General features: G+C 45.1%; 92 protein-coding genes and 1 tRNA gene (1 of these 93 running past the window's edge). 26 read left to right on the forward strand and 67 right to left on the reverse strand.

Annotated features, from left to right (window positions below; all coding sequences use genetic code 11):
* From A3EU_RS29540 to A3EU_RS0105795, 6 genes are all read right to left on the reverse strand, one after another.
* On the reverse strand, nucleotides 1-3,731 hold a 3,731-nt coding region (locus tag A3EU_RS29540), incomplete at its 3' end, for an SdrD B-like domain-containing protein (protein WP_044085514.1).
* Between the two features lie 849 nt (nucleotides 3,732-4,580).
* Nucleotides 4,581-5,027: a hypothetical protein gene (locus A3EU_RS0105775; protein ID WP_020535184.1), complete on the reverse strand. Its 447-nt coding sequence runs from the start codon at nucleotides 5,025-5,027 to the stop codon at nucleotides 4,581-4,583.
* A 194-nt stretch (nucleotides 5,028-5,221) separates the two neighbouring features.
* The gene (locus A3EU_RS0105780; RefSeq protein WP_020535185.1) at nucleotides 5,222-6,763 is read right to left on the reverse strand and encodes a hypothetical protein; all 1,542 of its coding nucleotides are present in this window, start codon (nucleotides 6,761-6,763) and stop codon (nucleotides 5,222-5,224) included.
* A gap of 1,315 nt (nucleotides 6,764-8,078) precedes the next feature.
* Nucleotides 8,079-9,593 carry a hypothetical protein gene (locus A3EU_RS0105785; protein ID WP_020535186.1) on the reverse strand — a complete coding sequence of 505 codons (1,515 nt, stop codon included), beginning with the start codon at nucleotides 9,591-9,593 and terminating at the stop codon, nucleotides 8,079-8,081.
* A 21-nt stretch (nucleotides 9,594-9,614) separates the two neighbouring features.
* Nucleotides 9,615-9,959: a LytR/AlgR family response regulator transcription factor gene (locus tag A3EU_RS0105790; RefSeq protein ID WP_020535187.1), complete on the reverse strand. Its 345-nt coding sequence runs from the start codon at nucleotides 9,957-9,959 to the stop codon at nucleotides 9,615-9,617.
* A gap of 371 nt (nucleotides 9,960-10,330) precedes the next feature.
* The gene (locus A3EU_RS0105795; protein WP_020535188.1) at nucleotides 10,331-11,023 is read right to left on the reverse strand and encodes an RluA family pseudouridine synthase; all 693 of its coding nucleotides are present in this window, start codon (nucleotides 11,021-11,023) and stop codon (nucleotides 10,331-10,333) included.
* 1,069 nt (nucleotides 11,024-12,092) lie between these two features.
* Here A3EU_RS0105795 and A3EU_RS0105805 point away from each other — a divergent pair.
* Nucleotides 12,093-12,509 carry a response regulator gene (locus A3EU_RS0105805; RefSeq protein ID WP_020535190.1) on the forward strand — a complete coding sequence of 139 codons (417 nt, stop codon included), beginning with the start codon at nucleotides 12,093-12,095 and terminating at the stop codon, nucleotides 12,507-12,509.
* 2 nt (nucleotides 12,510-12,511) lie between these two features.
* On the opposite strand, the gene queG is transcribed toward A3EU_RS0105805, so the two are convergent.
* Nucleotides 12,512-13,462, reverse strand: a complete 951-nt coding sequence (gene queG / locus A3EU_RS0105810) for a tRNA epoxyqueuosine(34) reductase QueG (RefSeq protein ID WP_020535191.1) — start codon at nucleotides 13,460-13,462, stop codon at nucleotides 12,512-12,514.
* A 178-nt stretch (nucleotides 13,463-13,640) separates the two neighbouring features.
* Nucleotides 13,641-16,787, reverse strand: a complete 3,147-nt coding sequence (locus A3EU_RS32555; protein ID WP_020535192.1) for a MopE-related protein — start codon at nucleotides 16,785-16,787, stop codon at nucleotides 13,641-13,643.
* 258 nt (nucleotides 16,788-17,045) lie between these two features.
* Between A3EU_RS32555 and A3EU_RS0105825 the strand changes: the two genes are divergently transcribed.
* Nucleotides 17,046-17,786, forward strand: a complete 741-nt coding sequence (locus A3EU_RS0105825) for a hypothetical protein (protein WP_020535194.1) — start codon at nucleotides 17,046-17,048, stop codon at nucleotides 17,784-17,786.
* 209 nt (nucleotides 17,787-17,995) lie between these two features.
* On the opposite strand, the gene A3EU_RS0105830 is transcribed toward A3EU_RS0105825, so the two are convergent.
* The 3 genes from A3EU_RS0105830 to A3EU_RS0105840 all read right to left on the reverse strand — a co-directional run bounded on the left by A3EU_RS0105830 (nucleotide 17,996) and on the right by A3EU_RS0105840 (nucleotide 21,871).
* The gene (locus A3EU_RS0105830; RefSeq protein ID WP_020535195.1) at nucleotides 17,996-19,120 is read right to left on the reverse strand and encodes a S1C family serine protease; all 1,125 of its coding nucleotides are present in this window, start codon (nucleotides 19,118-19,120) and stop codon (nucleotides 17,996-17,998) included.
* Between the two features lie 183 nt (nucleotides 19,121-19,303).
* Entirely contained in the window at nucleotides 19,304-20,521 is a 1,218-nt protein-coding gene (locus A3EU_RS29550) for a C40 family peptidase (protein WP_169433323.1), read from the reverse strand.
* A gap of 324 nt (nucleotides 20,522-20,845) precedes the next feature.
* On the reverse strand, nucleotides 20,846-21,871 hold the full coding sequence (locus A3EU_RS0105840; protein ID WP_156825673.1) for a right-handed parallel beta-helix repeat-containing protein: 1,026 nt from the start codon (nucleotides 21,869-21,871) through the stop codon (nucleotides 20,846-20,848).
* 962 nt (nucleotides 21,872-22,833) lie between these two features.
* Between A3EU_RS0105840 and A3EU_RS0105850 the strand changes: the two genes are divergently transcribed.
* The 7 genes from A3EU_RS0105850 (at nucleotide 22,834) to A3EU_RS0105880 (ending at nucleotide 42,483) form a co-directional block, all read left to right on the forward strand.
* Nucleotides 22,834-23,895, forward strand: coding sequence for a PorP/SprF family type IX secretion system membrane protein (locus A3EU_RS0105850; protein WP_020535199.1), 1,062 nt, complete (start codon nucleotides 22,834-22,836; stop codon nucleotides 23,893-23,895).
* Between the two features lie 9 nt (nucleotides 23,896-23,904).
* Nucleotides 23,905-26,937, forward strand: coding sequence for a hypothetical protein (locus tag A3EU_RS0105855; RefSeq protein WP_020535200.1), 3,033 nt, complete (start codon nucleotides 23,905-23,907; stop codon nucleotides 26,935-26,937).
* Nucleotides 26,938-26,986: 49 nt separating this feature from the next.
* Entirely contained in the window at nucleotides 26,987-33,679 is a 6,693-nt protein-coding gene (locus tag A3EU_RS0105860; protein ID WP_020535201.1) for a PKD domain-containing protein, read from the forward strand.
* Between the two features lie 154 nt (nucleotides 33,680-33,833).
* Nucleotides 33,834-34,259, forward strand: coding sequence for a hypothetical protein (locus tag A3EU_RS0105865; RefSeq protein WP_020535202.1), 426 nt, complete (start codon nucleotides 33,834-33,836; stop codon nucleotides 34,257-34,259).
* Between the two features lie 167 nt (nucleotides 34,260-34,426).
* Nucleotides 34,427-35,680 (forward strand): NAD(P)/FAD-dependent oxidoreductase, encoded by a 1,254-nt coding sequence (locus A3EU_RS0105870; RefSeq protein ID WP_020535203.1) that lies wholly within the window; start codon nucleotides 34,427-34,429, stop codon nucleotides 35,678-35,680.
* Between the two features lie 360 nt (nucleotides 35,681-36,040).
* Nucleotides 36,041-38,296, forward strand: coding sequence for a T9SS type A sorting domain-containing protein (locus tag A3EU_RS0105875; protein WP_020535204.1), 2,256 nt, complete (start codon nucleotides 36,041-36,043; stop codon nucleotides 38,294-38,296).
* A 437-nt stretch (nucleotides 38,297-38,733) separates the two neighbouring features.
* Nucleotides 38,734-42,483 carry a metallophosphoesterase gene (locus tag A3EU_RS0105880; RefSeq protein WP_020535205.1) on the forward strand — a complete coding sequence of 1,250 codons (3,750 nt, stop codon included), beginning with the start codon at nucleotides 38,734-38,736 and terminating at the stop codon, nucleotides 42,481-42,483.
* A gap of 31 nt (nucleotides 42,484-42,514) precedes the next feature.
* On the opposite strand, the gene A3EU_RS0105885 is transcribed toward A3EU_RS0105880, so the two are convergent.
* Together A3EU_RS0105885 and A3EU_RS0105890 are read right to left on the reverse strand one after the other, a co-directional pair.
* Entirely contained in the window at nucleotides 42,515-43,627 is a 1,113-nt protein-coding gene (locus A3EU_RS0105885) for a mandelate racemase/muconate lactonizing enzyme family protein (RefSeq protein WP_020535206.1), read from the reverse strand.
* Nucleotides 43,628-43,643: 16 nt separating this feature from the next.
* Nucleotides 43,644-44,960 (reverse strand): aminopeptidase P family protein, encoded by a 1,317-nt coding sequence (locus A3EU_RS0105890; protein ID WP_020535207.1) that lies wholly within the window; start codon nucleotides 44,958-44,960, stop codon nucleotides 43,644-43,646.
* 90 nt (nucleotides 44,961-45,050) lie between these two features.
* Between A3EU_RS0105890 and A3EU_RS0105895 the strand changes: the two genes are divergently transcribed.
* The 3 genes from A3EU_RS0105895 to A3EU_RS0105910 all read left to right on the forward strand — a co-directional run bounded on the left by A3EU_RS0105895 (nucleotide 45,051) and on the right by A3EU_RS0105910 (nucleotide 49,948).
* Complete coding sequence (locus A3EU_RS0105895; RefSeq protein WP_020535208.1) at nucleotides 45,051-45,539, forward strand: hypothetical protein; 489 nt, start codon at nucleotides 45,051-45,053, stop codon at nucleotides 45,537-45,539.
* A gap of 1,489 nt (nucleotides 45,540-47,028) precedes the next feature.
* Nucleotides 47,029-49,347, forward strand: coding sequence for an alpha-ketoacid dehydrogenase subunit alpha/beta (locus A3EU_RS0105905; protein ID WP_020535210.1), 2,319 nt, complete (start codon nucleotides 47,029-47,031; stop codon nucleotides 49,345-49,347).
* Nucleotides 49,348-49,531: 184 nt separating this feature from the next.
* Nucleotides 49,532-49,948: a hypothetical protein gene (locus A3EU_RS0105910; RefSeq protein WP_020535211.1), complete on the forward strand. Its 417-nt coding sequence runs from the start codon at nucleotides 49,532-49,534 to the stop codon at nucleotides 49,946-49,948.
* A 302-nt stretch (nucleotides 49,949-50,250) separates the two neighbouring features.
* On the opposite strand, the gene A3EU_RS0105915 is transcribed toward A3EU_RS0105910, so the two are convergent.
* From A3EU_RS0105915 to A3EU_RS0105945, 7 genes are all read right to left on the reverse strand, one after another.
* Nucleotides 50,251-51,060, reverse strand: a complete 810-nt coding sequence (locus A3EU_RS0105915) for a crotonase/enoyl-CoA hydratase family protein (RefSeq protein ID WP_020535212.1) — start codon at nucleotides 51,058-51,060, stop codon at nucleotides 50,251-50,253.
* Nucleotides 51,061-51,220: 160 nt separating this feature from the next.
* A complete protein-coding gene (locus A3EU_RS0105920) occupies nucleotides 51,221-52,318 on the reverse strand; it encodes an NAD(P)/FAD-dependent oxidoreductase (protein WP_020535213.1) in 1,098 nt (365 codons plus the stop codon).
* The gene (locus A3EU_RS29555; protein WP_020535214.1) at nucleotides 52,309-54,276 is read right to left on the reverse strand and encodes a LodA/GoxA family CTQ-dependent oxidase; all 1,968 of its coding nucleotides are present in this window, start codon (nucleotides 54,274-54,276) and stop codon (nucleotides 52,309-52,311) included. The genes A3EU_RS0105920 and A3EU_RS29555 overlap by 10 nt, the downstream gene beginning before the upstream one ends.
* A 389-nt stretch (nucleotides 54,277-54,665) precedes the next feature.
* A tRNA-Cys gene (locus A3EU_RS0105930) sits at nucleotides 54,666-54,736 on the reverse strand.
* A 107-nt stretch (nucleotides 54,737-54,843) separates the two neighbouring features.
* Nucleotides 54,844-56,604 (reverse strand): T9SS type B sorting domain-containing protein, encoded by a 1,761-nt coding sequence (locus A3EU_RS0105935; protein ID WP_020535215.1) that lies wholly within the window; start codon nucleotides 56,602-56,604, stop codon nucleotides 54,844-54,846.
* A 184-nt stretch (nucleotides 56,605-56,788) separates the two neighbouring features.
* On the reverse strand, nucleotides 56,789-57,496 hold the full coding sequence (locus tag A3EU_RS0105940) for a nucleoid-associated protein (protein ID WP_020535216.1): 708 nt from the start codon (nucleotides 57,494-57,496) through the stop codon (nucleotides 56,789-56,791).
* Nucleotides 57,471-57,827, reverse strand: a complete 357-nt coding sequence (locus A3EU_RS0105945) for a nucleoid-associated protein (RefSeq protein ID WP_020535217.1) — start codon at nucleotides 57,825-57,827, stop codon at nucleotides 57,471-57,473. Before A3EU_RS0105945 ends, A3EU_RS0105940 begins: the two co-directional genes overlap by 26 nt.
* A gap of 215 nt (nucleotides 57,828-58,042) precedes the next feature.
* Between A3EU_RS0105945 and gldD the strand changes: the two genes are divergently transcribed.
* Nucleotides 58,043-58,642: a gliding motility lipoprotein GldD gene (gene gldD, locus A3EU_RS0105950; RefSeq protein WP_020535218.1), complete on the forward strand. Its 600-nt coding sequence runs from the start codon at nucleotides 58,043-58,045 to the stop codon at nucleotides 58,640-58,642.
* A gap of 292 nt (nucleotides 58,643-58,934) precedes the next feature.
* Here the strand turns inward: gldD and recA are convergent, their stop codons facing one another.
* On the reverse strand, nucleotides 58,935-59,981 hold the full coding sequence (gene recA, locus A3EU_RS0105955; protein WP_020535219.1) for a recombinase RecA: 1,047 nt from the start codon (nucleotides 59,979-59,981) through the stop codon (nucleotides 58,935-58,937).
* A 261-nt stretch (nucleotides 59,982-60,242) separates the two neighbouring features.
* On the opposite strand from recA, the gene A3EU_RS0105960 reads away from it, so the two are divergent.
* Entirely contained in the window at nucleotides 60,243-60,770 is a 528-nt protein-coding gene (locus A3EU_RS0105960; RefSeq protein WP_020535220.1) for a hypothetical protein, read from the forward strand.
* Nucleotides 60,771-60,835: 65 nt separating this feature from the next.
* Here the strand turns inward: A3EU_RS0105960 and A3EU_RS0105965 are convergent, their stop codons facing one another.
* The 6 genes from A3EU_RS0105965 to A3EU_RS0105995 form a co-directional block, all read right to left on the reverse strand.
* On the reverse strand, nucleotides 60,836-61,888 hold the full coding sequence (locus A3EU_RS0105965) for an N-acetyltransferase DgcN family protein (protein ID WP_020535221.1): 1,053 nt from the start codon (nucleotides 61,886-61,888) through the stop codon (nucleotides 60,836-60,838).
* A gap of 2 nt (nucleotides 61,889-61,890) precedes the next feature.
* A complete protein-coding gene (rodA, locus tag A3EU_RS34530) occupies nucleotides 61,891-63,342 on the reverse strand; it encodes a rod shape-determining protein RodA (RefSeq protein WP_020535222.1) in 1,452 nt (483 codons plus the stop codon).
* Between the two features lie 91 nt (nucleotides 63,343-63,433).
* Entirely contained in the window at nucleotides 63,434-63,832 is a 399-nt protein-coding gene (locus A3EU_RS0105975) for an SPOR domain-containing protein (RefSeq protein ID WP_044085518.1), read from the reverse strand.
* Nucleotides 63,833-63,898: 66 nt separating this feature from the next.
* Complete coding sequence (gene deoC / locus A3EU_RS0105980; RefSeq protein WP_020535224.1) at nucleotides 63,899-64,549, reverse strand: deoxyribose-phosphate aldolase; 651 nt, start codon at nucleotides 64,547-64,549, stop codon at nucleotides 63,899-63,901.
* Between the two features lie 427 nt (nucleotides 64,550-64,976).
* A complete protein-coding gene (secA, locus tag A3EU_RS0105985) occupies nucleotides 64,977-68,312 on the reverse strand; it encodes a preprotein translocase subunit SecA (RefSeq protein ID WP_020535225.1) in 3,336 nt (1,111 codons plus the stop codon).
* Nucleotides 68,313-68,957: 645 nt separating this feature from the next.
* The gene (locus tag A3EU_RS0105995; protein ID WP_020535227.1) at nucleotides 68,958-69,590 is read right to left on the reverse strand and encodes a class I SAM-dependent methyltransferase; all 633 of its coding nucleotides are present in this window, start codon (nucleotides 69,588-69,590) and stop codon (nucleotides 68,958-68,960) included.
* A gap of 186 nt (nucleotides 69,591-69,776) precedes the next feature.
* Here A3EU_RS0105995 and A3EU_RS0106000 point away from each other — a divergent pair, with 186 nt between their 5' ends.
* Nucleotides 69,777-70,523, forward strand: a complete 747-nt coding sequence (locus A3EU_RS0106000; RefSeq protein ID WP_156825674.1) for a hypothetical protein — start codon at nucleotides 69,777-69,779, stop codon at nucleotides 70,521-70,523.
* A 201-nt stretch (nucleotides 70,524-70,724) separates the two neighbouring features.
* On the forward strand, nucleotides 70,725-71,429 hold the full coding sequence (locus A3EU_RS0106005) for a response regulator transcription factor (protein ID WP_020535229.1): 705 nt from the start codon (nucleotides 70,725-70,727) through the stop codon (nucleotides 71,427-71,429).
* A gap of 49 nt (nucleotides 71,430-71,478) precedes the next feature.
* Here the strand turns inward: A3EU_RS0106005 and A3EU_RS0106010 are convergent, their stop codons facing one another.
* The gene (locus tag A3EU_RS0106010; RefSeq protein WP_020535230.1) at nucleotides 71,479-71,805 is read right to left on the reverse strand and encodes an Hpt domain-containing protein; all 327 of its coding nucleotides are present in this window, start codon (nucleotides 71,803-71,805) and stop codon (nucleotides 71,479-71,481) included.
* A gap of 116 nt (nucleotides 71,806-71,921) precedes the next feature.
* Here A3EU_RS0106010 and A3EU_RS0106015 point away from each other — a divergent pair, with 116 nt between their 5' ends.
* Nucleotides 71,922-75,473 (forward strand): hybrid sensor histidine kinase/response regulator, encoded by a 3,552-nt coding sequence (locus A3EU_RS0106015; protein ID WP_020535231.1) that lies wholly within the window; start codon nucleotides 71,922-71,924, stop codon nucleotides 75,471-75,473.
* A 146-nt stretch (nucleotides 75,474-75,619) separates the two neighbouring features.
* On the opposite strand, the gene rplQ is transcribed toward A3EU_RS0106015, so the two are convergent.
* From rplQ to A3EU_RS0106180, 34 genes are all read right to left on the reverse strand, one after another.
* Complete coding sequence (rplQ, locus tag A3EU_RS0106020; RefSeq protein WP_020535232.1) at nucleotides 75,620-76,108, reverse strand: 50S ribosomal protein L17; 489 nt, start codon at nucleotides 76,106-76,108, stop codon at nucleotides 75,620-75,622.
* 196 nt (nucleotides 76,109-76,304) lie between these two features.
* Nucleotides 76,305-77,303 carry a DNA-directed RNA polymerase subunit alpha gene (locus A3EU_RS0106025; RefSeq protein ID WP_020535233.1) on the reverse strand — a complete coding sequence of 333 codons (999 nt, stop codon included), beginning with the start codon at nucleotides 77,301-77,303 and terminating at the stop codon, nucleotides 76,305-76,307.
* A gap of 148 nt (nucleotides 77,304-77,451) precedes the next feature.
* Nucleotides 77,452-78,063 carry a 30S ribosomal protein S4 gene (gene rpsD, locus A3EU_RS0106030; protein WP_020535234.1) on the reverse strand — a complete coding sequence of 204 codons (612 nt, stop codon included), beginning with the start codon at nucleotides 78,061-78,063 and terminating at the stop codon, nucleotides 77,452-77,454.
* Between the two features lie 49 nt (nucleotides 78,064-78,112).
* Nucleotides 78,113-78,508, reverse strand: coding sequence for a 30S ribosomal protein S11 (rpsK, locus tag A3EU_RS0106035; RefSeq protein WP_020535235.1), 396 nt, complete (start codon nucleotides 78,506-78,508; stop codon nucleotides 78,113-78,115).
* A 12-nt stretch (nucleotides 78,509-78,520) separates the two neighbouring features.
* A complete protein-coding gene (gene rpsM, locus A3EU_RS0106040; protein ID WP_020535236.1) occupies nucleotides 78,521-78,898 on the reverse strand; it encodes a 30S ribosomal protein S13 in 378 nt (125 codons plus the stop codon).
* 48 nt (nucleotides 78,899-78,946) lie between these two features.
* On the reverse strand, nucleotides 78,947-79,063 hold the full coding sequence (gene rpmJ, locus A3EU_RS33560) for a 50S ribosomal protein L36 (RefSeq protein ID WP_071596852.1): 117 nt from the start codon (nucleotides 79,061-79,063) through the stop codon (nucleotides 78,947-78,949).
* Nucleotides 79,064-79,103: 40 nt separating this feature from the next.
* Nucleotides 79,104-79,322, reverse strand: a complete 219-nt coding sequence (gene infA / locus A3EU_RS0106045; protein WP_020535237.1) for a translation initiation factor IF-1 — start codon at nucleotides 79,320-79,322, stop codon at nucleotides 79,104-79,106.
* A gap of 112 nt (nucleotides 79,323-79,434) precedes the next feature.
* A complete protein-coding gene (map, locus tag A3EU_RS0106050) occupies nucleotides 79,435-80,274 on the reverse strand; it encodes a type I methionyl aminopeptidase (protein WP_020535238.1) in 840 nt (279 codons plus the stop codon).
* A gap of 50 nt (nucleotides 80,275-80,324) precedes the next feature.
* Nucleotides 80,325-81,692: a preprotein translocase subunit SecY gene (gene secY, locus A3EU_RS0106055; protein ID WP_020535239.1), complete on the reverse strand. Its 1,368-nt coding sequence runs from the start codon at nucleotides 81,690-81,692 to the stop codon at nucleotides 80,325-80,327.
* Nucleotides 81,693-81,703: 11 nt separating this feature from the next.
* Complete coding sequence (gene rplO / locus A3EU_RS0106060; protein WP_020535240.1) at nucleotides 81,704-82,150, reverse strand: 50S ribosomal protein L15; 447 nt, start codon at nucleotides 82,148-82,150, stop codon at nucleotides 81,704-81,706.
* A 51-nt stretch (nucleotides 82,151-82,201) separates the two neighbouring features.
* Nucleotides 82,202-82,381, reverse strand: coding sequence for a 50S ribosomal protein L30 (rpmD, locus tag A3EU_RS0106065; RefSeq protein ID WP_020535241.1), 180 nt, complete (start codon nucleotides 82,379-82,381; stop codon nucleotides 82,202-82,204).
* Between the two features lie 29 nt (nucleotides 82,382-82,410).
* Nucleotides 82,411-82,929 (reverse strand): 30S ribosomal protein S5, encoded by a 519-nt coding sequence (rpsE, locus tag A3EU_RS0106070; protein WP_020535242.1) that lies wholly within the window; start codon nucleotides 82,927-82,929, stop codon nucleotides 82,411-82,413.
* 21 nt (nucleotides 82,930-82,950) lie between these two features.
* Nucleotides 82,951-83,304 carry a 50S ribosomal protein L18 gene (gene rplR / locus A3EU_RS0106075; RefSeq protein WP_020535243.1) on the reverse strand — a complete coding sequence of 118 codons (354 nt, stop codon included), beginning with the start codon at nucleotides 83,302-83,304 and terminating at the stop codon, nucleotides 82,951-82,953.
* A gap of 110 nt (nucleotides 83,305-83,414) precedes the next feature.
* Entirely contained in the window at nucleotides 83,415-83,969 is a 555-nt protein-coding gene (rplF, locus tag A3EU_RS0106080) for a 50S ribosomal protein L6 (protein WP_020535244.1), read from the reverse strand.
* A gap of 33 nt (nucleotides 83,970-84,002) precedes the next feature.
* Nucleotides 84,003-84,413: a 30S ribosomal protein S8 gene (gene rpsH, locus A3EU_RS0106085; protein ID WP_020535245.1), complete on the reverse strand. Its 411-nt coding sequence runs from the start codon at nucleotides 84,411-84,413 to the stop codon at nucleotides 84,003-84,005.
* A 182-nt stretch (nucleotides 84,414-84,595) separates the two neighbouring features.
* A complete protein-coding gene (gene rpsN, locus A3EU_RS0106090; RefSeq protein WP_026211247.1) occupies nucleotides 84,596-84,865 on the reverse strand; it encodes a 30S ribosomal protein S14 in 270 nt (89 codons plus the stop codon).
* A 5-nt stretch (nucleotides 84,866-84,870) separates the two neighbouring features.
* A complete protein-coding gene (gene rplE / locus A3EU_RS0106095) occupies nucleotides 84,871-85,428 on the reverse strand; it encodes a 50S ribosomal protein L5 (protein ID WP_020535247.1) in 558 nt (185 codons plus the stop codon).
* Nucleotides 85,428-85,775, reverse strand: a complete 348-nt coding sequence (rplX, locus tag A3EU_RS0106100) for a 50S ribosomal protein L24 (RefSeq protein ID WP_020535248.1) — start codon at nucleotides 85,773-85,775, stop codon at nucleotides 85,428-85,430. The genes rplE and rplX overlap by 1 nt, the downstream gene beginning before the upstream one ends.
* A gap of 27 nt (nucleotides 85,776-85,802) precedes the next feature.
* Nucleotides 85,803-86,168: a 50S ribosomal protein L14 gene (gene rplN / locus A3EU_RS0106105; protein ID WP_020535249.1), complete on the reverse strand. Its 366-nt coding sequence runs from the start codon at nucleotides 86,166-86,168 to the stop codon at nucleotides 85,803-85,805.
* A 112-nt stretch (nucleotides 86,169-86,280) separates the two neighbouring features.
* Nucleotides 86,281-86,538 carry a 30S ribosomal protein S17 gene (rpsQ, locus tag A3EU_RS0106110; protein ID WP_020535250.1) on the reverse strand — a complete coding sequence of 86 codons (258 nt, stop codon included), beginning with the start codon at nucleotides 86,536-86,538 and terminating at the stop codon, nucleotides 86,281-86,283.
* Nucleotides 86,539-86,552: 14 nt separating this feature from the next.
* On the reverse strand, nucleotides 86,553-86,813 hold the full coding sequence (rpmC, locus tag A3EU_RS0106115; protein WP_020535251.1) for a 50S ribosomal protein L29: 261 nt from the start codon (nucleotides 86,811-86,813) through the stop codon (nucleotides 86,553-86,555).
* Between the two features lie 69 nt (nucleotides 86,814-86,882).
* Nucleotides 86,883-87,302 carry a 50S ribosomal protein L16 gene (gene rplP, locus A3EU_RS0106120; protein WP_020535252.1) on the reverse strand — a complete coding sequence of 140 codons (420 nt, stop codon included), beginning with the start codon at nucleotides 87,300-87,302 and terminating at the stop codon, nucleotides 86,883-86,885.
* A gap of 295 nt (nucleotides 87,303-87,597) precedes the next feature.
* On the reverse strand, nucleotides 87,598-88,371 hold the full coding sequence (rpsC, locus tag A3EU_RS0106125; protein WP_020535253.1) for a 30S ribosomal protein S3: 774 nt from the start codon (nucleotides 88,369-88,371) through the stop codon (nucleotides 87,598-87,600).
* 38 nt (nucleotides 88,372-88,409) lie between these two features.
* Complete coding sequence (gene rplV / locus A3EU_RS0106130) at nucleotides 88,410-88,781, reverse strand: 50S ribosomal protein L22 (RefSeq protein ID WP_020535254.1); 372 nt, start codon at nucleotides 88,779-88,781, stop codon at nucleotides 88,410-88,412.
* Between the two features lie 85 nt (nucleotides 88,782-88,866).
* The gene (rpsS, locus tag A3EU_RS0106135; RefSeq protein WP_020535255.1) at nucleotides 88,867-89,130 is read right to left on the reverse strand and encodes a 30S ribosomal protein S19; all 264 of its coding nucleotides are present in this window, start codon (nucleotides 89,128-89,130) and stop codon (nucleotides 88,867-88,869) included.
* 2 nt (nucleotides 89,131-89,132) lie between these two features.
* On the reverse strand, nucleotides 89,133-89,963 hold the full coding sequence (gene rplB / locus A3EU_RS0106140) for a 50S ribosomal protein L2 (protein ID WP_026211248.1): 831 nt from the start codon (nucleotides 89,961-89,963) through the stop codon (nucleotides 89,133-89,135).
* Between the two features lie 89 nt (nucleotides 89,964-90,052).
* On the reverse strand, nucleotides 90,053-90,349 hold the full coding sequence (gene rplW / locus A3EU_RS0106145; protein WP_020535257.1) for a 50S ribosomal protein L23: 297 nt from the start codon (nucleotides 90,347-90,349) through the stop codon (nucleotides 90,053-90,055).
* A 30-nt stretch (nucleotides 90,350-90,379) separates the two neighbouring features.
* Entirely contained in the window at nucleotides 90,380-91,006 is a 627-nt protein-coding gene (rplD, locus tag A3EU_RS0106150; protein WP_020535258.1) for a 50S ribosomal protein L4, read from the reverse strand.
* A 61-nt stretch (nucleotides 91,007-91,067) separates the two neighbouring features.
* Nucleotides 91,068-91,688 carry a 50S ribosomal protein L3 gene (gene rplC / locus A3EU_RS0106155; protein WP_020535259.1) on the reverse strand — a complete coding sequence of 207 codons (621 nt, stop codon included), beginning with the start codon at nucleotides 91,686-91,688 and terminating at the stop codon, nucleotides 91,068-91,070.
* Nucleotides 91,689-91,866: 178 nt separating this feature from the next.
* Complete coding sequence (rpsJ, locus tag A3EU_RS0106160; RefSeq protein WP_020535260.1) at nucleotides 91,867-92,175, reverse strand: 30S ribosomal protein S10; 309 nt, start codon at nucleotides 92,173-92,175, stop codon at nucleotides 91,867-91,869.
* Between the two features lie 172 nt (nucleotides 92,176-92,347).
* The gene (gene fusA / locus A3EU_RS0106165; RefSeq protein WP_020535261.1) at nucleotides 92,348-94,474 is read right to left on the reverse strand and encodes an elongation factor G; all 2,127 of its coding nucleotides are present in this window, start codon (nucleotides 94,472-94,474) and stop codon (nucleotides 92,348-92,350) included.
* Between the two features lie 48 nt (nucleotides 94,475-94,522).
* Nucleotides 94,523-94,990, reverse strand: a complete 468-nt coding sequence (rpsG, locus tag A3EU_RS0106170; protein WP_020535262.1) for a 30S ribosomal protein S7 — start codon at nucleotides 94,988-94,990, stop codon at nucleotides 94,523-94,525.
* A gap of 87 nt (nucleotides 94,991-95,077) precedes the next feature.
* On the reverse strand, nucleotides 95,078-95,452 hold the full coding sequence (rpsL, locus tag A3EU_RS0106175) for a 30S ribosomal protein S12 (protein ID WP_020535263.1): 375 nt from the start codon (nucleotides 95,450-95,452) through the stop codon (nucleotides 95,078-95,080).
* A 616-nt stretch (nucleotides 95,453-96,068) separates the two neighbouring features.
* Complete coding sequence (locus A3EU_RS0106180) at nucleotides 96,069-96,503, reverse strand: hypothetical protein (protein ID WP_020535264.1); 435 nt, start codon at nucleotides 96,501-96,503, stop codon at nucleotides 96,069-96,071.
* A gap of 107 nt (nucleotides 96,504-96,610) precedes the next feature.
* Between A3EU_RS0106180 and era the strand changes: the two genes are divergently transcribed.
* On the forward strand, nucleotides 96,611-97,501 hold the full coding sequence (gene era / locus A3EU_RS0106185) for a GTPase Era (protein ID WP_020535265.1): 891 nt from the start codon (nucleotides 96,611-96,613) through the stop codon (nucleotides 97,499-97,501).
* Between the two features lie 166 nt (nucleotides 97,502-97,667).
* Here era and A3EU_RS0106190 read toward each other — a convergent pair whose 3' ends face one another.
* Together A3EU_RS0106190 and A3EU_RS0106195 are read right to left on the reverse strand one after the other, a co-directional pair.
* Nucleotides 97,668-98,336 carry an outer membrane beta-barrel protein gene (locus A3EU_RS0106190; protein ID WP_083937277.1) on the reverse strand — a complete coding sequence of 223 codons (669 nt, stop codon included), beginning with the start codon at nucleotides 98,334-98,336 and terminating at the stop codon, nucleotides 97,668-97,670.
* Nucleotides 98,320-98,976, reverse strand: a complete 657-nt coding sequence (locus tag A3EU_RS0106195) for a porin family protein (protein WP_020535267.1) — start codon at nucleotides 98,974-98,976, stop codon at nucleotides 98,320-98,322. Before A3EU_RS0106195 ends, A3EU_RS0106190 begins: the two co-directional genes overlap by 17 nt.
* Nucleotides 98,977-99,292: 316 nt before the next feature.
* On the opposite strand from A3EU_RS0106195, the gene A3EU_RS0106200 reads away from it, so the two are divergent.
* The 3 genes from A3EU_RS0106200 to A3EU_RS0106210 all read left to right on the forward strand — a co-directional run bounded on the left by A3EU_RS0106200 (nucleotide 99,293) and on the right by A3EU_RS0106210 (nucleotide 104,413).
* Nucleotides 99,293-101,782 carry a protein-disulfide reductase DsbD family protein gene (locus tag A3EU_RS0106200; RefSeq protein ID WP_156825683.1) on the forward strand — a complete coding sequence of 830 codons (2,490 nt, stop codon included), beginning with the start codon at nucleotides 99,293-99,295 and terminating at the stop codon, nucleotides 101,780-101,782.
* Between the two features lie 100 nt (nucleotides 101,783-101,882).
* Complete coding sequence (locus A3EU_RS0106205; protein ID WP_044085529.1) at nucleotides 101,883-102,212, forward strand: DUF6122 family protein; 330 nt, start codon at nucleotides 101,883-101,885, stop codon at nucleotides 102,210-102,212.
* A gap of 284 nt (nucleotides 102,213-102,496) precedes the next feature.
* Nucleotides 102,497-104,413: a YgiQ family radical SAM protein gene (locus A3EU_RS0106210; protein ID WP_020535270.1), complete on the forward strand. Its 1,917-nt coding sequence runs from the start codon at nucleotides 102,497-102,499 to the stop codon at nucleotides 104,411-104,413.
* Nucleotides 104,414-104,505: 92 nt separating this feature from the next.
* Here A3EU_RS0106210 and A3EU_RS0106215 read toward each other — a convergent pair whose 3' ends face one another.
* The 3 genes from A3EU_RS0106215 to A3EU_RS0106225 form a co-directional block, all read right to left on the reverse strand.
* Nucleotides 104,506-105,222, reverse strand: a complete 717-nt coding sequence (locus A3EU_RS0106215; protein ID WP_020535271.1) for a hypothetical protein — start codon at nucleotides 105,220-105,222, stop codon at nucleotides 104,506-104,508.
* A 78-nt stretch (nucleotides 105,223-105,300) separates the two neighbouring features.
* Nucleotides 105,301-105,738 carry a hypothetical protein gene (locus A3EU_RS0106220; protein WP_020535272.1) on the reverse strand — a complete coding sequence of 146 codons (438 nt, stop codon included), beginning with the start codon at nucleotides 105,736-105,738 and terminating at the stop codon, nucleotides 105,301-105,303.
* A 257-nt stretch (nucleotides 105,739-105,995) separates the two neighbouring features.
* Nucleotides 105,996-106,493 (reverse strand): hypothetical protein, encoded by a 498-nt coding sequence (locus A3EU_RS0106225; RefSeq protein WP_020535273.1) that lies wholly within the window; start codon nucleotides 106,491-106,493, stop codon nucleotides 105,996-105,998.
* A 288-nt stretch (nucleotides 106,494-106,781) separates the two neighbouring features.
* Here A3EU_RS0106225 and recN point away from each other — a divergent pair, with 288 nt between their 5' ends.
* The 5 genes from recN to A3EU_RS0106250 all read left to right on the forward strand — a co-directional run.
* Entirely contained in the window at nucleotides 106,782-108,434 is a 1,653-nt protein-coding gene (recN, locus tag A3EU_RS0106230; RefSeq protein ID WP_020535274.1) for a DNA repair protein RecN, read from the forward strand.
* Nucleotides 108,435-108,483: 49 nt separating this feature from the next.
* Nucleotides 108,484-109,929: a choice-of-anchor B family protein gene (locus A3EU_RS0106235; protein WP_020535275.1), complete on the forward strand. Its 1,446-nt coding sequence runs from the start codon at nucleotides 108,484-108,486 to the stop codon at nucleotides 109,927-109,929.
* 391 nt (nucleotides 109,930-110,320) lie between these two features.
* Complete coding sequence (locus A3EU_RS0106240) at nucleotides 110,321-112,282, forward strand: putative porin (protein WP_020535276.1); 1,962 nt, start codon at nucleotides 110,321-110,323, stop codon at nucleotides 112,280-112,282.
* A 127-nt stretch (nucleotides 112,283-112,409) separates the two neighbouring features.
* The gene (locus tag A3EU_RS0106245) at nucleotides 112,410-113,987 is read left to right on the forward strand and encodes a hypothetical protein (protein WP_156825676.1); all 1,578 of its coding nucleotides are present in this window, start codon (nucleotides 112,410-112,412) and stop codon (nucleotides 113,985-113,987) included.
* A gap of 136 nt (nucleotides 113,988-114,123) precedes the next feature.
* Nucleotides 114,124-115,343, forward strand: the 5' portion of a protein-coding gene (locus A3EU_RS0106250; protein WP_020535278.1) for a hypothetical protein. Its footprint extends 967 nt past the window's final position; the window shows 1,220 of its 2,187 coding nt (coding positions 1-1,220); it begins with the start codon at nucleotides 114,124-114,126; its stop codon lies off the right edge, out of view.

A 115,343-nucleotide genomic window follows, 5' to 3' on the forward strand; every position in this document is an offset into this window, starting at 1 on the left:
GCAGTAGTTTCGCCATCTTCCACTTGATCGGTGTACATGGCTTCGAAAACACCGTCATTGTTCCAATCAACAAACATTGTCAGCTTCGCAGGGCCTCCGGTCATGTTCATCACAGGGATCGTCAGATCTTGAGCCTGTGTACGGATGAACATTTGAGCATTAGGATCAAATCCGTCTTCGTCGTCTCCATCACCATCAGCATCAGGGCTTGGCTGACCGTCTAGTTCAATATCAACGACTGTACCAATCTTCACAATTGCACCACTAGATGGTACAGAGTGTACTGGGCCGCCATTACCAATGGTCGTATTGTAACCTGTATCTTCAGGTAAGTCACCTAAATCTACGAGCGTTAAACCAGCATCAAAATCTTCGTACTGCTGGCCAGGCGTAAGGAGTACACTGGTGGTACAACCGTTTGCGGGGTCAGCATCACTATCATTTGTATCATCAACACCTGCTCCCATTTGATCCTGAGCTGTAAAGGCATAAAGGTCAGCAAATGGGTTGGTAGAATTGACTAAATCAAACTCAACACAATACTCAACATCACCGGGTAAGCCGGTAAAACAGTAAGCGCCTTGTGCATCAGTTGTTGTTGTTCCAAGTTCTGCACCTTTTACACCACCAGCACATTCGTAAAGAACCACCTGTATGTTTTGTACACCAGGCTCATTGCCATCCTGTACACCATCGAGGTTATTATCTTCCCAAACGTAATCGCCAATCTTTCCACAAGAAAGCGGTATATTATTTAAAAGAACCTGATCTCCTGTTTCCAGGAAAAACTCTAAATAGAAGGAGTTGTTAGCACAAAGTGCATTATCTAAAAACCCATCATTATCTGCATCATCAGCTCCTAAAATGAATGGATTAGGATCTCCAGGTCCTGGGTTAAGTTGCCCTAGGTCATTACAGGTTGTACTTAAAGCATAACCAGTCGGTGCAGTGAATACAATGGTATAGACACCATCGGTGCCGTCATTGAAGAACTCATACGTTCCATCACTACCATCTTTTGTGATAAGCACATTACCACCAGCAGGAGGAATCACCTGGATAGACCCTCCAGTGATAATTTCACCAGAATCTTCACAGTAGATATAACCAGCTGGATCAGCAGGACAAGTACGTGGAGGAACAATTACCGTGTAATCCTGGAAACAAAGTTCATTACCAGCATAAACACGGATAACAAATGTACCACCCGCATTAGAAACATTTTCTAATATAGACTCACCAAGCGCAGGTACTGCTGTTGCTGCATCGAACATTGGGCCTGCATAAGCCCCAGCTCCTGGACTGATACCGTAACGATCAGTTCCGGTATTAAAAGAAGCTAATACAATGTAACCGTCATTCAATTCTGTTAAACCATCGCATCCAGCAGGAACGGGTATAAACGAAGCACCAGCTTCGTAAACACATTGCAAACCATAATCATAAGTGTGGTTATTTTCACCAGATCGGCCGATGGTTAGCATAATCTGCAAATCACCGTTGCCCTGTTCCACACCATCGTGGTCACTAAAATCAACCTTACCTATACCTACTTGATCAAGTAAGGTTGGTTCAAAGCCGCCTAAAGGCTGGCCGTTGCCGTACTGAGTTGCACGAACATATAATTTATAGTTGCTAAACGACAACAAGCCTGGCTGATTACCCGGTGTCGCAGGGTCTCCATCAATAATATTTGTTTGATTAAAATAGTAGCCCCCCTCACTATTGGTTACAGTGCTGGCAATCATGGTGGCATCATCTCCTGACCATAACTCGACGGTTACATTAGGGATTCCCGGCTCACCACTATCCTGTATACCATCTTCATCATAATCCGCCCAAACGAGATTTCCGATTTCTATGCCGGCAGGATCACCACCTACCTCAACATCTCCCAAGCCATTAGCTTTACTAGGAGCTGCTGTTTGATTGGGGTTACCTCCAACAGTAAAACGATCGTCAAATACTTCGTAAGCAGAGCCAGGTACCTGAGCCCCCGTTTGGTTATTTAATCGAATCGTCCCTCCTGAACGAATCAAGATAGGATCGAGCCAAACAGCCATCACATCACCAGCGCCGGGTAATACCGCCAAACCTCCTTGTACCGATTCCGGGTGCAGTAGGTTATCATTATAAAAATCCGATGTTCCCGGACGTGTAACTATATTGTAAACACAACTGTTTCCAGAATAACTTACATCAGCGCGCAACAATTCACCTGCTGAAGCATATTCATAATTGACTAATACACCATTATAGTTATTATTATTAATTGCATATTGGTTTCCTTTACGATCCAAAATACCAATAAGCATACTTCCCTGATCATCAAATTCGATATCAGCGATAATTGGCGCAGCAACTTCCCGTTCGGTGCCTGCAAAATAACGGCTTAACCCAGAGAGTCCAGAATATCCCCAAGGAATCCAGGCACGCTCACGGCCATAGTCAAAGTCAAAACTCAGTCTTTCTGTAAAGGTTTCAGCAACCGGATCAAACTCAAAGACATAGCCTAGTAGGCCATCCCCCACTCTTCCATCACCTGCACCAGAAACTGGAGAAACCACATCTCCGTTAATATCTTGCCCAGAAAGCACTAAACCTACGTACAATTTACCTCGGTAGTACTTCAATCCCCAAGGGCGTTCTTCACCGTGCATAGCTAAAGTAGCAGGATCAGGTACTGGCCAACTGCGTACCCGTGTAGCCACATTGGCCAAGGTAGGTGCTTCAGGGTTCTGAGGATTTACTAAGTCAATTTCATAAACTCTTCTATCATATAGGTTTACTACATACAAGTAGCGACCATCATCTGAAATATCAATATCTCCTAAAGAGACTTTACCTACCTGGTCGCCAGCAGCATAATCCGTACTAGGCTGATCAGCACCTACATTCAGCCCTCGTTCTACATCTGTTCCAATGTAACCACTAACTGGGCTAGTATTGTTACCAGGGTTTGCTGGATAAGGACCTACAGGGTCACTCGTTGCAATACCAATAGCATCTAAGTTCAACCAATCTTCTGTCTTATCTGCGTTTGGTGAAAATGGGTCAACCAGATAAATACCTCCAGGTCCCAATGGACCAAAAGCAGCATGCCGACGCATAACTGCCGAGGTAAACGCCTTCTGAGCTGATCGGGAAAATGCTACGCCGTATAAAGCACCTACTTCACTGATTGTAGATACCAATTCAGCCTGGTCGACTCCAGCTTGTCCGCTGGAATGAGCTGCAGGAACACCATTGTCTAGATAGTTATACTGAACCAAAGCCGGTGAGTTAGCAACACCGCCATTAGCTGTACCAAATACATAACAAGGTAGAATGGTAATAGGGTCAGGGGTTGAAACCCACTGCCCAGGATAGTTAATAGCAAAATTAAGGTTTGATTCTTGCCCAGCAGCAAACTGTACACTGGAACCGTAAGTCTCTCCACTGTAGCCCGTAAAATCTACGCCGCCTTCAAGCCCGCATTCAAAATCGGAAGGAATGTCGAACTCCAAGCGAATATTTTCACCGGGGTTTGCTGCTCGACCAGTTACGACTAAGGTGGAAAAATCATATGCTCCGCCAACGCCCGTTACCGTTTCTCCTATTAGGATGTCTTTGGCAGGAAGGGCCGCGTTTGCATAAAGCTTTACGATAACACCTTCCACGCCTGGTTCTGCGCCCGTCTGGAGCCCATCACCATTAAAATCACGAAAGGCAGTACCAGACTGCCCCATCATGGGAGAAGATGTTAAAAGAATAAATAACAGCGTAAAGAGAGAAATCGCGGAAAACAAAATTTTCCTACGCTCACCCCTCTCTTTGTTTAGCTGCCTTGCTAAGTGTGTACAGAGATTCATGTGATTATTGATTTGTTTTAATAATTATTTCAGTCGTCGTCGCAAAAGAATCAATCCTGTTGTTCTTTTAAATTTCAATCAGAAGTTGGATAGAGAAAAGCGCTTCTTTTAATTAGAAGTAACTTAAGATCCACCTGATTTTGGCTCAAATTTAAAGTGCAACCACGCTACACAAAGAGAAAAAAAAGCCAAAAACGTCCTCCTCAGTATTTCCACTAAAGAGAACTACAACATCGCAAGTCGATGATTATCAATGATTAATATTTTTTAAAAAACAAGAAAATGCTTTTTTCTTGGCTCTAAGGGCTTACTGTATCAACAGTAATAATTCTGCCAAAAGGAAGGTGTGGAATGTGGGTAATCTTTTTCATTTCATGTGATTTGTTCATTACATTTCTCCCTCCATTATTACCATGACAAACAGGTAATATTAGATTGATCTGAAGAAAACTTCCTATCAGAAAAATGCAACAGTTGTAATTTTTTTCATCAAGCTGACAGCACCTGGCGGTGCCTCAACTCATTAGAACAAATTTACATAAGTAAAGAAGGGATCGTGGGGACAGCAACTCGTGAATTGAGTTCCTCAGAATAGACCTAAAATCAATATTTTAATATATAAAAAACTACAAATCAGTACTTTAAACAAAACAAGACTACGCGAAAAGCGTAGTCTTGCTAAAAAAACAAATCATTATTGCATATCTTATATGAAGCCTACTTCAATAATTAGGCTCCATATAAATAATGCTCTCTAGGTACTTTTCGACTCATTTCAATTTTTTCTACTTTCAGTTCAACGGTCAGCAAACCTTGACTTCCAAAAGGATAACAACCAGCAGGGATAAACCAACGCCCTCTCCCTAAACGAGAAGAAAGCCAAAGTGGCAGTTGAAAGTCTTCTTCTACAAGAAAAGTCTCCGTAGAAAACCATTCCTTTAGAAAAGGGTCAGTTAGTGATTGATTCAACGAAAGGTTCAACTTCATTTCATCATTGGCAAAAAAATGCAGCTTGCCCTGCCACACACGGCAAGACCAAGCATCCGGAATAGTCGTTTTATGTGGCAGCATTTTACAAACGCCACTTCCCGCACAGCCGCGAGAAGGTGATCCAAAAACGACTTGTAAGTCTATTTTTATTTCTCCCAGAGCAAAATTCGAGGGAACAATTTTCATATTGTAGGAAGTTCAGGATATAAGAACAACCAGGGATTAACTCTTGATGAGCCACAAGGTAAAGAGAGGAGCTAGGAACAACGAGACAAAAACGGCAGATTTGTACAACCTCTAATCAATCATAAAAAGTCGCTAAAAAAACATAAAAAACTCATTACCAACAATAAAGAATGATAAACAATAGCCCAAAAAAGCTACTTCGCTGCTGAATTTCGGGTATTGTACCCCTTTAAATTAAGCATATCTATGGCAAACTCCCATAGTTTTTCATAAGGTAATATCTCTATTTTGTAGGTCTGATTAGCATTCTCTAATGGAATATTCTTCAGTTTATCTATGAAGCTGGACGCCTTGCGCTCAACAGCTACTCGATGAAAGGACCCTTTGGGGAAAGAGAGTAACATTTTCAAAAAGTAATAAGAACGAAGTGTTTCTTCTTTGTGCAAATAACGAGCACAATACTTATCAAGACTTTCTAATTTATCAATAGCAACATTGTACTTATTCTGTTCAATTAGAAAGAGAACCTGAATAATCAATATCGCGATATTCATACCACGCTTATCTTTTGAAAAGATAGGTGTTTCATTAATAAAACGACCTAGCCGAAACTTCGAAAACACATTATCAGTTCCTGTGATATCTAACTCGCCAATGCTGCCTAAATAATATAGATAAGCCCAGAAAATGGTCCAAATCTCTTTTACGTTATCAGGTAAGAATTTCATCCGAGAGTTATCTACTACTTCATTATAGATAGACAAAGCCTCTTGGTATTCACCACTATGCATTGCCAAAAGGAAATAAAGTTCGTGATACTTGAACCAATTAAAGCTACCTTCTGATTGTAACTCCAGGCATTTGAGTGCAATTTTCTTCCCCTCCGGGTATTGCCCTAATTGGGTACACGCTAACAACTGGTAGTAATAAGCAATCTGCAAAGGAGTAGCTGCTGTATAGCTCTTAGCTTCGAAAAAATTTGCCATTTCTTGGCCCGCAAGATAGACCGCTTGAAAATCATTTACCATACTTTGCTTTACCAGCTTAATCAAGAAGTAGTAAAGGTTTAAGCGATAGGAGTCGGACTCCTTGATGTAACTCTCTAGCTCGAGCAGTGCATCTTCCACAAACAACAACAAATGATCTTTGCTGCTTTTGCTGTTCACATACTCAATCATTATATCAGTGTAATGCCGTTCAGCGATATCTTCCCAGCGGCAGATCTGGTCATACGTTTCATAAACCTCTCGGTAGTGTTTGTATTGCTTTACATCCCCCATTTGGGCACCATAGTGCAAGCGGAGAACTCGGGAAACGTCTCGGGTAAGCTCTGTAAATTCGTACTTATCAGCATAACGTAAAACCTTCTTAGCCAATTCTTTACACGAAATATAAGCGTTTTTAGCCAACAAAATATTTATCGCAGCCCAATCCTTATAGCATTCGTAATAAGCACTCTGTCGATCGGTATAGGTACTTTTCTTTACATCTAGAAAGAAAAGAGAATTGAGCATCCTACTTTTCAATCCTGCCTTGAGCTTACGGTAATTGCTTCCTCCTTTCTTTCCTGGATAAAAATAGGTCGCAGCTTCTTCATCAGAAGTAAAAGAACCTTCCGTTAGCTGATAATAGAAATCATTGATCTTAGACTCCTCGCGTTTCTGAGTATCTAAAACCTCGATTGATTTAGCCTTGTTGCGCGTAATGATCAGCGCTAATTCTTTCAATGTATCCATATCCTAATCGTTTGATCTATGTTACTAAACTCCTCAGCACAATCCTCTTGCAAAGAGAATTGCCAGTCACTATGTTTACTTCATTATTAAGTAAACAAAGGGTGGAAACAGAACATAAAAGGAAATGAATACCCAAAAGCCAACAATACAGGTGTCACTACTCTTGATGAGTAATTGGGGAAAAATAGTTTTCATGCAATTAATGATTTGTACACTTCACGCACAAACAACTATTAACAATAGCTATTTGCTCCTTAAAATTTCTTGTGTGTAGTGTCTCAATAGAACCTGGCCTTAAGAACTGGCCAAACTTTTTTAGAAAAAAGCCCCTACTTCGGTTATTGGTAAAGTAGGGACTTTTAAACTAGTCATTAGGGGGAATTGACTATTTCATAATTCTTTTAAAAGGTATAGTTACGGTCGTCGTTTTTTCATGTGATAAGTCAACGCAATTGTTGATAGAACAAAGATAAGTGTAAAACGCAGAACAAAACAATACAAAACCGTATCAAACAAACCACCTAAAAAAAGTAATTAAAGGCAAAAAATAATCACTAATGACTATAAATCAAATATTTACAAAACACAAGATCGCCTAAAAGATGGCCCTGTGGTTTCTACAATAATGATTCGCTGGTGTGTGTTAATTGCACAAAAGTTAACTGTGTTTAATTGTAATTTTTCCATTTCATGTGATTTATCCCGTTATAAAAAATGCAGCAAAAGTGCTACACGAAGTCAAAGCTTATTGTGTGGCAAACAAGGACAAAAGACGAACTCACCAAATGAGTCGTAGCTTTATAAAACCTTGCTGTCTAGCCCTGGAAATCCCCTTCTCTTAGTTTACAAAGCATACGAAGAGCAGGGTAACCAGTGACTGGAAACCTATTGTGTTGTTGTGTTGATCTAGCTTTAAAAGAGCTGACCGGGATAGTGTTTTAACGCTAGTTTCGGGACTAATCTTTGGATATACAGCACTGTCAATTCCATTACTAAAATGATTAGTAACGAAAAAAATAGCGGTGAAATCCACTGTTAACATTAGTCAAAACCAATTGTCTTCTTTCATGTTCAGGTTGAACAAACTCATTACCCAAAAAAGGGATGCCTACGGCACAATCGTTTGTCGCTTCCCTGAAAACTGGAAGTCGAAAATTAATTAGACTGTTACTTAGAATAAATAAATTCACTTGAGCCTACCGGGAAATGGCAGGGCGCAATGAATTTAGGTAGGTAGAATAGCTTTTGTGTGCTCTTTGCTTGGGTTCTACAAATATATAATACTTTTATTAATATAAAAAGGATTTTACACAAATTAATGAAAATCATTATCTAAAAGCCCCGTAATATACTCCCACAGCAACTCAAAGGGAATAATTTCGGTAAGAAAACTAGCCTGTCCAGCTTCTTCCAATGGGTGAGCACGCATTTTCTCCAGGTGTTTCGCCGCTTTCCGCTGAACGGCTACTTTATGAAATGAGTTTTTGGGCAACTCCAGTAAAGCTTTTAGGAAATAGAACGAACGCAAAGTATCCTTGGTGAATAAATGTCTACGGGAATACTGCTCTATAGCATCAATTTTCACGAAGGTATCGTGATACCTTTTCTGGGATACCAGTAAAAGAATTTGAATGATTAAAATACTAACATTCACTCCTCTTTTATCTTGTGAGAAGATAGGTATCTGATTTAGGAAACGCCCAATCCTAAATTTAGTGAATCGTTTATCGGTAGCCGCATTTTCTAGCTCTCCCATCTCAAACAAAAAGTAAAGGTAAGCTTCCAATATCCTCCAGTATTCCTGGATTTCTTCTTGCTGAGCTTTAAAACGGGCATGCCCCGTAGCCCTGCAAAACACCTCATAAGCTGTATCAAACTGTCGAGTATGCAGTGCTAATACCAGGTAAGTCTCTTGGAACTTGAACCAGTTATACGACCCTTCCTGCAATAGCTCAAGCCCTCGTATCACAAAATCGGTCGTCTGAGCAAACTTCCCCAATTGAAAACTACATAAGAGTTTTTGATAATACGCAATCTGAAGTGGTACACTTGCCTCGTATTCTTTCTCTTCAAAAAACGCAATCAACTTATCACAGACACCATCAGCAACCTCATAAGCGGAAGCAGCCGTATGTATCCCCATCTCCAAGAGCCCGGAATAAAGATGTAATGTATATGAGTCATACTGTTCTGTATAGGGGAGTAAAGAGAGGTGGGCTTTTTTTGCTTCCTCTAAAATAACTGCTGTGTCTGCTTTTTTACGAACAAATTCACTGATAAACCGAGTATAGTTGTCTTCCGCCATCATCTCTGCCTGTAATACTTTTTGCAGGCGGCTGCATTCCTTAGCGTACTCCTTATACTTATTGTGATTCCCCGCTACTGTACCAAAATGAAGCTTTAAATTTCTACTGAGGTCAAAAGCCAAATCATTGAACTCATAGCGCAATGCTTGGCGCAGCGTCTGCTCTGCAAGCTCTACTGCGGCCATCCTGGCATTTTTACCAAATAGGATTTTGCTGGCAGCCCAATTCTTATGAATAATGTAATAAGCCTGCTGCCGGTTGTTATAGGAGGGTAAAGATAAATCCACCAAAAAAAGGGAAGCGATAAGTCGATCAACCAAATCCGACTTTAACCGCCGAAACGTACCCGATTTACTAGATTGGCCTGTGACTGCACGAGCTACGTCCTCATCTTCTGCTTGATCAGCTAATAGTTCATACATTTCCCCCAACTGGGTGTCCTGATTAAACGGAAAACCAAGCCTACGAATAGAACGTAGTTTTATTCGAGTGATAATCTGCACCAATTCTCTGAGTACCTGCATGCTCGTATGCTAAAGCCATATTTAAATGATCAAAACTCTATCGGTTAATCCACTAAGAAAAGTACGCCCAATAGGGAGTACCTCTTCTTCTATATAAGCAAGCCGCTCCTTCGTATCAATTTTAGACAACTGGCAAAAGTTAACAACGTAACTCTTGTGAATTCGAATAAATTGATCTTCTGGCAAACGTTGCACTAGTTGTCTTAGTGAAATCTTACTGGCATACTTACTTCCTTTACGCGTGACGATGTAACAATAGTTCCCTTCGGCCTGGATATAACAGATATCCTCATGGAAGACCTTATAAAGAATGTTTTGTTTTCGTACAAAAACAAAGGAAGAAGATAATTGTGTTGCTGTATTCATAGTTTACTAACATAAAACCTCAATCGGTTCAACGAACTGATTGTAAAAAAAAACCACCTTTTATGTAAATGTGTTGGGTTAAAATCAAACACCCTTCTTGCACCTGGATGATGATAAATTTAAACAGGGCACGAATGTGACTTAGTTACCCTCTAACACTTTGTTTAGGGATGAGGAAATAAATAATATACGCAAAGGGTGTAGATTATTATTTTTGCGAACTCCCTTACCTTATTATTTAGCAACGGCGATACTACAATCTCAATACAAGTAACTAGAGCGACAGAAAAAAATGTCCAGAGATTTAAGTTTTAATACAGACTAATTCAACAATATGCTTTGTAAAGGTAATAAAATAGAACAACATAGATTTAACCATTCTCCTTCCAGGCCTCCCACAATTTATTATTGACTGGAAGATCAGCTATAATGGTTTCCTTCTGCTCACTTAATGGATCAACAAAAGACAATTCACGCGCATGCAAGGCTATTTCGTTGGGCTGATTACCTGTGGGCCCACCATATTTTTCGTCTCCTAGCAAGGGGCAACCAATGCTTGCCAGCTGAACCCTGATTTGGTGAAACTTTCCGCTAAGCGGTCGAATTTCCAACTGACTCGAATCTCCATTATTTTTGACAACCCTATATTCCAGCTTTCCTAAAATGGCTCCCTTCCGGGGTTCAGTGAAAGCTTCTGCACGTTTATTTTTTTGATCTTTAAGTAAGTAATGAAGCAGTGTCCCCTCTTGCTTTGGTGGCACGCCCGAACAAATAGCCCAATAAACTTTTTGTACTTTTCGCTCGGCAAACTGCTGGTTGAGGTGCCTTAACGCGCTCTTCCTCTTCGCCAGCAAGAGCACACCACTTACCGGGCGATCTATCCGGTGAACAATCCCAAGATAAGGCTCCCTTGAATGGGCTCCCTTGAGGTAATTTTTCACCTGCGTTTCTACACTTGGATAATCCCAGAGTTGTTCTACATTTAATCCTGCCGGTTTATTTACCGCCAGCCAATGTTTGGTTTCTTTAACAACAGGAGGATGTTCAGGCTTGTGATGCTTCATACGGTTACTTCGGTAATGCTTTTACTAACGGCGAAATCACAGAGAACAGTTGTTCTGCTATTTTTTCTTGCCCTTCTCTACTCAGCCATTCCTTATTACTTTGCCAGTATTGTGGTGCTGTTACCTGGTCTGGAATATTGTTATTTATCCAGCGAACATCGTACTGTTCTAAAAGGAGGCCCAAGGATTCAGGGTACTCTTCCTTATTTGTTAATGCATTACTTGAGGTAGCGAAAACAGGAACCTTTGGATAAGCCAGACGGATTTTACTAAACAACCGCTTCCAGTCTTCCAATTCCTTGGCAGGCAATACCTCTGGTGATGCACTTCCGTAATGAATCAACAATGCATCTAATCGCTGCTGTAGTATCCANTCGACCCGGTCAGCAGCACTGCCGACTAACTCTCCTTTTATCCCTGCATTTACGACTTTTACGGGTTGCAATGCTGACAATTGTATTTCTAATAGAGCAGGATAAGCCTGTTCTGGTTCCAGTCCAGCCCCTATTGTCCAATCACCACCGAGGCAGATCAATTTCCACGGCCTTGAAGAACTTGTCTTGTTCTCATGCTGCGAATCGCCTGCTCGATGAGTGCAAGCTACCATCGTTAGTAAGCATAAGAAAAAAAACAGATTTAAGCGACATACAATTACATATCGGTGCATTAGTTCTTCATTTTCATGATGCAAAATACCATGTATTGTGCGAAAAACAAATTGAACTCTTTTTATTGCTGACAGGCCTACAATCTCGGCTTTATACCAGGCTTTAGCCAAGATATCCCACATAATGATCCCTAAAGGGCCTTCGAAAAAAAGAACTCATTAGCCGCCTTTTCGAAAAACGAAGGCTCAATTTATTTCTGGGCACTCTACATCGGATTTTTTACTTTCGCAAAAAAGAAGCATTTTGTGAAACAATTGTAGCTTATTTACCATATAAGTGGCAATACACTCATTCCAAGCAAGCCAAACGAAAGGCTACTTTTAGAACTACACACGGACACACTCATACTATGAACAACGCTTGACCTCCAAGATATTGGTCAAGTTGTAATAATTTGTGCAATGGACAATCCTATATCTATCCTCTTCGCAGAGGATAACCCTCAAGACGTACGTTTATTAAAATATGCACTTTCTCAGCTTGACAGCCCCGTCAACTTACTCCATTACCCCGATGGTCAAGAATTACTGGCAGCAGTGCCTAGCCTATACGCCGCCAGTATAGCCTGCGTTCTGGTAGATCTGAACATGCCTTTTGTTAATGGTTTTGAAGTCATCGCCCAACTTAGAGCTAACGAAGACTTTTGTCATGTTCCCATCATTGTTTTTACCAATACCAATAGCAACGAAGAACGGGTACGTTGTTATGAATTAGGAGCAAATGCTTACGTCCCTAAACCATTGGAAATAGAAGGGCTTGTCAAAGCAGTAAAAAGTATTTATGACTTTTGGGTTGACACCAACACTCGGGTTATTTAATGCTACTCATCAGCATTTCTAAGAAAAGAGATATTTCGCTGAAGGCCAGTATATTTAGTACGTTTAACCGCAGAGCGCCGAAACACCTTTCGGAAGGTTTCTTCTGTAAGCTCCTGCCAGTCTTCCTGCCTCATTTCCATTAAATCAGGGGGAGGATTGAAACTTGGTTCCTCATGTGAGGTTGCAAAGCGATTCCAGGGGCAGACTTGCTGGCAAATATCACAACCAAACATCCAGTTGTCCATTTTTCCTCGAAAATCTTCGGGAATAGCTTCTTTTAACTCAATGGTCACATAGGAGATGCATTTACTACCATCCATTAAGTAACCCTCTGGTGCAATAGCATCCGTGGGGCAAGCGTCAATACAACGACGGCAAGTGCCACAATAATCCTTCATAGGAGCATCAGCTGGCAAATCTAAATCGCTGATCAATTCTGCTAAAAAGAAATAGGAACCCGCCTTGGGATGGATAAGTAAAGTGTGCTTTCCCACCCAACCATTGCCTGCCTTTAGGGCCCAGTCTCGCTCCATTACAGGAGCGGAATCGACGAAAACCCTTCCGTCGATCTCACCTATATTTTCCCTAATGTATGTAAAGAGGGATTTTAATTTATCCTTGACCACAAAGTGGTAATCTTCACCGTAAGCATACTGGCTAATCTTTGGAGCAGCAGGGTCTTTCTGTAAAGCAGGATTGTGATAATTGTACAGTAAGCTGATCACCGATTTTGCCCCAGGTACCAACTTTCGAGGATCTACTCGTTTATCGAAGTGATTTTCCAGATAGCCCATCTTTCCATGACGCCCCTCGTTCAACCAAGCTTCCAGACGTCTTGCCTCTGGCTCCAGAAAATCAGCCTTAGCTACCCCCACAAAACTGAAACCCAACCGGTGAGCTTCTTCCAGAATGAGTTTTTTTGCAGCAGAATTATCACCGTAGCCTTTAAGCAAAAAATGTGTTTTTTAATTTAATTAACGATTAACGAAACTAACCACCTATTACCATCGTATATAAAATTGGTTTAATACCTGCTATTATGTAGCATTAGGTCTCGGCATCTGGGGGGAAGTCGGGACCTTATTTTTTCCCATCCTCCCCCACGGTTGTTTTTTGACTCCTGTCTGGTACTTACATTTTAATGATCCTTCTCAGTAATAACTCTTTCCCATCGGTGGTTTCCAACCGGAGTAAGAATACGCCTTGGCGAAGATTATCCAAAGAAAGGTAAAACCTGTTATCAAGCAAGGTTTCTGTACCTCGGTAAGCCAGGCGGCCACTCAGATCAAAAATCCGGACGTTCACGGTTCCTGTTTGATTCAGGTGAACCGTCAATTCCTGCTCAAAGGGATTAGGGAATATTTTTGCTTCTGCAAAAAAGTCAACACCAGTACAATCCTCGTCAATACCATTATCCGCTATTTCGGGGGCATTAGGGTAGATATCACTGTTGGTATCATCACAGTCATCACTATTTAGTGCATACCCTATTGGTAATTCGCCACAGATTTCAACGAAATCTTCTATATCACCAAAACCATCACTATCAGCATCTTTGTAATAAACGAAAAGAGGTAATTCTTCATCAATTTCGTCATTACAATCATTATCCAAATCATCACAAATTTCCGGTGCGCCTGGGTATACCAGATTACGGGTATCATCACAATCACCATCGGTAGCCGTCAACTCTGTAGACAAATAAGCGTCTACAGAAGGTCTTTCACAGCTATCCATGATTATTTCTCCACTACCGTAACCATCAGCATCGGCATCAATGTACCAGTCTTGAGTAGGAAAAGCCTGGTCGTTGTTGTCATCACAATCTGTATCTAACTCCACTAGTTCTGTAGCTAAATTACCAAACTCTGGGCGTTCGCAGCTCACTATCGTACTACCATCGCCGTAATTATCTTCATCCTGATCCAGGTACCATACCTGCCCAGGAAATTCCTGATTATCGTTATCATCACAATCTGTATCAATTGCTACCAATTCCGTTGGTAAATAACCAAATTCAGGGCGCTCACAACTCACAACGGTACTACCGTCGCCATAATCGTCACTGTCACGATCGAGGTACCAGATTTGGCCGGGAAACTCGTTGACATCGGCATCATCACAGTCCGTGTTATCAGCTACATAACCAGCAGGAGCAGTACAGGCTTCAACGCTCTGGCTTGCATCTCCGTAATTGTCTTCATCGATATCTTGGTAGAAAGTCAATAAAACGCCTTCGTCCGTATCATCATTACAGTTATTATCCAAACCATCACAAATTTCCGGTGCGCCGGGATATACCGTATCGTTGTTGTCATCACAATCTTCATAGCTGTAAAAGCCGTCTTCATCCTCGTCTTTATAGAACAAAGATTCTGCCAATTCAAAAGCAGCTTCACCGAGGTCTATTCCAATCAGTCGGCCAGGCATATCATCTACAGGAGGGTGAATACCGCCCCATATACGCGAAAGGCTACATTGATCCGAAGCGTCCCGGTAAGTAGCCCATTCGAGGGTGATGTCCATACTAGGGCCATCTTCGAAAACCAAAAATTCATCTTCAGGCGCTATAAACTCCCCTACTCCACCAGGAAAAAATGGATCACCAGTGATAGCAGTCATTATTTCCGCTGCCGCCCGTGAAAAGGAAGAGTGCCCTGAGGTGTAACCGGCAAAATTCGGAGAAACGAAGGTTGGACGTTGGTAAGGCCACCAGTTTTCAGCCAATATCCAGCCTACTCCTGCATCCTGAATTTCAGGAATGGTTACAAAGGCCGGTCCTCGCCAAGCTTTTAACTTTATCTTCCCTACATGCTGCCCCATATTACCTGCTAAGGGATCACCCACATTAACAAGTTCAATTAGCCCATCAAGCAAGGGAATTCCTCCCAGGTGATAGGATGGTAAAGCAGGATCAGTACTCTGCCCCAGGTCAGCCAATGCCCGAATTGCAGAAACTGGCCTCAGATAATCGTACCAACCTTTGATACCCCAAACGGTCACTGCTGCATCATGCATTGCACCACCAAGCGTCAAATAGGATTTTACATCCCATTCTAAGGGTTCCAGGATTTCACCTTTCCCGCCAAATTTCCTTACCAGGTTAGGGTTGTCACTAACTGTATTAAGAATAGTAAACCAATGCCCTGGGGGCGTTTCCGAATCCGGGCCATCTGCCCAAAACTCTGCCAATACCCGGGCATAATCACCGCGAGGAACCATTTGTGGTTCGTAGGGCTGTCCTGTTGCCGGGTTCATTGCATGGCCCTGCCCAATATCCCCACCATTAACTAAATCGTAAAAATCGCGAAGGCCTTCAATTGTTGTTGGGTAGTCCTCCACAGCAATATTACCGATACTCCCTGGTGAAATATCCCACATCACACCATCGTCTGGTGACATGTGAGAAGACCAGGCAGAAACCAAGCTAAATGTATACTGGTATTCTTCAGATAGGCCACTGCCAGCCAAGGTATCCAAATAGGGAGGAGGCCCTGGATCATGGTAAACATAATAGGGATTTCCATCTCTTTCGTAAATCGTTAAATCATCAGCGGAAAGCGCAAAGGGGCTAACGGCTCCCCATTCCGGGCCTAAGAACGGAGGGGTATCACCAGGAAAAACGTTTCCAGACTGATCCACAAAGACACTGAGTGTCAGTGGTTGCCAGCGATTATAGTCTACAATATCAGGATTCCCTGGAAATTCAACAATCATCGGCTCATTAGCCGGTTCGTAATATTGGTTGGCATAATCTACCTGCTCATTTGAGCCGTCTTGTAAACCAAAAGCTATCAATTGCTGAGCAATGTAGTTACCTAGCGCTGCTGGTGACCCCGTACTATAATCTGCCGACGTAAAAGTAGCATCATAACCTAAGTCAGCAAAAACATTATTGAGATTATTGAGGGTGAGAAATGCCCCAGGGGAATTTTGAAAACGATGGTTCAACAAGCGAAAAGCAGCGTAGCTAATCGCCTCTTCTCGAGCCGCTTCAATATCACCAGGCATTGCCGGTGGCGTAAAAGCACACTCAAACCCATCTACCGTCTTACCCAGCAAATATGTTTCAGCTTCATCATCATACACTGCCCAAGCATCGTACATCGCTACCGATGTATGAAATAAATTACGTGCATGTACTGTCGGACGGGCAAAATCTTTACGGATAGCACTCAATAATGCTTCGTTCCATTCGCGAGCGACAGACTGTGCATCTAAAGCAGATGAACAAAGTAATAGTAAACAAACAAAGACAGGGGTAATTGCTCTTATCATGATGATCGTTTTTTCTAGTAACTTACTAGGCCGAGAACAGACAAAAAAATCAGCTTTCAATAAAATTAAAAGCAAGCAACAAATTTAAGAAAACACCTAAGCATTACCTCCTTCTAATGAGGGTAAAACGTTAAACTATCTCTAATTCAGGCAAACAGCGCTATTTACCTTCCTATTATTTGGTAAATTAGATGTCTGTTGGTGTAGAAAAAACGCTCTCAACAGTTTTTTCTAAAAAAACTAAAATCACAAGACTAGATGAAAATTAATCACGCTTTTTTCCTAGTGCTCTTCCTCTGCTGCTGTAGTTTTCCCTTACTCGCTCAGGAAGACTTGCCAAATAGTGCAGAAGGGATTACCAAATTAAGCTTTGTTCGCCCGGAAGGGCCCACGCTTAACGACCTCTCAAATTACGGTAAAATAAATCGAACAGAGGGCACCCCTTACCTCTACGACACCTATACGCCTGGCCGCATTCGTTTTGAAGGGCAACCCAACTTCAGTGAAATGTTGGACGTCCTCCTTGATCTTGATGACAACCAACTTTACGTTAAGCTATCGACAGGGTTCATCGGCGAATTTCCGCTTGAGTACCTTGATGCCGTACAGGTTTATGGCGAGAAAGACACACTCACCTTTGATGCATTGAACCTACAAGAGCTTTTTGGCGAAGGGGATTATGGTCGCCGTTTTTATAGAGTCCTCCACCGTGGAGATCGTTACTTGGTACTGCATCAACCCATCAAATATTTAAGAAAGGAAGACTATGTTGAAAACCTGGGTATGGTACGCCGCCCCGATAAATACATGCAACGTAACCAGTACTGGGTCTTTGATGGTGCCAGCATTTATGAGATCAAAAGCAATCTAAGACAAATCTCTAAAGTTTTCCCTCGCAAAGCAGCAACCATGAAACGCTTGGTTCGTACACACGACTTGAATTTGAACAACCAAGATGACCTAGGACGCTTATTTGCTTTACTCGAAGAGGAAAACTAGATCATCCTGTTATAAAAAATGCCTGCCCCCAAACAAGAGGCAGACACATCAAAACAAAACGAAAAACCAACTTTAAACAAGTATAATGTGGGGGTTCTCTGATCTTACAGGGAACCCTTTTTCTTTAAAATGATAACCTCACCAAAGTCTAATTTGTTGTATTCCAAACTGTTAAGAAAGTCTTAACAGTGTCATGTTTCAATAAGAACCTATTGTGCCCGCATACGAACGGGCAATTCGACTTCTTCTCCTTTTCTCATCACTGTTAGTTGTAGCACATCACCAACTTTTGAACGCCCGACCATTTCCGTAAGCTCCGGTACATCATTAATGGTTCGGTTATTTACCTTAATAATAATATCACGAGGCAGTAAACCGGCATACTGTGCCGAGCCACCATCTACCAGTTCATCAATTACAACTCCTTGGTTAATTTCGACACCGAGTTCTACTGCAGCATCTGCATCTAATGGGTAAATACTCACCCCTAGAAACGCCCGTTGAAAACTTCCAAATTCAATAATATCATCTGCGATACGGGTAACCAGGTTAACAGGAATCGCAAAAGAGTAGCCTTGAAACATTCCGGTACGAGTAGCAATAGCAGTATTAATTCCTAACAAATTTCCGCTAGCATCCACCAAAGCTCCGCCACTGTTCCCGGGATTAACCGCAGCATCGGTTTGCAAGAATGACTCAATGGCATCCCGACCTGGAATTAATTCCAGGCTGCGCCCTTTGGCACTGATAATCCCTGCGGTTACGGTACTCGTCAAGTCCAATGGATTACCCACCGCTAAGACCCACTCTCCTATTTCTGCCTGGTCAGAGTCGGCCAGTTCAAGTGTTGGCAGGTCGACAGCATCAATTTTTATCACTGCTAAATCTACCTTATCGTCACGGCCAATTACTTCGGCAGTAAATTTGCGATTGTCATTTAATGTTACGGTTAGCGTCTCGGCTTTTTCTACCACATGATTATTGGTAACAATATAGCCGTCTGAAGAATAAATAACGCCCGATCCCGTAGCTCCTGAGGGGCCACCAAAAGGGCTACTATCATCAAAAAAGAACCGCAAAGGGTTATCCGTAGAACTAGAAGTACTGCCGGAAGCAGAAATATGTACGACAGAGGGGGTCGCCCTTTGTGCTGCTGCCTTAAAGTCAAAAGTAGGATTGAAGGGAGTCCCCCCTGGGCTAAGGTTTACTTGCCGAACAGGAAGCTCAGCCGTCGCTGAAATATTGGGCGAATGCTGGCTAAAGAAAAAAACGCCCGCCAGGGCAATGGCACCACCTACGGCGCCGGCCAGGATTGTTTTCCACCATTGTTGCATAAGTCCGATTTTTTTGGTTCTCTTAAAATCAAGAACAATTCTTTAAGTAGGAGTAAAGCGTACTCGCTGATCTGCGAATGCTTTTCCCAAACGAATAAACTACTTAAATAAATGCCCAAAAAGTAAGAAAAGTTGTACCAACTTATAGCAAAAGCTACCAATTAGCAACAGGACGCGACCAACTTACCAATACCAGGGATGAGCTGTGACTCGCTGAACATCGGTTGTCTCTGGCGCTAGTCGTCTGGCTCGGAGAAGGCTTTCACGCCGATGTGGTGCGTAATCTGGCCGATCCGGAAATAATTGTTGGATGGCATTGGCTCCATTATCCGAACCACTATGGATAAAAGCACCATCACCTAAATAAATACCAACGTGGGTGATTTTCTCTGTACCATCTTCCCGATAGCGCCCAAAAAACAAAAGGTCGCCTGCTTGTAACCCTTTCAGGTTTTCGTCATAATCAACCGCCCCCCCGGCGTGAACTTGCTGAGAGGCATCTCTAGGAATAATAAGCCCCTGCTGCCAATATACCGTCTTAGTAAATCCACTACAATCCATCGCTTTAGGGCTTGTGCCTCCCCAGAGATAAGGTTTCCCCAGCTGAGCTTTAGCGATTTTTTGCGTTTCTGAAAAAGAAAAGTGTTGTCCATCTAGCCACTTGCCAAATCCTTCCAAGGTTTCACTTAACACGTAGGCTTCTCGTCCGTCCGGATAAAGTACTTTGGTAAAAGTACCTTCTATCCCCTTTCTTTCAAGGATACCTCCTTTGACCAAATCACCTATACGCCTGCTATCTGTAGCCGCAGCTTGATAACTATAACCACTTTCTGCTTTAAAAACCACTCGGTCAGCAGATTTCCAAGCAGCCAATTCAGCAGAAGTCATCCGAACCAACTCGCCGCCATGCAACCAAGCCAGGTAACCATCCGGGCATTGTACAAAGAACCATTCTTCCTCTTGTTTCAAGACCCTTAGCGGGGTACCTAGTAATACCTGGGTAGCTAATTCTTGAGAATGCCCACGTTCAGAACGCAAATTAGCCACCGAATGCCGGCTTAAAGCATAAGTAGCTTCGCCTAATTCCACAGTGGGTAATACCTTAATACTGTCAACGATCTGATAGTCTACCGAAGCCAATGCCCTTAATAAACTATCCTTGGCTTCTGGCAGTGTAGTCTCTCCCCACAGGTAGAGTTTACCGTCTTCCATTATTGCGCCGTCTACATCTAGGCGGTTGACCCGACGATCCGGCACAAAATGAGCTTGGATTCCCTGTGTTAAATCGCCTAATGCTGGCGGCCAGGGATCAGAAACTGCGGTTTCACAGCTAAATACCAGCAAGAAAATGGACAAAAGAAGAGATAAACGATAAGGAAGCATACGTAAAATGTTGATCATAAATATGGAAACGAATAAAATCCGTTTCTGATTGTAAACCATTAGACTTGTTCTGCTGGGGCAGAGTGATGGGAACTCTGAGCCAAAGGCGATCAGCGCTGCTAAAATTGATGCATTATCGACTATGCGAAGTCTTTTTTGAGAAGCCTAGCCATAGCTAAGTGACTCAAAAAAGACACAGTGTGGGAAGATAAGGCGCAATTTGGCCACGATATGATCCCAGCAGAACAAGTCTATTGATCCCATACAAAAAACAAGCGGGCTGATAAGCGTTTATACTTACCAGCCCGCTTTTATCAGGCAAAATGAAACAAGTTCTTAATTCTAGTAAGAAATAGCTTCTGCACTTCTCATGCGCACACCAGCCTTAGATGGCTGATCTGGCGATTCGTTCAGGAACTTATTGGTCTGGTCAACATCACCGTCACCAATGGTAGAACCATTGTCTTCGAAAATATTGCCTTCCAATTGTGCTTCACAAACGCCGCGACCTTCGCGCTGGTTGTAGATAGCACCGCCCCGAACAACAGAGAAGTTGTCAATGAATGCACAGTCAGTGATTACTGGCAGACATTCACCGTATAGGCCGCGGTTTAAAACACCGGCACCATACATTGACTCATTGCCCTTAAAGCTGCAGTTTTTAATTGTTGGATTACAAGTGCCAAAATTTCCATCATTGAAAATAGCACCCCCGTTGAAGTCGGAGCGATTGTAAACGAATTGACAATCGCTGATTGTTGGTGATGTTTCACCATCGTTCGCGTAGTTGTAGATTGCAGCACCTTCCCGAGAGAAGTTATTCATTAAAATACAATTCTGAATAAGCGGAGAAGACACTCCATATTCACCGTTGTTGTAAATACCGGCCCCACAGGTTGTCAAGTCAGCTCCTTCTACCAAACCGTCGGCATAACCTCCAGTGATAATAAAGCCGTCAAGGATAGTGGCAGCACTAGCATTTTGGAAATAAACAACGGTATAAGTGTTGTCTTCAGGAACTTCCGTTCCAATTTCTCCACTTAGGATGGTCTTGGCTTCGCCTAAAACACGATCCGTTAGTTTCTTTTCCTCTCCAATAAAGCCGCCGTATACTTGGACACCATCAGGGATGATGAAACTTGCTGTACGATCTGCCTCATTAGTAGGAGTGTAAGTACCGTTTGCCACCCAGATGACATCTCCGGCTTTCGCCTTAGCCAGTACTTCTTGTAGGTTACTTGTGGCATCTTTCCAGGAGGTTCCATCACCTTCCCCTTCTAGTTGCACGAAGTAGTGATTGTTTGCCTGGACACTCATTGCGAGCCCTCCCAGAAAAACCATCATCGTTGTTAGTAAAATTTGTTTCACGCCTAAATTCCTTTTGAGTTGTTTGATAAAGACCGAAGGCAGGGACAAAAAAGTTCCTTTCTCCGCAAAATCATTTGGGAAGTAGTTAGTCGATTCATAGTACTCGATGGGATGACCGAATTACTTGAAAGCGATTTAACACCCTCCGTAATGGATGGCGTCAAAACAAAAATCAAACTTGGTGGGATAACTCTGAATAATCAACTGGGATGACAGTTAATTAGCCAGTTCAATAGATAGTTGAACAGCTTGGGATAAAGCTACAAAACTATCCCCAAAAGAAAAAATTTTTCCTTTGGTTTATTGGCGTGTTGGATTGTAATGTGTGCTAAATACCTACCAGTGGGATAAAAAGTAAGTATTAGCTGCGATTGTGCTTGTAAACGGCCCTAAATCAGATTAGTTTCGTTTAAAAGCTAAATTCTTCCGTAAATAACCGCAAAAGATTTCGTTTCACCAAATAAAAGTCGAAAAACGGGCCGAAAATTTATTTTACGGTAGGAAAGCGTTATTTTTCGCAATGCAACTGATCGCCGAAAATTTCTGAAGGCATTTTGATCAAATCATAACTTCTCCTCTAAAAAAGCGCCTGCTTTATTTACGTCTTGCAAAACGCTTCTTTTTATAAGAATCATTTTGCCTCTACGTTTACAAAGCATTCAACTGCTTTACCGGATTTCGCGAAACAACTTTACTTATACCTAGATTTATAGGTTTACACAGAGCGTTGTGCTGTAGGTGATATGCTAAGTATAGCAAATTGTCTAGAAGCAGAACAAAATCCAAGTATTTCCGTAAACACGTAAATAGTGGAAGCAATATGTCCAATGTACGTGACTTAAAACTTTATCTAAAGTCTTAAAAAACAACCATTGCTAAGAACAGGACCAAGCATACTCGAACACTATACCTATAATAATCCCTCCAGTCTTGAGGCTGGAATGAACATGAAACAACTTTAAATGATGGTAAGAAGAATACTCCTATCACTCTGTATCGTATTACTTTATATAGTAATAGGCCATACACAGGACTTCCACTACTCCCAATTTTCCAATGCTCCTCTTCAACTTAATCCAGCCTTAACGGGTGTTTTTGCAGGAGAAACCCGAATTTCGTCCAGTTATCGTAGCCAGTGGAATCAGGTTCCTGTATCCTACAAAACATTTACCGCTACCGCTGACCACAAGTACACCTGTGGTCGTAGTGGTCCGGGCTTTTTTGCTTCAGGCATTGCTGTAAATTATGATCAGGCCGGGGCGTCAAGGCTCTCCATGGCGCAGGTAGGTCTATATGGTTCCTATACTTATCCTTTAAATGACCAGGCTTTCTTTACAGGAGGGCTTACTTTCGGTTTAGGACAACGTGCCTTCGACACCGACGACCTGCGCTTCGACCGTCAGTTCGACATTCTCGTAGGGCAGTTTAACAGCAACCTTGGTAGCAATGAAACGTTTGCTAACCAAAGTCATATTTTCATGGATGCTGGCATCGGCATCAACTTTCGCTGGCAAGAATTGCAAAGTGGCGCTTTGATTGACCTGCTTGATCAGCGTTCAAAACTCGACCTGGGCATCGGTATTCATCACCTCAATCGCCCCGACATGAGTTTCATTGAAGATGAAAAAGTAAACCTCCCTGTCCGCTGGAGCCCTTATGCTAGCGGCACTATTCAGGTTGGCGACCCCGTCGATATACAGCTTGCCGCAATGGCTCAGTTTCAAAACACCTATCGCCAGTACCTGGGCACCGCAGGCATAAAGCTTCACATCAATCGCGATCCTGGGCAACAATGGTCAGCTTTACTGGGCGTTGGTTACCGCTTCGACGAATTTGGCGACGCTTGGTATCCCGCACTTGAAATCCACTATCATGAGATGCTAAGAGCCAGCTTGAGCTACGATATTAACATTTCTGACTTTAACATTGCAACCAACCGCCGAGGAGGACTGGAACTCAACGTTCGTTACCTCATCAAGAAGGTATGCCCATTACCTAACTTCAAGTTCTGTCCACTTATCTAATCCCTCCACATGAGCAAGCGAATTATGAAACGATTACTTCCCCTTTTTACCTTACTCCTCTTCTTTGGTTCCAGTGTAATGGCTCAACAACTGAGCGAATGGATCAACGCAGCAGATGCAGCCTACGCAAAAGAAGATTACTACAGTGCCTATCGTTATTATGACGTAGCCCTGAAATATGACACCTCCCGCATGGACCTCTGGTATCGCCTTGGCGAAAGTGCACAGGAGTTTACCGCATACACCACTGCCCAAAAGGCCTATTTAAGGGTTCATTCCAGCGAACAACGTGATTCTTTCCCGCTACTTAACTATCGAATAGCACAGGTTTTGCAAAAGAAAGGGCTCTATAGAGAAGCTTCTAATCTTTACGAACAGTTTGTAACCAGTGACCCTGATGGTGTAGACCCTGTATTTCTGGATGAAGCAGAGAAACAACGTATCAATGCAGAATGGGCTGCCGACGTAGCATCCAGGCCCGCAGAGACAACCGTCCGCCACCAAGGAGATGAAATTAATTCTCCGAATAATGACTTTGCTCCTTTTTATCAAAACGACACGCTTTTCTTTTCCAGTTTGCGATATTTCATCAAGAAAGATTCTATCCTGCCACGCCGCAGCCTGGCTCGTATCTTTTACCAGGAGCCTGGTGCCGAAAAAGTAGAAGAACTCCCTAAGTCGATCAATCAACCTGGTCGTATGGCTGCTCATAGCGCTTACGACAAAACGGGTAACACCGTTTATTTCACCCTTTGTGATTATAAAGGAGGAACACAAGATTTTCGGTGTGAAATATACTCAGCCATGGTCGCTAATGACGGCGAATGGGGTACCCCCAAGCGATTACCTTTGAATGACGCATTAGCGACCAATACTCAACCCAGCGTTGGTGTAGACCCCGCCACCAACAATCCCTTCTTGTATTTCGCGTCTGATCGCCAAGGAGGTAAAGGTGGACTGGATATTTATCGGGCAGAAATCCTACCTGGTGGTCTTTGCGGCCCGGTAGAAGCTGTTGATGTTGCCAATACAGATGGTAATGATGTAACTCCATTCTACTATGCACCTACCCAAAGCCTGTACTTCAGTACAGATGGACGGCTGACCATGGGGGGCTATGATGTATACCGCACCTCTTGGAATGGCCGTGGATGGGATCGCCCTACTCACATGAGTATACCTGTAAACAGTAGTTACAACGACTTGTATTACTCGCGTTTTCCTGGCCGAGAACAAGCTTATTTTGCCTCCAATCGCCCGGATTCTCTGGCCATTTTTTGGGATGATGGCAACGACGCTTGTTGTAATGATATTTACAGCGTAGGAATCACGGATGAAATCAAGCTCCTTGCACTGACCTTCCACGCATTGGAGCTTACGGAACTCCCTGGTGCCAGCGTTGCCCTTTACGAACTGAACCCTGGTGGTCGTCGACTCGTCGATAGTATACAAAATCCTACGGCCAACGACTTCAACTTCCTTGTCATCCCCGGCAAGCAGTATGAACTGGTAGCCACTAAACCAGGGTTTACGATTGACCGTGATACGCTAGACCTCACAGACTCTGAGTTGGCTAGCAAGAAAGAAATAGAACGGCGTTTGTACCTGTCGCCAGATTTAAAGCTGGATGTTTTTACTTTTAACAAGCTAGATTCAACCGCCTTGATCGGAACTACTGTCTATCTTTACGAATACCTTCCTGATGGAGAATTAGCTTTGGTAGATAGCATTGTGAACCCCAGCGGAAATGATCATCATTTCAACCTAAAGCGCGGTAATAAATACGAAGTTTTTGCCCGAAAAGACGGTTACCTTCCTGCAACAAAAGTCTCTATTGACACCAATGATCCAAAATTGGCAGAGGTATCCACGATACGCCGTGATTTGTACCTCGAACCGGGTTTGGTCTTAGAAGTATACACTTATCGTTTACTCGACAAACTGCCGCTCACAGGCAGCACCGTCTACCTTTATGAATACACCGACGAAGAAGGAGAAGTATTGGTGGACAGCACCACTAACTTTCAGGCACACCAATTTGGCTTCATTGTCAAAAAAGGCAAGCGTTACGTCATTCGTGGCGAACGCGAAGGTTATGGCCCTGCGCTTACTTCACTTGACTTGTCTGGCCCCGAAGTACCCGAAACAGGCACCTACCGCAAAGACCTTTACCTTGGGCAATTGCTCGAAATCTTCACTTTCGATGCGAATACAGAACTCCCGTTGCCTGGTGCTGAGGTTCGTTTAATTGACCCCAAAACAGGCGAAGTGATTGCGGAAAAAATCAACCCCGAAGGCAATGACTTCCGCTTTTCCATCAACCTGGATCATCCTTATCAGCTCGAAGTTTCCCGTAAGGGTTACAAGCCCGTTATGGATATCATTTCCTTCTCACCTGCCGATTTAGATGCCGGAGGAGGTAAGATTAGCTTCGATGTTTACCTCGAACCTTACGACGATCCTAATTCTATGTTGCCGCTATACTTGTACTATGACAATGACTACCCTAACCCAGGGTCAAGAAGCCCGACAACCAATGTAGAATATGTAAGTACCAACGTGGAGTATTACAAAAAGAAGCAAGACTTTATTCAAAACTTCACCGCAGAGATGGAATTGGAGGAAGCCTTCCGTACCCGCCGCCGCTTCAACGACTTCTTTAACCTAGAGGTCCGTGGTGGCCGCTATGACCTGGAAGAATTCTCTAAGCGCTTGCTCGCTTGGTTGGATGCAGGAAATACCTTTGAACTTGACCTTAAAGGCTTCGCTAGTCCACGGGCCGGTACTGTTTATAATGAGATACTAAGTGCACGCCGGATTCAAGCCGTAAAGAACTTTTTTGACCAGTACAAAGATGGTGAGCTTGAAGACTACAGAAAAATTGGAGCACTACGATTTAATGAACAACCACTGGGTGAAACCCAGGCTGATCCACGGGTTACGGATAAACTGGACGATCCCAAGAATTCCATTTTCAACCTATTTGCTTCACTGGAACGCCGCGTAGAAGTACGCTCAGCCGAATCCAACAAAGAAAACTAGGATGAAAAACAGGAATAATCAACGACTAAAACTGAAAAACGCAAACCCCATGAAGTTTGTCACAAACATATCACTTGGTCTTCAATGCCGCCATTGGCTACTGCTCGGCATAATTTCCCTACTCTCCTTTTCCAATGTTTTTGCGGAAGGGGTACAAAAGGTAGCTCCTACCGAAGATGATTCTCCGGTAATGCTGGAAACAGGAAACCCTGATTTCGGAAATTTCGCCATCTTCGATGGTCCTGAAAGCAGCCGCTTATACGTGACCATTGGCGACTTAAATGAAAAGGTCTTCCTGGCACTTTCTCCCGAGTACAACGCCGATGGTATTATCTTTGCGGGTACGTTTGCTCCACAATACCGATTCCGTATTCGACGGGCCATCGACGGTGCAGTTGTCCACGGTCCTTTCACTGTTACACCAAGTAATGCCAACGCTAACAACTGGGGCCAGACGGCTTTTGGCAACTATAGTATTACCACACTACAAAGTGGGGAGCTGATGTATGAATTTCAGCCTACTCAATTAGGTAATTACATTGTAGAATTCGCTGATGGTTCTTTTCCTGACTCTAACCCAGGACAAGTAAACATTCCTTTTTGGGATATCACAGTAGCCAACAATGGAGTACCAATTGACGGCCGTGTATGGTCGCGCAACTGGGCGTTTCGTACTCCCCAACGCGACATCACCAACCTCCCTGATTGTGACTGGAACCGGGAATTCAATGGAACGCTGTACTCGTATACAACGGACGGGTTCGTTTCCCGTATCGACTTTGCCGATGCTGGTATGCAAGGGCTATCCTTTAATATTACCTTCAATAGTACAGGGCCGGGCATGTCTGGTGACCTGACGGAAGATCGAAAATCAATCCCCGGTGTCAACGCAACGCTTAATTCTGCAGAGCACCAAATTTTCCTTTCAGAACCAGATATAACCCTTTTCCCTAGTGGTGTCTGTGGCCAGTTGACAACCCCCAACTCTTTTAACTGTATCAACCAAGATAGCTTCTGCCTTGAGGTTGCCGTTACTAAACCGGGGCAAGTAGAAGTGGTTTTAGACTTTAATCAAAATGGCATCCTCGACCCCGACTCTGAAGATGTCACTTTAGTATACGAATTCACGCAAGGGAACCTCAGTAACTGTATTCCATGGGATGGTTTGCGTGGTGACGGCACCCCTATTTCAGTTGGCGACACGATCGACCTCATATTTTTCTATTCGCAAGGTATCCAGCACTGGTCAGCCTACGATGTGGAATTTATGAAAAATGGCTATTGTATTGAAACCATTCGGCCTACTTGTGAACCTAATATTTCCTCCAATTTCCTCTATTGGGATGACCGCAATATCGTGGATGATCCCGGTACCGGAGCCGTAAAAGATGGCCGCAATGGCTGTGCGTGTGAAACCAACTGCCGAAACTGGGACAACTTCAATATCAACTCCTCTGATTGTGATAGTTTCAATGATGACGCTACAACTGGTTATGGAGACAAGAACACGATTAATACCTGGTGGTTTGCCAATACGACTACTGCCAGAAAAATCAATGTTCCTATCGTTCAAGGAACAGTAGAAGGCATTGATATAATCTGCCAAGGTGATTTAACGACCTGGGTTGCCAGCGACCTTGGCGCAACCGGCAATGTTACCTTCAGTTGGACTGGACCGGATGGCTTCACCGCCAATACTGCTGAAATATCAATAGGTGTTGCTGGTGAATACTGTGTAGCTATTATGGACGACCTAGGTTGTTCTACTAATATTTGTGAAGAACTCACCGTACTCAACCCCAATGATGGAAGCCTGATCTACCCTACTACCCTTAGCGGTTGTTTAGGATCAACCATCGAGATTATTCCAACAGGAAATTTAAGTGGTTACGCTTTTGAATGGAGTCCAATTACGGACTTGGATGACCCTAGCAGCCCTTCTCCAACATTTACCTTTGGCGGAGACATCACTTATACGGTTACGATTACCGACCTGGATACCGATTGTTCTTATACTCAAACGGTCGACATTACCGGCTTAATGGAGCCAGCCCCTAGCTTCACGACCATGACGGGTTGTGATCAGGGACTAACCATGAATTTTATCAATACCAGTACTAATGGAGGCACTTACGTGTGGGACTTTGGCGACCTTACCACGGTAACAGATATAAGCACCCTTGAAAACCCCAGCTATACTTATCCAGCTGCGGGGACTTACACTGTAAGCCTTACTGTTACAAGTATCGACGGATGTGTAGCAATGGTTACGCAGGACGTTGTTATCGTTGATGTACCTTTAAGCGCAGACTTCATGGTTAGCTACAATAGTTGTACGCCTGATCTTGTAGAGGTTCAGTTTACCAACACTTCTATCAATGGTGCTAACAATACAGACACCTACGCATGGGTTTTCGGCAACGGCAACGGTACCAGCGACTTGGAAAATCCAATACTCACAATTACCGGCAATCAAACATTTACTGCCGTACTAACTATTACTACAGTGGATGGCTGTACATCAGCAAGTGCTACCCAAGATGTTACCATCAATTTGGGGCCACCTACTGATCAGTTTCCGGATTTATACCTAGTATGCCCTGGTGACTCTATTCAAATTATGCCAAGCGGAGACCCGTCCTTTACTTATAGTTGGAGCCCAGCTACAGGTATAAGTGACACCAGTTCTCCGCAGCCATTTTTCAATCCGGCAGTCAGCACAACTTATACCGTTACCATTACCGCTTCTGGTACTGATGATTGTATCGTTATCGAAACGGTGGAAGTATTTGTACCTCCGGTGATCGATTTAGCCGTAAGCGGAGGAGGAAATTTCTGTACATCAACAGCTACCTTGACTGCTACGGCAGCAGTACCTGCAACTTTCAATTGGTTTGATGGCAATACCTTGGTATTTACCGGCGAAACCTTTACACCCGCATTATCAGGCACGACTACCTATACGGTTACTGCCACAGATGCCAACGAATGTAGTGAAACAGCAGAAGTAACCGTCAGTGGAGGCTTGGTCGACATTGAAGTCCCTGACACCCTGGCTATTTGTCTGGGAGAAGAGATACTCTTGAGTGTTACCAACCTCGACCCTAATGACACCCTGACCTACCTGTGGTCACCGTCAGAAGTGTTTGTGCCTGGTACCGATACCTCTGCTACTCCGGACTATATCGAAGCCAGCGGAGAAGTAACCGTCAGTGTTCTAGTCACCAATCAGTTTGGATGTAGTACGACCGAAAACGTACTGGTTATTGTACCTCCTGCAATAGACTTGGAAGTAGTAGGCGAAGGTACTTTCTGTACGCCTACAGCTACCTTAACAGCCAGCGCTGCGATTCCTGCCACCTTTGAATGGTACGATGAAAACAACGTATTGGTCAATAACGAAAGCACCTATGTAGTAGAACTTTCAGGTTGCCATACTTTCACTGTGATAGCAGATGATGGTACAGGTTGTCCTACCGAGAGCCAGGAGGTCACCGTTTGTGGTGGACCTGTGGATATTAGCGTAGCAGATACCCTAGCTGTTTGTTTAGGGGAAGAGCTACTGTTAAGTGTTACCAATCTTGACCCTAATGATAACTTGACTTACCTATGGTCTCCTGCAGAAGTGTTTGTGCCTGGCACCGAGACCTCTGCTACACCAGATTACATAGAAACTATCGGACAGCAGGATGTTACTGTTGTCGTGACCAATCAGTTTGGTTGTACAGTAGAAGAGACGGTTCATTTGGCTGTGGTTGATCCCGCTATCGACCTGAGCTTTACAAGTATGATCGACTGTAATGGTGGCACTGTTTCATTCACTAACACCAGCACTTCCGCTTTCGGCTACGTCTGGGACTTTGGAGATGGAACGGGCCCTAATTATGAAGAGAATCCCGTACATACTTATGCAAACTCCGGTACTTATACCGTCACTTTAGACATCGTCTATGATGTTAGTTGTTCAGAAGCGTTTACGATGGAGGTAGAAGTGGAAGAGCCACAGATTTTTGCTGGTTTCACTTATGAAATTACGGAATGCTCTGCTAATTCGGCCGTGATACAGTTCTACGACACTTCCACCAACACGCTTGACAATACGAATAGCTGGAGTTGGACTTTCGACAACGGACTTCCTCCGACGAGTGTTTTACAGAATCCACAAACAACCGTCTTTACAGAAGGGCCACTAACGGTAACGCTAACCATCGGAACAGCTAACGACTGTAGCAATACCATTACAGAAATACTGGAGATAGACTTCGTTGATTTGGATATTTCGCTTTCGGATACCCTCGTGGTATGTCTTGGTGATGATATTCAACTCAACCCGGACGGTGACCCTGACCTTACATACAGTTGGGCACCTATCACTGGATTGGATGACCCTACAGCTACCAGCCCTATTGCAACGCCACTGGAAACAACGACTTACTTTGCAACAGCTTACTCCACCGTTGGAGCAGACACTTGCTTCGTGACCGACTCCGTAGTGGTATTTGTTCCAGAAGACATCATGTTGGAGCTCGACCAAGAACCCGTTGTTATTACCTGTGGCGAAACGGTCAATATCAACGCAACCGTCAATTCTAATGCTAATGTTGACATCCAATGGTGTAGCACCATCGATGGCGTGATAGGTACAGGTAGTAGTATCAATATCAATCCTTTCCGTACAGATACAATTATTGCAAAAGCAACGGATGAATTTGGCTGTATGGCCATGGACACGATCATCGTTGTCGATAATGGTGTAGATATAGAACTGGGCGATGGTGGCGAGATAACAGCCTGTGAAGGTGTGGATACTACGCTTACCATTATTAACCTTGATGAAGATGATATCCTCACCTACAGCTGGAGCCCCGAAGAAAACATTATCGGGCCAACTGATGGCAGCAGTGTAAATATCATTGTCAATGAACCAGGCACCGTTATTTTCACTGCGATTGTGGTCAATCAGTTTGATTGCCAAGATACAGTGATGTTTACCGTTAACGTACAGGAATTTGAAGGAGAGGTTGCTGATACTTTATTCATTTGTTACAATGAATCTACACCGATCAATCCAGGTGGTAACCCTGATTACCAGTACAGCTGGTCACCGACGACAGGCCTTGATTTAAGTAACCCTGCTAATCCAATAGCGAGCCTTACAGAAAACCAGACCTATTATGTCACGATTACTGATCCTACAACATCATGTACAGATAGCGATTCGATCACCGTCATCGTGCAGCCAGATATTGACTTACAAACGGAAGGCGGTACACAACTTTGCGAAGCGGCACCGGTAGTCTTAACCGCTACTACCGCTTTAACAGCAAATATTGTCTGGTACCTTGATGGTGATTCCATTGGCATGGGCAATACGGTCACTGTTACGCCACCCAATCTGGATGGCTGCTTCACCTATACTGCTATCGCTACCGATCCACTTACGGGTTGTGCGCAAAGCAGTAGCCAGGAAATTTGCCTACAAATCTTCACAGATGAACTTCCGCTGGAGGATGTTATTGTTTGTGCAAATGAGTCTACAGCCATCAATCCGGGTGGTGATTCTACCCTCATTTATACCTGGACACCAGACGATGAGTTTATTGATCTAACGAATCCATGGAACCCTGTTGTAACGACGGGGATGCCGCTCACCTATTTTGTAACCGTAGTGGACACGAGTTTTGGTTGTTCCGTTATTGATACAATCAACATTGATATTTCTCCTGAACTCAATCTTTCGATTAGCCCTGAGAGTATCATACTGTGTGACCCCAGCGACGTAACCTTGACCGCCAACACCGACTTCCACGCAGAGAGTATCACTTGGTTCTTATTACCAGGTGACACGCCTTTGGGCAGTGGTATCGAGATCACCTTTACACCGCCAGCAGGTGCCAGCCAAGCATACGCTGTTGCTACCAGTGATGCTGGTTGTACAGAACGTGACACCATCAATATCAATAACTTCCCGCTGGATGTGACCATCACTGACACGCTGATTATCTGTGAGCCTACAGCAACAGTAGACTTATCTGTGCTAAATGGCGACCCCGATCAGGTACTTACCGTAGCATGGAATCCAGAAGGCGTATTGACAGCATTGGATCAATTTACCGTAACCGTTGACCCTAACATCACGACCAGCTTTAGTGCAACGGTGACCAATCAATTCGGTTGCTCTACGGTCTTGAATACCAGCGTAACTGTTATTGACCTTCTGGGAGACCTTAGTATTAGCGTTGATCCTGACACCATCTTACTTGGTGAATCTTCGACCATTACGGTAGAAGGTTGTATTGGTTGTACCTACGATTGGAATCCGCCAGCTGATAATAGCCCAATCATCGTTGTTACGCCAGATGAGACAGGAGACAATTTTTACGATGTACTAGTGAGTATTTTCGGGTGTGAGTTAATCCTCGACACCAGTGTCTTTGTCATAGATGGCACCTGTGATGTTGATCATGTATACCTACCCAATGCATTTACACCTAATAATGATGGTGACAATGATGTATTGCACTTACGCAGTAATTTCCTTCATGAACTTACAGAGATGGAGCTTCTAATTTACAATCGCTGGGGCGAGGAAATGTTCCGCACTCAAGACCCCTACCAGGGATGGGATGGCACTTACCGTGGTGAGCCATTAGCTCCTGATGTATACGGCTTTTACCTGCGTGTATTATGTCCGAATGGAGACGAGCTCGTACAGAAAGGAAATATCACTATCCTAAGATAGTATTGCGCAAAAACCTAATTTAGAATAAATTAAGGATTGCGTTAAAAATCCATTAAACGGTCGGCTACCTATTGTAGTCGACCGTTTTTTTTAGCAGTTTTGGTTCGGCAATTAGCTAAAGCCTCAGCTGTTCAAACTAAAAAACCTACTACTCATGAAGAAATTCATTCTGCTTTCCCTCTTGTTCGTTTGTGCCACTTTTAGCCTCCGCGCACAAACCGAAATCAAAGTAAATCCGCTTGCACTCCTTTTCGTCGGCATTGGCGTAGGCGTGGAATACGGTGTCAGTGACGAATTCGGAATCGATCTCAATGCACTTATTATCGAAGGCGGCGGCGGTGTATGGGTGGCAGGTAAATACTACCTTAATCCACGTCAGGGACTTGACCGCTTCCACATTGGTATTTTTGCAGGTGCTGTTACCGACCTTGATCCGGGATTAGGCTTTATGATTGGTCAAAAAATTGTCTCTAATTCTAACAGGATTCTTTTTGACGTCGGTTTAGGTATCGGCCGAAGTTTTGATGGAGGCGTTTTGCCTTACGGCCGATTATCTATTGGTTATCGGATTGGTGGCTGATAATTAAAAATCAGAAGTCGAAAACAGGAAGTGGGAAGTCGGAAATAATGTATTCCGGCTTCCCATTTTATATTTCGAATGAGCCCTCTTTTTGAAAAACGAAGGCTCAACTTATTTCTGTACTGTCCTTAAAGGTTTAACTTGGGCGAAAATAGTTTGAATTAGAGATGATAACAACGGATGTATGTATTGTCGGAGCTGGCCCGGGAGGAGCAGGAGCAGCATTGAAATTAAGTTATTTAGGTATCCCTTCCTTGGTAGTCGACAAGGCTTCCTTTCCTCGTGACAAAATATGCGGAGACGCCATCAGTGGCAAAGTAACCACCCTTTTACAGCGGCTCGATCCTAATATACTGGAACGATTTCGTACACTCGCCTCCAACATTGATGTTTGGGGCATTCGATTTATCCCTTCCAGTGGGCGTGCTTTAGAACTTCCTTTTAAACTCAACTACGACAAAACGCAAGAAGATTCACCAGGCTATGTGATGAAACGTAACGATTTTGACAATTTCCTGGTGGAAGAAGTACGTCTCCGATCAAATATCGACCTACGGGAAAATACGGAAATCAGCAGCTACACCCGCACCGCAGAAGGATGGTTATTGAAAGACAAAAGCGGCGAATTAGAAATACGTTGTAAAATCCTTTTAGTAGCCGATGGAGCCTACTCTTATTTCAGTCGACACATTGCGGGCCACACCAAAGACAATGCCCACTATGCAGCAGCACTACGGGCGTACTACAAGGGTGTTACGGGGTTCCACGATGACAATTTTATTGAACTTCACTTTCTCCCTGAACTTAATCCAGGGTATTTCTGGATATTTCCCTTACCAGATGGTGGTGCGAATATAGGCTTGGGGATGCGCAGTGATTTCATCCAAAAACGTCGTTTAAATCTTAATGAGTTATTGGAGCAGGCTATTCAAAATCACCCTGAAATAGCGGTTCGTTTTAAGGATGCTAAACTAGAGGGTAAAGTAGTCGGCTATGGCTTACCGCTAGGCTCAAAAAGGCGTTCTTTATCTGGCGATAATTACATGTTGCTCGGTGATGCTGGCCACCTCATTGACCCACTTACTGGCGAGGGGATTGGCAATGCCTTCTATAGTGGCTTCATAGCAGCTGAACAAATACAGCAATGCCTGGCGGAACAACGCTTTGATGCCGAATACCTAAAGGCTTACGATGTGCGAGTAGACAGAGTGCTTCGCGCTGAAATGCGACTAAGCTACCAACTGCAACGAATCATGCGCATAGATTGGCTAACCAACCTAATTACAGGCTTCATTGCCAACAACCCCAAAATCATCGACCTTCTCTGCCGAATGTATACAGACTTTGATCTCCGCAAGCAACTTGTCCGCCCGTTCTTCTGGCTTAAGATCTGGTGGAAAAAAGGAAGACTGGTTAATTAAAATAGAAGCTATTCCACTATTTAAGGTCAGTATTACCTTGCAACTCATTTGTGGTTTCAAAAAAGCTAAATGTTAAATTCATTGGATTTACTATTCTTGCTACTTAAAAAGTGACAAAAAACATAGATAACAAGAGCGTGTTACTTGTCCCTCTAAAATAAAATTCAATTTTTCTGTAGCAAAAACTACATTTACAACCCACTCAAAAACAACCACTTAAACAAACAAGCAAATAAAGCACAAGTCTAAATCCTATTAATCACCTCCAGAAAACGCCCTTTATATAAGCTTTCAACGAATTGTAGTAAGACTGATATTCGCAAGTGAAAATTCACTTTTATTCAGAAAAAACCTACAAAAATGAAAAGCTTTTTTTATTCTCTTCTCCTGGCTTTTGGCGCACTTATTCTACCAACCGGGGCCGTCAACGCTCAAATAAATTGTGACAATGATGGTTGCTTCATGGTTGATGGAATGATCGACCTAAGTACTGGAGTCACCAACTTGAACCCTGGCAGTATTCCTATCGCACCAGGTGCGCTTGATCCTTCTTGGTCCATCACCTTTAGCCCATTAGGTGTAACTGATGCTTTTCGGCTAGGTAATGTTCCTGGAGGGTGGTTTCAAGGAGGCCAATGGATTTCTTTTGACCCTTCCGGTATCTTCCCTAATCAGAATACCGACGAGTGGTTTACCTTTCAGCGTTGCTTTTGCAACTGCACCCAAGACGTCCTCATTGAAGACTTAAATGTTTATGCATCAGGAACCATTCGAGAAGTCAGAATAGATGGTGTACCCCTACCAGGGTCTCAGACGCTGAACAACCCACGTCTGCCTGGTGCTCAGGATGCATTTACCCCCTTTGTTGCCCCTGCATGGCAAGATGTTGGTTCGCGCCAGTTCTGTATTGAAGTAGATGTTTGGATCCCCCAAGAAATGAACCCAGTTACCCCAGTAGCTTGCTTAGTTACCGGCAATGTTCAAGGAATAGGCCTACAGTCTGACCAGCCAGGATGCTGTGAATCAAATGTAGAACCAGAACCGGGCAATATCATCGTCAATAAATTCCACGATATCAACTGTGATGGAGAACGTCAAAGCAATGAGCCTCCATTAGCTGGATGGGACTTTCAGCTTATTGACCCTAATACACAAGCCATCATCACTACTTCTACAAGTAATGCCAATGGGCAGGCGTTTTTCAATAACTTTTCTCCCGGAGTTCATATCATTAAAGAGGTTATCCAAGCCCCTTGGACACCTACTACGCCAATAGGTGGTCAGCTACAAACCACTATTATATCAGGCGCAACGACCTCTGTAACTTTTGGAAATTGTATCCAAGAGGTACCACCACCATCTGATGATTGTTGTGATCAGGATATAGAAGAAGCCTGGAACGAAGATTTTGAAGGATTCTCTTTTTTCTCCAGTAATTATTCCACCGGTCAATTAGCAATGCCTGGTAGCTATGAAGTCATTAATAGTACGCAAGCAAGTGCTCTGAGTAACAATGGCTGGGTTGTACAAGGGTTTGATGCTAGTGGAACTTGTAGTCCAACGGCTAACTTCCTAGCCATAAATGGTCGTACAGGGCAGACAGGAGACAATATGGTCTACCGTTCAAGTAACTTGAATGGCTCCCTGGTGGCAGGCCGCGAATATCAGGTTTGTGTACGGGTAAAGCAACTCGATCAATGTGTCTTTAATGTTACGCCAGTTGTTAGAGTAAATATATTCAAACCACTTGGCAGTAATACTGTATTCCAAACACCTGCAACGACCATTAATGCTGGTGGAGGCAACTGTGATTACCAGACAATCACAGGTACCTTTACCCACCCTGGTGGAGGTGCTTTGAACCCAACTAATTTAACCATTACTTTAGATGAAACAGGAATAGGTGATGGTAATGACTTTGTAGTCGATGATATTTCGATTCGTGAAGTGGCACCCACCCCTAATAGTCTAGCAAGCTTTGGAGGAGGATTTTCAATACTTAATAATGGATTGATATCTGTATTTGCAGCTACCCAAACCTTACCTGCAGATTGCGAGGGCCGGTGGGAAATTTGCGAGGTTGATAATAACGGAAACTACATCAATTGCTTGAGTGATCCCAACTGGGGAACATTTACAACTTTCCCTGGCTACAATGGAGGTTCTCCTAATGGGACGTTTTTTGGTGGTACTCTCTACCGAATATTCCGTTATGTAAAATGTGATTGTGAGTCAGAGACCGTTCAAAGTGGTAGTGTAGGAGATACTGAATCAGAAAGTGGCACCATAGAAAGCACCCCCTATGAAGAAGGGCAGGGAGAAGATGCTCCATTAATCGAGCTCACCTCAGGCGGTACACCGTTGTCCGGACAGTCATTGAACTTGAAAACATCTCCTAACCCGTTCTCTGATTTTTTCCTGATCGATCTACCTACTGATCATAAAGCTGGTAATTTCGAAATCTTTGATCTTAATGGAAGAATGATCAAAAAGGTAAACTATACACGAGACGATCACCAATTAAGCATTGACCTAAGTAGCGCTCCTAGTGGAACTTATCTATTGAAAACCGTTATTCAAGATAAACTTAAAGTCATTAAATTGATTAAACAGTAATTCAGAATGGTGAGCATCTTAAATTAAAATAAGATGTTCACCATTATTTAAGCACCCCATACAACCATTTTCAACTACCTCTACTCTTTAAGGGGTAAATTGTTCAACTACTCATTTTAAGAAGTAGCTGATAACCCCAAAAAATGTCTGCCAGACAACCTTGGCAGAAAAAACGCCTTAAAAAAATCATTCTGCGTAACATTTTGCAGAAATAAGAGTTAGAATTAATGTTGGCTTAAGTTTCATAACTAGTGAGTGTAAAGTTGAAGTCCTGTGGTAATATCCGCAGGGCTTCTTTTTTGTTGGCCCTCTACCTCCACTCAACTCTCTCTGCGTTTACCACGTTAAATAAGGCATTACTTCTTACTATTGCCTATATTCTCTAGCTTTTAGTATTTTTAGAAAAGGAACAATCCTTTATTGAAGTCTTACCTACTATGTGGAAACCTACTCATTTTCTCCCTGTCTTAATCTTGCTATTAGTAAATAGTTGTGCCAATTACAAGCTCAACTATGCGCTAGAAGCGCAAGATTGGGAGCAAGACCTCCCTCCTGACACCTTACCCAGTTATTCCGTTTATCTTATTGGTGACGCAGGCGCAGGAACCTCCAACTGGACACCACCAACCCTAAGCGCATTAAAAAACACCCTCGATAGTGCAACAAAAAACAGTGCACTGGTCTTCCTAGGAAACAACACCTACCCCGATGGGATGGCACCCAAATCATCCCCCCTTCAAAGAGAGCAAGCAGAAGTTGCCCTCAATCATCAGGTAGACATTTTTGCTAACTACCCAGGGAAGGTTTTCTTTGTTGCGGGCAATCATGATTGGGACCAATTTGGCGTAAAAGGAGTAAGAAGGCAGGCCAATTATCTAGACAAAGTTTCTAATGAACAAGCAGAAATGTTACCTCGTCCTGGTTGTGGCGATCCTATAGAGGTTGAGCTTACAGACGACATTACCCTCCTCTTGATTGATAGTGAGTGGTGGCTGACCAATTGGGAAGGGGAAAAAGAGATCAACGAGGGCTGTGAAGCAAAAAGCAGAGCTGATTTTGCATTCCTCTTACAAGAGGCGATGAAAAGTAATCGCCGAAAAGAATTGATAGTGGCCATGCACCACCCTATTTACAGCAATGGTCCGCATGGCGGAAAATTCACTTTTAGTGAACACATCTTCCCGCTTCGGGGAATCAATGACAACCTCTATGTCCCCTTACCTGTAGTGGGAAGTTTCGTTCGTTTTTTACAAAGTTCAATCGGGACGCGGCAAGATTTAGCCAACTCTACTTACAAAGACCTCAGGAACCTAATGCTCAATCAGGCCAATACCATTGGCGATGTTATTTTTGCAGCCGGTCATGATCACTCTTTACAGTACTGGGACCTCGATCAACAACATTTTATCGTTAGCGGTGCGGGATCAAAAACTAGTGCTGCAAAAACCGGCAACGGTGCGCTTTTCACCTATGGTGGCTACGGATATGCTCAATTGAACTACTACCCTGACGGCCAGGTATGGGTGCAGTATTTTGCCGTCAACGCCCTCGGTGAACAACACCTTGCCTATCAGCAACAAGTAAAACCCAGTTACGCTGAGCGAGGTGATATAGAAGAAGAGATTATAGAAGATGAGTTCAATGAGAATCTGCAGCAAACACTCCCCCTCAGTACGGTAGATTTTACCCGAACAAATGCTGGAGAGGCAATCTGGGGCAAGCACTACCGCCAGGCCTACGCCACTGAAATGAACATCAGGGAATTGGATTTAGCCGCACGTGGCTTAATTCCGGTAAAGAGAGGTGGTGGTTTTCAAACCAATTCGCTTCGCTTGGAGGATACAACGACTAAACGTCAGTATACCCTTCGCTCTATCGACAAAGACCCTAGCCGAACAGTTCCTTATCCCCTGAATACAGATTTGATACTTGATGTAGTGCGGGACAATTTCTCCGCCTCTCACCCTATTGCAGCAGTAGCTGTTGCCCCATTAGCCGAAGCAGCAGGCGTGTATCATGCCAATCCCGAAGTGGTCTACTTGCCTTCTCAAAAAGCACTGGGAGATTATAATAAAGATTATGCAGGAGCAATCTACCTTTTCGAGGAAAGACCTGATGACGAAGTATGGGAAGATGCTGCTGCCTTCGGCAACCCTGAAGATATCGTCAGTACTTTTAACATGATCGAGGAGGTCCGTGAGAGCCATGACGAACGTATCGATCAACGCTGGACCATTAGGTCTCGCTTATTCGACCTCATAATCGGAGATTGGGACCGCCATGATGATCAGTGGCGCTGGGCCAAGATAGACAAAGGTAAAAACGAATACTATCGCCCTATTCCTCGGGATCGGGATCAGGCTTTTGCCAATTATGATGGCTTTATCTTTAATATTGCTCGCATTGTATCTCCAAAGAGTAAACAATGGAGGCCATTTACAGATAACCTTGGGCGAACCCATTGGGCCACCTATAATGCTTTCCTTTTTGACCAAAGTTTCCTGACCGATCTAGGTTGGGAGGATTGGGAAGAAGCTATCCGTCATTTACAGACGACCATGACGGACTCTATTATTGAAGCCTCCTTTGTTCAAGCTTGGCCCGAACCCTTCCTTAGCAGAGATGCACCTGCGATCATAAAAACAATCAAAGGACGACGAGACAAACTCGTGGATATCGCCAGAGATTACTATACCTTCCTGGCCAAACAGGTCGATGTTCTAGGTACCGATAAAAAAGATTTGTTTTTGGTTGAACGCATTGATAATGCACATACTCGCATCAGGGTATTCGACACAAATAAAAAAGGAAAAAGAGAAGGCCTACTTTACGACCGGATTTTCCTGAGTAGTGAAACTAAAAATATTTACTGCTACGGTTTAGGCGATGATGATATTTTTGAAATCCGAGGAGAAGTAAATTTTGGCGTTAATGTTCACTTAATCGGAGGAGAGGGCGAAGACGAATTTGATGACCAATCTATTACCAATAAGTCAGGTAGGTTAGTCACCATTTACGATTTCATCAGCGAAAAAAATGAGTTGAGTAATACCAGCGATAGTAAGGATAGACGGAGTAAACGCCCACAGGAGAATTTATACAATCGTCGAAGTAAAGCCTATTTGCACAATTTTAATCAAGCATTGCCTTTCATTGGCTTTAATCCAGATGATCGCATTTTTATTGGTTTCAAAGGAGTGTATACTCGTTATGCCTTTCGAAAAGATCCTTATGCCAGTCAGCATTATTATGGCCTAATGGGCTCTGTGAGCACCGGCGGAATACGAGCCAATTATACAGGGAACTTTTCAAACATCATTGGACGCTGGGGCTTACAATTCGCCGGAGAGTTGCAGACACCACTCTACGCCAGCAATTATTATGGTCTAGGCAATGAAACCATCAATCCCGAAGAAATTCTAGGCCGTGATTACAATCGCTTGAGAGAACGACGAGTCAGCGCAGGCTTAAAACTAGCTTGGCGCCCCAATGATCAATTCGAACTACTCTTGGGGCCACGCTTAACTTCTACCCGCATTGAGCGTACACAAGGGCGATATATCGATGCTGTAGCTGATCAATTCCACCCGGAAATTTTTGACGGTATCGAAATGATTAACCTCGAAGCCAGTCTACGTTTCAACAATGTTGACCAACCAAATTTCCCCACGCGTGGTCTACGTTTTGAATTGAACACCGGCTGGGCTGATCAATTAGATGAGGAGGAATACAACTTCCCATTTCTGNAAAGTGAGCTGGCCATGTATCAGCAACTTGACAGCCGTGGCAAGCTGGTTTTGGCTACCCAGCTAGGTGTTTCTCATCGATTCACCGAGGACTATCCCTTTTTCCTGGGTGCCCAGCTCGGTGGTTTGGGCCCGGATGGTAACCTTCGTGGTTTTCGGAGAGATCGCTTTACCGGGCGAACCGCCTTCTACCACAATACGGACTTACGCTGGAAAGCACTTTACTGGAGCAATAATGCCATACCGATGTCTATAGGTTTTTCTGCCTCCTTTGATTATGGTAAAGTAAGCCTGGAAGATATTGAAAGCGAAAAAATACATTATAGTTATGGTGGCGGCGCATTCTTCACCCCGTTTGATTTAATGACCATCCATATCGGATGTTATTCCGGGAATGGAGAAGAATTGCGCTGGCTCGTTGGAGGAGGTTTTTTCTTTTAATGCCAGGGGGCTCGGTTGTCATATGGCAAATTCATGAATTTGCCATATGACAACCGAGCCCTAGGCCTGGGCCTGCTTGCAAATAACCATCCTTTAAAATAAACCCACCCGTAACAAGATCACGCGCCAAATCGAGGCTACCGTCTAAATCGAGATAACGAGTAGCATTACTAGCTAGTGCTGCGTGGAGTGCAGCCGTAATGGAAACGATAGATTCGTCGTTACAACCCCACATCAACTCAATGCCAGAACGTTCGGCAACGAAGGCTATACGACGGGCTTCCGTAACGCCACCGCATTTCATCAGTTTAATATTAAAAATACCATAAGGCTGAGCTTCCGTCGCGAGAAGTAAAGCATCCGTAGCATTATGTAAATCCTCATCTGCAGCACAAAGCTTCCGTAAATCAGCAGGTAGCTTAAGCTGAGCGGCAGGGCCACTTAGAGCATCACCAGCCTGCACCTTACCACGGTCATGGCCAGCAGGGAAAGGCTGTTCGTAAAATTCTACACCTAAATGTGCTGTTGCGCTCGAAAAATCAATCAAATCTTGAGGATTATACCCTTGATTGGCATCAATGCGGATAGGAATATGAGGGCCAACCGTTTCTCTGAGCTTTGTAAACACCTCTACATCTTCTGCTACGCTTCTTCCTGTTTTTAGCTTAATGACCCGAAAGCCCTCGGCGATATGTTCTCTTGCCTGTTCCAGTGTTTCTTCTACGGATAAGATACCAATTGTAATAGAAGTGGGTAGCTTTTTATACCGAAGGCCCCACCAGTCGACCAAACGTACCCCCAAGTGTCGGGTAAATGCATCGTGCAATGCTACATCTACCGCCGCCAAGGCCGCAGGTTGCTTAAACATCAATGGGCGCAAGCCCGCCAAAATTGCAGGGAAGGTTTCGATTGTGGCTCCGTGTAAGGCAGGCTCTGCTATTTCTTTAAGTACCCGAAAACTTTCGTCTACACTTTCACCTGTCACTCCTGGCNAAGGAGCAGAACAACCGATACCGCAGGTACCATCGGCAAGTTCCAATACTAGAAAGACATTCTCTACATCAGAGATAGTTTTAAAAGCAATGGTATATGGACGAGTGAGTTCCAGGTTTTCCCGGATGATCTCTACTTTAGTGATTTTCATAAAAATGGTTGGCTGGTTAGATGGTTAGATGGTTGGTAACGAGTTTGCTATTCATCCATTCTTCGATGGCTTCTGCGTCGATGGGAATGCGTTGGGTTAAATCTTTAGGACCGTGATCCGTGACCAAGATATTGTTTTCCAAACGGATACCGATCTTTTCTTCAGGGATATAAATACCAGGTTCACACGTAAACACCATACCCGCTTGTACCGGTAAATAACGCTCACTGAGATCGTGAACATCTAAACCTAAATGGTGACTGGTACCGTGCATAAAATAGCGCTTGTATGCAGGTCGGGTCGGGTCTTGGTTTTTCACTTCTGTTTTATCCAGCAAACCCAACTGAAGTAATTCGCCTTCCATCAGTTTTCCTACTTCCTTGTGATAGTCTTCCAAGCTCACTCCTGGCAGCAACATCTTTATGGCCGCCTGCTGCACCCTCAATACTGCATCATAAACATTGCGCTGGCGGTCACTGAAGCGACCGTTGACCGGAATCGTTCTGGTAAGATCAGCGGCATAATTACCGTATTCAGCCCCAAAATCAAGGAGAAGCAAATCTCCGTCGCGGCAAGGTCGATTATTTTGGGTATAATGAAGTACGCAGGTATTAGCCCCGCTCGCGATAATAGGCTCGTAGGCATGCCCCGTAGCTCGCTGCCGGAGAAAAGTAGCCATAATCTCAGCTTCTACTTCATATTCATGTACCCCTGGCTCTACCATCTTTAGCACTTCTTCGAAGGCTGTTCCTGTAATATTAACGGCTTGCTGAATAAGCTCTACCTCTAATGGAGACTTGATCATTCGCAATCGCTTGAGCAACGGGCCGGAACGGTGGTATTTATGCGCCGGGTAATGTAGCTGTAATTGCTGCACTAATCTTTGATTTCTCGTGAGAACCGGACTTTGGAACCGGTCGTGTTCATCAAGATTTACATACACTCTTTTTGCCAATAGCATTAATTCATGCAGGATAGTATCCATTTCATCCAACCAATGAACCCGCACGACCCCAGATATTCGTCGAACATCTGCCTTGCTCAATTGATCTCCTTCGTAACGAGACAGTCGTTCCTCATTTCGACGAACAAACACAACTTCTTCAAAACCATCCTTAATACAAGAGGGAAAAATAACGAGTACCGTCTCCGGTTGCTCAATCCCGGTGAGGTAAAACAACTCGCTATTCTGCCGAAAAGGAAAGAAAGTATCCCCCGAACGAGGTAATAAATCATTGGCATAAAAGATCGCCAAACTATCAACTTTTAGCAATTGAGCATAACGACGACGATTGAATGCGAACAGTTCCGCAGATATAGGATGGTACTTCATCCCACAAAGTTAAAGAACTATTAATTCGTTTCTAATGTTATTATCAATGTAAATTTAATGTTAACTTTGTATTAATTAAAGATTAACGCCGTGAAAAAGAAGCTTTTTAAAGAGAAACAACAATATCAAGGCAAGGACCTTATAGCAGCAATCATCCTCATCATGCTGATCCTTGCTTATCAGTTGATCAATAATGTATTTGTTACTCATCAGCAAGGCTGGTTGAATAGCGCCTTGTGCCTGGGAGTGATCATTAGCCTAGGCTGGTGGATCAAAGCATTGTTCCAACGTGAACAAAAAAATGTCGTTACGGATAAAAAAATCATCTGTAAGGTAGACTCCTGGTACCAGGATAAAAAGAAGATCGCGCTGGAAGACATTAAAAGCTGCACGGTTGTACAAACGCCTGTTATCGCACAGTGGCACGGTATGAATATAGAACTGCCAAGCGAAGAAATGTGGTCGATCAACGGCCGTAATGGATTGGCCATCGAAACCAAAGATGGTGAACAAATTTTCATCGGTTCCTCCCGGGCTAAGGAAATGGCACAAGCGATTAAGCAGGCTTTACAGGTGTAAAAGTTAGGTAGGTGTAAAAGTAGGGCTATTCCACATTGAGCCTATCAAGACATCGTCGTGGCGAATCGGAGCATTAGACAATGCTTTCCAAAATAAAATGATTAACCCTTTATAATCCGGATAAAATATAAGCAACTTTTACACCTACCCAACGCTTACACCTTTACACTTGAACTACCTCTTCCAACGAATCCTCTTTGCCTTGGGCTTGATAAACACCGTCTGCTCCGAAGCAACCAATAATCTTTCAGCGGTGAGAAAATCGAGTGATTCGTACTGGGTCGCCAGAAAGAGAGAAATACGCCGCGAGCGCACCTTTCCTTTTAAAAAATGCCCCTCTGGATAGTCCGTAAAATAATAAACATTGGCCGCAGAGTAAGGAATAAAACCTAAACGGAACTTGAAATAATAAGCCAATAAAGCTACCTGTCCCGTCTCGGGGTGAATTGCAGCAGCAGTAACAGCTCTTTTCCTTAATTGCAAGCTATCTCGCAACTCCGCCGTATGCTGCCCAGGCCTAGCCGAAACTACAAAATGATACGTCGTTAGATCGGCACGTTGNATTCGACTCTTCGTAAAAAGATGCAAAGAATCCTGGTGCCAAAAAAAGGCCTCTACATCGTAAAAATGGTTATCCGAATACGAAAAACGTATACTGTCTAACTTTTCCTGTTTGGGGTCATAGCAGTATACCTTCACCTCAGATCGTACACGACGGTTGTCACCAAAATCACCGATAAACAAGCGGCCCTGATCATCCTGCGTCAGGTCTTCCCAATCTTGATTAATAATCGTGGAAAGGTTAATGGTCGACTGAATTTCTCCCCTCCCATTGGTCAGAAATAACTCGGCAGCATTGCCACCATCGTTATGCCACCAAAGACTGTCAGCATCAGCTACTACCAAGCCGGAAACCTCTCGTAAATCATAAGGTAAACGGAATTTTCGGGGGCTATCAGACTGCCCTGCTAATTGAACAAACCAAAGGCAAAACAGCAATAAAACAGCCGGCTTTACATAGGTTTCTGAAAAAAAAATAGTCTTTTTTGTCATTTTTTCCTGATCATTTCTAACCTCTCAAACACAGTAAATCAAGTAACGCTGCCACCAATAGTTGCTTTAACAAGCGTTTGCTCCAGCTCCCCAAAGATATGCGGCCAAACGGATAATCTCACAAATCTGTTTTGGGAACTGATCTAATTCTTAATTTTTCTATCTAGTTTACAATGATTTTACAAAGGCTTCATTTTTCCATTTCCTGGATAATAAGCATCCAAAATCTGCGAGGATACAGACAATTGCTCATCGTAATTTCATCCTATTCAATCACTTATTCCTTTCCTTTACGAAATTTTCCACGACCAACTAACCGTTCATTTCCTTATCTTTGTAGCGATAGGTTACCTGTCAACTTGGTAAGAAAGCCTTACGGAGTCTATTAATTAATACTGCTGCTATTTTGAACAAGACAACAACTTCTACTGCTGTTATGCCTTCAGAACGTCAAGAGATTTTGCGTGATTATTACATCTGCTGTCTCAGTCGTGAACTCAGCTTGGTTATTCGCCGAGATGTACTGACAGGGCGCGCCAAATTTGGCGTTTCAGACGATGGCAAAGAGTTGTTTCAAGTAGCGATGGCCAAAGCTTATCAAGCCGGTGACTGGCGTGCAGATTATTATCGAGGGCACACCTTGCTACTCGCCCTTGACCTGGCTAAGCCAGAAGATATTTTGGCTCAATTGTATGCTGACCCTGAAAACGACCCTTTCAGTGCGGGAAGACAGATGGTTGGCCACCACATGACCCCCAACACAAACGCCCAGGGCGACTGGATTTCTCAACTCGCACAAGTCAACCTATCCTCCGATATTTCTACCACTGGAGGGCAAATGGCTCGAGCTACCGGTTTGGCATACGCCAGCAAAGNGTATCGCGAAGCCAAGCACATGAAAGCACCTACCTTTTCCAAAAAAGGCCAAGAGGTTTGCTTCTGTAGCATCGGTGATGCCAGTACCAGCGAGGGTGCATTTTGGGAAAGTCTCAATGCGGCAGGCGTACTACAGATTCCCTTAGCAGTAACCGTGGCTGACGACGGCTACGGTATCTCTGTACCCACCGAATACCAAACCATCAAGGGAAGTATCAGTGCAGCGCTTGCAGGTTTTGCCGCCGAAGAGGACCAAGACGGCATGGCCATTCATCGCGTCAAAGGTTGGGACTATCCTGCGCTTTGCGAAGTTTACACCAAAGGTATCGAACAAGTCCGCGACGAGCACCAACCAGCACTGTTTCATGTAGAAGAACTGACCCAACCACAAGGTCATTCCACCTCTGGATCACACGAACGCTACAAGAGCGACGAGCGCCTGAAGTGGGAAAAAGAATACGACTGTAACCGACAATTCCGCCTGTGGATGCTGGCAACTGAAATAGCAGAAGAAAAAGAGTTAGTCGACCTAGAAGCCAAGGCAAAAGCGGCTATCGCAGAAGCGAGAACCCGCGCCTGGGAAAATTTCCGCCACCCTATCAAGGCCCTACAAGACAAGCTCGGACAGGTCGTCCAAAGCTTAGCTGCCAGTACCGCAAAAGATCAATACCTCAAAGAGCTGACGCAACTGCGTACACCCAGCCGTTCGGAATTATTGAGTATCGCCCGCCGGTTACAATTTGCCTACCACGACCAGGAAACGCCCGAACTTACGCGCTTCATTAAGGAAGAAAAGCAGCACCTCCAACACCTTTATAGCAGTCACCACCTCAGCGAAAGCCCCAAGGCTGCACTCCGAGTACCTATGGTGCCCGCAACCTACCCCCAGCCTGCTGTTGAGATCAATGGCTTTGAAGTCATCAATCGCTTTTTCGACCAAGCATTGGAGCGTATCCCCGAACTATATGTCTTTGGAGAAGACGTTGGTAAAATTGGCGGCGTCAACCAAGGCATGGCGGGCCTACAAGAAAAATACGGCGAGCACCGCGTCTTTGACACTGGCATTCGGGAATGGACCATCGTGGGACAAGCCATTGGTATGGCCATGCGTGGCTTGCGGCCAGTAGCCGAGATCCAATACCTCGATTATCTGATTTACGCTTTTTCTCCTCTTTCCGATGATGCTGCTACCCTGCGGTGGCGCAGTAACGGTCTCCAGCAGGCCCCGCTCATCATTCGTACCCGTGGGCATCGCCTCGAAGGTATTTGGCACTCCGGTTCTCCTATGAGCGTATTGCTCGGAGGCTTGCGCGGAATGCACCTCTGTGTCCCTCGCAATATGGTGCAGGCCATCGGCATGTACAACACCCTATTGCAAGGTGACGACCCCGGCATTGTGATTGAATGCCTCAACGGTTACCGACTAAAAGAAAGCCTGCCCGATAATCTCGACACCTTAACCGTACCGTTGGGCGTCCCTGAGACCATTCGGGAGGGTGCCGACCTCACCGTTGTCACTTACGGTTCCTGTATCCGAATCGTGGCCGAAGCAGCTAAAACATTGGCCCAAATGGGCGTAGACATCGAGATCGTTGATGTGCAAACCCTCTGGCCATTTGACCTTGAGCACCGCATCAGTGCCAGCTTGCGCAAGACCAACAGGCTGCTGGTCGTCGATGAAGATGTTCCCGGTGGTGCTGCCGCTTACATTATGCAACACATCCTCGAAGACCAGGGCGGGTACTTCCAACTAGACGCTACCCCAAGTACGCTGACGGGCACGGCTTATCGCCCCCCTTATGGCGACGATGGCAACTACATCAGCAAGCCTAATGTAGAAGATGTCGTAGAGAAAGTGTTGACAATCGTTGCAGAGTAGTACTCGCTCAGGTGCTTGGCTGGTCATTATTTGGGCGTATCCCCTCCGCTGAGCTACGGGGTCGCTACGTTGCAGGGCGCGTTATTCACTTGGCCCCTTCCCTGCGGTCGGGGCTGGTGCTGCGCACCACCCTTTCACATCGCTTACGCAATGCCCCCAATTCGTCTAACCTAAACCAACAATTATGGAAGCCCACTACCAACTTACCAACGAGCAGTTTAGCCAACAATTTGCCGACTGTACCTTACCTCCGCAGTGGTTTAGCCATACGGCCCACTTGCGGTTAGCCTATATTCTTCTACAGCAACACCCTTTGGAGGAAGCCCGCCAGTTAATGTGTTCCCAAATTCAAACGTTCGACCAAACGTTCGGAGATGGCACCAAGTATCACCGTACCCTTACCGAAGCCTCCATACAGGTCGTTTGGCATTTCATGAGTAAAAGCACCACGACGACCTTCCCGGAATTATTAACCGAATTCCCGCGATTAGTAGACAACTTCAAGGGCTTGCTCCTGACGCATTACAGACCGGAGACTTTATTTCCACCACCCGCCAACACCGTCTATCAGCAACCGGACCTGTTGGTGTTTCCTGCCTGATTTTTTTTGAACCACCAAAGGCACTTAAGGGGTTTTCTTGAACCATGTAAGGGATTATAAAGACATGTAAGATGGGATGCTCGGTAAGTTAATTCACGATTTCAACCATGCCTTTCTGAACCACCAAAGGCACTTAAGAATGTTTTTTCTGAACCATGTAAGGGATTACAAGGGCATATAAGATGGGATATAGGTTGACTTTGGCAAAATCTAATCCTCATACCAAATACCCAGTACCTAATACCGTGAGGCTTGCCTTGCACAAACACCACTTTAAAGTCCCACACAGGCAAGTTTCCCTATCACCCTTCAAACTTAGGGCTTCGTTTTTCCATATTTGCCGAAAAAGCTTCGACCAGATCATTGGAGAAAAACATAGAAGCATTCCAGGCCGTCATGTAGTTGAGGGATTCTGCTACGGTGTGATCACGCGAATAGAGCAGTATCTCTTTGGTACCACGTATGCAAAGTGGAGATTTTGAAGCGATAGTCGCAGCAAGTTCCTGCACCCCTTTCCGGAGATCTTCTTGACTGGTATAGGTTCGGTTACAAAGGCCAATGGTCGCAGCTTCTGTTCCGGGTACATTGCGGCCGGTATAGGCCATTTCGGCAACAATCCCCGGCTGCAAAATCTTAGGTAAACGCTGCAAGGTGCCAATATCAGCCACCAAACCCAAGTCGATTTCCTTGATAGAAAAATAGGCATCCTCCGTACAGTAGCGCATATCACAAGCGGCCACAATATCCACTCCCCCACCAATACAAGCACCGTGAATGGCGGCGATCACCGGTTTACGGCATTCCTCGATGGCAGAGATCGCATTTTGCAATTTGAAGATAAACCCGCGCAGTGCCTCACGCTTACGCCCTTCGCAAGAGATGGTATTAAAGCGTTGCAGGTTCATCAATACGGTGAGGTCGATCCCTGCACAAAAATTGCGGCCTTCTCCCTGTAGGATAATTACCCTTACTTCAGGATTCTCGTGTAACTCACGAAAAATAACGGGCATCTCCTCCCAAGCCTTTTCATGAAGCGCGTTGGCCTTATCCGGCCGATTGAAGCTAACTGTGGCGATATGCTGATCGATGTGAACGAGGAAAGAGGTATACATTTGACAATCTGTATTTGGTGGTGAAGGGGTTATTTTTGAATTATCTAAGGTATATTTTTTTGAACCACCGAAGGCATCTAAGGATGTTTTTTCTGAACCATGTAAGGGCATATAAGATGGAATCTTAGATAAGTTAAATTCACGAATTTAACAGGAGAGATCACCAATAAATACTATCCGGGAACCGCCGCTCGCTTTGGTACAATTGCCTCCGTTGTTGAGCATATTGGTAAAAGGTAGCGGTGAGCACTGCATCGTAGCTGGCAAAAGCATCTGCTAGACCATCTTGGTTTCCTTTAATAGCCTTTATGGCATCTCGGGCTGTCACCAGGGCCATCGTGATTCCGTGCGAGGAGACGGGGTCGAGGGTGAGGGCAGCATCTCCGATAGCCACCCAACCAGGCCCGTAAAAGTTTTCCAACCGACTGCTATCTGCTGCTACAAAGCGCGGGGAAGTTAGTACACCGTTGGTCTTTGCTATCCGCGCTGCGGTGGATGGTGCATTCGCATAAAGTGCCTCCCAGCCTGCCTCAGTACCCCATGCTTGTCTAGTTTCTTTTCCGGGGCGACAGAAAAAAGCAGTGGATAAGCGGTCACCAGGTATTTGGGCGGTATACCACCAACCATTGGGCGTAGTTTCAATTAACCCGGTGCTATCCGAGAAATCAGGGGGCGTTTTCAGAAAGCGGATTAAGGCGAGTTGCTGATGCTCATACAAGCGGTCGATACCTTGCCGGCGGGCCAACCATGCATTTCGGCCACTGGCATCAATAATAAAGTCAAATGTTTTTTGCGCATTTTGCTGGTTTGCTGCCTGCCAAGTAACTTGCCATTTGTCTACGCCAAGGGTTGCTTCTTGCAGTACAGCTCCTTCGATGAAGGTAGCACCGCCATCAATTGCCTTTCGTAATAATTGTTGTTCAAACATCTGCCGATCCAGGTGCCAACCATGCCCTAGCGGATGCACCAGGTAATCACGATGAACGACCTTATCACTTCCCCATCGGGATTGAATACCATAAGTGGGCAAGTGAGGAGCCTTCTGAAAGTCCTCCCAAATAGCTAAATTCTGTAGCAAAGGCTGAATAGTCGGAGGCAGGCTCTCTCCTACTCTCGGTTGAGTTTGTTCTGCTACAAACAAATCAGACCGGCGGTCAAGCAAGCTCACCTCCCAACCTTGCTGGGAAGCGAAAATGGCTGCTGCTGTACCCGCCGGTCCGGCGCCAATAATCAGTATTTTAAAAGTTGTTACCGCCATTTACGGGGATTCATATCTACCCAGTCTGGTCTTTCGTTATCAGTAGATGGAGCAGCATCCAACGATCTGCTGGCCATAGGCTGCGGCTCTTCTTTTACCGATCGGCCCGTTTCTACCCATACTTCTTTAGGAAACAGCTGATCATCAGCATCTAGTTCGCGCTTGAGGATAATGCCAATTTTATACCACTCTTCCGTAAACTTGGTTACGCCCTTCATACGGTCGGCGATGGAGCTACCGCCAGGTTTCATACTTCCATCTTCATTGTAAATAAAGCCTCGTAACCACTTCTTCCTGCTACTGGGGCCGAAGGCTGTAAACTTATCATCAACGCTGCTTTCTTGATCGTTCAAGGTAGCAAAGTCATCTTCCGAAAGTACGTCATTGGGCACACGTGCAGGCCAGAAGGTCGGCAAATATTCCCCTGCATACGTCCGATATGCAGACAGGCAACTAGAGGTATCTGATTGCCAAGGTACTGCCATCCATTTCGTTAAATCTCCGGGTGAGCTACCATCCAACGGGCCATTCGGTTCATGAATTACACTGTTACTGATAGCATACCCAAAATCTTCTTTAGGCGTTTTCCGGCGCTTGATACGAAAAGGGTCATCACCACTGTACATAATAGCATGCCGCATAGGCCATGTGAATTCACAACCGGGGTGAAAGGGACCACCTAAGGTTTCTTCCAATGCAGCTTCTGTCAGGCCATTGGCTTGTTCCGCCGGAGTCATTTCTTCCCACTTGCGGTGGTGCGGTCGAGGTTCTACTACGAAGTTCCCTTGGGCCCACTGCTCCAGGTAATCGTATTTCAGCTGGGTGATAGCAAACCAGGCACGCGGATTCGTGGATTTGATATTAAATGTCACACCGTCGCCGTAAAGTGGTGGCCAAGCTGCTGGTTCTAGTTTTTCATAAGCAGGGTTGCGAAATGATTCAAAAATGACCTGCCGAAAAGGGCGATTTTTATCGCTGGCATCAATCAGTCGTTCGATCACTTGCTCACTTTCAAAATCATAGGCGCTGCCCCAACCAAAGTCACGACTTACGCCTGCATTTACCCATTGGTTCTCCGTCAATTGCTTGAGGGTAGGATAAATATCCGTATAAAAAGAAGGGCAATCTTTTTTCACACCAGGGTGTATTCTACTTGCTACATCCTCCAAAAGTTCGTAACCAGTAGAAAAAGCCTGCACTCCTACCGCATAATTTGGTGGAGCAGTAAGTACCCAAGCCCCTTTAGCGTCAAGCTCTCGGCCATCGGGCAAGCTCACTTTAGCATCTACAGGACCATCAGAAGTATCGTCGTGCCAGCCTTGGTTATTGGCAAATGTCGTCAATGGTGCAGGCTTTTCCCGAAAGGAATCTGATTTGCCTCGGCCTCCTAAAAAGAGGAGCCGCCCTTGGTCATCGGTACGTAACTCGCCCAGATAAACTTCCTTTTCGATATGGCCAATAGTTCCTTTAAAGTGATATCGCGCTCCATCAGGGTTGGTGTTACGACCAGTAATGTGCTGAGCGCGTGCTTCAATCATCAGTTGCTTGCGACCTTCGCATTCGTAGTCCGGATTTCTCCGCAAGCTTAGCACTTCAGGGCCACCAGGTGTAGGGTTACCACTTTCGTCGTATTCTCCTTTAGCAGTGGGCGTATCAAGAGCAATATCAAAATTATACCAAGAAGCTTTCTTATTAGCGACGTCTACCCGCCAATCAATCTTCACGCCATGGTCTTCGTTCAGTTCGCCTAGGAAGTTTCCATCCTTATCAAGGCCGTAAACGAAAAACTTTGCAGCCTGACGCTTGATCCGGCCCTGTTCGTCACGAAAATCATCTTTGTCTTTGGCAGTCTGCCCGGGAATGGTAGGCCCCACAAAATATTCGTCAGGGGCATTTCCTACCCTCGCAATACCGATAGCCGGATAGATGGCCACCGTGTCTATTTTTTTTAAATCCATTTGAATATGAGTTATGGTGAACTTTAAAATACTACAGAAAGTGTACACGCTGGTGTACACCGAAAGAAAACACTACATTTTTAAGGGGAGAAAACAATGATGATCTAAGGTAGGTATCTTTTTGCAAAAGATCGACAACGGATTTAAACGAGCCTAGACTCTTGATGTGATTTTTGAACCCCAAAAGAGATCATAAGGAATTATAAGAAGGGGATATTTGCTAGGGTAGCAGCATGATTTCGCCCGACATGATGGGGTTTGAACCACCAAAGGCACCTAAGTTTTTTCCTTAAGTGCCTTTGGTGGTTTATTTTTCAACACCTCAGGAGAATCCAGTTAAAACGAAAAAAGCACAACAAACCGTGATGGTAAGTTGTGCTTAATGGTTGAGGTTGCGAGCGGATTCGAACCGCTGTACAAGGTTTTGCAGACCTTTGCCTAGCCACTCGGCCACGCAACCATTTCTTCTAAAACAACGCTAAAAAAGAGATGTTCTTCGAAGGGAACGCAAATATAAAGCTTTCGTTATAATAATACGCTTTTTTGCAAAAAAAGTTCCGTCTTCGTTTAAAATACCTCTTGTCCAAAATCTAGCGGAGTAGCATAACGTCGCCACTCAACTCGATAGGTGCCCCCCCCGTTAGGAGTCATTTGAATGTAGTAGAGGTAAACCCCCATTGGCATCAACTCTCCTTCTCTTCTGCCATCCCAACCTTTATCTATACTGTTGCTTTGGAAGACTTGCCCTCCCCAACGGTCAAAAATTTGTAGCTCGTATTCTGCCAGCGTTCCAAAAGACAGCTGCGGCCGGAATGTAGAATTTACGCCTTCGGGGGCAAAAATATTGGGGACATATACCTTAGGAGCAGGGATGATGCAAACGGTATTAGAGGTGATTGCTCTGCTAAGCTCTTCTCCTGTAGACAATTCGTAAGTAACGTTTACCCGCAAAAAGTAGCAGCTTCCCTCCCCACCAACTTGCTGGCTTTGAGGATCAAGGTATTGCAAATCGGTACTGGTCCCTGTGAAGACGGTCGTCTCCAATGTTCCTTCCACCTTTACCAATTCATAGATGATATCAGTGGCCAAATTGTGCGTATAGGCATCCCAGTTCAATCGGTTGCCATTCGTGAGGGCTTCACCGCGTAGGAAAGGTGTTGTGCTTTCATTAGAAACAATCATATTCCCACATTCGTCCGTCGCACTGATGCGGTAAAAGTAAGCCTCGTTTTGGGCGTTGGCAGTGACATCCTGAAGAAGATTGTCATTTACCAGAGGTGTACTTAACGGTAGAGGTGTTACGACAATTACATCATCATTTACACGGCCACTTTCCTGAAAAGCTTCCGTCAGTAAAGCCGTAGGATCCCATAACCATTCCAAGCTCACAGAACCATCTGCATTTACAGAAGCTCCCAACAGGTTAATCTCGCGAATGGGTTGTAAGATGCTTATCGTTGAACAATGGACATTCGAGCGAGAACGAAAATCAGTCGTAGCCTCCACTGCTTCAACAAAAAAGCAGAGTTCTTCGCCATCATTACCTCCATTGTAAACAAAATTAGTTTGGGTTCCTGCTACTGTACCTTCTAAAACGGGTAATCCTCCGTCCACGCCTACAAAAATTTCATAGCGATCTACGCCATCTCCCCAATTTTGGTAGGCACTCCAGTTGATCGTCAAACCAGCATTACAGGCATCAGGAGGGGTAAATCCCATCAAAATGGTTTGATGTTGCGAGGGCACCAACGACTTATTACCACAGGCATCTAAAGCTACCACGAAGTAGGTTTCGGATTGGAGATCAGGAGTAGCCGTAACATCTAGATAGAATGTCCCATTGTATACAGTATCAAGAATGGTCGTACCCATTGCCGTATTTCTACTGATGATATAACCTATCGTTTCTGGCGAAGGGCTTGGCGTCCAACTGATTTCTACATTTCCGTTAATAACACTCACGTATTCCAATGGGCCAGGTAACGGAATCAGATTATCTAAGGTATCCGAAGTCATCAACTGCTCGCCAGGGCAATTATGCGGGCTGGTGAGGTAGTAATACCACACTTGATTATTGGCCGTACTATGGAAGTAAACCGTCTGTGCAGGGTCGGTAATCGTTGAAAGTAAACTATAAGGCCCATCGGCCTGCGTGCTTCCGAAAACTTCGTAGGAGACAAAAGGCCCACAAGTATTCGTTGCTGGCTCCCAGAAGAGGGAATCATTCACTACGCATTGTAAGTTGGGTGCTAATATTTGGGTCGTTCCTGCAAAAGGAGAAGCCGCAACAATAAGGAGAATGTAAAAACGAAGAAATATACTGTTCATGGTCTACAAATATCAATTCTGCAGGTGCATTATTCACCTACGGGGGCACAAATATACCCGAAGACCAGCAGTTAATAATCGCCGATGAGCCACTGGTCGCCCCGGACAGGTAATCGGTAAGGTTCGTATATCTAACAACGTTTAAGAAGAAAAGTTATTGGCAAATTCACAGACAGTACCTTTATTAAAGGTCATGAATAATGGCCATAATTTGTTCCGCTAATTCAGGGTTATCAATGATCACCTGTTCCCCTTCTACCCTCACTTCTCCGGATACAAGAAAGGCGTGCTTACATCCAAAATATAGCCCCTGTCCTTTAAACTTATGGAAATTATATTCCCTGACGGCCTGTCGGTCAAAGCGAAATTCATCTTGTATGTTGACCTCCTGCTCTGACAGGTAAGCCTGAATAGGTTTTTCTTCGCCGTAAAATTTTTCTTCAAAGGCAGGAATATTGATCACCTTGCCTGGGCTTTTCATAGCAAAATTAGCCAACTGCTCTCGAAATACGCCCGTCTCCATCTGTGCCCCAGTTTCTTCATCTACAGGCAGAGGAACTGCCGCTACGGCTTCCAGAAAATGGTGGGTTAGCTCTTTATTCGAAACCGATTCTTCTATCCCCAGCCAACTGAGGAAATAATCTGAAATTTCTTTTTGTGTGCGGGCATGTTTGATCACCTCCAAGTGGGGTTGTTCACGGCCTTCCCCTTTTCGGAGGATTATTCGGCAAGCCAGGGCCATCCGGTCAATATCTAAATAAGTAGAAGGGCTTAATTGAAAACTGCCGCTATTACCAGTGGTAAAGACTAGCCCATTTGTGTCTCTCACCAAGAAAATCCCCAATAGATGCTGTTCATGGGCACCTTCACCTGTACTGTAAAAAGCATACACAAGGTACCCCCCCCTTGGCACCAACAATGCCCTGCAAGCTCAACTGTAGGGCCTGCATACTGTCGCGAGAAAACTGTAAAAACGCTTCCGGTGAAAATTTATCTTCTTCAAGCAAATGAAAGTAACCGGGGAAGAGTGCATCTTCTGGCGCCGCTAGATGACCATTAAGCACTTCGTTTTTCTGGACAAAGGTTTTATTCAGCTTACCAATCAGCTCTTCTGCCTTTTCGTCAATTAGCAAAAGGTTATCGCTTAGCCGCAATTCCGCTTCGTTACTATCAGCATTTTTTACCAATTCGTGAATGGCTAATTGGTGCAGTGTCATCGTCATCTAAGTGGTCTTTAATATTGGTACAAAAATAAGTCTTTATCCTGCACATCTCGTGGTTTAGTAAAATTATCCTACCAGAAAGAACAAGACTCACATAATATCTATCCTGAGTAGGAAGTTTTTTTGTCGATTACTAGCCGAAGTTACCTTAAAAAAGTACCCAAAAGCTGTCTTAGATAAAGTTGCATCTTTGCAATTAAAATTCTCTTCCCGCAATGCGTAAATTTAGTCTACTTTTTAGCCTTATCCTTTTAGCCCTCACTTGGCACAGCTGTGACGATCCGGTTTACACGCCCAAACCACGATCTTACCCCAGAGTAGATTTCCCAGAAAAAGCCTTCCGCAATTTCACCGAAGATTATTGCAATTTCACTTTTGAATACCCGGTATACGCCCAAATTCAGCAGGACACCAAATTCTTCGAAGAGATGCCTCCGGATGATTGTTGGTTTGACGTTTACTACCCCTCGTTTGATGGGCGAGTGCATTTCACGTATGTTGACCTAAGCCAACCCACTAACAACTTGGAAGCACTCCGACAGGAAGCTTTCAGTATGGCCGACTGGCATAACAAACGTGCCAACTTCATTGATGAACTCATCATAAAAACACCCAACGGTGTCAGCGGTATCGCCTTTGACATTGATGGCCCTGCAGCCAGCCCTTTCCAATTTTTCCTAACAGACAGTACACAGCATTTTGTCCGTGGTGCACTCTACTTTAATACACAAGTTAAAGCCGACTCGCTTGGCCCTGTCATCGACTTTGTACGAGAAGATGTCTTGCATTTGATTGAGACTTTTGAGTGGAAGTAGATTTGGGTTGGATGGTTGGATGGTTGGATGGTTGGATGGTTGGATGGTTGGATGGTTGGATGGTAGTCTACGTATTCCAGGGCTAACGTGAGGCTTTACTTCGCAGCTGCTTCGCGACGAGCGTAACAAGCTCATTATCAGCTCCCTCTTCACCTTACCGTACCAGGCACTAAAAAAGCCATTTCTACACCCCCACTGTCAGGGATGAGAAATGGCTTTTGTTATTTGGTAAAACCAGCTTTTGCCGATACTACATTATTTCATTCTCTGAAAACTATTGTCAGAGAATATCTTACTTCCCTGCAGCAGCAGGTGTTTGTTCCTCTTCTTCTTCCTTACTGCCCATAATCGCAGTTTTGATCTTTTGCTCGATCTCAAGAGCTACTTCCGGGTTATCCCGTAAAAACTGTTTGGCAGCTTCTCGTCCCTGAGCGATTTTGGCATCACCGTAGGCATACCAAGCGCCGCTCTTTTGGATAACGTCTTGGTCTACACCAAGGTCAACGATTTCACCGACCTTAGAGATACCTTCTCCAAACATGATATCAAACTCGGCGATCCGGAAAGGAGGTGCCAATTTGTTCTTTACCACTTTCACTTTCACGTGGTTACCCATTACGGTATTCTCTTTGTCTTTGATACCAGCACCAGAACGGCGGATATCTAAACGCATCGAGGCGTAAAATTTCAAGGCATTACCACCGGTTGTTGTTTCAGGATTACCGAACATCACCCCAATCTTTTCACGCAACTGGTTGATGAAAATACAGCAACATCCTGTACGACCAATCGTACCTGTAAGCTTACGCATGGCTTGTGACATCAGACGAGCCTGTAAGCCCATCTTACTATCCCCCATTTCGCCTTCAATCTCCGAGCGAGGCACCAATGCCGCAACCGAGTCAATAACAATAATGTCGATTGCTCCAGAACGGATAAGGTTTTCCGTTATCTCTAAAGCTTGCTCTCCGTTATCTGGCTGAGAGATCAGTAGGTTTTCTGTATCTACACCAAGGCTCTTCGCATAGTAGCGATCAAAAGCGTGTTCTGCATCCACAAAGGCAGCAATACCACCTAACTTCTGACATTCCGCTATCGCATGTATGGCTAACGTCGTTTTACCAGATGATTCCGGTCCGTAGATTTCTACGACACGGCCACGCGGAAAACCACCAATACCCAGGGCAATATCTAAACCTAAGGACCCAGAAGGAATGGCTTCAATATCCGCCACCTTAGAGTCACCCATGAACATAATTGTGCCCTTACCGTAAGTTTTATCCAAGCGATCCATCGTCGCCTTTAGTGCTTTCAGTTTAGCATCTTTATCGTTAGCCATATGCTGCTGTTTAACGGAAGTAGACAAAAAATCTTCCGACTATTTCAAATATTTGTTTATTTCGATAGCAAATATAAACAACAAATTGTTATCCGCCAAATAATTTTCCAACATCACACGAAAAAACCATTTGTTGAAGCCTTCCTACCGGCGGTTGAATAAAATAGCAAGGCCTTTACGCTACTCATACATTTGCTGGCAATTCAACTATTTATTCACCGAAGTTTATAACAACTTCATCATTTTAAAACCTTAATTATCATGAAATTTTATTTCTCTCTTTTAGCGTTCTGCCTATTTGCAGTAAATGGTTTACAGGCTCAGCAATTCAGTGCAAAAGCCACCGTAACACTCATTGAGGCCAGCGAAGTACCCGAAGCAGTAAAAGCTAGCCAGGAACAACATTTCCCAAGTATGACTGTCCGCCAATGGAAAATGCAAACATACCAAGGTTCACGCACTGCTCCTGTAAACTATCTGGCTGTTTTCCACAATGAGGGCAAAAATACCCGTGCTCGCTACCTGGCTGATGGACAAGGAATGTCCACTTATACAAATTACCGGCCCCAGGCACTTCCTCCTGCTATTGTTCAAACACTTAATACGGATTATGCCGACTATACTCCTACGGGTGCTGCACTAGTGGGGTCATTGCATAATGATTGGGAGGCATTCCATATCAGTCTGCGCAAAGGCGGTCAAAAGCTTAGTTTTTGGTTAACAACAGAAGGTGACTTGATTAACCCAAGAGAATTGCCTCAGCAAATGGAAGAAGAGGTTGCGGAATAAAAAACAATCACTATCTACTTTGTTTGTCAAAGGTCATCCTTCCTCCAGGGGGGATGACTTTTTACTTACCGCTTAGCAGCCCACTGCTCAAGTGCAGCAACGGCTTCGCCTACTCCTTCCTCCAATGGCCTTATTACTGGCAGACCAGTTTCTTTGCGAAGGGATTCCTGTGCCGCCACCAACTCATCGGCCGTCAGTTCTTCGCCGTTGAGGGTGATAGCGATAACCTCTGAACCATAAAGGCGGATTAGGTCAATGTCTTTTTGGATGGAACCGATGACTACATCACTACCTTCGAAGTGCTCTCGGCCAGGCGCGTGTTGTAACACAACTGCTTTAGCATTAGCACTCAGTAGGTATTCGCTACCACAAGGGCCACTAGGGTTGCGGAGCGATGATTGGCCCTCTAACAAAATGTAATCAGGATTGGCCTCGCGAGCGCAGTTCACCACTGCTTTTTCCAATTCGCCACCGATAAAATCATTAACCGTACTGTCAAACACAAAACCGTAAGGGGAGCCTTGTAGCCAGCCGGTCTGGCCCGTGTAGATCATTTCTGCGCTTTTACCTTTAGCACGTAGAGCTTCCATCATCCAGCGCGTAGTGGTACGTTTGCCCAGGGCACAGTCAGTACCCAATACCGCTACGATTGGGGCTTTTACGGAATAGATATCGCCTGTCCAGAATTGTAGCGCTTCCCGTGAGCGGGGTTTGCGAATATCCACCAACTCGATCCCTTTAGCGGCAGCTACTTGTTGAAAATCAGGATCATCACTAAGGAAAGTGTGTAAACCATTCACCAAGCTACAGCCATGCCCGGCGGCTTCTAACAGCGCGGCACGAAAATCTTCAGGCAAGCGCCCTCCTGTCAGTGCTACTCCTACGATACAAGCATCAGGTTGTACGGCACCTTCCTGGGCAAAATACGCCGCTACGGAAGCCATCACCGGAATATTGCGCGCTTTACCATCCAGTACCATTCCTGCGTCCTGGCCAGCAAAAGCTTCGTCGATGACCGCTAAAATTTTGAAACGTTCGCTCCCACGGAGAAGCCCATGGCAAGTTTTTGCATTGGAAGAAACCAACATTCCGTTGGTGAGTACAATAGCTTGTTGCATAATCAGAAATTTACAATAGCATTTTTCTTTATCCGCCCCCGATGCTTATCGAGTTTAAGAAGTACAGCTATCATGATGGTAAATCCAAGTAAACTGGAACCTCCTTTGCTAAGAAATGGCAAAGGGATACCAATAATCGGCACCAATCCAATCGTCATGCCTATATTAACGACAACGTGAACGAAAAGGATTCCTGCGACACCATAGGCATAAATACGGCTAAAAGCGGTACGCTGGCGTTCGGCAAGCATGACTATTCTCAAGATGAGTAATAAATATAACCCCACTACTGCTGCTGAGCCCAAAAATCCCTGTTCTTCTCCAATTGTACAAAAGATGAAGTCTGTATCTTGTTCCGGCACCCAGCGCCCTTGGGTCATTCGCCCAGAGAAAACTCCTCTTCCTGTGATCCCTCCTGCACCGATAGCTAGCATAGAATTTTCGAGATTCATCACTGAATCTTTATTTCGTTTTTTCGCTTCTGCTGGGCGTAACCAAACGTCAATACGTTGCTGCTGGTGGGGTTGTAGTACATTATTAAAGACATAGTTACTACCAACGGCCAAACCGCCAGTGAGTAAAAACCCAGCCATCATTACTGGTATAATCTTGGTCCTAAAGTTCAGATACTGCCGGTAAGTCATCGCAATTAAGGCAATGAGTGCAGCCCCCAGGCTGTATGTTCCGTAACCTTCCCGATAACCAAATATCAGGAGTACCCCAAACAACAACAGGCCACCTAACCAAAGTAAGCCTTGATCCTTTTCATATAAAATGTAGATCATAATAACCAGCCAGGCCAACAACAAAATCATCACCAGAGGAGGTACTAAGATACTTAAGACAAAGGTTACTCCACCTACAATTCCGATAACATAAAGCAAAGGATTAAGCCCTTCTCGAAACATGACTATAAAAAACGACATAAAGACCAGCGCAGAACCCGCATCTGGCTGTAAAAGCACCAAGCCCGCTGGTAGTATAAATAATCCCGCCACCTGAATCGCTTGTCGGGTATTGCGCAGATCAATACTCCAATGCCCCAGGTAGGCTGCTACCCCCAGGCAAGTACCAAATTTGGCCAATTCAGATGGTTGAAAAGAAAAGCCTCCAAAGGTAAACCAAGAGGTCGCCCCCTTGATCGTCGTACCTATCAGCACCACCAGCACCAAGCTGACTATCCCTCCGCCATAGATCAAATAAGCAAAGGTTTGCCAAAATTTGTAATCGAGAAAGAAGAAGATAAATGAAAACACCAGTAAGCAAATAATAATCCACAAAACCTGCTTGCCCGACTGCATATGGAAGAGAAAATCTGCCAAATTCTCTGGCGCGCCCGACTGCTGTACATCTACTGAATAAATAAAAATCCCTCCTATCCCCACCAGTGCCAGGTAGAAACAGAACGTGATGTAATCAATATTCAGTAAATACGTTTGCCGATTATCGGACATGGTCTTTGCTGTGAAGAGTATAAGGTAAGAAGGTAGAGCGTGTCAAGTAATAGAAACCGGCTTACTTAATGCTAAGTATTTTGTGCTGTCTCTAATAGTAATTCAGTAGCTCGCCCTTGGCGATTGCATCGTCTCGAACCAGGTACAGCCCTTCGTATTCACGACTAAGGATATACTTCAACCGCAGCGCATCGCGCTTGGTACGAAAAGCCCCCGCTTGCAACTTGTAGTAAGGGCGGCTGTGCTCCCACTCTACAGGAATATTGGGATAATGATAACGAAAGGATTGCTGAACACTTTCCAGTCGCTCACGACTGGTTGTTGCTAAAATCTGCACTCTCCAACCGGAGACCGTATTCTGTGACTGATTCACGGCCGTATACTGATCCAGCATATCTCCGATGATAGGATCCATTTTTACCTGAACACTTTGCCCCATGAGGAAGCAACTGAACACCATTAATGGCAGGAGGAAAAGATATTTTTTCATAAGGAATGTCCGATTGATTTTAACCTAATACAAAGCAACCAGACAAAGATAAGGAAGAAACTTTACTTATTTTTCGCCCACAATTGCTACGCCTCTGGAAGCTCCTAATCGGTCTGCACCAGCCGCAACTAATGCCTCGGCATCTTCCAGTGTGCGAATGCCCCCGGAAGCCTTTATCTTGATCTCTTTTTTTAGCGTAGACCGCAAAAGACGAATAACCTCGGGAGTAGCTCCCGTGCCATTGAAGCCCGTTGATGTTTTTACGTAATCAGGTACGAGATCATTACAAATTTTACAGACTTCCAGTATTTCCGACTCAGTGAGTAAAGCCGTCTCTATGATTACTTTCATCTGCTTTCCCCGTAGATGGCAAGCTGTTAGCATCCGGTCGATATCGCTACGCACAAAACTCCAGTTGCCATTTTTAGCGGCGGCAATATTGATAACGATATCAAACTCATCAGCACCTTCATCAATGGCCCGCTTAATTTCTTCAACCTTGGCAACGGTAGCAGAATAACCTAGAGGAAAACCAATAACCGTAGCTAATTTAACAGGGCTGCTATCCAGCGCTTGGCGCGCTTGGGCAACGTAAAAAGGAGGTACACACACGGCTGCAAAACTATGGTCAATCGCTTCCTGGCAAATCTGTTTGATTTCCGCAAGCGTTGTATCCGGCTTGAGCACGGTATGGTCAATAAAAGAGGCGATGTTCATCAAAAACTGGGGTTAATTCACGGGTCGTTCACGAAAAATTCGGCTCCATTCTAGACACCTAAATTTAAATCCGTAAACCTGAAAGTCATACTATTAAGAGGCAAGATAGCGCAATTAAATAAATATTTAATATTGAAGAAAGATTCCTTTTACGCCCCAACACCCAATTTATTAGGCATCAACGCTTTAAGGTAGAATAATAATTTTATTGACTTTCGCTATTTCTATATAAAACCAACAACATGAGTCATTAAATAGCTGAAAAGATTGATTTATCTGACTTTTGTAGAAAAACCCCACGATTTCTATTAGTGAAATCATGGGGTTTCTTCTTTAACTATAGGTTTTGCGGTTGGTCAGCACGGATTTTGATGACAATCAAAATTCGGGATGACTCATGTTATTAGAAACTTGGGTATATTAACAATTACGCACCACGCCCGTGGCACTGCTTGTATTTTTTACCACTGCCACATGGACAAGGATCATTACGCTTCACCTTCTTCTCTTCTCGCTTGAAGGTTTCAGGCTTCTGTCTCCGTCCGCCCTGCCCGGCACCCTGTGCAGCTGCGCGCTGCATCCGTTCGCCTTCATCAGCCGTTTTATTGGTACGAGTAGCCTTCAAGTTCGTTTTCTGTTCCTTTGCTTGCTGTACGTTCTGGTTGAGCGCCAAACCACCTTTAGCCAAGTAACTGGTCACCGATTCATTCGTTTCAATGATCAGACCTTCAAATAGCTTGTAGGCTTCCATTTTGTAAACAACTAAGGGGTCTTTTTGCTCAAACGAAGCTGCTTGTGAAGAATCCTTCAATTCGTCCATGCCCCGCAAATGGTTCTTCCATTTTTCATCAATGATGGCCAAGGTTACCGCTTGTTCAATATCCCGAACGACCGACTTCCCGTCACTTTTCACCGCTTCTTCCAGATCAGCAGTCACATTTAGTGGATGGGTGCTACCATCCGTAAAGGGCAGTAAAATACGCTTGTAGCGGTCGCTCTGTGTTTCGTAAACATGCTTGATCTGAGGCATGATCATTTCCGAAATCTTCAGGTATTTCCGCTCGTAAAATTCCTTAAACTGCGCTTCTACCATTTCCACCAGCTCTTCAGCCTTGCGCTCCTTAAAGTCCGCAGCGTCCATCTTAGGGTCCAAGCCCAAGGTAGATACACACGCCCGCTCAAAGGTTTCAAATGACCCACCTTCTTTGTGCGCATACACCAGCTCGTCAACCAAGCCACCAAACATATTATTCAAATCCACACTCAGGCGTTCTCCTTCCAAAGCATTGTCACGCTTTTTGTAGATCGCCTCACGCTGGATGTTCATTACATCATCATACTCCAAAAGACGCTTACGTACACCGAAGGCATTTTCTTCTACCTTCTTCTGTGCGCGCTCTATCGACTTGGTCACCATCTTGTGCTGAATAACCTCACCTTCTTGGTGGCCCATGCCATCCATTAGTTTAGCTATCCGCTCCGATTGGAACAGTCGCATCAGTTTATCTTCCAGTGAGATGTAAAACTGCGAACTACCAGGATCTCCCTGACGTCCGGCACGCCCTCGCAACTGGCGATCAACCCGCCGCGAATCGTGGCGCTCTGTACCAATAATCGCCAGACCACCAGCAGCCTTCACCGCATCGTTGATCTTGATATCCGTACCACGACCCGCCATGTTGGTCGCAATGGTCACATTGCCAGCGCGACCCGCTTCAGCTACAATCTCTGCTTCTCGCTGGTGTTGCTTGGCATTCAGCACATTGTGGCTGATGCCACGCATATTCAGCAATCGGCTTAGTTTTTCTGATACATCTACCGTCGTCGTACCTACCAGCACTGGTCGGCCTGCTTCACTCAACTTTACAATATCTTCAGCAACAGCGTTGAATTTTTCCCGCTCGGTTTTGTACACCATGTCCTCACGGTCATCACGCTGAATAGGGCGATTGGTAGGGATTACCACAACGTCCAGTTTGTAGATTTCCCACAATTCACTGGCCTCCGTTTCGGCAGTACCCGTCATACCAGCAAGTTTGTGGTACATCCGGAAGTAGTTCTGTAGCGTTACGGTAGCATAGGTTTGGGTTACATCCCCCACCTTCACATTCTCCTTGGCTTCCAATGCCTGGTGCAGACCATCGCTATAGCGGCGTCCTTCCATCATCCGGCCAGTTTGCTCATCTACAATCTTCACCTGGCCGTCCATCACGATATAGTCCTCTTCGCGATCGAAGAGGGTATAAGCTTTCAACAGCTGACTCATCGAGTGCACCCGCTTGGACTTTACAGAATAATCCTGTGCCAACTGGTTCTTTGCTTCCGCTTTCTCGTCATCTGCAAGGCTAGTATCCTTGTCTATATTTACCATTTCCATGGCAATATCAGGCATCACAAAGAACGTAGGGTCTTCCTTTCCCTTGGACAGGTATTCTACCCCACGCTCCGTCAGTTCTACCTGACGATTTTTTTCGTCAATCGTAAATAGCAGTGGCTCATCAGCAATGTGCATGTGCTTCGACTGCTCCTGCATATAGAAGTTTTCCGCTTTTTGCAGAATTACCCGTACTCCTTCCTGACTCAGGAATTTAATCAAGGGCCGGTTTTTCGGCAATGCCCGGTACGAGCGCAGCAGCGCCAATCCGGCCTGCCCTTCTTCGTTACCCAGGTTACCTTCTTTAAAGGCTTTCTTTGCTTCGTTGAGATACTCTGAAGCCATCTTGCGCTGTTCAGCAAGCAACCGCTCGACAAAAGGCTTCAGTGACATATACTCCTGATCATCAGAGCCCTGAGGTACTGGCCCAGAGATAATCAAAGGTGTCCGTGCATCATCAATCAGTACAGAGTCTACCTCATCCACCATCGCGTAGTGGTGTTTGCCCTGTACGCGTTCATTAGCGTTGCGTACCATGTTGTCACGCAAGTAATCAAAACCAAATTCGTTATTGGTACCATAGGTAATATCACAACCATAAGCCGCAATACGCTCTGGCGAGTGGGGCTTATACTTATCAATACAGTCAATCGTCAGGAACAAAAATTCCATGATTGGCCCAATCCATTCGCAATCACGACGAGCAAGGTAATCATTCACTGTTACAACGTGTACCCCCTGGCCAGACAAGCCATTCAAGTACGCCGGCAGCGTCGCTACCAGGGTTTTACCTTCCCCCGTTTGCATTTCCGCAACTTTACCATCATGCAGTACCATACCACCAATCAACTGCACATCGTAGTGTACCATGTTCCAGGTGATCTCACCACCGGCAGCCAGCCAGCTATTTTTCCAAATAGCATCCCCTCCATCTAGGCTCACATAGCCTTTTTTGCTGTGGGCAGCCAATTTACGGTCATGCTCCGTGGCTGTTACACGCAATGTTTCATTATTCGAAAAACGGTACGCCGTTTCCTTCACAACTGCAAAAGCCTCTGGCAAAATTTCTTTCAGAATCACCTCCTGCTCTTCGTCACGTTGCTTCAACAAAGCATCGATCTCTTTAAAGAGCTGTTCCTTGGCCTCAATATCAGTGCCTTCAGCAGCTTCCTTCTTCAATTCCGCTAGTTCAGCATCAATTTCACTGAGGTAAGAAGCAATACGAGACCGAAATTCCTGGGTCTTAGCGCGCAACTCATCGTTCGACAGCTTGGTTAGCCCTTCATGAGCTTCCTTAATATCCTCCACCACGGGCTGGTAAATGGCCACGTCGCGATCGTATTTCGTTCCGAACATATTCTTTAGTCCGGAGGTGATGTTCTTAAACATATATCTTGTATTGGGTACTCGTCCGTATTGCGCAAAAAATAAATTGATCCTTCTTTTGGGTTTTTCAAATAGCTAATATGCTTAAAATGGAGCGCTTAATTAACTATTCGAAAAACGTCGGCTAAATTTATTTTTGTGCTGTTCCTTAAAGTACGCGCTATTAATGGCAGACTCAATAAAAACGCAAAGATAACACTAATCGTTTTTTCAAGAGCTTGTTTGGGACGGTTTCGTCACGAGAATCAAGGATTTGCGGTTCTGGCGAAGCTGCTAAATTCGAGTTTGGCGGGCCAAATGAGTGTTTAGCAGCGAAGTCAGGTTCGTAAAGCCTTGATTCGCAGTAGGAACAAGTCCCAAACAAGCTCTTAACGATCAACTTTGGGTAATCATTTGCTTATTCCCCCTTTAATGCAGATATTATACCAAACCGATTACCGCGCCACAATGTCATAATATTGTCACCCTCACCTGACGTTATTGCAGGATCTGGGTCTTTTAAATCATCATTTTGGCAGCCACCTTCGTACGAAGCCTCGGTGCCAGGCTGTCCGCTCTCACCTTCGGTACCACTACCATCCTTGCTGCTGCTCACTCCGTTGCGCCGAGCTTCGCGCTCATGCGCTACGCATCACTTAGCAACCTCACTTAAGTACTCTTCTTGCAGCTGATTTGCCAAAACCGCTGATAAGGCTTACCCTCAACAACCTTTACTGGCTCATTGACTTCCTTTGCTTCCACCAAACCAAATTTACCAAATTCCCTTTTTACTGAATTTCTGTCATAAAAAAACAGATTAACCCCATGCTTGGTTACAAACCTATCAGGGCTCAATTCTTTCCCCTCTCCATAAGCAGCCGAACGCGTTGAGATAGCCACAAAAACCATATACCCTCCGGGCTCAAGCTGAGCGTAACAGTCACGAATAAGCTTCGCTCGCTCCTCCGAATCCAACAAATGGATCAGGGCGTAACAAAAAATCCCTTCGTACAATTCTTCACCAAATGGCATCTCTCCAACAGCTCCATGATGAACCTTGACCCCTCCTCCGAAGTGCTTTTTTGCCAAGTCAATGGCCGTTGCTGAAATTTCTATGCCCGTAACACTAAACCCATTATCTGTAAATATTTTCGCATTTCTTCCATATCCAAATCCCGGTATTAAAATGTTACTCAGTCCTTCTCTTTTAAATAAGTCCAACACTTCCATTGTGCAATCAGCAGGTGCCAAGCCCCACATTGTCTTTTTATCTCTGAAGTTTGATTCCCAGAATTCTGCCATCTTTGTTTTATTTATGCTGTCCCCAAGGGCTTTCTAAGTAAATTGAATTGAACCAATTCAAGAAATATAAGGCCATTTAAGTAGATAAAAAAGAGCTTATATCTCCTTTTATGAACTTATATGGTTCAAGTAGAAAATAGAAGTTCGTTATTCGACAAGAACATCATTGGCCCTTATCTTTACTCCATGAAAACGAATATCTACTTCCTATTTTTTGCATCAATAACCTTATTCCCTATCACCAGCTGCCAAGACGACGGCCTACGTGATATTCGCGATTACTATTTCCCATTACGAGAACTCACTGACGGGCTCGTCTACGAATACCGAGATGCTCAGCACGACGCTCTCGCTGCTGATTATTGGTACTACCGTGTTCTGCCTACCGATTCGGCTTATTATTTCACCAAAGCTTATTACCAAAGCGACTTCCTGCCTAGTAGCCTTTACCGCGAGGAGATGGTCAATAATGGCATCCTCTTGCGTAACCTTTACCTGTTTGAAACAGATAGTACCAACCAGCAACAACAAGTCATCGGCGAAGTAATTAGTTCTAATGTCTTTCCCTTTCAAGTCAAAGAGGATGGCAGCGAGGTGTACATTTACCAAGTTCGTTTTCAACTCCCCTCGCAGCCGCACGGCAGCACAACGATCTTGATCAATCGCCAATTCCAGGGCGACACCACTTATACCTACGAGGAACAGGAATACCCTGCTATCCACTTTTCACTCAGCGGCTCCGTCGACCAGCGCGATTCCATCATCGGTGATATTGAACCTCGCTTTACCGGCCAAGAGATTTATGCCAAAGGCTTGGGGCTCGTTTTCTATGCCCGCGACTACGGAGAGGGCGCCCCCAGCTTCCAACATCAATTGGTAGATCGCTACCCGATGACCGAGTTAGAAAAAAAAGCACAGGAGAGCTGGGAGTAAAGCCTATGCTTTCAAAAAAATAAAATATGTAAATTTGAAGAACTATAGGGAGCTGCCCCTAATCGTTATTTCACCTTTACGAACTAACAAGCACCTCTTTAAAAATTTCTCACATGATCTTATAATCCCTTATATGATTCAAAAAAATCTCCGCAAAAATCCCGCCTCTTTAGACTTCTTCTCCTTATCTAATTCCAAACCATGACTTTGAATGCTCATATTTTGTTGGTGGATGACGATAAAATGCTCAGCCCATTTATTCAGGAATACCTCGAGTCAAAAGGGCTGAAGGTCACCTTGGTCTACAGCGGAGAAGACGGCTTGCACACCTTCCGACAAGGGCATTTCAACCTGTGCATACTGGATGTAAAAATGCCCTTCAAAGATGGCTTCACCCTTGCTGCCGAATTACGAGAATTAGACACTGAGGTTCCTTTTATTTTCCTCTCCTCTAATGCAGATAAAGCCCATCGTATCAAAGGACTCACCCTTGGTGCCGACGACTACGTACCCAAGCCCTTTAGCATGGAAGAGTTGTACCTGCGAATTGCGGCGGTATTGCGCCGTGTAGGCCGTCAACAAGAGCAAGAACAAGTTGCAGAAGCAGCAGAATATACGATTGGCCAATTCTCTTTCCATCCCCAAAACCAGGAACTCACCTTAGGCGACAACGTTCAATCACTGACTGGTACAGAGGCCAAGTTATTGCTTCTTTTTGCTACTGCTCCTGACGGCGTACTTTCACGCGACAACGCTTTAAAATCCATCTGGGGAGAAGAGGAATACCTCCGGGGCCGTAGCCTCAATGTTTACGTTAGCAAGCTCCGTCACCTGCTGAAAGGGGATCCAAATATTGAGATCAAAAATATCCACGGTACTGGCTACCGTTTGCACATCAGGGAATAACTTAGGAACAGCACGAAAACAAAATCGCGTTTTATTTTCTGCGCAATACTCAATAAGCTTTTAAAAACCTAAAGGCTGGGACAAACGCGCGGTCAAATTTTTGCCAACCAATCAACAGCATCTCTTTGTTTCCTTGTGGCACCGCCAATCGTTCGAGCGCCTCCAACTGTTTGGATAACTTATCCAGCCCCAAGTAACGCAAATGCCCTTTGAGCGCATGAATATCCGTACCAGCTTGAGACAGTTGCCCGGCCGAAATATCTTTTTTTATAGCGTTCATCAGCCCTGGTGTTTGTTCCACAAAACGGGCTACGAAGCGCTTAAACAACTCGTGGTCGTCGTCAAAGTAAAGGGCGATGGCTTTTTTATCGATCATAATAGTACTTGCTCTGAGTTCCTCAATTTCGGTTTATTGTCGCATTTCTCGTTTAATAAAAGGATAAAAAGGATAAAAAAACCTAAATTGATAATCCTATTTCCGAAACAGGCGTCATGAAAAAACACCTTCTTCTTCTACACTTTTTGCTTGCTTGGTCTTTCTCTTTTGCCCAACAGGAGCAGCATTTTTTCCGCACACTAGACACCGATGATGGCCTGCCTCACAACTTCGTCATCGACATTCTGGAAGATCGCGATGGCCTGATGTGGATCAGCACCCCCGCTGGCCTAAGCAAGTACAACGGGCAGACTTTCACTACTTATGTGCCGCATGTCAGAGACAGCACCGTCAAAGAAGATCGGCTACCTTTTATTTGGGATCTCTTTGAAGATAACCAAGGACAAATATGGCTGAGTGCCGATAATGGCTTGTTTCTTTTTGATAAACGAACAGGTACAGCAGAATGCTTCAAAGGCTTCGGGATGGAAACCATTGACTGGGAGAATTATTCAACAAAGAGCTGCTATCAGACAGCAGATGGCATCCTATATGCGTCTATAGATCAAGGGATATTACAAATCAACTGGCAGGATAGCACCACCTTTTTAGCGAAACACCCTTCCAAACTTCAAGGTATTTTCCCAGATCAAAATATGCAAGGAAATATCTGGTCTGCTAATATGTATGGGCTGTACTTATTCCAACCCAACCAGAATCTATCTTACTTCCCCATAGCGGATAATCCAGAAATCTGCCCTAAGGTTTTTTGCTTCCACATAGATACAACAAACAACTTCTGGCTAGGTACAGATGATGGCTTGTACAATTTTAATGCTGCAACACAAATCTACACCAAAATAGAAATCCCGGGGTTTGGACAAATTAGTATTACCGACATTGTCGAAATCGAGCATGGCGTTTTTTACATTGCCACTCAAGACCATGGTGTTCTTCATTGGAATGCTAGAACGAAGCAACTTCTTGAACATCATAAATTTTCAACAGGTTCTACCAAAGGCCTCCCCAGTACTTTTTTGTTTTGCTTAAGTTTAAGTAAGGATAAAAGCTTATGGATCGGCACCGACGAAGGAATAAGCTTATTTCGCCCCAACAACAGCCAATTTCGATTCTATGCTCATCCTGGTGAAAAACGTAATCCCGCAAATTCACGAAATGTCTTAACCCTCGATCGAGCCGACCATCTATGGTTCTTCTATCTTTCTGAAAACAACCTTTACCAACAAAAATCCCTTACAGATTCGCTCCAGAAAGTTCAACTCGACCGACCTGCTTTCCCTAATAGTTTTAAATATATTTTTGAAGATTCCCAAGAGCAAATATGGTTTACATCCAGATCTATAGGTCTCTTTTCCGTCAACCCACAATCACTGGAGGGGAGGCTAGTCAAAGACATCTCCTACTTTTACAACTATGCCATTAAGCAAGCGGTAGTAGATCCAATCAACGAACAGTATTTTTGGATTGCAACCGATGGCGGGCTTTGTCATTTTAATTCGGTTACCCATGACACTAGTTGGGTCCGCCCTACCCAACTGGATAGTACTGCCGCCGAAGACTTTGTTTCGAAACTTATCCTTAGCAAAGACAGTACCCTCTGGTTTATGAATACCAGTCGTTTGTGCAGTTATGAACAAACCACCCAAAGCTTCTTCTGCTATCCCATTCTAGACAAACAAACGAAGGAAAAAATAGCGCTAAAATACCTGTCTGACATCGTTTGGTCTGATGACCAATTATACCTCCCCTTTCGGGAAGGTTTTCTCATTTTCGATGACACAGAAAAGGAATTTACTTTTTCACAATCCTACCAAGGCTATGATTTAAGAAATCTCAGTAACCCAATTGCCGATAATACAGGTAATATTTGGATGGTCGGTAATCAACAACTAATTCGATACACACCACAAACCGAAGAGTTCTCCTTTTACAGTACCAAAGAATTTTGCAGTAAATTTCTGAATTTTAGTACCGGAAAATTTAGCGACGGCAGGCTTATCTTCTCCACTAAATGTGGGCTACTCGTTGTCGACCCCAGTATAGAAAATCCCCAAACATTTGCTCCCAATGTCGTCTTATCCAGTTTTCTTGTGCGCAATCAACCCTATAATTTAAGCGGAGCACCAGAATTTATAGCTCAGATCGAACTCCCCTACCAAGACAACTTCTTTACCATCAACTATACCGCGCTGGAATACCTTGATCCGGAAAACATCAGCTATCGTTATAAATTAGAAGGACTGAATGAGGACTGGGTTAATGCGGGCCATGATCACTCGGTGAACTTTGCCAACCTGGCCCCAGGTAATTACACCTTCTTCGCCGAGGCAATCTTACCCGACGGTACAAAGAGTAGCACTCCCTTGCGCTTACCTATCCTGATTAAACCTGCTTATTGGCAAACACTGGGGTTCAAAGCCCTTATTGCAATTTGCTTGCTAACGATTACCTTCCTCATTTTTCGAGCCCGCCAAAAAGCCCACCAGCTAGCTGCCGACAAGCGGCTGGCCGAACAAAATTCACTATACAAGAGTAAATTCCTTGCCAATGTCAGTCACGAAATACGTACACCACTCAATGCCATCCTAGGCATTAATAGCCTTTTGATGGAATCCACTAACCTAGACTCCAGGCAACAGCACTTTACGGAGTCTATTCATCTCTCTTGTGAAAAACTACTCGCAATTATCAATGACTTGCTAGATCAAGCAAAAATCGAAAGTGGCAAATTCAGCCTCAACCCACAACCTTTCGAACTCCGGCAATTGATCCAACAGGTTGAACGGCTACTGGAACACAAATTCAGCGAAAAGGGACTTATTCTTCGTACCGAAATAGACGAAAAAACCCCTAAAATCCTGATTGGTGATGCCATTCGCCTATTCCAAATATTGATGAACCTAACAGGCAACGCACTTAAATTCACTGAAGCAGGAACTGTAAGTATTCAAATTACTTCCCTGAGTCAAGAGGCAGAAACCTACCGCTTGCAATTTGAAGTAATAGATACCGGTGTGGGTATTCCTGCCGAAAAATTAAATGATGTATTTAAAAGCTTTGAGCAGCTAGGCAATAACCAACCAACTTCCTATCAGGAACAAGGCACAGGCTTGGGACTTTCCATCGCGAAAGAACTGATTGAATTGCAAGGCGGGCAAATCACCCTAACATCAACAGTAGGACAGGGCACCACCTTCCGCTTTAATATGCCTTTTCAAGTAGGAAAAGAAAGCGTAGCTACAACTCAGGCAAGCAGTCCACATGTCTTCCCTTCTGGCTTAAAAGTCTTGATCGTAGACGACACACCGATTAACCAGTTTCTCACAGCAGAGTTACTAAAAAAACACTTGCCAGAGGTACACACAGATACGGCTGCCAACGGCGAAGTAGCCCTCAATAAAATAACCAATGAACGTTATGACCTCGTACTTATGGACGTCCGTATGCCCGTGATGGGTGGAATGGAGGCGACCCAGAAGATTCGTCTTAAGCTTGATTCCTACTATCAGTCTCTTCCTATCTTAGGACTTACCTCAGATGCTATTCCACAACAAATAGAAGCCTGTAAGCAGGCTGGCATGAACGATTGCTTGAGTAAACCTGTGCGCACCGCTGATCTGATAGCAATGATAAAAAAGCACCTGTAGCTGATTAGTACAAATAACAAAGCCGACGCTCCCTAGAGGAACATCGGCTTTGTACAGTTTTTATTATTGGAAAGTTGAATTATTGGAAAGTTAACAGGCAAAAAGCACCATCGAACCAACAAACAAATCAACCATCAAACAAATACCTATTCTTCTTCCTGCGAAGCAGCGGCAGTAGTAGTTGCAGCAGCGGCAGCCTTAGCTCCTTTGCCTTTACCTCCACGGCGACGGCGACGGCCACCTCCTTTAGAAGCTTCACTACCAGCAGTGTATACTTCATTGAAGTCAACAAATTCAATCATGGCCATTTCAGCAGCATCACCTTTCCGTGTTCCGGTTTTGATGATACGAACGTAACCACCAGGGCGATCACCAATACGCTTGGCAACATCTCCGAATAGTTCTTTTACGGCTTCCTTGTTCTGTAGGTAGCTGAAAACAACGCGACGATTGTGCGTAGAATCAGTTTTAGCCTTAGTAACGATAGGCTCAACAAAAACACGAAGTGCTTTCGCCTTAGCCAAAGTGGTGTTAATACGCTTGTATTCGATCAATGAGATCGCCAAGTTGCGTAATAATGCTTTACGATGACCGACTTTGCGGCCCAAATGGTTAAATTTCTTACCGTGACGCATGGTTGAATTTGTTTAACTTCACAACACTTTGGCCTGCAGCATTAACAGGTTTAGCTAAATGCTGACCGCAGTAATTGTATAATGATTATCCTCGAATGAGGAACCTGTGTTATTGGCTAGATGGTTAGATTGTTGGATAGTTCGAAGGTTATCAACCAGCAAACCAACTAATAATCCAACCATCGAACAGTTTTTCTTACTCTTCGTCCAACTTGTACTTAGACAAGTCCATACCGAAAGTGAGCCCTTTCTCCTGAAGCAATTCTTCAATCTCTACCAATGACTTCTTACCGAAGTTACGGAACTTCAACAGTTCATGTGTGTCGTAACGTACCAGTTCAGCCAGGGTATTGATTTTCGCTGCCTTCAGACAGTTGTAAGCACGTACGGAGAGGTCGAGGTCTTCCAGGGAAGTTTTCAACAACTTACGCATGTGCAGGATATGCTCATCTACGATATTCTCTTCGCGGGTACCCGCTGAATCGAAGGTGATATTTTCGTCCGTGATCAGCATAAGGTGCTGAATCAGAATCCGTGAAGCTTCTTTGATAGCTTCTTCCGGGTGGATCGTACCATCTGTTTTGAGGCTAATCGTCAGTTTCTCGTAATCGGTACGTTGACCAACACGGAAATTGTCAATGGTGTAAGCCACATTTTTGATAGGCGTGTAGATGGCATCGATGGGAATAACACCGATTGGTGCGTCCTTAGGCAGATTTTCATCAGCAGGAACGTAGCCACGACCTTTCGAAACGGTAAGTTCAACTTCCAAGTTCACGAAAGGCTCCATCGTACAAATCAGCAGATCAGGGTTCATGACTTTGAACACATTGGTGTGCTCTTCAATGTCACCAGCCCGGAATTCTTCTTTACCGCTGATCGTGAGGTATACTTTTTCTTCCTGAACATCTTCGTCAGCAATCATTTGCTTAATACGAACTTGTTTCAGGTTAAGGATGATTTCAACAACATCCTCTACTACCCCGCGAATCGTACCAAATTCATGTTCAACACCCGCAATACGGATAGCGCTAATAGCGAAACCTTCCAGGGAAGAAAGGAGTACGCGGCGCAATGAATTGCCGACAGTTTGACCGAAGCCCGGTTCGAGTGGTTTGAACTCAAAAAGTCCCTCAAAATCATTGGCTTTTTCCATTACGATTTTGTCGGGCTTCTGAAAATTCAAGATGCTCATACGCTTGTGTATAATCTTTGGTGGGGAATGAATAGCTATTCTCTTAACATCAGAATGCGGAACCCGGTTCAAACCGTGATTCCGTAAACATAGTAACAGGAAAGAACGACAATCGGCCGAGATGTCGTTCTTTCCTTTATCATCAAGCTTACTTAGAATATAATTCTACGATAAGCTGTTCGTTAATTTTCTCAGGAATGGCATCACGCTCAGGGTAATCCATGAAGCGGCCTTCCAGTTTGTCGTGGTTGAATTCCAACCAACCGAAGCGGCGAGCGTCTCCCTTGGTTCCCATGCTATCGCGAACGACTTGCAAACCTTGAGACTTTCCTTTAACACCAACAACATCACCAGGACGTAATTGTGCAGAAGGAACGTTATTGATACGACCATTCAACACAATGTGCTTATGGGTTACCAACTGACGAGCAGCGCGGCGAGTAGGTGCAAGACCTAAACGGAACACAACGTTATCAAGACGAGCTTCAAGGAATTGTAGCAGTACCGTACCGGTAACACCACTTTTCGCAGCAGCACTTTCAAATAGATTACGGAACTGACGCTCTAATACACCGTAAGTGTACTTAGCTTTCTGCTTTTCCATAAGCTGGAGGGCATAATCTGATTGCTGACGACGGCGACGGCTGTTGCCGTGCTGTCCTGGGCGATACTTCTTACGCTCAAAACTTTTATCGTAGCCGTAGATAGCTTCGCCAAATGCGCGAGCTTTCTTTGTTTTGGGGCCAGTATATCTTGCCATTTCGGAAGGATAATTTTCGCTGAAAAATTAATTAAGGTTCGTAGGGGAATTATACCCGACGACGCTTAGGTGGACGACAACCGTTGTGTGGAACAGGTGTTACGTCTTTAATACGAGACACTTTGATTCCTACACCATCGATGGCACGGATCGCCGCTTCACGACCAGAACCTGGTCCCTTAACGAAAACCTCTACCGTGCGCAGGCCTGCATCATAAGCAGTACGTGCAGCTTCGCTCGCTGACACCTGTGCAGCATACGGTGTATTCTTTTTAGAACCACGGAATCCAGATTTTCCGGCAGAAGACCAGGAAATCACATCACCTTTCTTATTTGTAATAGAAATGATGATATTATTGAAAGAAGCCTGGATGAAGACCTTACCTTCCGGTTCGACCCGTACCTTTCTCTTCTTAGCTGTTTTTTTGGTATTTGCTTTAGCCATGGATCAAAAAAATTACTTGGTTGCTTTCTTTTTATTTGCGACAGTCTTACGCTTACCCTTACGAGTACGTGCGTTAGTTTGGGTGCGTTGGCCCCGGAGAGGTAATCCTTTACGATGACGTAGTCCGCGGTAACAACCAATATCCATCAATCGCTTGATGTTGGTTTGGACTTCCGTACGCAATTCACCTTCTACTTGATAATCAGTCTGGAGCATCGTCGCGATCTCCTTGATATTATCATCCGTCCAATCCTGAACCTTCGTGTGCTCACTAACTCCGATCTTGGCCAGAATTTCCTGGGCCAATGAAGGACCGATGCCGTAGATATAGGTAAGACCTATTACACCGCGCTTGTTTCTTGGTAAATCAACACCAGCAATTCGTGCCATTGTCTGTCTGTATTTAGAGAGGGAAGCAATACTTCCGTCTAGTTTTTTTTATCCCTGACGTTGCTTGAACTTGGGATTCTTCTTGTTAACGATGTAAACCTTTCCTTTTCTTCTCACCACTATGCAGTCGGAAGAACGCTTCTTAACGGAGGGTCTTACTTTCATGGTTTGCGTATTTTACGAATCTATAACAATTAAGTATCAATTACTTGTAGCGGTAGGTAATGCGCCCACGCGTTAAGTCATAAGGAGACATCTCCACTGCCACACGATCACCAGGAAGAATTCGGATGTAATTCATCCGCATTTTACCAGATATCGTTGCGGTAATTTCGTGACCATTTTCCAACTTCACACGAAACATCGCATTGGACAAAGCCTCAAGAATAGTACCGTCCTGTTTTATTAGATTCTTTTTACTCATATTCCGATTTTCGGAGTGCAAAGATACAATTAATTGCTAAATTCTCCACACCCGAGCTCATTTTTTTATAAAGGAGCTGTTTGTTGATAAAAAACACTCACCAAATTCAAGCTTAATTCACACTCATTTCGCGAACTATTGGAATCACATTAGGATTCTTTTGGATCGCCTCAACGATAATTTCGTGATTACTCAAAATATCAGGACCATTTTTGGTCACCGCGATGGTATGCTCATAATGAGCTGCCGGTTTCTTATCCTTGGTTACGATCGTCCATTCGTCACTTAAAGTCCGCACTTCACGGCGTCCCATATTGACCATTGGCTCAATCGCTATAACCAGTCCTTCCTTTAGTACAGGTCCCTGTCCCCGACGCCCATAATTAGGTACATCAGGTGCCTCATGCATGGATTTACCCAGGCCGTGGCCTACAAGTTCTCGTACTACTGAATAGTTATGCTCTTTTTCGGTATAGTGCTGAATAGCATGACTGATATCCCCCACTCTTTTACCGATTACTGCATTCTCTATGCCAATATAAAGCGACTCGTTTGTCACTCGGCACAATTGCAGTGTTTCTTCATTTACTTCCCCTACACAAAAGGTATAGGCAGCGTCTCCGTAAAACTCATTCATATAAGTTCCACAATCGATAGAGAGGATGTCTCCATCTTGAAACACTTGTTCTTTCGAAGGTAAGCCATGAACTACCGCTTCGTTTCGAGAAACTAACAAGGTAGATGGGCAACCATAAAGGCCTTTAAAGCCAGGTAGCGCACCATGATCACGAATAAAAGCTTCTGCTTTTGTATCGATTTCCTCACCAGTCATTCCAGGGCGCAGCATACTACCAACGTATGCCAGTGTTTTACAAACCAGCATACAATTTTCGCGAATTAACTCGATTTCGTCTGCGGTTTTATAAATCATTTTGCGTCCTTTCCTCGCCATATTTCTTAGCTTATCCTGTTTTGTGTGCTACGGTAATTAAAACCGTATGCTTACATATTTGCACCAATACCCTGCATCCGGCTACTGCTACGGCCAGATACCCGACCTTCTTTAACCAGACCATCGTAACGGCGCATCAACAAGTGGCTTTCAATTTGCTGGAGCGTATCCAGAACAACCCCTACAAGAATCAATAAAGAAGTACCACCAAAGAAGGCAGCAAACAAATTATTGATGCCAAAGGCTGCTGCAAAAGCAGGCATGATCGCAATTAAACCTAAGAATACAGATCCTGGAAGCGTAATGCGGGTAGTTACCGAGTCAATAAATTCTTCGGTAGGCTTACCTGGCTTAATACCAGGGATAAATGCATTTTGGCGCTTTAGGTAATCTGCGTAGTTAGAGGGATTAACGATTAAGGCTGTATAGACATACGTAAAGGCAACAACCAATACGAAGTAGATGGCATTATAAGGTGCCGAGGTAAAGTCATTTAGTTTCTGTACCAACCAGCTCGTTTCAGCATCTGCACCTGCAGTTTGCGCAGCGAGGCCAGGAAGGAACATTAAAGCCTGAGCAAAGATAATAGGCATAACCCCTGCGGCATTCACCTTAAGAGGAATATAATCACGTGCTCCAGCTACAGGAATATTACCCGTACCACGACCAACCATCCGTTTGGCAAATTGCACAGGAATCTTACGAACCCCTGTTACAATCATGACTGTTGCCATACAGACGAGGAACAGTGCTGCGATTTCCAGTACAAAGACCAGGAAGCCACCAGCCTGCAAACGGCCCTGCAATTCAAATACGAAGGCAGTAGGTAATGTAGCAATGATACCCACAGTGATCAAAAGAGACACCCCGTTACCAATACCACGATCCGTAATCCGTTCACCCAACCACATTGCAAAAACAGTACCTGTTGAAAGGATAATAATACCAGACAACCAGAAAATACTTTCAGGCACAGAGTTATCAACGGCTCCCAAAGACTTAACGTAAGTTAGGTAAGCACCACCTTGTACCAAAGTAATAGCTACTGTGAGCAAGCGTGTAATTTGGTTCAACTTCTTACGGCCAGACTCTCCTTCTTTCTGCTGTAAACGCTGAAAATAAGGAACAGCAAACCCTAAAAGCTGAATAATGATACTCGCTGTGATATAAGGCATAATGCCCAAGGCAAAGATAGAAGCATTGCTAAAGGCTCCACCAGAGAAAACATTAATCAAGCCCAGTAGCGAGTTATCGCCACCGCCGCCCATTTGTGCTTGTAGCACAGAAGGGTCAGCACCAGGTAAGACAATGAAAGATCCTAGCCGGAATACCCATAGTAAACCAAGCGTGAAAAGGATGCGATTGCGCAACTCCTTAATCTTCCAAATATTTTTGAGCGTATCGATAAACCTTTTCATCGTGGTCTTTTTTAGAGGATAGTGAGAGAACCACCCTGCGCTTCGATACCTGCTTTTGCAGTTTCCGAGCTAGCATGGGCCGTTACATTCAGCTTGGCGTTCAATTCGCCAGTACCCAAAATCTTAATCAAATCCGTCTTGCGAACAATACCCAGCTTCATCAGTGTATCCATATCAATGGTATCAACACTGTGCTTCTCACTGATCTCCTGAAGGCGACCAAGATTAAGAGCTACGTATTCTACGCGGTTAGGACTCTTAAATCCGCGCTTAGGTAAACGCATCTGAAGTGGCATTTGACCACCTTCAAAACCACGCTTACTTTTGTAACCAGAACGTGACTTAGCACCTTTGTGGCCACGAGTAGACGTACCTCCTCGGCCAGAACCCTGACCACGGGCAATACGTTTGCGGCTTTTTACAGCACCAGACGCTGGTTTGAGACTATGGAGTTCCATTATATTATGCGATTTAATAGCTTCGTTAATTGCTTAGATTACTAGGTAACCTTAAGCTTCTTCCACTGTTACCAGGTGAGCGACCTTGTCGATCATTCCCTGAATTTGAGGAGTTACCTCTTTAGTGACCGTGTCGTTCATCTTTTTCAGACCCAACGCCTTTACAGTATCCTTTTGACGCTGAGAACGGTCGATCAGGCTCTTAACCTGTGTTATTTTTACCTTAGCCATGGCCGACGGTTTTTTACAGGCTTTGCAGCCTATCCTTCAAAAAGCTTTTCCATTGAGATGCCACGCTGTTTAGCAATAGCCATAGGGCTACGCAGTTTCTGCAAAGCATCAATTGTGGCTTTCACCACGTTGTGCGGGTTAGAAGACCCTTGAGATTTAGCCAGTACATTGTGTACGCCAGCAATTTCCAGTACAGCACGCATCGCGCCACCTGCAATTACTCCCGTACCATCAGAAGCAGGCTTAATCAACACCTTACCAGCACCATACTTCCCTTTCTGTGCGTGAGGGATAGTACCATTATGGATAGGCACTTTAATAAGGTTTTTCTTAGCATCATCAACCGCCTTGCTGATCGCCTGAGATACATCACGAGCCTTACCTAGACCATGACCTACCGTACCTTTGCCATCACCAACAACTGCTACCGCCGCAAAGCTAAAGGTTCTACCACCTTTGGTTACTTTGGCTACCCGGTTAAGGTTAACGAGCTTTTCTTTCAGTTCTGTTTCGGCCGGTTTTACCCGGTTAGAATTTTTCTTTGCCATTACCAAAAAGCTTCTTAATGATTAAAATAGTAAGCCTCCCTCACGGGCGCCATCCGCCAACGCTTTCACGCGGCCATGATATAAATATCCTGCCCGGTCAAATACTACGGTTTCAATACCCGCAGTCTTGGCGCGCTCTGCTAACAGCTTACCGGTAGCAGCAGATTGTTCTGATTTATTTCCAGTATTGGCTACTGCTGCCTCGAAAGAACTTGCATGTGCCAATGTCTGCCCTTGAACATCATCGATGAGCTGAGCGTAAATATAACGATTCGAACGGAATATATTCAAGCGCGGACGCTGAGCTGTACCCCGAGTTGTTTTGCGAATGCGCATATGAATGCGCTTTCTGCGTTTTGCCTTTGTTAATTGCATCGCTGCTTATTTTTATTAGCCTTAGTGAATCAACAGCTATCATCAACTGTTCTTCCCAAGACCCACTTTTCGCCGAAGTAGTAATACTAAACCAACGGCTAATTAACGGTTTATTTACTAGCAGTCTTACCTGCTTTGCGACGGATCTCTTCACCCTTGAAGCGAATACCTTTTCCTTTGTAGGGTTCTGGCTTACGGAAGGCACGGACTTTAGCCGCAATTTGCCCTACCAATTGCTTATCTGTCGATTCCAATTTCACAACAGGTGGTTTACCTTTTTCAGAAATTGCTGTTACGGCAACTTCATCAGGAATCATGAAATAAATGGGGTGAGAATAACCAACCGTAAGAATCAGCATCTGACCTTTGGTTTCCGCACGATAACCAACACCAATAACTTCCATTTCCAAGGTATAGCCTTCTGTTACACCAATAATCATATTATTGATCAACGAGCGGTATAAACCGTGAACGGAGCGGTGACGCTTGGAATCAGTGGGACGGCTTACAGTCAAGACACCGTCTTCGATGCCAACTGTAAGATCAGCATCAATCTGCTGAGTTAATTCTCCTTTGGGGCCTTTGACAGTAACCAGATTGCTCTTGCTTACGTCGATGGTGACACCCTGAGGTATATCTATGGGAGCTTTACCTATTCTTGACATGGCTCTGCTTTTAGAGTTCTTAAATAGAAGTGGTTAGGAAACAAAGCATAACACTTCTCCTCCTACACCGTTCTGCCGAGCTTGCTTGTCGGTCATTACGCCTTTAGAAGTAGAAATGATTGCGATACCTAAACCGTTGATTACACGAGGGAGATTATCACTACCTACGTACTTACGCAAACCAGGTTTACTGATACGCTTGAGTTCACGGATAACCGGTAGGCGAGTAGCTTTATCGTACTTAAGTGCGATTTTAATGCTAGTCTGCGTACCCTTTTTATCTTCCTCGTCAAACTTGTACTTAAGAATGTAACCCTGATCGTAGAGGATCTCGGTTATGCGCTTCTTGAGGTTAGAAGCTGGAATACTGACTACCCGGTGCCCAGCAATTTGAGCATTACGAATCCGGGTCAAATAGTCGGCTACAGGATCTGTAACTGCCATGACGTGCCAATTTCGTGGTTCGGTTTTCCAAATGCAGGAACCTGAACCCCTGTTAATAGATAACATACAAGCGGTGCCTAAGCATTTGCACCAATGTACTGCCGGGAAAATATACCCGGGCTTAATAGGATGGTAAACGTCTATTTACCTTTTACCATCAAAATTGCTAGTCTGCTTTTTGCTTACCAGCTCGCTTTGGTTATTCCAGGGATCTTACCATGGAGTGCCAATTCACGAAACTTCACCCGGCAAAGGCCGAATTTACGCATGTAACCCTTAGGGCGACCAGTCAAGCGACAACGATTGTGAAGACGGATAGGGTTAGAGTTACGAGGTAATTTATCCAATTCCTCCCAACGACCTTCTTCCTTCAGCTTAGCTCGTGTCTCAGCGTAACGTTCAACCATACGTTGACGTTTGTTCTCTCGAGCGATGAGTGATTTTCTAGCCATTATTTCTAGTTGTTCTGATTCTTGAATGGAAGACCCAGTGCTTTTAATAGCGCCAGAGCTTCAGCATCGGTTTTTGCAGTTGTCACGAAAGTGATATCCATTCCCGTGATATTGCTTACCTTATCTAGATCGATTTCAGGGAAAACAATCTGCTCTTTGATACCCATGGTATAGTTACCGCGGCCATCAAAGCTTTTATCGTTAATTCCGCGGAAGTCACGTACCCGTGGCAAAGCCACTGATACCAGACGGTCAAGGAATTCAAACATCTGCTTCTGACGTAAAGTTACACGCGCACCAATGTGCATGTCTTCGCGCAACTTAAAGTTAGAGACAGACTTTTTTGCTTTGGTCTTCACGGCTTTTTGGCCGGTGATCAAAGTGATTTCTGCTACAGCATTGTCGACCAGCTTCTTGTCCTGAGTACCTTGTCCAACACCTTGGTTGATACAAATCTTCAACAGACGAGGAACTTCCATCACGCTGCTATACTGGAATTGCTCTTGCAGAGCAGGTATTACTTCTTCGTAATACTTTTTTCTTAATCGCGGTGTGTAACTCATTAGTCTAAGATTTCCCCGGATTTTTTGGAATAACGTTTCATTTTGCCATCGCTATCAGCCTTACGGCCAACGCGGGTAGGCTCTCCACTAGCATCTACTAACATCAAGTTAGACAGATTGATAGGAGCTGCTTTATCGATGATGCCACCAGGATTATCCTGGGTAGGCTTTTGGTGCTTCTTACGAATATTCACCTCTTCAACGATCGCACGGTTTTCGTCAGGAATTACTTCCAGTACTTCTACAACCTTGCTACGATCCTTGTAGGCACCCGCGATAACAACAACTTTATCCCCCTTTTTGATCTTCAGCTTGGGAGCAAAGCGTTTCTGATTTACTTTCTTCATGGTTCAAGTATTCGGGCCGTGAATGATTTATAATACCTCTGGTGCCAGAGAAACGATACGCATGTAATCACGCTCACGAAGCTCACGGGCAACAGGGCCGAAAATACGAGTGCCGCGAGGTTCTTCGCTAGCACTCAACAGTACAACTGCATTGTCATCAAAGCGAATGTAGCTACCGTCGCGACGACGGATCTCCTTCTTGGTACGAACCACTACGGCCCTAGAAATAGCTCCTTTCTTAATACCTCCAGGAGCTGCCTCTTTGACAGATACCACAATCATATCGCCAACAGAAGCGTAACGACGCTTTGATCCGCCTAAAACGCGGATACATAGCACCTCTTTGGCGCCACTATTGTCGGCTACTCGGAGCCGGGATTCTTGCTGGATCATGACGGCAAAATATTTGCAGAGCTAGCGCAACGTCGATTATCGCGTTGATAACTCTAGTTAATTTCAATGAATAACAGAATGGGCCCAGGGCCACTTTATCCTGCTCTTTCTTTTACTTGGCTCTTTCCAAGATTTCAACTAAGCGCCAGCGTTTGCGAGCACTCGTTGGGCGCGTCTCCATGATGCGCACTTTATCCCCAATATTACATTCATTCTTTTCGTCGTGAGCCATAAACTTGTTAGACTTCTTAACGAACTTACCATAGATGGGGTGCTGAATACGGCGTTCCACTGAAACAGAGATAGATTTCTCCATCTTATCACTGGTAACAATACCGATTAGCTGTTTACGAAGATTACGTTCTTCCATTATTAGCTGAATTACTAGCTACGTCTACGACGAGCTCTGATTTTACTACGATTAGCGAGTTCTTCTTCTGAAGCAGCAGCCAATTGACGGCGGCGAACTTCTGTGTTTAAGCGAGCAATGTCCCGACGAACTTCTCGCAACACTAGAGGATTGTCCAAGCCAGTAATAGCATGGTCAAACTTCATCTTCTGATATCTGCTTTCGGTTCCCTCCAGTTCAGCCTGAAGGTCCGTGTCAGAGAACTCTTGCAGTTCCAAATATTTTTTGGTTGCCATTGTCCTTATTTTAAAATTTTCGCAGCTCCGTAATAAATTACACGAGCTCCAGACTGATTATTGTGATAACTACCCTTCGTAATCAGGGCGGGTAACCGTTTTGGTTTTCACTGGTAACTTCTGTGCAGCCAAACGGAGCGCTTCTTCGGCTACTTCGCGGGGAACACCATCCAGTTCAAACATCATACGGCCAGGTTGTACTTGTGCCACATAGTGGTCAAGGTTACCTTTACCCTTACCCATCCTCACCTCTAGAGGCTTAGATGTGATAGGCTTATCAGGAAAAATGCGAATCCATACTTTACCTTCACGCTTCATGTAACGCGTCATCGCGATACGAGCGGCTTCAATCTGCCGGTTGGTGATACGGCCAAGTTCCATGGACTTAAGACCGAATGAGCCAAAGGATACCAGTGTGCCACGCTTTGCGACACCACGATTACGTCCTTTTTGCTGCTTGCGATATTTCGTTCTTTTCGGCTGTAACATTGGTCATTATTTTTATCTGCCCTTGGCTATTCCAGAGGGACAGGCCCGGCTATTCAGACGGGTCTTCTAATTGGCAAAAACAAGCCGCAATCTAACCCGCTTCCGAAAAAGCTTGGCAAAGGTACAGCTATTTTCTGATAATCAAAAATCAATTCGGGCACAAATCTTTACGATTACACCCGTTAGCAAAGACTAGCGCAGGATCTTACCTGATAGCCTAACTAATTAACGCCAGTTGCTGGAATTGAGGCAATTATACCCGGAAAATCCGGGTATTTGCCAGCAATAATTTTTTTTAGCGACGGCCACCGCCACCGCCACGATTTCCGCCACCACGACGGTCACCTCCGCGACCACGGCCACCACGACGATCACCCCCGCGACCACGGCCACCGCCACCACCTTCCTTGCCGGTGAGGCCAGCATTTGGATTCAGGTCACGCTTGCCAAGGACTTCGCCTTTACAAATCCAAACCTTCACTCCAATAATACCGTAAACGGTCTGTGCTTCGTACAGCGCATAGTCAATATCAGCACGGAAAGTATGTAAAGGCGTACGGCCTTCTTTGAACTCTTCTGTCCGGCTCATATCAGAACCATTCAAACGACCAGAGATTCGTACTTTGATGCCTTCGGCATTAGCACGCATGGTTGATTGAATCGCCATTTTAATAGCACGACGGTAGTTGATCCGTGCTTCTAATTGCTTAGCAATAGATTCTGCAACAATATTAGCATCAAGCTCCGGCTTACGGNTTTCGATGATATTGATCTGCACATCCTTACCCGTCAATTTCTTGAGCTCTTCCCGGATACGATCAACTTCCTGTCCTCCTTTACCGATAATAATACCGGGGCGGGAAGTGTGGATTGTTACCGTAATCCGCTTAAGTGTGCGCTCAATGATTGTACGAGCTATACCACCTTTGTGAATACGTGCGGCTAGATACGTGCGAATCTTTTCATCTTCTACAACGTTATCTGCGTAACCTTTATCAGCATACCAGTTGGAATCCCAACCGCGAATATACCCCAAACGATTACCAATAGGATTAGTCTTCTGACCCATGTGTCTAGGACTCGTTAATTTTTAACAATTAGTTTTCCCTACTCTTCTTCTTCCGAAGTGAGAGGTAAACTGTTTTCTACAATAAGCGTAACGTGATTGCTACGCTTGCGGATGCGATGTGCCCGACCGTGTGGCGCAGGACGGAAACGCTTCAACATACCTGCCTCGTTAGAGAAGGCTGTTTTAACGTATAGTCCATAATCGTCAGCACTTTCTTGGCCATCCAATTTATATTCCCAATTGGCTACTGCTGACAAGAGGGCTTTTTCTAGCCATTGCGCAGCTTCCTGCTTGCTAAAGCGTAGGATATCAAGGGCATCATTTACCTTTTTCCCGCGTATGTTGTCGACTATCAGACGCATCTTTCTGGCCGACATCGGAACGCTCTTGAGTTTGGCTACTGCTTCCATGATGTTTATAATTAATGCGTGAATGTTGGAATGCTGGAATGCTAAAATTTCAGCATTTCTTCATTCTCTCATTTTTATTTACAATTTACCGGTTACCGGTATGACCTTTAAAGCTCCGTGTAGGAGCGAATTCGCCCAATTTATGGCCTACCATATTTTCTGTTACATAAACAGGAACATGGATTTTACCATTATGGACAGCGATCGTCTCCCCTACCATATCCGGATTGATCATGGATGAGCGGGACCAAGTTTTGATCACTTTCTTTTTGCTGGACGCTTTAGAAATTTCCACTTTCTTTAGAAGCTTGTGGAAGATGTAAGGTCCTTTACGGATTGATCTAGCCATCTCTATTTCTTAGTTTTACGCTTGCTAATGATTAATTTGGTAGAGTGCTTCTTGTTATTACGTGTCTTCTGACCTTTGGCCATAATCCCCGTACGAGAACGTGGGTGTCCTCCAGAAGCGCGTCCTTCACCACCACCCATTGGGTGATCTACAGGGTTCATGGCTACACCACGAACACGAGGACGACGTCCCAACCAACGCTTACGACCAGCTTTACCTAATACTTCCAGACCGTGATCTGGATTAGAGGTACTGCCTATAGTAGCACGGCAAGTCAAGAGAATACGGCGAACTTCACCAGAAGGCAATTTAACCGAAGCGTAACGACCTTCACGGCCCATCAAGGTACCATTCGTACCAGCAGAACGTGCCAGTGCTGCGCCTTTACCAGGTTGAAGTTCGATAGCATGGATAGAAGATCCTAGTGGAATTTCACCCAGCAACATGGTATTACCCACAACTGGAGCAACTCCTGCACCTGATTCAACGGTAGCACCTACTTGCAACCCTTGGGGTGCAATGATGTAGCGCTTTTCGCCATCAGGATATTCCAACAATGCGATGAAAGCAGTACGGTTCGGATCGTATTCGATCGTCTTTACAGTAGCTACAACACCATCACGATTGCGCTTGAAGTCAATAATACGGTAGCGACGCTTATGTCCACCACCACGCTGACGTACGGTCATTTTACCCGTACCATTACGTCCACCTGATTTTTTCAGGGGAGCAAGCAGCGTTTTTTCCGGCTTGTCATTCGTCAACTCTGTGAATGCATTCCCTACACGGGTACGCAAGCCTGGAGTTAACGGACGATACTTTTTAACTGGCATAACTTTGCTCATCATCCCGGGATCTCGGACTCAGCAGGATCAACGACCAGACGGATCGGCTGAGTATCCCCACCCCGGGGATTAAAAAATTAAATGTCTCCGAAGAAATCGATTTCTTCTCCTTCAACCAAAGTGACAACTGCTTTTTTATAAGCAGACACCCGGCCTTTGAGAACCCCCGACTTGGTCGTTCTATTCTTTGCTTTTCCAGGCATGATTGCAGTATTGACAGACGTTACATTTACGCCATACATATCCTGCACTGCCTTACGAATTTCCACTTTATTAGCCGTTTTTGCTACAACGAAGCTGTACTTATTCAGGCCTTCAGAAAGCGTTTCTGCTTTCTCAGTGATTAGTGGTTTGATTAAAATTGGCTTTGCCATTGCTTTATCATTTACGGGTACTAGCCCGGATTATGCAATTGATTCTTGCAGCTTAGCCACGGCACTTTCAGAAAGTACGATGGTGTCGCTGTTCAAAATCTGATACACGTTCAGGTCAATAGCGCGTGCTACGTCTGCCTTCTTAAGGTTACGGCTGGACAGCAACAAACTGTTTTCCATTTCTGCCGTTACAAGTAACGCCTTCTGACCGTCTACTTTCAGATTGCTTAGGATGGCCTGAAACTCTTTGGTTTTTGGCGCATCGAAAGAGAAATCTTCCAGGATCATAATCGAACCAGCACTGGCTTTTGAAGAAAGAGCAGATACACGAGCAAGGTTCTTAACCTTTTTGTTAAGACGCACAGTGTAATTACGTGGACGAGGACCGAATACACGACCTCCACCACGGAAAGTAGGACTGTTAATACTACCCTTACGTGATCCACCGGTACCTTTCTGGCGGTGAAGCTTACGAGTAGAACCAGCGATTTCGCCGCGTTCTTTGGATTTATGTGTACCCTGGCGCTGATGAGCTAAGTATTGCTTAACTGCCAGGTAAACCGCATGCTCGTTGGGCGCCTGTCCGAAGATGTCGTCAGACAACTCTACGGAGCGTCCTGTTTGCTCGCCTTTGATATTTAAAACATCGAGTTTCATCACTACGGATTTATCTAGTTTTTAGTTCTTCGTTAAGGAACAACTAAAAGCATTTTCAAAATTATTTTTCCAGGATAACGTAAGCACCTTTGTGCCCGGGAACTGCACCCTTCAGAAGGATGAGATTCTGCTCAGGGAAGATCTTCATTACTTTGAGGTTCTTCACCTTCACCCGTGAACCACCGTCACGTCCGGCCATGCGCATACCTTTGAATACCCGTGCAGGGTAAGACGCCGCACCGATAGAACCCGGAGAGCGTAGGCGGTTATGCTGACCGTGCGTAGCATCATTCACACCACGGAAATTGTGACGCTTAACTACCCCCTGGAAACCTTTACCCTTGGAAACTCCTACAGCATGGATAACATCACCTTCAACGAATACTTCGTCAACTGTGATCGTTTCACCAGCCTTCTTTTCCAAATTAGCGTCGCGGAACTCGACCAAACGACGCTTGGGATCCGTACCTGCTTTCTCGAAATGCCCTTGGAGGGGTTGTGATGTATTTTTCTCTTTGGCATCACCAAAGCCCAGCTGAAGAGCTGAGTAACCGTCGGAGTCTTCGTTCTTTACTTGTGTTACGACACAAGGACCCGCTTCTACTACTGTACAAGCGATATTACGACCAGCTTCGTCGAAGATACTGGTCATTCCGACCTTCTTTCCGATAATTCCGTTCATCGTTATCGAATTTTATAGTTACACGCAAGCAAGCAAAAATGCTAGGTAAGATCAAAATTGGATTTTAATCTTATTGCTATTGCAATTTTGGTTGTTATCTGCGTACAACAGATTCTTTTAATAAAGATCAACTGATTCTTGTTGATCTAAATGTCTGATAGCGAGGGATATTCCCCGACTACGTCAACTTTACTTGAATGTCCACACCACTTGGCAGTTCTAGCTTTGATAAAGCATCGACTGTTTTTTGCGTAGGCGTGTAAATTTCAATAAGGCGCTTATGAGTGCGCAACTGAAACTGCTCCCGGGACTTCTTGTTGACGTGCGGTGAACGGAGCACGGTAAAGATTTTTTTCTCGGTGGGCAGCGGAATCGGGCCAGTTACAATGGCACCACTGTTTTTCACCGTTTTTACGATTTTCTCAGTTGATTTATCAACGAGGTTATGGTCGTAAGAACGGAGCTTGATACGAATTTTCTGATTCATGCCAGCTTCTAATTGTCAAGTTATGAAGTAAAACGGCTTGCAAGCTACGCACGTTGAATAGCTACGTAGCTTGCTCACCAGTCCTATTTTAATTAGATAAGAACAACCACTTTTGGTCTTCTTAATATTTTAAATATATCCGCCGAAGCGGTATGCTAATGAGCAACCTTAATTAGGCCCCTTTAGCTTTCTCGATAATCTCTTTAGCAACACCACTTGGAGCTGCAGCGTAATGAGAAAATTCCATGGAAGAGTTTGCACGACCAGAAGTGATCGTCCGCAAATCCGTTACGTAACCGAACATTTGTGCAAGTGGCACATCTGCTGAGATAGAAACAGCACCACCGGCACGAGGTACTTGTCCTTTTGGTAAGCCACGGCGACGGTTCAAGTCACCGATAACGCTACCAACGTATTCTTCCGGAGTGATAATCTCAAGTTTCATGATAGGCTCCAGCAGTACAGGCTCTGTTTTTGGTGCAGCGGCTCTGAAGCCTTCTTTAGCACACAATTCGAAAGCGATAGGCTTACTATCTACAGAGTGCATGCTACCATCAAAGACACGTACTTTCATACTGTCAATGTTGTAACCAGCCAGGATACCATTGTTCATCATTGCAATGAAACCATCGCGGATCGGCTTCTGGTAGTTCTTATCGATCGCACCACCAACAATGCCCCAATCGAACTGCAGTTTTACCTTACCTGCTTTGAAATCATCACTTTCCAAGAATTCTTCGTCAGCAGGGCCGAGTTCGAATTCCATATCGGCGAACAAACCAGAACCACCAGATTGCTTTTTCAAGCGCTCACGGTGAGTAACAGTGGCTTGTAGTGCTTCTTTGTAAGTTACCTGTGGCTCACCTACATTACATTCAACTTTGAATTCACGCTTAAGGCGATCAATAATGATCTCCAAGTGAAGCTCTCCCATACCGCTAATAACGGTTTGGTTGGTATCTTCGTCGTAACGAACCTTAAAGGTAGGGTCTTCTTCCGCCAATTTGGCCAAAGACATACCCAGTTTATCAAGGTCTTTTTGCGTTTTAGGCTCTACCGCGATACCGATTACTGGATCAGGGAAAACCATCGATTCCAGAACGATCGGATGATCGAGGTCACAAAGTGTATCACCTGTACGGATGTCCTTGAAACCTACCGCAGCAGCAATATCACCAGCTTCTACACTAGGGATGCTGTTCTGCTTATTAGCGTGCATCTGGTAGATACGAGAAATACGCTCTTTGCTGTCGGAACGACTATTGTACACATAGCTACCCGCATCAAGTACACCAGAGTATACCCGCATGAAGGCCAAACGACCTACAAAAGGATCGGTAGCAATTTTGAATGCCAATGCTGCGAAAGGCTCGTCGTTTGAAGGACGGCGCTTCTCTTCTTTCTCTGTATTAGGATTCGTACCTACGATTGCGTCGATATCCAGCGGTGAAGGCAGGTAAGCACATACCGCATCCAATACTGCTTGTACACCTTTGTTCTTAAAGGCCGTACCACACATCATTGGAACGAAAGCCATGTCCATTACTGCTTCACGAACTGCTTTACGCATTTCAGCTTCGGTAATAGAATCAGGGTCTTCGAAGAATTTCTCCATCAAGCTCTCGTCGTACTCTGCTACAGCTTCGAGTAATTTCTCGCGCCATTCAGCAGCAGTATCAACTAGATCCGCAGGCATTTCGATCACCTCATAAGTCATACCGAAGTCATCTTCATTCCAGACGATAGCCTGGTTCATGATGAGATCAATTACACCTTTAAAGGTTTCTTCTGAGCCAATTGGAATCTGTAATGGAATAGCCTTGGATCCCAATTTCTCCTGAACGTCATTTACTACGTTGAAGAAATCAGCACCTGAACGGTCCATTTTGTTTACAAAGCCAATACGTGGCACTTTGTAGTTATCAGCCAGGCGCCAGTTGGTTTCTGACTGTGGCTCTACACCAGATACAGCACAGAACAGGAATACCAGACCATCTAAAACACGAAGTGACCGGTTTACCTCTACGGTAAAGTCAACGTGTCCTGGGGTGTCAATGATATTTACCGCATAGTCCTTATCCTTCCATTGCCAGGAAGTTTTGGTGGCTGCAGAGGTGATGGTAATTCCACGCTCCTGCTCCTGCTCCATCCAGTCCATAGTAGCTGCACCGTCGTGTACTTCGCCAATCTTGTGGCTTAGTCCGGTGTAGAATAGGACGCGCTCGGTAGTGGTAGTCTTTCCGGCGTCGATGTGAGCGGCAATGCCAATGTTTCTCGTATAAGTGAGATCCGTAGCCATGATGGTTCCCTGTTCGGGCGTTATAAATTAAAAATATGTTCTAAAGAATTACACACGGAAGTGAGCAAAGGCACGGTTAGATTCCGCCATACGGTGGGTATCTTCCTTACGCTTTACGGCTGCTCCTTCTCCTTTGCTAGCTGCAATTAGTTCGGCGGCCATTTTTTCGGCCATTCCTTTACCAGAACGCAGACGTGCAAACTTGATCACCCACTTCATACCGATAGACAATTTGCGCTTGGCGCGAATTTCGGTAGGAATCTGGAAAGTAGCACCGCCGATCCGGCGAGAACGTACTTCTACTTGTGGCATAGCATTGTTCAATGCTTTCTTCCACACAGCGTGTTCGTCTGATTCGGTACGCTCCTTGATGATATCCATTGCGTCGTAGAACACTTTGAATGCTGCGCTCTTACGGCCTTCCAACATCATCATGTTTACAAACTGAGTTACCATCTCGTCACCATAGCGGGGATCGGGAGCAATAATTCTTACTTTTGGCTTTCTTTTCCTCATTGTTCTTTATTAGCGGTTTCTGCCGGTTAAATAAATGGCGGCGGCCCGATCAGTAGCTACTGGGCGGACAAGGAAACATAAACGTTTTTAGCTCTTAGGACGCTTTGTTCCGTACTTAGAGCGACTCTTTTTGCGATCGTTTACACCCGCAGTATCCAAGGCACCACGTACAATGGTGTAACGTACACCAGGTAAGTCTTTAACACGACCACCACGGATAAGTACGATTGAGTGTTCCTGTAGGTTGTGGCCTTCACCAGGGATGTAGGCAATTACCTCAATGCCATTGGTCAGGCGCACCTTGGCTACCTTCCGCAGAGCAGAGTTTGGTTTCTTAGGAGTAGTTGTGTATACACGAGTACACACACCACGCTTCTGAGGACATGAGTCCAGGGCGCGTGACTTGCTCTTGGTCACAATCTGCGTGCGGCCTTTCCGCACAAGTTGATTAATAGTAGGCATACGCTGCTTTAATTAAATAAAGGTCACTTTACACAGTTCCTCGGTCTTGCCAGAGGCCTACACCAAATAGTTGAAACTTAATTTATTATAAGCTCGCCCTATCCGGTATGTGTTCAAGGAAAATGTATCCGACATTATTGCGGGGAACATCCCTTGCGAAAAAGCGAATGCAAAGGTACGCTTTATTCTTTGAAAACCAAAAGGCTAGTCAACTTTTTCAGGAGTAAATTCGGGACGCTATATCTATAGGACCTAGAGAAGCTTGGTTCGTGCCTGCGGAGGCTCTAAAACAGCGAATAATATTTGCGCAAAAAGGGGGCTTTGCCAACATATATTTTTACAAGAAACTATTCTCGCCCGTTTTAAAATCGCATTTTTTTTCGTGCTGTTCCTAATTAACTATCTATGGGGGGCAACACTCCTTCAGTGATTGCTCGCGCAAGGGGTGGGAGCCAGTTCGCCACCGAACAAAGAGAGGGGGCCGAGCGAACAGCGAGTGGCGGACGACCCGACCCCGACCATTGGGGAGGGGATGCGCCCAAATATAAAACACCCTCTCCTACCGTTTTATTCAGCAGGAGAGGGCATTTAGACAATACAGGCAAAACCGAATTACTTAGAACCAACCAGCCCCAAGCCCACGGAACGGCCAAGGAATACTAAGCAAAATCAAGGCCAAGCCGATGGCATAGTAACGCACAATGGTACGGTGCCCAAGTGGTGAAGGGATTTGCTTTTTGGCTTTGATATAGCCTACTGTGATCAAAGCAATAGCCAGCAACATGAGGACGATGTGCTCTACGGTATAGAAACGCAGCATAGAATCCTTCATGACACCACTAGCGAATTGAACCTTGGGGCTGATAAAATAGAGGATAAAGCCCAATAAAAGCTGTACGTGAGTGAAGATGAAGCCCAATAAGGGGAGTTTGCCATCGGGGTAGGCGGTTTGTTTGGACCATTTGCCCCAAGCGGTGACGATGGCTAAAATCAGAAAAATGAGTACCAACCAACGGAGCCCAGAGTGGGCATGAACGAGCATACTGTGCATAACTAAGTTCTTTTTTTTGCAAATATAGGAAATGCGACTGCGAGCGCGCGTAAAATTTTATATCTCCCCAAAACAATGCCTACCTTTGAGGAAATTAAACTTAGAGGATGCACAGATCTGGATTTGTAAATATCATAGGTAGGCCCAATGCTGGGAAGTCAACGCTGATGAATGCATTGGTAGGTGAGCGGATGTCGATCATCACAGCCAAGCCGCAAACGACCCGGCACCGTATTATAGGTTTACTGAGTGGTGATGATTTTCAGATTGTGTTTAGTGATACGCCTGGGATTATCAGTGATCCGGCCTACAAGATGCAGGAGGCGATGAACCGTTTTGTGGAAACCACCTTTGATGATGCCGACATTATGCTCTTTGTCGCAGGCATAGACGAGGTGTTTGAGGATGACGACCCCATCATGGAGCAGCTGCGTAAAATAAAGGCTCCTATCTTTTTGGTGCTCAATAAAATTGATCTCTCTAACCAGAAAGAGGTGGTGGCCAAAATAATGGAATGGCAAAAGCGAATTCCTTTCAAGGAGATTTTCCCACTGTCGGCTTTGCACCAGGAAGGCACGGCCGGTTTGTTGAAGATCATCACACAAAGCCTGCCCGAAGGGCCGGCCTACTACCCCAAAGACCAGCTGACCGACCGGCCGGAGCGCTTCTTTGTGAGTGAGATAGTCAGGGAAAAGATTTTGGAAATTTACCACCAGGAGATCCCTTATTCTGTAGAGGTTGTTGTTGATTCTTTTAAAGAGACTCAGACGAACCGGGGAGAAGACCTGATTCGTATCGCGGCTACCATCTTTGTGATGCGCCCTACGCAAAAGAGTATCATCATCGGTAAGGGTGGTGTATTGATCAAGCAACTAGGTACGGCAGCGCGCACTTCGCTGGAGACCTTCCTAGAGAGCAAGGTATTCTTGGAGTTGCATGTAAAAGTGAAAGAGAACTGGCGCGATGACGATCAGCTGCTGAAGCGGTTTGGGTATTAGAAAGCGGAGGGGGAACCACATAAGGCACCTGAGGGCACCTAAGGGCTTTGTTTTTTTTTAACACATAGGCACATTAGGGTTTCACATAGGCGCATAGCTTTTTTTGAACCATATCAGGAAACATCAGTAATTACGCTGCCAGGGCAAATTCATGAATTTACCCTGACTACCGAGATAGCAATTGATACCCTACCCACAACGTGAGCCCTTGATGATAGTATTCTCCGCCGTTGACGGGTTCTCCATTGATATCTGTAAACATGTATTCTTCAAAAGGGGTAAGGTCGCGACTGGCTCGTAAACCGATTATCCATTCCTTGATATGGTACTGCACGCCAAGGTTGAGTCCTATGCCAAGGGCGAAATCTTCGGAGAAGGCCCCTTCTTCATTAAGACCTCTAATTGGTTTGATAAACCTTTGGTCTAATAAAAAATTGACTTCCGGGCCAGCAGTAAACCGCCAGTTTTTGACACGATAAGTCGCTGCAATGGGAAGCGATAGGTAATCAAAAGTCATGCCTTCCAGTATAAAAAATTNCTCATCGAATTGCCAGACTTTGTGCACCCAGAGTAATTCTGCCTGCAAGCCAATTTTTTCGGAAAAGGGCGTGGACCACCATACCCCCAGTTGAGGCTGGCGAAAGACACTTGCTTTCTCTCCTCCGATAGCAAGATCAGGGAATGTCTCTTCGTACCCTCCCCTCACTTCACCGAGGTAAAAACCTAATTTAACACCAAATTGCGATTGAGCAAAACCGGCGGTAAGCAGTGATAAAAACACTGCGACAAGAAGTAGTACCTGTTTCATATCGTGTAGTTTAAGCTTTGATAGCATATCCTACCCAAAACACCAGTCCCTGATGGTATTGCTTTATTTCACCAATAGGCACACCTGAGAGTTCGAAGACCGTAAAGTTTTGGAAGCTGGTAAAACTACGGTGGTAACGAATACCCAACACCCAATCTTCTTTCTGATATTTAAGTCCGACATTAGCACCAAACTCCACGTTATTCTCCTTTATCTCTGTGCTGAGCATGGCTCCAGTCTCTCCTGGGTCTTTTAGCGTTGCATAAAGCATATAGCTAACTTCTGGCCCTAGCTCAACAGACCAGTGTTTATGAAAGCGGTAGGTCGCTAAAAGTGGTAGCGATAGATAATTAAAATTGGTATGATCAAGGTCTTCGTTAGTCGATTGGTACTTTAGGTATTTTTGGGTCCACAGCAATTCGGGTTGCAATACCAATTTTTCGGTCAGCGGTAAGGAAAGCCAAGCCCCTAGTTGAGGCCGAACACCTGTGGCCATTGGCAGACCGCCAGAATAATTCCCTTCTGTAAATCCATTGGGATAGCTCCCAACTTCGTCTACATTGGCAATATTCACACCTGCTTTGATGCCGTAACTGAACTGTCCTTGTCCGTAAATACAAAAGGATAACAAGACGAATGTGATCGTCAATAATGTTTGGTTTTTCATAAGAGAAGCGTTTTGCCTATAAAACGGTGTCACCGTATTTAGTATATTTTACAGCTAAATTTTAACAAGTAGAATTCGCGTTATTAAGTGGCGCTACTTCGTCGTTTCTCCTACAAACCAACTGTTAATATTTTCTTATCCTTTTAAAGCAAATAAACTTTCCGATCTTCGCGGCGTATTTTTGTATTCACCCTATCACCTAGTGTAAATACGTTTTTTCAACGCTACCTATTCTATGAAGTTTTTCTATACCCTAGCATTATCAATGCTTTGCAGTTTTGGTTGGAGCCAAATCCTGGAGCCCGTAAAATGGGAAATGACTAGTGAGTCAATCGGCAACGACGAGTATAACCTTGTCTTCACCGCACAGATTGATGCTGGCTGGAGTATTTACTCTCAATTCACAGAGGATGGCGGTCCTGTTCCGACTTCCTTTAACTTTGATGACGGAGATCATTATGAACACCAGGGAATAGTTGCTGAAAAAGGCAAGAAAAAAGAAGGGCCGGACCCCTTGTTTGACAATGTAACGGTCATCAAATTCACCAAGGGGCCTGTCGTTTTCACTCAAAAGGTAAAGGTTAGTGACTACAGTAAGCCCGTTGTCGGGTGGTTGGAATTCATGACCTGCGACGACGAGCGATGCCTCCCTCCTACCGAGATAGATTTCAGCTTCAAGCTGGAACCTGCCGCTGCGGCCCCTCAAGATACTCCTGAGAACGAACGCGCCGAAGCAGCACCTACCACAGACCAGGAGGCCCAAATGGTAGATGAAGCGGTAGCCCAAACCTCCGGCCGCAGTGGTCAGCCCATCACATCGGCCAAAGCTATCGAAGCCAACACCGCCACCGAAACCATCCTTCAGCCCGTGCGCTGGGAGGTACAGGTAGACGAATACGGCGACAAAGATTACGAGATCACCTTTACGGCTAACCTCCAGGAAGAATGGAACCTCTACAGTCAGGACACCGAAGACAATGGTCCCATTCCTACCGCTTTTTATATTCAGCAAGGTGACGAAGAGGTAATCCTACCTTTTCTAGAAAGCGGTGATTTGAAAGAAGGCATGGACCCCGTCTTTGGCGTAATCGTAAAAAAATACGACCACGGCCCGGTAACCTTTAGTAATCGTAGTACCGGAGAAAATCCGCTCAAGGGGGTAATCGAATACATGAGTTGCGACGCTACGCGCTGTATCCCTATGAATACCGATTTTGCGATCAGCTTCAATCCTTTGACCATTACGGTTGGTGATCCGGATGCCGTACCTACGGATGGTGCCGCTGAAACGAGCGTTCAACTAACCAGCGGATACGGCGACGAGGCCTTCCAAACCGCTATCGCGAATACAGAAACGCTAGGCGAATGCAACGATGAAGTAACCGTAGAATCCGGCAAAGGCATCTGGCAGATTTTTGGCCTTGGCTTTCTGGGCGGATTAATCGCACTGCTGACGCCTTGTGTATTTCCTATGATTCCTTTGACCGTTAGCTTTTTTACCAAAAGTGCAACGACGCGTAAGAAGGGCGTTTCTAATGCACTACTTTACGGCTTTTTTATCTTTTTGGTGTACCTACTCCTGAGTATCCCTTTCCACTTAATGGATACCATCGACCCGGATATACTGAACAAGATATCGACTTCGGTCCCGCTTAATATTTTCTTCTTTGCCATCTTTATTGTTTTTGCGATCAGCTTCTTTGGGTACTTTGAACTCACCGTTCCAGAAAGCTGGACCAACAAAGCCAGCTCGGCGGAAGGTTCTGGTGGCATTATCGGTATTTTCTTCATGGCCCTCACGCTGGCGCTGGTTTCCTTCTCTTGTACGGGTCCTATTTTGGGATCTTTACTCGTAGGTGCCCTTAGTGGCGACGGAGGAGCAATGCAGCTCACGGCTGGTATGGGCGGCTTTGGCTTGGCCTTGGCTCTGCCTTTTGCCATTTTTGCTGCCTTCCCAGGCATGATGAAGTCCTTGCCGAGATCAGGTGGCTGGTTGAATACCGTAAAAGTGGTACTTGGTTTTGTAGAACTGGCCTTGGCACTAAAATTCCTTTCCAATGCAGACCTTGTAGATCACTGGGGAGTCCTCAAAATTGAGCTCTTCTTAGGCTTGTGGATCCTGATTGGTATTGGCCTTGCGCTTTACTTGTTTGGTAAGATCAAGTTCCCACACGACAGTCCTATTAAAAAACTGGGGCCTATTCGGATAGGACTAGCTGTTTTGACCGTCGCTTTTGTGGCCTACCTTATGACTGGTTTCCGGGTAGATGCAGAAAAAGAAAGCTACCGACCACTGACCCTGCTGAGTGGTCTGGCACCGCCAGTATGCTACAGTTTCTGGCGACCTTGTGATTGTCCACAGCAGTTGGATTGTTTCAAAGACCTGGAAGAAGGATTGGCTTTCGCCAAAGAAAACAACAAGCCTGTAATGATTGATTTTACTGGCTACGCCTGCGTAAACTGCCGGAAGATGGAAGAAAACGTGTGGCCAGAACCAGAAGTCTATCCTTACCTGAAAGATGACTACGTAGTGATTAGCCTTTACGTAGATGATAAGAAAGAGCTGAAAGAACCTATGATGGTCACCACCACCAGCGGCCGCGAACGCGAACTGGATGAAGTAGGTGAGAAGTGGGCACATTTCCAGCAGATTTACTTCAACCAAAACTCCCAGCCTCAATACGTATTGGTCAGCCCTGACGGGCAGCGACTGAACAACCCGGTAAATTACACACCAGACGTAGAAGAGTACGCAGAGTTCCTGCGCTGTGGACTGGAGAATTTCCGCCGTTTGTCGAAGCAGTAGAGACATTTAATAGGCTCAAAAAACAATTCCCTGCATCGTGAACCGTTGTGGGGAATTGTTTTTTTTAGAGCAGAGGGGCTACAGGGAAAATAATTTCATCATGGACCACCAATACATCAACATTGCACAAGCTATCGTGCATTATTCAGGCCACTTCCTGGTGCCCGGTGTATTGGCATGGCTGTTTTTCAGATCCAATTGGCAGCGCGCCTGGTGGATCATGATTGCCACTATGTTGGTAGACCTCGATCACCTCCTTGCCGACCCATTGTTTGACCCCAATCGTTGTAGCATCGGGTTTCACTCTTTACACTCCTATTACGCCATTGCCATCTACGCGCTATTATTTTTCTTTCCTCGGTTTCGCATCATCGCTGTTGGCCTCCTTTTACACATGCTGACCGACTACCAAGATTGCTTGTGGATGTAATGGCTTGAGTATTTTCATTTTCAGGGCGTGCCCACTCCGTGGTCGCTACGTTACAGGGCTCGCTGCTCGCTCGGCCGGCTCTCCCGATGAAATCGGTAGAGCCGTCTGCCCTTCCTCACGGTCGGCCACCCTTCCACATCGCTCACGCATTCGGCGCTTTATCATTCTAAACGAAAGTATTTCCCGCCTTATCAATAAGATATGCGAACAATAAGTCTCCGTTTATCCTTACTTTTGTAGTCTATTTGTTTTGTAAACTTTCAATACGGCACCGCCGCAAGAACATGCTCGATGACAACCGCCCTTTGACGGATTGGCTCCCCATCACTAAGAAAGAAGTAGAAATGCGTGGCTGGGAAGAGGTGGACGTAATCCTCGTCTCTGGGGACTGCTATGTCGACCACCCTGCTTTTGGTACCGCTGTGATTGGTAGAATCATGGAGAGTGAGGGCTTACGAGTCGCTATCATTCCTCAGCCCAACTGGCAGGATGACTTGCGCGACTTCAAGAAGTTTGGTCGCCCACGTTTGTTCTTCGGAGTCACCTCGGGCTGTATGGACTCAATGGTCAATCACTACACTGCCTCCAAGCGCCGGCGTTCTACCGACGCTTATACTGCTGGCGGACACGCCGGTTTCCGTCCCGATTACGCGACGGTTGTTTATACTCAAAAGCTTAAAGAACTCTACCCCGATGTACCGGTATTAATTGGTGGCATCGAGGCTTCGCTGCGTCGGGTTACGCATTATGATTACTGGAAAGATGAGTTGTTTCCCAATATTTTGACTTTAAGCGGAGCCGACCTGCTAGTGTACGGTATGGGTGAGCAACCCTTGCGCGAAATCATCCGCCTGGTAAATCGTGGTGTACCTTTTGACCGACTCAACACTATCCCANAGACCGCCTTCCTTCAGGATAGAGAAGCAGAACCGCCCAAAAATAAAAACTGGGAAACACTAGAATTGAGTTCCCACGAAAAGTGCCTGAAGGATAAAAAAGCTTTTGCGGCCAACTTTAAACACATCGAGCAAGAGTCCAACAAAGTGCAAGCTCGTCGCTTGACGCAAAAAGTGAAAGACAACCTTTTGGTCATCAACCCGCCTTATCCGCCGATGATCGAAGATGAAATTGATGCATCTTTTGATTTACCTTATACTCGCTTGCCACACCCTAAGTACAAGAAACGGGGTACGCCTCCCGCTTACGAGATGATCCGTTTTTCGGTAAACATGCACCGGGGATGTTTTGGAGGTTGCAGCTTCTGTACCATTTCGGCACACCAAGGCAAGTTTATTGCCAGTCGCTCAGAGGAGTCCATCATGAAAGAGGTGGAAGTGGTGACCAAAATGCCTGATTTCAAAGGGTACATCAGTGACTTGGGCGGCCCTTCGGCCAATATGTACAAGATGAAAGGCAAGGTGCAGGAAATTTGTGACCGCTGTGTCGCTCCTTCCTGTATTCATCCCGTTATTTGTAGTAATCTCGACACCAGCCACAAGCCCATGACAGAGCTCTACAAAAAGGTAGATGCTCACCCTGAAGTAAAGAAAGCCTTTGTGGGCAGTGGTATCCGTTATGATCTACTCGTGGATGACTACAACAAGAAGAACGACGGCAGCCTCGACGAATACCTGGAACAGGTAGTAACCTGCCATATCAGTGGTCGACTGAAGGTAGCTCCTGAGCACACCAGTGATGCAACCCTAAGGATGATGCGTAAGCCTTCGTTTAAGCATTTTCATGCCTTCAAAAAGAAGTACGAAAAGATCAACAAAAAGCACGGATTGAATCAGCCTTTGATCCCGTACTTTATCTCCAGTCACCCCGGCTCTACCGCCGAAGAGATGGCCAACCTGGCTGCCGAAACCAAAGACATGGGCTTCCGCCTGGAACAGGTACAGGATTTCACGCCTACGCCAATGACCGTAGCCACCGTAGCCTACTACACCGGCCTACACCCCTATACCTTGCGCCCCGTATACACTGCTCGTAGCCCCAAAGAGAAAAAGCAACAGCATATGTTCTTTTTCTGGCACAAGCGTGAAAACTACCAGCAGATCAAAGACAAGCTCATCGGTATGGACCGTGAGGATTTGATCGAAAAATTACTGGCAGACAAAAAACGCCATGCCAAGCGCGAGACCATCAAAGGCCGCGTAAAAGCAAGAAGAAAAGGACACAAGGGGAGGAAGAAAAGGTAAGGAGAAGTTGGATGGTTAGATGGTTAGATGGTTGATGGTTTCAGATTTCATAATAGCATCAAACACCTCCGACCTCCGACTTTAAAAAGTGCCTACAACTTATAGCTCACCCCCAACAAAAGTTGGTCTGGTCTTAACTTAACCTCTGCGTCAATCAAGCTATTGGACTGCTGCTGAGTTGTGAGTAAAGGGTTCTCCAGAGATGCTTTTTGCCCGTAAAGTCGGCTGAACGTGATAGGTGCTTGTAAAACTACTCCTAACCGTGAAGTAATACGGTACTCAAACTGGGTCAAAAAGCTGCCCGTAACCCCCAACTGTGTCAATGTGAATGGAAAGCCTGCCGAGGTGCTGGGTACAGACCTGTAATGCAGAAAAAAGGGATCGATAGCAAGCCCGAAAGATGTTGTAAAACGCTGGCCAGAAAATGCGGTAACCCTTTTACTTAAAGCCCATCGTAAAGCCAGGCTTACCTCTCTTCTTTTTTCACCAGAAGTAGGTTCGAAAATACCCGTACTCGAATCTGACTTTACGACCTCAGCAGTACCATTATTGAAACTAGCACGGAGGATACCCCAGCTTTGCCGAACACCATTTGCGGAACGCTTTTCGATACCTATGTATGGGCTAAGCCTAAAATCTTGCCTAAGGGCATAATAATTGGTAAGCGTATTATTTTCGTAAAATCTAGCGACTGACGTTTTAGTAAACAGGTCACTGCCCACCAAACCTGTGGTTAATCTGATCTCAGAATTCTGGGCAAAAGTTGTGAATAGAGAAAGACAAAAACAAAGAGAGAGGAAGTTGCGCATGTTTGAATTAGTTTAAGACGAAAACGGATTGGATGAGATTCCTATTTTTCTTTAACATAATTCAAGATTAGATCACCACTAATCTTTCGTCTCCAAAAAAACGAGTAATTCTTTTTCTGATTTCATGTAACCACCAGGGGCACCGATTGGCTGTAGATCGGGGGTTAACTTCAAGAAGCAGGGTTGGAAATTATGTCCGTAGCTTTTTTGCAATTCAGTATTAACCTCGCCTTGGGTTTGTCCATTTTCTGATAATTTCCGGTCATCGGTCATTAGCAATATACAGACATATTGCTCAAGTACAGTCTTGAGTTCGGGAGCGTAGAGCAAACCTTCTGTTTTTCCAGTTGGACTTGCGTAGGCAGCAAAAATGAGCAATATGGGTTGATTCTTTTTAGCAGCAACCTGGATGCCCTCTTGATAATTGGTGAAAAACTTGACCGTTTTCTTCCTATCATTATTGCAGGAGGCTAACAATAACGAGGTCAACAACAATAGGGAAATTAGCTTATTCATTGAATAATCGTTGCATTAATATTCTTGTTTAGCTAAATAGAATAGCAGAAGGATTCCCCTTAGATGCCTCGGCCTAGCGCTGTGGAAGGGTGGCCCGGCGCTGACGGGCCAGACATATTGTGCCACTGGTGAGTAGCGCAGCACGAGCCATTGGCGCAATATGGCCGAGCGAACAGCGAGCCCTGTAACATAGCGACCCGACTCAAGGAGGGTAGGCCCCAAAAACCAACCATCGAACTAACCGACCATCGAACCAACTACTTCACCGCCTCGTACATCAACTGAACATCTTCGAGGGAAAACAGTGCGCCCAGGCCTGTCTGAAAGTTCAATTCCTGGTCGCCTTGCAATTTCACGAAACGAAAACCGTAAGTAGCTGTACTGTCAATCACGGATTGGTAAATAAAACCGGCCACTTCCTCCTTGACAATCTTATTGAAATAGCGATTGTCTCGAACATTCTCCAGATGTTCATTTTTGAGGTGGGCAATATCATTGGTGATTGCGGGACCATAGAACAGCTGGATGCTGTAATCACTGCCTCCCTTTATGGTAAGATCGCTTACTAGTGCTGATTTGAGGCTACCCACTTTTACCTCCGCATCAGGAGGTGCTAAAACAGAGACGGATACTCCGTAGGGCAGTAAATCCAATGGCTGCCAACCCCGAACGTGACCGTCGGCAGAGCAGTTGCTAAGGGAGAAGACCATAAAGAGACAAAACGCAACAAACAGGCTGCGAGATAAAGCGGTCATAGTTGTTTACTTTTGGTGTTGAGGTCGCAAAATTGATTCTCTGATGTCTTTTGCACTTGAAGTCAAAAAATCACGCTCTGCACCTGTAACTAACAATTTTCGTTTCCGTTTGATCACAAAAAATTGCAGCGAAAGTTAAAATCCTGTACATCGTTTTAAACCGAAAGGCAAGAAAAGACAATTCGGGCAATTGACCAACAAAAAATTTTAAGAACCGCAGAAAAAGCCTATAAATGTCTTAAAAGCTTTACTTTTGTCGCGATTAAGCACGAAGCCAGTAACTGGAGTATGATTCAAAGCCTGCACATAAAAAATTATGCCCTCATTGAGGTGCTCAATATCTCCTTCCCTGAGGGCCTGACCATCATCACTGGTGAGACGGGTGCGGGAAAGTCTATCATCCTAGGTGCACTCGGACTAATTATGGGAGAGAGAGCCGACACCAAAGCGCTCTATGATCCTACTACAAAATGTGTGATTGAAGGCCGATTTAGAGTAGGCGAATACGGCCTACGGGATTTTTTCGTGGACAATGACCTCGATTACGAAGACGAACTCATTATCCGCCGCGAAATCACCCCTAGTGGCAAAAGCCGGGCCTTTATCAATGATACGCCAGCTAACCTGAAGCTACTGCAAAGCCTGAGTGCCGTATTAATCGACCTGCACCAACAATTTGACACCCTAGATATTCATCAGATGGGTTTCCAGCTGAGGTTATTGGATGCGCTGGCCGAAAACAAAACATTACTCAAAGATTACCAGGAAGGCTATCGGGCTTATAGCAAAACTAAATCTCGGCTAGAGCAGTTGCGCAACCAAAACGCAAGTGCTAACCTGGAGCTAGAATTCAAGCGATTTCAGTTTACTGAACTGCAGGAAGCCGAACTGTTAGCCGATGAACAAGAAAGCCTGGAGACAGACTTTGCCAGCCTCAGCAACGCCGAAGACACCAAGCGTTCGAGTGCCGAAGCTTTTCAGTTTTTGTGCGAAAGTGAGCAATCCATCGTTGATCAACTACAGACGCTCACCCAATCATTGCAGAGTTCTGCCAAAGTGGACCCCGTAGTATCCGAACTTCAGGAACGGCTCCTTAGCCTAACCGAAGAACTCAATGATATAGGTACTGCGCTAGAGCGCCATGCCGAAGCTACGGACTATGATCCCGAACGGATTCAGGAGATGCAGGCCCGCCTAGACATGATCTACCGTTTGCAGAAGAAACACCACGTCACTAGTATTGAAGAGCTTTTGACTATCCAGGAGGGGCTACAAAAGGATTTAAGTCTTTTTGAAAATGTTGACGAGCAGATCGAGCAACTGACCAAACAGGTCGAAACCGCAGAAAAGAAGCTGCGCCAACAAGCACAAGAACTCAGTAAAAAACGCCGGGCAGTAGGCCCAACTTTTGCACAGGAAGTAGCCATTACCCTTGCTGACTTGGCAATGCCCGCCGCTCAATTGGTGGTTGACATCCAGGAATTGCCGCAACTGAGCCTTACTGGCTTGGATGAAGTGCAATTTCTTTTCTCTGCCAATAAAGGTAGTGCCCCCAAGCCGATTAAAAATGTTGCTTCTGGTGGCGAATTATCGCGCCTTACTTTGGTCACGAAATCGTTGGTGGCCAGTGCAATGGCGCTTCCAACCTTGATCTTTGACGAGATTGATGCAGGCGTATCCGGCGATGTGGCCCTCAAGATGGGGTATATCCTGCGAAAGCTCAGCAATCACCACCAGGTAGTCGTCATTACCCATTCGCCGCAAGTGGCTGCCCGGGCAGATGAGCACCTCTTTGTCTACAAAAAAGAAGACGGCGATCGCACCATGACCAAAGTACGACAGCTGGCCGCCGAAGAGCGCGTGCGGGCTATCGCTGTTATGCTGAGTCAGAATCCACCTAGTAGTTCTGCCTTGGAGAATGCAAAAGAGCTGATTGGCTGAGAATAGCAATGGGCATTTCTTATCTTCGCGGATCAGAAAAACATCTGTTATGCGAAATGTATTTTTACTCTTAGGCCTATGCCTGACGCTTTCTCTAACTGCTCAAATAGAACTACAGGAGGCAACCATGCTTGGCAACTGGGACGACCCCAACCTAGTGGGCTCTTCTGCTTATGACAACACCTACAATGATGTTTGGGGCCTAGCCATTGGTGGCCGAGAATACGCCGTGATTGGATCTACTGCTGGCACCCATTTCCTGGATGTCACCTTCCCTGATGATATTCGCCAAATGGATTTTGTGGCAGGTGGCTCTGTGGGGCCTTCTATCATCCATCGCGATTTCCACCATTACGGCTGCTACCTATATGCTGTAGCGGATGAAGGTGGTAATAGCACCTTGCAGATTATCGACATTAGCACCTTGCCAGATTCGGTATCGGTAGTGTATGATAGTGCGGAAACCTTACAGCAAGCACACAATATTTTCATAGACAGCCTACAAGCCAAGCTCTATTGCTTAGCCGCTTACGGGGGTACGGCAGGAGGATCAGCAATGCGTATCTACGATATCAGTGAGCCTACAACGCCAGTCTACCTGGCCGAATACTCCAATTTTGGTGGACTTTCGGTAGGGCATGTTCACGATGCTTATGTTCACGACGGGCTGGCCTACCTCAATTGTGGTTATGATGGCTTCGCGATGGTAGATTTCACCGACCCTATGAATCCCCAGACATTGGGGGTAATGGAGGACTATTCCTTCTCTGGTTACAACCACTCGGGCTGGCCCAGCAACGATGGTCAGTACTACTATCTCGGTGATGAAAACCACGGCTATCCCATCAAAGTGATCGATGTGAGCGACCCAACGGACTTATTGGACATTGGTGTGCTGGCTTCGCTAAACCCTGATTTGTCACAAACCATTCCCCACAACCAGATTGTTGCCTGTAACTACCTCTACGTATCGTACTACTATGATGGGCTCATGGTCTATGACATTTCTGATCCTTCAAGCCCTGTACCAGCATATTATTACGACACTTCTAATTGGGCATTCGATAACAATTATCGCGGAGCCTGGGGTGTCTATCCGTTTTTACCATCTGGCAATATTCTTGTTTCAGATATGCAAAAAGGCTTGTTTGTAATACGAGGCCCGGAGACCGAGTGCTATCAGCAAACAGAAAGCGTACTCAACTGCGGCATTGTCAACAGTACGGAACAACCAACGTGGGCCGGGGAAATAAGCATCTTCCCACAACCGGCATCCAGCGCTATCAACTTGCAACTTCCACAAAGTGCAACGACTACGGAAGCCAAACTCCACCTACTCAACCTAAGTGGCCAAGTGATACATACCTTTACCACAACGACCTTGAGTACAGGCAGCACCTCACTCGCCTTACCCACCTTACCGAACGGGATGTACCTGCTAGACATCCAGGCAAAGGAGTGGCAAATGACCCAGAAAGTGATTGTTCAAAATTGATCATTTTTTGTTTTGGGGCCATGCCGGTATTGGCGTTGCGGTGCAAACGCCAATACGGCACCAGGCTATCCACTGCTCCGTAAGGGCGGGTTTGAAACCCGCCCTTACAGCGCAGCTACTATCCTATTGTCCTTGCGCCATCCTGGCACCGAGCTCCGGCCTCACGGCCTGCGCACTGGTTCAAAAGCGCATGATCAAAAAGTCCTCTATGCAAGGAGTTTTTTGTGAATCATGAAACACCACGCAGCTTAACTCCCAAACCAAGCTTTTCTACTACACTGGCGCCAAAGAACTTGGATACGCTAAAATCTCACGTAAATTAGTCTTTAACACTCTTCTACTGCCGCAATGAGTTCGTAACTTGCGCGTTGTACCTTGATACCATTACCTAATGAGCGTGTCCTTTACTGACTTATTGCCGCTGCGGTTATTTGCCATTTTTTGTCTGCTCTCCCTGAGCTTACAAGCACAACGGCCAGCGTCTACGATCCCCAATCAGACGGGGGGCAACACCTCCAACAGCGGCCAACGAGGTGGCGATCAACGCGAAACAGCACCCGACACCTTCGGCATCTTTATTTTCCACGTAGACAACCCCAACGAAGAACGCCCCTACAGCGACTCGCTACTTACGACCTTTCATCAATTCGACCCTACCCGGCAACTGCCTGACGACTATGCCAGTCTGGGCATTTTGGGTTCTGCCCATCAGCCCCTGGTTTATCAGGGCGAAGACCGAGGTGGCTTTAGCTTGGGTTGGAACCAGTATGACCTTTACCATATCAATGGAAGGACCATGCCTTACTACCGCCTGGAACGCCCCTATACCGATCTGAAATTTGTACAGGGATCAGAACAACAAGACAATATCATCAGTGCCAAATTCAGTCGAAATTTCGCCAATGGCATCAACTACGCACTAGATTACCGAGCGATCACTCAGGAAGCCTCGTCCAGTCAGTATCCTAACCAACGCAACCAAACACGAGCACTAGCTACTGGCTTTTGGCTCCACAGCAAGGGAGGCCATTATGACGGTTTCCTCAGTTATTCGGCCAACACCACCAATGCGGAAGACAATGGCGGCATCATCACCCTACCGGAAAGTGGCGGAGAATTTGATTCCCCCGCTACCGCCGAAGTGTTTCTTGACGATGGTCAAAGCCGTTATGCTTTGCGAGAAATAATGTACACCCACTACTATCGCTTTGGCGGGCAAGTCGACTCTACCGGGCGGTCACGCCGCGCATTCACCCTATCACATCAGTTTGACTATGATAAAAACACCTATCGCTTTGCCGATGAATACACCTTAACCGACACCACCTTCTACCAGCGCTTCCCCAGTTTATTACAGGATATTCGCGGTGCGCGCTACTTTGTAGAGCAACGCTCAATAGAGAACAGTTTTCGCCTGAGTACCTTCCGCTTAGCTGACGGTAACCGCCAACGCCAGCAAAAAGACCTGGTGGAAGTAGGCCTCACCCATCGCTACAACGACGTTCGGATGGAACCCACAGATACTGTGGTGAATAATTTGCTCCTTACGGGAAAAATTGGTATTCGCCCAGGCGACCGGCTCCGTTTACAGATAGAAGGTTTGCTCGCCCTTTGGGACCAAGTGGGAGACTTTAGCCTCAAAGGCAGCTTGGATATCGATTTAAAAAAAGCGGGCATCTTGCACCTCGAAGTCCGCAACCAGCTCTACTCTCCTACTCTGTTAGAGGGACGTTTCTGGCTCACCCAACAGGAACTGTACCGCAGCAATTTTGACAAAACAGTATCCAATAAACTTGCCGCCAGCTATCGCTTGGAATCGATCGGAGTTGAACTGGGAGGCACTTACCACCTACTCAATAACTTCATCTATTTCGACAGCACTGCCGCACCGCAACAGACCGGTACTCCTCTAAGTATCCTGCAGCTCTCAGCTCAGAAAGATTTCCGCTTTGGTGCTTTTAGCTTACGTAACCGCGTAGTTCTACAGCAAACCGACGATGAGTTTCTGCGCCTACCGAGCATTTTTGCCAAACACAGCCTCGTCTATAACGGTCTCTGGTTCCAGGTCCTCAATGTGCAAATTGGCGCAGACGTAAGATATACGACGGCCTTTCAGCCCGATTATTACAATCCACTTATTGCTCAATTTCAGCTACAAAATCGCCAAGAGGTGGATTTCTTCCCTAACGTAGATGCTTATTTCAGTTTCCGTGTATCGCGTTTTAGGGCCTTCATCAAAGGAGAGAACCTCTCTACCATCTGGGCGCCAGATCAGCGGTTGTTTCTTTCTGCATTTTACCCCTGGCCTTCGTCGGCGCTACGCTTTGGGGTCAGTTGGCGGATGTTGGACTAGGGAGATTTTTTGAATATTAATCATGAGACAAGTCTAACAGACCAATTGCCACTCGTTGAAAGCCAAACACCATTGGTTGAAAAAATAAGACTTCTTGGTTCACGGTGCAGATATTGGGATAAAAAAAATGAGAACCCATTTTCTGCTCTTCTTTTTACTATTTCAATACAGCCTCGGTCTTAGTCAGTCCGATGATTTAGCATTTACGGTCAGCATCGAGGATGTTACCCCTGTCAACTGGCCTGGTTTGCATTCTTTCGCTTTCGCTGAATGGCAAGGATATTGGATTATTGTAGCCGGGCGTAGCAACGGTCTACACGGCTTTTTCCCTTTTACGGGTTTCCCCGAACAAACAGCGAATAACCAAATCTGGGTACTTGACCCAGTTACTGGCGATCTATGGCAAAAAGGGTTGGAAGACTTAGATGCCTCTGTTGCAGCTCCATTGCAAAGCAGTAATCCTCAATACGTACAAAAAGAGGACAAACTGTACGTTTTTGGCGGTTATGGTAAGGATGCGGCGACCGATCTGTTTGTAACATTTGACCAGCTTACCGTAATGGATTTACCAACTTTGGTAAACGCGATACAAAACGACACCAATATTGCGGAAGCCGTGGATAGCAATACCGATGAGCGGATAAGATTATGCGGCGGAGAAGCACATCAATTGGGCGAGTGGACTTACTTGGTTGGCGGCCATGATTTTAATGGATTATACAGCCAGAGCGGAGCGCCTGCCTTCACACAAGAATACAGCAGTGAAATTCGTAAATTCCGATTAACGACCGATACGGAAGGTACTCCTCAGATTATTGATTATGAAGCCTTTGGTGATCCTGAGTTTCATCGGCGTGACCTCAGTGTAGCTCCTTGTGTACTGGAAGGTGGTGAAGAAGGCCTTTGTGCTTATGGTGGTGTCTTCCGACCTGAGGCAGACTTACCGTACCTACACCCTATCTACATCAGCGAAAATGGCATCGAAATCAACGAAGACTATGAACAACTCATGAGCCAATATACTTGCCCGATTCTTCCTGTTTACGATATGGCACAAGATGAGATACATTCGGTTTTCTTCGGTGGTCTGAGTTTTCACACCTATGATACAGAATCGCAAACTTTTGTAGAAGAAGAGCTAATCCCCTTTATTCCTTCTTTCACCATGATGAGCAGAGCTGCTGATGGCACCACTAAGGAGCAAGTACTAAATACCGAATTTGATGAATTACTAGGCACTAATGCCAAGCTGGTATTGCTCGAAGATGTCCCCCTTTCTTCCGAAGGTGTTATTGACCTCAATAGCATCACTGAAACACAAGAGGTCGCCTATATCTATGGTGGCATCAAAGCAGTCATTCCCAACATTACGCCAAGTAGTGCAAGTAACCGACTGTTTAAGGTTTCGTTACATCCCAATATTTCTACTGCCAGCAGTGAAGTATTGGTTGATAGAGAAATGGCGAAAATCCAACCTAACCCGTTTAGCTATACCGTTCAACTACAATGGTTATTACCAAGTACGAAGGTGGATGCACTACTAACGGATGCTTTGGGGCGCCCTCTACTTGACCTAAGCGCAGCAAGCACCGAAGAGATCAGTAGGAGAACAGAAAACATGTTAGCCAATTTACCTGGCGGATATTATCAATTATTACTTCGCAATCATGATTGGCAGCAGCGATTGCCAATTATAAAGCAATAGCAGGGCTGCTTTTCTGATGCTCGCTTTATTTTATAAAAGCAACACTCATTCAAGGAACCATTTGCGAAGGTCATTCCTAAAAATAGTGTTATTATTGAGGCTATTATTCATTATTGAATTGCTCTAAAACGCACTTATGCGCATCCACTTAGGCCTCGCTCTTCAGGACCAGGTACTTCCAACTCCTCAAGCATTAACAGTAGGAGAAATGTATTGCAGCCCCCGGCAACTACTCGTTTGGTTAGAAGACCATCTGGGGCTGCGGCAGCCAGAAGAAAATGTGGAGCATTTACGTATCGAGCAGTACCGGCAAGCCCTCAAACACCATCTCCAACAGCACCCAAAGGCATTTTATCACGCTTCCTTCGTAGCCGACGATATGGGCACAGCAGCCAGTATCCTCGACCGACGCGACGAGCTATTGCTTGCAGGCTGTGATCTCGGCAATACCGATATCCAGTCGGGTCGCTTGTGCGCGCTAATGGAAATTGAAGGTCTATTTACCGCTAAGGATACAGCTTTCCATTTGCTGCCCGGCCGCGCGGATCGGCTCGTAGCAGTTTTGGCGCAAGCCGAACGGATTCCTGCTTTTTTAGATACGCTTATCCTTTGCGACGAGCGACATCTTTTTCCGCCCTTTTGGCAAAGATTTTTCGAAGCCCTCACAGCACTAAACCTGAAAATACAGGACGTAGAAGACTTTCCTACGCCGGATTTGGCAACAGACTTGGGGCAATGGCAGGCTTTCCTGCATGGAACCCTAGCTAAGCCAGCACCACTACGAGGTGATGGTAGTCTGCTCATTATGAATGGGTTTCGGGAAACTCACCTGGCGGCCTATCTTGCTCGTTTGCTACAAGAAAATACGGCCTTTCGGCCCTCGCTCCTGCTCCCTCAAGCGAACCGTACCCTCGACAGTGCCTTCACCCTAGAGGGGCTCCCTAGCCTGGGTGTGCCTGCAGCATCGCTGGCTCGGCCCAGCTTACAAGTACTCAAACTGGCTCCCGTATTTTTGTGGCAACCAGTGGACCTTTATAAAATCATGGAGTTTGTCTCGCTAGCTGTCAAGCCGCTCGATGCCGGGTTGGGGCAAAGAATTGCAGCCTTTTTAGCGGACACACCCGGGCTATTTTCCGGCCGTTGGTACGGAATGATTCGCGACTATTTTGAAAAAGAACTCCCCCAACGCTTAGGCCCTAAAGGCACCAAGCGAATAGCGGCTATCCGAGCTGAATTTGACTTTTGGTTCAATCGCCAGCGTGCTGATAGCCGCCAGGAAAAGGTAGCGAAGCAGGAGGTCATGGCCATCTATACCCACTTACAGGAATGGGCCACCAACCTGGGTAAGGAAGAAGG

Source organism: Lewinella cohaerens DSM 23179, assembly GCF_000379805.1.
GTDB classification, from domain to species: domain Bacteria; phylum Bacteroidota; class Bacteroidia; order Chitinophagales; family Saprospiraceae; genus Lewinella; species Lewinella cohaerens.

Excerpts from the sequence above, each read along its gene's own strand:
- A3EU_RS0106220 (WP_020535272.1), bottom strand. The coding sequence starts at position 105,738 with ATGAATAAGCTAATTTCCCTATTGTTGTTGACCTCGTTATTGTTAGCC.
- A3EU_RS0105860 (WP_020535201.1), top strand. The coding sequence starts at position 26,987 with ATGAAGTTTGTCACAAACATATCACTTGGTCTTCAATGCCGCCATTGG.
- A3EU_RS0106180 (WP_020535264.1), bottom strand. The coding sequence starts at position 96,503 with ATGCACAGTATGCTCGTTCATGCCCACTCTGGGCTCCGTTGGTTGGTA.
- A3EU_RS0106240 (WP_020535276.1), top strand. The coding sequence starts at position 110,321 with ATGAGCGTGTCCTTTACTGACTTATTGCCGCTGCGGTTATTTGCCATT.
- rplV (WP_020535254.1), bottom strand. The coding sequence starts at position 88,781 with ATGGAAGCAGTAGCCAAACTCAAGAGCGTTCCGATGTCGGCCAGAAAG.
- A3EU_RS0105825 (WP_020535194.1), top strand. The coding sequence starts at position 17,046 with ATGAAAATTAATCACGCTTTTTTCCTAGTGCTCTTCCTCTGCTGCTGT.
- A3EU_RS0106205 (WP_044085529.1), top strand. The coding sequence starts at position 101,883 with ATGGACCACCAATACATCAACATTGCACAAGCTATCGTGCATTATTCA.
- A3EU_RS0105975 (WP_044085518.1), bottom strand. The coding sequence starts at position 63,832 with ATGAAAAAATATCTTTTCCTCCTGCCATTAATGGTGTTCAGTTGCTTC.
- recA (WP_020535219.1), bottom strand. The coding sequence starts at position 59,981 with ATGGCTAACGATAAAGATGCTAAACTGAAAGCACTAAAGGCGACGATG.
- rpsJ (WP_020535260.1), bottom strand. The coding sequence starts at position 92,175 with ATGAATCAGAAAATTCGTATCAAGCTCCGTTCTTACGACCATAACCTC.
- rpsD (WP_020535234.1), bottom strand. The coding sequence starts at position 78,063 with ATGGCAAGATATACTGGCCCCAAAACAAAGAAAGCTCGCGCATTTGGC.
- A3EU_RS0106005 (WP_020535229.1), top strand. The coding sequence starts at position 70,725 with ATGACTTTGAATGCTCATATTTTGTTGGTGGATGACGATAAAATGCTC.
- era (WP_020535265.1), top strand. The coding sequence starts at position 96,611 with ATGCACAGATCTGGATTTGTAAATATCATAGGTAGGCCCAATGCTGGG.
- gldD (WP_020535218.1), top strand. The coding sequence starts at position 58,043 with ATGCGTAAATTTAGTCTACTTTTTAGCCTTATCCTTTTAGCCCTCACT.
- A3EU_RS0105920 (WP_020535213.1), bottom strand. The coding sequence starts at position 52,318 with ATGGCGGTAACAACTTTTAAAATACTGATTATTGGCGCCGGACCGGCG.
- fusA (WP_020535261.1), bottom strand. The coding sequence starts at position 94,474 with ATGGCTACGGATCTCACTTATACGAGAAACATTGGCATTGCCGCTCAC.
- rpsH (WP_020535245.1), bottom strand. The coding sequence starts at position 84,413 with ATGGCAGTTACAGATCCTGTAGCCGACTATTTGACCCGGATTCGTAAT.
- rpsS (WP_020535255.1), bottom strand. The coding sequence starts at position 89,130 with ATGGCTAGATCAATCCGTAAAGGACCTTACATCTTCCACAAGCTTCTA.
- rpsE (WP_020535242.1), bottom strand. The coding sequence starts at position 82,929 with ATGGCAAAGAAAAATTCTAACCGGGTAAAACCGGCCGAAACAGAACTG.
- A3EU_RS0105855 (WP_020535200.1), top strand. The coding sequence starts at position 23,905 with ATGAGCAAGCGAATTATGAAACGATTACTTCCCCTTTTTACCTTACTC.
- A3EU_RS0105945 (WP_020535217.1), bottom strand. The coding sequence starts at position 57,827 with ATGACGATGACACTGCACCAATTAGCCATTCACGAATTGGTAAAAAAT.
- rpmJ (WP_071596852.1), bottom strand. The coding sequence starts at position 79,063 with ATGAAAGTAAGACCCTCCGTTAAGAAGCGTTCTTCCGACTGCATAGTG.
- A3EU_RS29550 (WP_169433323.1), bottom strand. The coding sequence starts at position 20,521 with ATGATCAACATTTTACGTATGCTTCCTTATCGTTTATCTCTTCTTTTG.
- rpsL (WP_020535263.1), bottom strand. The coding sequence starts at position 95,452 with ATGCCTACTATTAATCAACTTGTGCGGAAAGGCCGCACGCAGATTGTG.
- infA (WP_020535237.1), bottom strand. The coding sequence starts at position 79,322 with ATGAGTAAAAAGAATCTAATAAAACAGGACGGTACTATTCTTGAGGCT.
- rpsM (WP_020535236.1), bottom strand. The coding sequence starts at position 78,898 with ATGGCACGAATTGCTGGTGTTGATTTACCAAGAAACAAGCGCGGTGTA.
- rpsQ (WP_020535250.1), bottom strand. The coding sequence starts at position 86,538 with ATGGAAGAACGTAATCTTCGTAAACAGCTAATCGGTATTGTTACCAGT.
- A3EU_RS32555 (WP_020535192.1), bottom strand. The coding sequence starts at position 16,787 with ATGATAAGAGCAATTACCCCTGTCTTTGTTTGTTTACTATTACTTTGT.
- rplF (WP_020535244.1), bottom strand. The coding sequence starts at position 83,969 with ATGTCAAGAATAGGTAAAGCTCCCATAGATATACCTCAGGGTGTCACC.
- rplC (WP_020535259.1), bottom strand. The coding sequence starts at position 91,688 with ATGAACGGAATTATCGGAAAGAAGGTCGGAATGACCAGTATCTTCGAC.
- A3EU_RS0105875 (WP_020535204.1), top strand. The coding sequence starts at position 36,041 with ATGAAAAGCTTTTTTTATTCTCTTCTCCTGGCTTTTGGCGCACTTATT.
- rplP (WP_020535252.1), bottom strand. The coding sequence starts at position 87,302 with ATGTTACAGCCGAAAAGAACGAAATATCGCAAGCAGCAAAAAGGACGT.
- A3EU_RS0105890 (WP_020535207.1), bottom strand. The coding sequence starts at position 44,960 with ATGAAGTACCATCCTATATCTGCGGAACTGTTCGCATTCAATCGTCGT.
- A3EU_RS0105865 (WP_020535202.1), top strand. The coding sequence starts at position 33,834 with ATGAAGAAATTCATTCTGCTTTCCCTCTTGTTCGTTTGTGCCACTTTT.
- rplQ (WP_020535232.1), bottom strand. The coding sequence starts at position 76,108 with ATGCGTCACGGTAAGAAATTTAACCATTTGGGCCGCAAAGTCGGTCAT.
- map (WP_020535238.1), bottom strand. The coding sequence starts at position 80,274 with ATGGCGAGGAAAGGACGCAAAATGATTTATAAAACCGCAGACGAAATC.
- rplD (WP_020535258.1), bottom strand. The coding sequence starts at position 91,006 with ATGAAACTCGATGTTTTAAATATCAAAGGCGAGCAAACAGGACGCTCC.
- A3EU_RS0105780 (WP_020535185.1), bottom strand. The coding sequence starts at position 6,763 with ATGGATACATTGAAAGAATTAGCGCTGATCATTACGCGCAACAAGGCT.
- A3EU_RS0106000 (WP_156825674.1), top strand. The coding sequence starts at position 69,777 with ATGAAAACGAATATCTACTTCCTATTTTTTGCATCAATAACCTTATTC.
- A3EU_RS0105995 (WP_020535227.1), bottom strand. The coding sequence starts at position 69,590 with ATGGCAGAATTCTGGGAATCAAACTTCAGAGATAAAAAGACAATGTGG.
- rodA (WP_020535222.1), bottom strand. The coding sequence starts at position 63,342 with ATGTCCGATAATCGGCAAACGTATTTACTGAATATTGATTACATCACG.
- rplR (WP_020535243.1), bottom strand. The coding sequence starts at position 83,304 with ATGCAATTAACAAAGGCAAAACGCAGAAAGCGCATTCATATGCGCATT.
- recN (WP_020535274.1), top strand. The coding sequence starts at position 106,782 with ATGATTCAAAGCCTGCACATAAAAAATTATGCCCTCATTGAGGTGCTC.
- rpmD (WP_020535241.1), bottom strand. The coding sequence starts at position 82,381 with ATGGCTAAGGTAAAAATAACACAGGTTAAGAGCCTGATCGACCGTTCT.
- A3EU_RS0106010 (WP_020535230.1), bottom strand. The coding sequence starts at position 71,805 with ATGATCGATAAAAAAGCCATCGCCCTTTACTTTGACGACGACCACGAG.
- rpmC (WP_020535251.1), bottom strand. The coding sequence starts at position 86,813 with ATGGCAACCAAAAAATATTTGGAACTGCAAGAGTTCTCTGACACGGAC.
- A3EU_RS0106235 (WP_020535275.1), top strand. The coding sequence starts at position 108,484 with ATGCGAAATGTATTTTTACTCTTAGGCCTATGCCTGACGCTTTCTCTA.
- A3EU_RS29555 (WP_020535214.1), bottom strand. The coding sequence starts at position 54,276 with ATGGATTTAAAAAAAATAGACACGGTGGCCATCTATCCGGCTATCGGT.
- A3EU_RS0105870 (WP_020535203.1), top strand. The coding sequence starts at position 34,427 with ATGATAACAACGGATGTATGTATTGTCGGAGCTGGCCCGGGAGGAGCA.
- secA (WP_020535225.1), bottom strand. The coding sequence starts at position 68,312 with ATGTTTAAGAACATCACCTCCGGACTAAAGAATATGTTCGGAACGAAA.
- A3EU_RS0105830 (WP_020535195.1), bottom strand. The coding sequence starts at position 19,120 with ATGCAACAATGGTGGAAAACAATCCTGGCCGGCGCCGTAGGTGGTGCC.
- rpsG (WP_020535262.1), bottom strand. The coding sequence starts at position 94,990 with ATGAGGAAAAGAAAGCCAAAAGTAAGAATTATTGCTCCCGATCCCCGC.
- rplO (WP_020535240.1), bottom strand. The coding sequence starts at position 82,150 with ATGGAACTCCATAGTCTCAAACCAGCGTCTGGTGCTGTAAAAAGCCGC.
- A3EU_RS0106215 (WP_020535271.1), bottom strand. The coding sequence starts at position 105,222 with ATGCGCAACTTCCTCTCTCTTTGTTTTTGTCTTTCTCTATTCACAACT.
- deoC (WP_020535224.1), bottom strand. The coding sequence starts at position 64,549 with ATGAACATCGCCTCTTTTATTGACCATACCGTGCTCAAGCCGGATACA.
- A3EU_RS0106025 (WP_020535233.1), bottom strand. The coding sequence starts at position 77,303 with ATGAGCATCTTGAATTTTCAGAAGCCCGACAAAATCGTAATGGAAAAA.
- A3EU_RS0106200 (WP_156825683.1), top strand. The coding sequence starts at position 99,293 with ATGACTAGTGAGTCAATCGGCAACGACGAGTATAACCTTGTCTTCACC.
- A3EU_RS0105775 (WP_020535184.1), bottom strand. The coding sequence starts at position 5,027 with ATGAAAATTGTTCCCTCGAATTTTGCTCTGGGAGAAATAAAAATAGAC.
- rpsN (WP_026211247.1), bottom strand. The coding sequence starts at position 84,865 with ATGGCTAGAAAATCACTCATCGCTCGAGAGAACAAACGTCAACGTATG.
- A3EU_RS0105805 (WP_020535190.1), top strand. The coding sequence starts at position 12,093 with ATGGACAATCCTATATCTATCCTCTTCGCAGAGGATAACCCTCAAGAC.
- rplN (WP_020535249.1), bottom strand. The coding sequence starts at position 86,168 with ATGATCCAGCAAGAATCCCGGCTCCGAGTAGCCGACAATAGTGGCGCC.
- A3EU_RS0105850 (WP_020535199.1), top strand. The coding sequence starts at position 22,834 with ATGATGGTAAGAAGAATACTCCTATCACTCTGTATCGTATTACTTTAT.
- secY (WP_020535239.1), bottom strand. The coding sequence starts at position 81,692 with ATGAAAAGGTTTATCGATACGCTCAAAAATATTTGGAAGATTAAGGAG.
- A3EU_RS0105795 (WP_020535188.1), bottom strand. The coding sequence starts at position 11,023 with ATGAAGCATCACAAGCCTGAACATCCTCCTGTTGTTAAAGAAACCAAA.
- A3EU_RS0106015 (WP_020535231.1), top strand. The coding sequence starts at position 71,922 with ATGAAAAAACACCTTCTTCTTCTACACTTTTTGCTTGCTTGGTCTTTC.
- A3EU_RS0106245 (WP_156825676.1), top strand. The coding sequence starts at position 112,410 with ATGAGAACCCATTTTCTGCTCTTCTTTTTACTATTTCAATACAGCCTC.
- rplB (WP_026211248.1), bottom strand. The coding sequence starts at position 89,963 with ATGCCAGTTAAAAAGTATCGTCCGTTAACTCCAGGCTTGCGTACCCGT.
- A3EU_RS0105910 (WP_020535211.1), top strand. The coding sequence starts at position 49,532 with ATGGAAGCCCACTACCAACTTACCAACGAGCAGTTTAGCCAACAATTT.
- A3EU_RS0105965 (WP_020535221.1), bottom strand. The coding sequence starts at position 61,888 with ATGCAACAAGCTATTGTACTCACCAACGGAATGTTGGTTTCTTCCAAT.
- A3EU_RS0105785 (WP_020535186.1), bottom strand. The coding sequence starts at position 9,593 with ATGCAGGTACTCAGAGAATTGGTGCAGATTATCACTCGAATAAAACTA.
- rplE (WP_020535247.1), bottom strand. The coding sequence starts at position 85,428 with ATGAGTTACACACCGCGATTAAGAAAAAAGTATTACGAAGAAGTAATA.
- rplX (WP_020535248.1), bottom strand. The coding sequence starts at position 85,775 with ATGAAGAAAGTAAATCAGAAACGCTTTGCTCCCAAGCTGAAGATCAAA.
- A3EU_RS0105915 (WP_020535212.1), bottom strand. The coding sequence starts at position 51,060 with ATGTATACCTCTTTCCTCGTTCACATCGATCAGCATATCGCCACAGTT.
- A3EU_RS0106195 (WP_020535267.1), bottom strand. The coding sequence starts at position 98,976 with ATGAAAAACCAAACATTATTGACGATCACATTCGTCTTGTTATCCTTT.
- A3EU_RS0105960 (WP_020535220.1), top strand. The coding sequence starts at position 60,243 with ATGAAATTTTATTTCTCTCTTTTAGCGTTCTGCCTATTTGCAGTAAAT.
- rplW (WP_020535257.1), bottom strand. The coding sequence starts at position 90,349 with ATGGCAAAGCCAATTTTAATCAAACCACTAATCACTGAGAAAGCAGAA.
- A3EU_RS0105790 (WP_020535187.1), bottom strand. The coding sequence starts at position 9,959 with ATGAATACAGCAACACAATTATCTTCTTCCTTTGTTTTTGTACGAAAA.
- A3EU_RS0105935 (WP_020535215.1), bottom strand. The coding sequence starts at position 56,604 with ATGAACAGTATATTTCTTCGTTTTTACATTCTCCTTATTGTTGCGGCT.
- rpsK (WP_020535235.1), bottom strand. The coding sequence starts at position 78,508 with ATGGCTAAAGCAAATACCAAAAAAACAGCTAAGAAGAGAAAGGTACGG.
- A3EU_RS0106225 (WP_020535273.1), bottom strand. The coding sequence starts at position 106,493 with ATGACCGCTTTATCTCGCAGCCTGTTTGTTGCGTTTTGTCTCTTTATG.